This is a genomic window from Burkholderia sp. HI4860, assembly GCF_002223045.2.
Taxonomy (GTDB): Bacteria; Pseudomonadota; Gammaproteobacteria; order Burkholderiales; family Burkholderiaceae; genus Burkholderia.
On sequence record NZ_NKFO02000003.1, the window covers coordinates 1 to 115,343 of the forward strand.

85 protein-coding genes, 3 pseudogenes and 3 riboswitches (1 of these 91 running past the window's edge) are annotated in these 115,343 nt (G+C 68.4%); of the genes and pseudogenes, 21 read left to right on the plus strand and 67 right to left on the minus strand.

Annotated features, from left to right (window positions below; genetic code table 11):
• Positions 1–62: 62 nt before the first annotated feature.
• The 5 genes and pseudogenes from CFB34_RS39050 to CFB34_RS15125 all read right to left on the minus strand — a co-directional run.
• Positions 63–242: pseudogene (locus tag CFB34_RS39050) on the minus strand (cobalt-precorrin-6A reductase); the annotation flags it as partial.
• 7 nt (positions 243–249) lie between these two features.
• Positions 250–1,317: pseudogene (locus CFB34_RS39055) on the minus strand (cobalt-precorrin-5B (C(1))-methyltransferase); the annotation flags it as partial.
• Positions 1,317–1,580 (minus strand): hypothetical protein, encoded by a 264-nt coding sequence (locus CFB34_RS15115; RefSeq protein ID WP_242808659.1) that lies wholly within the window; start codon positions 1,578–1,580, stop codon positions 1,317–1,319. The pseudogene CFB34_RS39055 and the gene CFB34_RS15115, both read right to left, overlap by 1 nt.
• Positions 1,581–1,850: 270 nt before the next feature.
• Entirely contained in the window at positions 1,851–2,576 is a 726-nt protein-coding gene (locus CFB34_RS15120) for a cobalt-precorrin-7 (C(5))-methyltransferase (protein WP_242808660.1), read from the minus strand.
• A gap of 126 nt (positions 2,577–2,702) precedes the next feature.
• Positions 2,703–2,885 (minus strand): hypothetical protein, encoded by a 183-nt coding sequence (locus CFB34_RS15125; RefSeq protein WP_242808661.1) that lies wholly within the window; start codon positions 2,883–2,885, stop codon positions 2,703–2,705.
• Between the two features lie 253 nt (positions 2,886–3,138).
• Positions 3,139–3,329, plus strand: a riboswitch (cobalamin riboswitch).
• A gap of 118 nt (positions 3,330–3,447) precedes the next feature.
• Here CFB34_RS15125 and cobG point away from each other — a divergent pair.
• The 4 genes and pseudogenes from cobG (at position 3,448) to cobJ (ending at position 7,868) form a co-directional block, all read left to right on the plus strand.
• A pseudogene (gene cobG, locus CFB34_RS15135) lies at positions 3,448–4,794 on the plus strand (precorrin-3B synthase).
• Entirely contained in the window at positions 4,787–5,413 is a 627-nt protein-coding gene (locus CFB34_RS15140; RefSeq protein ID WP_046545711.1) for a precorrin-8X methylmutase, read from the plus strand. Before cobG ends, CFB34_RS15140 begins: the two are co-directional and overlap by 8 nt.
• Positions 5,410–6,144, plus strand: coding sequence for a precorrin-2 C(20)-methyltransferase (locus CFB34_RS15145; protein ID WP_089440092.1), 735 nt, complete (start codon positions 5,410–5,412; stop codon positions 6,142–6,144). Before CFB34_RS15140 ends, CFB34_RS15145 begins: the two co-directional genes overlap by 4 nt.
• Positions 6,141–7,868 carry a precorrin-3B C(17)-methyltransferase gene (cobJ, locus tag CFB34_RS15150; RefSeq protein WP_089440091.1) on the plus strand — a complete coding sequence of 576 codons (1,728 nt, stop codon included), beginning with the start codon at positions 6,141–6,143 and terminating at the stop codon, positions 7,866–7,868. The genes CFB34_RS15145 and cobJ overlap by 4 nt, the downstream gene beginning before the upstream one ends.
• A gap of 6 nt (positions 7,869–7,874) precedes the next feature.
• On the opposite strand, the gene CFB34_RS15155 is transcribed toward cobJ, so the two are convergent.
• The gene (locus CFB34_RS15155; RefSeq protein ID WP_089440090.1) at positions 7,875–9,083 is read right to left on the minus strand and encodes an MFS transporter; all 1,209 of its coding nucleotides are present in this window, start codon (positions 9,081–9,083) and stop codon (positions 7,875–7,877) included.
• Between the two features lie 94 nt (positions 9,084–9,177).
• Between CFB34_RS15155 and CFB34_RS15160 the strand changes: the two genes are divergently transcribed.
• Both CFB34_RS15160 and CFB34_RS15165 read left to right on the plus strand, forming a co-directional pair.
• The gene (locus tag CFB34_RS15160; protein WP_089440089.1) at positions 9,178–10,080 is read left to right on the plus strand and encodes a LysR substrate-binding domain-containing protein; all 903 of its coding nucleotides are present in this window, start codon (positions 9,178–9,180) and stop codon (positions 10,078–10,080) included.
• 250 nt (positions 10,081–10,330) lie between these two features.
• Positions 10,331–11,686: a chitinase gene (locus CFB34_RS15165; RefSeq protein ID WP_089440088.1), complete on the plus strand. Its 1,356-nt coding sequence runs from the start codon at positions 10,331–10,333 to the stop codon at positions 11,684–11,686.
• A 117-nt stretch (positions 11,687–11,803) separates the two neighbouring features.
• On the opposite strand, the gene CFB34_RS15170 is transcribed toward CFB34_RS15165, so the two are convergent.
• The 4 genes from CFB34_RS15170 to CFB34_RS15185 all read right to left on the minus strand — a co-directional run bounded on the left by CFB34_RS15170 (position 11,804) and on the right by CFB34_RS15185 (position 16,507).
• Positions 11,804–12,547, minus strand: coding sequence for an IclR family transcriptional regulator (locus tag CFB34_RS15170; protein ID WP_069247952.1), 744 nt, complete (start codon positions 12,545–12,547; stop codon positions 11,804–11,806).
• A 60-nt stretch (positions 12,548–12,607) separates the two neighbouring features.
• Entirely contained in the window at positions 12,608–13,774 is a 1,167-nt protein-coding gene (locus CFB34_RS15175; RefSeq protein ID WP_089440087.1) for an acyl-CoA dehydrogenase family protein, read from the minus strand.
• A 146-nt stretch (positions 13,775–13,920) separates the two neighbouring features.
• A complete protein-coding gene (locus CFB34_RS15180) occupies positions 13,921–15,222 on the minus strand; it encodes a citrate:proton symporter (RefSeq protein WP_069247950.1) in 1,302 nt (433 codons plus the stop codon).
• A gap of 106 nt (positions 15,223–15,328) precedes the next feature.
• A complete protein-coding gene (locus CFB34_RS15185) occupies positions 15,329–16,507 on the minus strand; it encodes a CoA transferase (RefSeq protein WP_089440086.1) in 1,179 nt (392 codons plus the stop codon).
• Between the two features lie 275 nt (positions 16,508–16,782).
• Between CFB34_RS15185 and CFB34_RS15190 the strand changes: the two genes are divergently transcribed.
• Both CFB34_RS15190 and CFB34_RS15195 read left to right on the plus strand, forming a co-directional pair.
• Entirely contained in the window at positions 16,783–17,043 is a 261-nt protein-coding gene (locus CFB34_RS15190) for a hypothetical protein (RefSeq protein WP_089440085.1), read from the plus strand.
• 149 nt (positions 17,044–17,192) lie between these two features.
• Positions 17,193–17,615 carry an NUDIX hydrolase gene (locus CFB34_RS15195; protein WP_069247947.1) on the plus strand — a complete coding sequence of 141 codons (423 nt, stop codon included), beginning with the start codon at positions 17,193–17,195 and terminating at the stop codon, positions 17,613–17,615.
• A 21-nt stretch (positions 17,616–17,636) separates the two neighbouring features.
• Here CFB34_RS15195 and CFB34_RS15200 read toward each other — a convergent pair whose 3' ends face one another.
• The 7 genes from CFB34_RS15200 to cobW all read right to left on the minus strand — a co-directional run bounded on the left by CFB34_RS15200 (position 17,637) and on the right by cobW (position 25,910).
• A complete protein-coding gene (locus tag CFB34_RS15200; RefSeq protein ID WP_089440084.1) occupies positions 17,637–17,963 on the minus strand; it encodes a low molecular weight protein tyrosine phosphatase family protein in 327 nt (108 codons plus the stop codon).
• A 31-nt stretch (positions 17,964–17,994) separates the two neighbouring features.
• Positions 17,995–18,567, minus strand: coding sequence for a DUF1993 domain-containing protein (locus CFB34_RS15205; RefSeq protein ID WP_089440083.1), 573 nt, complete (start codon positions 18,565–18,567; stop codon positions 17,995–17,997).
• Positions 18,568–18,741: 174 nt separating this feature from the next.
• Positions 18,742–19,194 carry a YaiI/YqxD family protein gene (locus tag CFB34_RS15210; RefSeq protein WP_089440082.1) on the minus strand — a complete coding sequence of 151 codons (453 nt, stop codon included), beginning with the start codon at positions 19,192–19,194 and terminating at the stop codon, positions 18,742–18,744.
• A gap of 61 nt (positions 19,195–19,255) precedes the next feature.
• On the minus strand, positions 19,256–19,864 hold the full coding sequence (locus tag CFB34_RS15215) for a VWA domain-containing protein (protein ID WP_089440081.1): 609 nt from the start codon (positions 19,862–19,864) through the stop codon (positions 19,256–19,258).
• 68 nt (positions 19,865–19,932) lie between these two features.
• Positions 19,933–21,009 (minus strand): ATP-binding protein, encoded by a 1,077-nt coding sequence (locus CFB34_RS15220; protein WP_089440080.1) that lies wholly within the window; start codon positions 21,007–21,009, stop codon positions 19,933–19,935.
• Positions 21,006–24,815, minus strand: a complete 3,810-nt coding sequence (gene cobN / locus CFB34_RS15225) for a cobaltochelatase subunit CobN (protein ID WP_089440079.1) — start codon at positions 24,813–24,815, stop codon at positions 21,006–21,008. Before cobN ends, CFB34_RS15220 begins: the two co-directional genes overlap by 4 nt.
• A 6-nt stretch (positions 24,816–24,821) precedes the next feature.
• On the minus strand, positions 24,822–25,910 hold the full coding sequence (gene cobW, locus CFB34_RS15230) for a cobalamin biosynthesis protein CobW (protein WP_089440078.1): 1,089 nt from the start codon (positions 25,908–25,910) through the stop codon (positions 24,822–24,824).
• 333 nt (positions 25,911–26,243) lie between these two features.
• Positions 26,244–26,508: riboswitch (cobalamin riboswitch) on the minus strand.
• Between the two features lie 113 nt (positions 26,509–26,621).
• A riboswitch (cobalamin riboswitch) is annotated at positions 26,622–26,859 on the plus strand.
• Positions 26,860–27,028: 169 nt separating this feature from the next.
• Here cobW and cobA point away from each other — a divergent pair.
• The 4 genes from cobA to CFB34_RS15250 are packed head-to-tail and all read left to right on the plus strand — an operon-like array spanning position 27,029 to position 30,099.
• On the plus strand, positions 27,029–27,778 hold the full coding sequence (gene cobA / locus CFB34_RS15235; RefSeq protein WP_089440400.1) for a uroporphyrinogen-III C-methyltransferase: 750 nt from the start codon (positions 27,029–27,031) through the stop codon (positions 27,776–27,778).
• A complete protein-coding gene (locus CFB34_RS15240; protein ID WP_089440077.1) occupies positions 27,775–28,152 on the plus strand; it encodes a cobalamin biosynthesis protein in 378 nt (125 codons plus the stop codon). The genes cobA and CFB34_RS15240 overlap by 4 nt, the downstream gene beginning before the upstream one ends.
• A gap of 37 nt (positions 28,153–28,189) precedes the next feature.
• A complete protein-coding gene (gene cobO, locus CFB34_RS15245) occupies positions 28,190–28,792 on the plus strand; it encodes a cob(I)yrinic acid a,c-diamide adenosyltransferase (protein WP_089425397.1) in 603 nt (200 codons plus the stop codon).
• A 2-nt stretch (positions 28,793–28,794) separates the two neighbouring features.
• Positions 28,795–30,099, plus strand: coding sequence for a cobyrinate a,c-diamide synthase (locus CFB34_RS15250; RefSeq protein ID WP_089440076.1), 1,305 nt, complete (start codon positions 28,795–28,797; stop codon positions 30,097–30,099).
• A gap of 70 nt (positions 30,100–30,169) precedes the next feature.
• Here the strand turns inward: CFB34_RS15250 and CFB34_RS15255 are convergent, their stop codons facing one another.
• From CFB34_RS15255 to CFB34_RS15265, 3 genes are all read right to left on the minus strand, one after another.
• Entirely contained in the window at positions 30,170–30,433 is a 264-nt protein-coding gene (locus tag CFB34_RS15255; protein WP_089440075.1) for a type II toxin-antitoxin system RelE/ParE family toxin, read from the minus strand.
• Between the two features lie 21 nt (positions 30,434–30,454).
• Positions 30,455–30,700 (minus strand): type II toxin-antitoxin system ParD family antitoxin, encoded by a 246-nt coding sequence (locus CFB34_RS15260; protein ID WP_089440074.1) that lies wholly within the window; start codon positions 30,698–30,700, stop codon positions 30,455–30,457.
• A gap of 116 nt (positions 30,701–30,816) precedes the next feature.
• Entirely contained in the window at positions 30,817–31,980 is a 1,164-nt protein-coding gene (locus CFB34_RS15265) for a M20 aminoacylase family protein (protein WP_089440073.1), read from the minus strand.
• Positions 31,981–32,321: 341 nt separating this feature from the next.
• Between CFB34_RS15265 and CFB34_RS15270 the strand changes: the two genes are divergently transcribed.
• Both CFB34_RS15270 and CFB34_RS15275 read left to right on the plus strand, forming a co-directional pair.
• Positions 32,322–33,392: a type IV toxin-antitoxin system AbiEi family antitoxin gene (locus CFB34_RS15270; RefSeq protein WP_089440072.1), complete on the plus strand. Its 1,071-nt coding sequence runs from the start codon at positions 32,322–32,324 to the stop codon at positions 33,390–33,392.
• On the plus strand, positions 33,361–34,266 hold the full coding sequence (locus tag CFB34_RS15275; protein WP_089440071.1) for a nucleotidyl transferase AbiEii/AbiGii toxin family protein: 906 nt from the start codon (positions 33,361–33,363) through the stop codon (positions 34,264–34,266). The genes CFB34_RS15270 and CFB34_RS15275 overlap by 32 nt, the downstream gene beginning before the upstream one ends.
• A gap of 48 nt (positions 34,267–34,314) precedes the next feature.
• Here CFB34_RS15275 and CFB34_RS15280 read toward each other — a convergent pair whose 3' ends face one another.
• The 9 genes from CFB34_RS15280 to CFB34_RS15320 form a co-directional block, all read right to left on the minus strand.
• On the minus strand, positions 34,315–34,731 hold the full coding sequence (locus CFB34_RS15280) for a PIN domain-containing protein (protein WP_089440070.1): 417 nt from the start codon (positions 34,729–34,731) through the stop codon (positions 34,315–34,317).
• A complete protein-coding gene (vapB, locus tag CFB34_RS15285; protein WP_089440069.1) occupies positions 34,728–34,991 on the minus strand; it encodes a type II toxin-antitoxin system VapB family antitoxin in 264 nt (87 codons plus the stop codon). The genes CFB34_RS15280 and vapB overlap by 4 nt, the downstream gene beginning before the upstream one ends.
• 249 nt (positions 34,992–35,240) lie before the next feature.
• Positions 35,241–36,257, minus strand: a complete 1,017-nt coding sequence (locus CFB34_RS15290) for a GNAT family N-acetyltransferase (RefSeq protein ID WP_089440068.1) — start codon at positions 36,255–36,257, stop codon at positions 35,241–35,243.
• The gene (locus CFB34_RS15295) at positions 36,257–37,096 is read right to left on the minus strand and encodes a formyltransferase family protein (RefSeq protein ID WP_089440067.1); all 840 of its coding nucleotides are present in this window, start codon (positions 37,094–37,096) and stop codon (positions 36,257–36,259) included. The genes CFB34_RS15290 and CFB34_RS15295 overlap by 1 nt, the downstream gene beginning before the upstream one ends.
• Positions 37,097–37,182: 86 nt before the next feature.
• A complete protein-coding gene (locus CFB34_RS15300) occupies positions 37,183–39,444 on the minus strand; it encodes a TonB-dependent siderophore receptor (protein WP_089440066.1) in 2,262 nt (753 codons plus the stop codon).
• Positions 39,445–39,466: 22 nt separating this feature from the next.
• Positions 39,467–40,843, minus strand: a complete 1,377-nt coding sequence (locus tag CFB34_RS15305; RefSeq protein WP_089440065.1) for a lysine N(6)-hydroxylase/L-ornithine N(5)-oxygenase family protein — start codon at positions 40,841–40,843, stop codon at positions 39,467–39,469.
• 32 nt (positions 40,844–40,875) lie between these two features.
• Entirely contained in the window at positions 40,876–41,910 is a 1,035-nt protein-coding gene (locus tag CFB34_RS15310; protein WP_089440064.1) for a GNAT family N-acetyltransferase, read from the minus strand.
• The gene (locus CFB34_RS15315; RefSeq protein ID WP_089440063.1) at positions 41,900–46,900 is read right to left on the minus strand and encodes a non-ribosomal peptide synthetase; all 5,001 of its coding nucleotides are present in this window, start codon (positions 46,898–46,900) and stop codon (positions 41,900–41,902) included. Before CFB34_RS15315 ends, CFB34_RS15310 begins: the two co-directional genes overlap by 11 nt.
• Positions 46,901–46,909: 9 nt before the next feature.
• Positions 46,910–56,587 carry a non-ribosomal peptide synthetase gene (locus tag CFB34_RS15320; RefSeq protein ID WP_089440399.1) on the minus strand — a complete coding sequence of 3,226 codons (9,678 nt, stop codon included), beginning with the start codon at positions 56,585–56,587 and terminating at the stop codon, positions 46,910–46,912.
• Positions 56,588–56,859: 272 nt separating this feature from the next.
• On the opposite strand from CFB34_RS15320, the gene CFB34_RS15325 reads away from it, so the two are divergent.
• Positions 56,860–58,605: a cyclic peptide export ABC transporter gene (locus tag CFB34_RS15325; RefSeq protein WP_089440062.1), complete on the plus strand. Its 1,746-nt coding sequence runs from the start codon at positions 56,860–56,862 to the stop codon at positions 58,603–58,605.
• A 320-nt stretch (positions 58,606–58,925) separates the two neighbouring features.
• Here the strand turns inward: CFB34_RS15325 and CFB34_RS15330 are convergent, their stop codons facing one another.
• The 7 genes from CFB34_RS15330 to CFB34_RS15360 form a co-directional block, all read right to left on the minus strand.
• Positions 58,926–59,966, minus strand: coding sequence for an iron-siderophore ABC transporter substrate-binding protein (locus CFB34_RS15330; protein WP_089440061.1), 1,041 nt, complete (start codon positions 59,964–59,966; stop codon positions 58,926–58,928).
• Positions 59,963–60,766 carry a siderophore-iron reductase FhuF gene (gene fhuF / locus CFB34_RS15335; RefSeq protein ID WP_089440060.1) on the minus strand — a complete coding sequence of 268 codons (804 nt, stop codon included), beginning with the start codon at positions 60,764–60,766 and terminating at the stop codon, positions 59,963–59,965. The genes CFB34_RS15330 and fhuF overlap by 4 nt, the downstream gene beginning before the upstream one ends.
• Positions 60,763–62,853 carry a Fe(3+)-hydroxamate ABC transporter permease FhuB gene (gene fhuB, locus CFB34_RS15340; protein WP_089440059.1) on the minus strand — a complete coding sequence of 697 codons (2,091 nt, stop codon included), beginning with the start codon at positions 62,851–62,853 and terminating at the stop codon, positions 60,763–60,765. The genes fhuF and fhuB overlap by 4 nt, the downstream gene beginning before the upstream one ends.
• Positions 62,850–63,698, minus strand: a complete 849-nt coding sequence (locus CFB34_RS15345; protein ID WP_089440058.1) for an ABC transporter ATP-binding protein — start codon at positions 63,696–63,698, stop codon at positions 62,850–62,852. The genes fhuB and CFB34_RS15345 overlap by 4 nt, the downstream gene beginning before the upstream one ends.
• Positions 63,698–64,705 carry a TauD/TfdA family dioxygenase gene (locus CFB34_RS15350; RefSeq protein WP_089440057.1) on the minus strand — a complete coding sequence of 336 codons (1,008 nt, stop codon included), beginning with the start codon at positions 64,703–64,705 and terminating at the stop codon, positions 63,698–63,700. The genes CFB34_RS15345 and CFB34_RS15350 overlap by 1 nt, the downstream gene beginning before the upstream one ends.
• A 44-nt stretch (positions 64,706–64,749) precedes the next feature.
• Positions 64,750–64,992 (minus strand): MbtH family NRPS accessory protein, encoded by a 243-nt coding sequence (locus tag CFB34_RS15355; RefSeq protein ID WP_089440056.1) that lies wholly within the window; start codon positions 64,990–64,992, stop codon positions 64,750–64,752.
• 86 nt (positions 64,993–65,078) lie between these two features.
• Positions 65,079–65,735: an RNA polymerase factor sigma-70 gene (locus CFB34_RS15360; protein ID WP_089440055.1), complete on the minus strand. Its 657-nt coding sequence runs from the start codon at positions 65,733–65,735 to the stop codon at positions 65,079–65,081.
• Between the two features lie 320 nt (positions 65,736–66,055).
• Here CFB34_RS15360 and CFB34_RS15365 point away from each other — a divergent pair, with 320 nt between their 5' ends.
• Together CFB34_RS15365 and CFB34_RS15370 are read left to right on the plus strand one after the other, a co-directional pair.
• Positions 66,056–66,295, plus strand: a complete 240-nt coding sequence (locus CFB34_RS15365; RefSeq protein WP_089440054.1) for a hypothetical protein — start codon at positions 66,056–66,058, stop codon at positions 66,293–66,295.
• Between the two features lie 46 nt (positions 66,296–66,341).
• A complete protein-coding gene (locus tag CFB34_RS15370; protein ID WP_179243633.1) occupies positions 66,342–66,479 on the plus strand; it encodes an HHHH-motif protein in 138 nt (45 codons plus the stop codon).
• 165 nt (positions 66,480–66,644) lie between these two features.
• On the opposite strand, the gene CFB34_RS15375 is transcribed toward CFB34_RS15370, so the two are convergent.
• From CFB34_RS15375 to CFB34_RS15405, 7 genes are all read right to left on the minus strand, one after another.
• A complete protein-coding gene (locus CFB34_RS15375; protein ID WP_089440053.1) occupies positions 66,645–67,667 on the minus strand; it encodes a fimbrial protein in 1,023 nt (340 codons plus the stop codon).
• Complete coding sequence (locus tag CFB34_RS15380) at positions 67,664–68,416, minus strand: molecular chaperone (RefSeq protein WP_089440398.1); 753 nt, start codon at positions 68,414–68,416, stop codon at positions 67,664–67,666. Before CFB34_RS15380 ends, CFB34_RS15375 begins: the two co-directional genes overlap by 4 nt.
• 16 nt (positions 68,417–68,432) lie before the next feature.
• Positions 68,433–70,886, minus strand: a complete 2,454-nt coding sequence (locus CFB34_RS15385; protein WP_089440052.1) for a fimbria/pilus outer membrane usher protein — start codon at positions 70,884–70,886, stop codon at positions 68,433–68,435.
• Positions 70,887–71,004: 118 nt separating this feature from the next.
• Positions 71,005–71,517 (minus strand): fimbrial protein, encoded by a 513-nt coding sequence (locus CFB34_RS15390; RefSeq protein ID WP_039358675.1) that lies wholly within the window; start codon positions 71,515–71,517, stop codon positions 71,005–71,007.
• 836 nt (positions 71,518–72,353) lie between these two features.
• Positions 72,354–73,811, minus strand: coding sequence for an efflux transporter outer membrane subunit (locus CFB34_RS15395; RefSeq protein ID WP_089440397.1), 1,458 nt, complete (start codon positions 73,809–73,811; stop codon positions 72,354–72,356).
• Complete coding sequence (locus CFB34_RS15400) at positions 73,811–76,948, minus strand: multidrug efflux RND transporter permease subunit (protein ID WP_089440051.1); 3,138 nt, start codon at positions 76,946–76,948, stop codon at positions 73,811–73,813. The genes CFB34_RS15395 and CFB34_RS15400 overlap by 1 nt, the downstream gene beginning before the upstream one ends.
• Positions 76,949–76,968: 20 nt before the next feature.
• On the minus strand, positions 76,969–78,168 hold the full coding sequence (locus CFB34_RS15405; protein ID WP_089440050.1) for a MexX/AxyX family multidrug efflux RND transporter periplasmic adaptor subunit: 1,200 nt from the start codon (positions 78,166–78,168) through the stop codon (positions 76,969–76,971).
• 150 nt (positions 78,169–78,318) lie between these two features.
• On the opposite strand from CFB34_RS15405, the gene CFB34_RS15410 reads away from it, so the two are divergent.
• Entirely contained in the window at positions 78,319–78,966 is a 648-nt protein-coding gene (locus CFB34_RS15410) for a TetR family transcriptional regulator (protein ID WP_089425370.1), read from the plus strand.
• A 338-nt stretch (positions 78,967–79,304) separates the two neighbouring features.
• Entirely contained in the window at positions 79,305–80,567 is a 1,263-nt protein-coding gene (locus tag CFB34_RS15415; protein ID WP_089440049.1) for a M23 family metallopeptidase, read from the plus strand.
• Between the two features lie 141 nt (positions 80,568–80,708).
• Here CFB34_RS15415 and CFB34_RS15420 read toward each other — a convergent pair whose 3' ends face one another.
• From CFB34_RS15420 to CFB34_RS15460, 9 genes are all read right to left on the minus strand, one after another.
• Positions 80,709–81,434, minus strand: a complete 726-nt coding sequence (locus CFB34_RS15420) for an amino acid ABC transporter permease (protein WP_089440048.1) — start codon at positions 81,432–81,434, stop codon at positions 80,709–80,711.
• 2 nt (positions 81,435–81,436) lie between these two features.
• The gene (locus CFB34_RS15425) at positions 81,437–82,159 is read right to left on the minus strand and encodes an amino acid ABC transporter permease (protein WP_089440047.1); all 723 of its coding nucleotides are present in this window, start codon (positions 82,157–82,159) and stop codon (positions 81,437–81,439) included.
• 97 nt (positions 82,160–82,256) lie between these two features.
• Positions 82,257–83,072 carry an ABC transporter substrate-binding protein gene (locus CFB34_RS15430; RefSeq protein WP_089440046.1) on the minus strand — a complete coding sequence of 272 codons (816 nt, stop codon included), beginning with the start codon at positions 83,070–83,072 and terminating at the stop codon, positions 82,257–82,259.
• A gap of 186 nt (positions 83,073–83,258) precedes the next feature.
• Positions 83,259–84,434: a fimbrial protein gene (locus tag CFB34_RS15435; protein WP_089440045.1), complete on the minus strand. Its 1,176-nt coding sequence runs from the start codon at positions 84,432–84,434 to the stop codon at positions 83,259–83,261.
• Between the two features lie 58 nt (positions 84,435–84,492).
• On the minus strand, positions 84,493–87,504 hold the full coding sequence (locus tag CFB34_RS15440; RefSeq protein ID WP_089440044.1) for a filamentous hemagglutinin N-terminal domain-containing protein: 3,012 nt from the start codon (positions 87,502–87,504) through the stop codon (positions 84,493–84,495).
• A 77-nt stretch (positions 87,505–87,581) separates the two neighbouring features.
• On the minus strand, positions 87,582–88,382 hold the full coding sequence (locus CFB34_RS15445; RefSeq protein WP_089440043.1) for a fimbria/pilus periplasmic chaperone: 801 nt from the start codon (positions 88,380–88,382) through the stop codon (positions 87,582–87,584).
• 4 nt (positions 88,383–88,386) lie between these two features.
• Entirely contained in the window at positions 88,387–91,011 is a 2,625-nt protein-coding gene (locus tag CFB34_RS15450; RefSeq protein ID WP_089440042.1) for a fimbria/pilus outer membrane usher protein, read from the minus strand.
• Between the two features lie 181 nt (positions 91,012–91,192).
• On the minus strand, positions 91,193–91,948 hold the full coding sequence (locus CFB34_RS15455) for a fimbria/pilus periplasmic chaperone (RefSeq protein ID WP_089440041.1): 756 nt from the start codon (positions 91,946–91,948) through the stop codon (positions 91,193–91,195).
• Between the two features lie 24 nt (positions 91,949–91,972).
• The gene (locus CFB34_RS15460) at positions 91,973–92,557 is read right to left on the minus strand and encodes a fimbrial protein (RefSeq protein WP_089440040.1); all 585 of its coding nucleotides are present in this window, start codon (positions 92,555–92,557) and stop codon (positions 91,973–91,975) included.
• A 194-nt stretch (positions 92,558–92,751) separates the two neighbouring features.
• Here CFB34_RS15460 and CFB34_RS15465 point away from each other — a divergent pair, with 194 nt between their 5' ends.
• Complete coding sequence (locus tag CFB34_RS15465) at positions 92,752–92,892, plus strand: hypothetical protein (protein WP_179243632.1); 141 nt, start codon at positions 92,752–92,754, stop codon at positions 92,890–92,892.
• Between the two features lie 570 nt (positions 92,893–93,462).
• Here the strand turns inward: CFB34_RS15465 and CFB34_RS15470 are convergent.
• The 5 genes from CFB34_RS15470 to CFB34_RS15490 all read right to left on the minus strand — a co-directional run bounded on the left by CFB34_RS15470 (position 93,463) and on the right by CFB34_RS15490 (position 99,450).
• The gene (locus CFB34_RS15470) at positions 93,463–94,986 is read right to left on the minus strand and encodes an agmatine deiminase family protein (protein WP_089440039.1); all 1,524 of its coding nucleotides are present in this window, start codon (positions 94,984–94,986) and stop codon (positions 93,463–93,465) included.
• Between the two features lie 153 nt (positions 94,987–95,139).
• Positions 95,140–96,252, minus strand: a complete 1,113-nt coding sequence (locus tag CFB34_RS15475) for an agmatine deiminase family protein (RefSeq protein WP_089440038.1) — start codon at positions 96,250–96,252, stop codon at positions 95,140–95,142.
• 76 nt (positions 96,253–96,328) lie between these two features.
• The gene (locus CFB34_RS15480; RefSeq protein ID WP_089440037.1) at positions 96,329–97,441 is read right to left on the minus strand and encodes a polyamine ABC transporter substrate-binding protein; all 1,113 of its coding nucleotides are present in this window, start codon (positions 97,439–97,441) and stop codon (positions 96,329–96,331) included.
• A 10-nt stretch (positions 97,442–97,451) separates the two neighbouring features.
• Entirely contained in the window at positions 97,452–98,366 is a 915-nt protein-coding gene (gene aguB / locus CFB34_RS15485; RefSeq protein ID WP_089440036.1) for an N-carbamoylputrescine amidase, read from the minus strand.
• A gap of 46 nt (positions 98,367–98,412) precedes the next feature.
• Positions 98,413–99,450, minus strand: a complete 1,038-nt coding sequence (locus CFB34_RS15490) for an agmatine deiminase family protein (protein ID WP_089440035.1) — start codon at positions 99,448–99,450, stop codon at positions 98,413–98,415.
• A gap of 101 nt (positions 99,451–99,551) precedes the next feature.
• On the opposite strand from CFB34_RS15490, the gene CFB34_RS15495 reads away from it, so the two are divergent.
• Positions 99,552–100,478 carry a LysR family transcriptional regulator gene (locus CFB34_RS15495; protein WP_089440034.1) on the plus strand — a complete coding sequence of 309 codons (927 nt, stop codon included), beginning with the start codon at positions 99,552–99,554 and terminating at the stop codon, positions 100,476–100,478.
• 87 nt (positions 100,479–100,565) lie between these two features.
• On the opposite strand, the gene CFB34_RS15500 is transcribed toward CFB34_RS15495, so the two are convergent.
• The 10 genes from CFB34_RS15500 to CFB34_RS15545 form a co-directional block, all read right to left on the minus strand.
• Entirely contained in the window at positions 100,566–101,870 is a 1,305-nt protein-coding gene (locus CFB34_RS15500) for an MFS family transporter (RefSeq protein WP_089440033.1), read from the minus strand.
• A 233-nt stretch (positions 101,871–102,103) separates the two neighbouring features.
• A complete protein-coding gene (locus tag CFB34_RS15505; RefSeq protein WP_089440032.1) occupies positions 102,104–103,783 on the minus strand; it encodes a SpoVR family protein in 1,680 nt (559 codons plus the stop codon).
• Positions 103,780–105,048 carry a YeaH/YhbH family protein gene (locus CFB34_RS15510; protein WP_089440031.1) on the minus strand — a complete coding sequence of 423 codons (1,269 nt, stop codon included), beginning with the start codon at positions 105,046–105,048 and terminating at the stop codon, positions 103,780–103,782. Before CFB34_RS15510 ends, CFB34_RS15505 begins: the two co-directional genes overlap by 4 nt.
• A gap of 125 nt (positions 105,049–105,173) precedes the next feature.
• Complete coding sequence (locus CFB34_RS15515) at positions 105,174–107,096, minus strand: PrkA family serine protein kinase (RefSeq protein ID WP_011351905.1); 1,923 nt, start codon at positions 107,094–107,096, stop codon at positions 105,174–105,176.
• Positions 107,097–107,649: 553 nt separating this feature from the next.
• Positions 107,650–109,416, minus strand: a complete 1,767-nt coding sequence (locus tag CFB34_RS15520) for a methyl-accepting chemotaxis protein (RefSeq protein WP_089440030.1) — start codon at positions 109,414–109,416, stop codon at positions 107,650–107,652.
• A gap of 278 nt (positions 109,417–109,694) precedes the next feature.
• The gene (gene rbsK, locus CFB34_RS15525; protein ID WP_089440029.1) at positions 109,695–110,624 is read right to left on the minus strand and encodes a ribokinase; all 930 of its coding nucleotides are present in this window, start codon (positions 110,622–110,624) and stop codon (positions 109,695–109,697) included.
• Positions 110,621–111,652, minus strand: coding sequence for a LacI family DNA-binding transcriptional regulator (locus CFB34_RS15530; RefSeq protein WP_011351902.1), 1,032 nt, complete (start codon positions 111,650–111,652; stop codon positions 110,621–110,623). Before CFB34_RS15530 ends, rbsK begins: the two co-directional genes overlap by 4 nt.
• Positions 111,653–111,687: 35 nt before the next feature.
• Positions 111,688–112,707 (minus strand): ABC transporter permease, encoded by a 1,020-nt coding sequence (locus tag CFB34_RS15535; protein ID WP_046545645.1) that lies wholly within the window; start codon positions 112,705–112,707, stop codon positions 111,688–111,690.
• On the minus strand, positions 112,704–114,317 hold the full coding sequence (locus CFB34_RS15540; protein ID WP_089440028.1) for a sugar ABC transporter ATP-binding protein: 1,614 nt from the start codon (positions 114,315–114,317) through the stop codon (positions 112,704–112,706). The genes CFB34_RS15535 and CFB34_RS15540 overlap by 4 nt, the downstream gene beginning before the upstream one ends.
• Before the next feature lie 145 nt (positions 114,318–114,462).
• Positions 114,463–115,343, minus strand: the 3' portion of a protein-coding gene (locus CFB34_RS15545) for a sugar ABC transporter substrate-binding protein (protein WP_089440027.1). Its footprint extends 70 nt past the window's final position; only the last 881 of its 951 coding nucleotides appear in the window; the start codon falls outside the window, past its right edge; its stop codon occupies positions 114,463–114,465.

A 115,343-nucleotide genomic window follows, 5' to 3' on the forward strand; every position in this document is an offset into this window, starting at 1 on the left:
GCGGCGGCATTCGCGCTGATTTGCGCCGCATACGGGTGGGTCGCGTCGATCACGAGGCCGATGCCGGCGTCGCGCAGATAGGCGGCCAGCCGCGCGCCGCCGAAGCGCCGACACGCACGTCGCAGCGCAGATCGTCGGGCACCTTGCCGAGGCCGGCCAGGCTGTAGACGTGCCGACCCGAGCGCGCGCGCGATCTTCAGCGCGTCGCCGGTGCCGCCGAGCAGCAGGATGCGCAGGCTCATCGCGCCTCCCGACGAAGCGGCCCTGCCGGTCGATCGCGAACATCTCGACCGCGACCGACGCGGCACGATGTCGCGCGCGACGCGCAACGCCTGCGCACAGACGAGATCGCCGAGCGGCACGCCGTCGGCGTGCGCGAGCTTCAGCGCTTCCTGGCTGGTGTTCGCGGCGCGCATCGCGGCCTGCAGCGTGTCGCTTGCGCCGGCTTCGGCCGCCCACTGCGCGAGCAGCGGCAGGTCGATGCTCGAATGGCGGCTGTGCAGGTCGAGATGGCCGGCCGCGAGCTTGCTGAGCTTGCCGAAGCCGCCGCACATCGACAGCCGTGCGACCGCGCGCGCCGCAGGTGCTTGAGCACCGCGCCCGCGAAGTCACCCATCTCGATCAGCGCCATGTCGGGCAGTTGATAGTGCGCGCGCATCGCGTCCTCGCTCGCGTTGCCGGTGCACGCGGCAATATGCGCGATGCCGTTCGCGCGGGCGACGTCGATGCCCTGGTGGATCGACGCGATATAGGCCGAACACGAGAACGGCCGCACGATGCCGGTCGTACCGAGGATCGACAGCCCGCCGACGATGCCGAGGCGCGGGTTCATCGTCTTCAGCGCGAGCGCTTCGCCGCCTTCGACGCCGATCGTCACGTCGAAGCCGCCCGCATAGCCGTGCTCGGCCGCCAGCGCGTCAGGTGCGTCGTCATCATCTGGCGCGGCACCGGGTTGATCGCCGGTTCGCCGACCGGCAGCGTCAGCCCCGCGCGCGTGACCGTGCCGACGCCCGGCCCCGCATGAAACCGCACGCCGGGCGCCGCCGCGAGCGCGACGCGCGCGAAGATCAGCGCGCCGTGCGTAACGTCCGGATCGTCGCCGGCATCCTTGATGGTGCCGGCTTCCGCACCGTCGGCGGCCCGGCAGAACGCGAGCCGCATCATCACGCGCTGCCCCTTCGGCAGCACGATCTCGACCGCGTCGTCCGCACGACCCGCGAGCAGCAGCCGCGCGCGGCGAGCGACGTCGCGGTCGCGCAGCTGCCGGTCGTATAGCCGAAGCGTAGCGGCGGGCTGTTCGGGAGTCTCGTCGCGCATCACGCGTCCGTTGTGTTCGTCGCGGCCGACGAGGCGGATATGTCGGCCGCGTCGGGCTTGCGCACGTCGTACAGCGTGACCGGCAACGTCTGTCGCCACGTATCGAAGCGGCCGAGCGGCTCGGCGTGTGCGAGCGACACGCGCGTGAGCGTGCCGCCATGCGCGTCGCGCCAGGCGGCGAGCATCATCTCGCCTTGCAGCGTGACCGCGTTCGCGACCAGCCGGCCGCCGGGCTTCAGCGTGGCCCAGCACGCGTCGAGCACGCCGGCGCGGTCGCCCCGCCGCCGATGAAGATCGCGTCGGGCGCGGCGAGTCCCGCGAGCGCGTCGGCGCGCGGCCCGCGACGAGCTGCAGGCCCGGTACGCCGAGCGCGTCGCGGTTGTGCTCGATGAAGCGCTGCCGCTCCGCATGCGCTTCGATCGCGATCGCCTGGCATGACGGATGCGCGCGCATCCATTCGATGCCGATCGAGCCGCTGCCGGCGCCGACGTCCCACAGCAGTTCGCCGGGCGCCGGTGCGAGACGCCCGAGCGTCATCGCGCGCAGGTCGCGCTTGGTGAGCTGGCCGTCGTGACGGTACGCATCGTCCGGCAGGCCGGGCGTGAGCGCGCGGCGCGGCGCGTCGGGGCCGGGCTGGCAGTCGAGTGCGACCAGGTTGAGCGCGCCGTTTCGTCGATGCGCCAGTCCTGCGCGAGGCCGTCGAGGCGCCGCTCGAGCGGGCCGCCCAGATGTTCGAACACGCTGATGCGCGTCGGCCCGAAGCCGCGAGCGACGAGTTCGGCCGCGACGCGGCCGGCGTGCGTCCGTCGGCGCTCAGCACGAACAGGCGGCGCCCGGCAGCAGGTGACGCGCGAGCGTCGCCAGCGGCCGGCCGACGAGCGAGACCGCGCCGACATCCTGCAGCGCCAGCCGAGGCGCGCGGCCGCGAGCGACAGCGACGACGGCGCGGGCAGTACGCGCCATTCGTCGGGGGAAAGCCGGCGCGCGAGCGTGGCGCCCACGCCGAACAGCATCGGGTCGCCGCTGGCGAGCACGCAGACGGCGACGCGCGCCGCGCCAGCACGCCCGCGAGGTCGAACGGCGACGGCCACGTTTCGCGCGCGGCCGGCAGCCGTGCGGGCAGCATGTCGAGATGCCGCTTCGCGCCGACGACGAGCGTCGCGTCGAGCAATGCGCGCCGCGCACTGCGTCCGAGCCCCGCGTAACCGTCGTCGCCGATGCCCACTACCGTCAGCCACGCCGTCATGCACCCTCCCCATCGTTCGATTTCCTACCGTGTGTTGCGATGCGCGGCGGCCGGGCTGCCGCGCGTTGATTCGTTGATGATCCCGATCCGCCCCGCGCCGTGCGTGCTGCCCGCCCGCCGGTGCGATGCGACGACGACGTCACCCGAGCGGCACGCCGACGACGAACGTCAGCAAGGCGAGAACCATCCCGCCGATCGACGCGATCAGCAGCCAGCCGAGCAGCAGCCACGTGAGCGAGCGTGCATCGGTTTTCCGGTACAGGAACGTGCGCCCGCCACGATCGGCACGCCGAGGCCCGCGAGGCCGACATTCTTCGGCCACTCGGCCGACGGCGCAAGCGGATCAATACGCACGCGAGCAGCATCCAGGCCGGGATGGCCAGCAGGCCGAGCGCAATGCCCATGCCGAACAGCTCCGTCTGGCGAGTCTCATCGCGGATACCGGCGGTCGCCGGCCTGGTGTCGAGCTGCCAATCGTACCATTTGCGAGATAGAGCAAAACCGGCTGAAACTGCGCTGTGACGCGGTTGTGCGGCAAATCGACAATGCCGGATCGTCTCGAAAATCGGGTATCCTACGGCCGTTCGTTCGCCGGTGCCCCTCGGGGCCGAAGAGGGAACACAGGGCGCGCCACGCGCCGCTGTGGCTGCCCCCGCAACTGTAGACAGCGAGCCGATCTCCCCCTCATGCCACTGGTTCCACGGGAAGGCCGGGAGCCGGCGCCGACCTGTCAGCCAGGAGACCTGCCGGCCAGAAAGTGCGTGCGTGCCAGTCGCGTCGGGCGGGGTGTACCGATACGTTGGCCGCGGCCCGACACTGTCCCGGTACCCCGTTGAGTTCCCCCCCGTTTCGATTCCTGCGTCGCCCGTCGTGCGCCCGTCGGCCTGCCCGGGCTCGTGCGCGTGGTCGCGGCCGTCGACGGCGGGCTGTGCCGGATCAAGCTGCCGGGCGCAGGCTCGACGCGCGTCAGGCACGTGCGATCGCCGCCGCCGCGCGCGCCTTCGGCTCGGGCGCGATCGACGCGACCAATCGCGCGAATCTCCAGCTGCGCGGCATTCGCGACGGCGCGGCCGACGCGCTGACGCGTGCGTTGCTCGAAGCGGGTCTCGGCCCGCCGTCGACGCCACCTCGAATGCAGACGCCGATGCGCCGCGCTCGCCGCGAGCGACGACGTGCGCAACGTAATGCTCAGCCCGCTCGCCGGCCACGACCCTGCCGCACTCGTCGACAGCCGCGCGCTCGCCGCGCCGCTCTTCGACATGCTGGCGCGCGAGCCCCGCCGCGGCGAGCTGTCGCCGAAATTCTCGATCCAGCTCGACGGTGGCGAATCGGTTGCGGCGCTCGACCATCCGCACGACATCTGGCTGGCCGCCTGGCGTCGCGGCGATGGCGCGGTGCGCATCGCGGCCGGGCTGACCGGCTGTCCGCCGGTTGCATACGACGATCCACCCGCTTCGGTCGATGTCGCGCCCGATCAAGCTACCGCGCTGGTTCGCGCGCTGCTGCTCGCATTCCTCGATCTCGCACCGGCCGACGTCACGCGGATGCGCGCGCTGCTCGCAATATGCGGCGAACGTGTGCTGCTCGAACGCGCGCAGCACTACCTGCCCTTTCCGCTTGAAGCCGATCCGGCGCTTGCCGGCTGGCGCCGCACGTGCACCGACCCGACGTTGCGTTTCGGCGTGCGCCCGTCGCTCGATGCGACGCGCTGCAACGTCGGCGCGCAATTCGTGCTCGGCCGGCTCGATGCCACCCAACTGGAACGGCTCGCCGCGCTGGCCGAAACCGACGGCGACGGCACGCTGTCGATGACGCCATGGCAAGGCGTATTCCTGCATCGCGTATCGCGCGAACGCGCACCGGCCACGCGCGATGCGCTCGCGTCGCTCGGCCTCGTCTGCGCGTCGTCCGACCCGCTGGCGACGCTCGTCGCGTGCACCGGCAGCGCGGGCTGCGCGAAGGCGCGCGCCGACACGAAGCACGACGCCCTCGCGCTCGCCGCCCGCATCGGCCACGCAGTCGACGTGCACCTGACCGGCTGCGAGCGCCACTGCGCGCTGCCGCATCCCGCGACGCACACGCTCGTCGCGGTTGCGCCCGCGCACTACGACCTTTACCGGCGCGACGCCGCGGCGGGCCTCGGCGCCCCGCTCGCGCGCCATCTGACGATTGACCAGGCCGCGGCCCGACTGACGGGCGCGCGGCACAGCCAGGACACCACCGATGCTTGACTACATTCGCGACGGGCAGGAAATCTACCGCCAGTCGTTCGCGACGATCCGCGCCGAGGCCGACCTGTCGCAGGTTCCGCCCGACCTCGAGAAACTCGCGGTGCGCGTGATCCATGCGTGCGGGATGGTCGACGTCGTCTACGACTTGCGTTTCTCGGCCGGCGCCGGCACGGCGGGCCGCACGGCGCTCGCGGCCGGCGCGCCGATCCTGTGCGATGCGCGGATGGTCGCCGAAGGCATCACGCGTGCACGGCTGCCTGCCGACAACCGCGTGATCTGCACGCTCGGCGAGCCCGAGGTGCCGGATCTCGCGCGGCATCTCGGCAACACGCGTTCGGCCGCCGCGCTCGAGCTGTGGCGCCCGCATCTCGCGGGCAGCGTCGTCGTGATCGGCAATGCGCCGACCGCGCTGTTCCACCTGCTCGACATGATCGACGCCGGTGCGCCGCGCCCCGCGCTGATCCTCGGTTTCCCGGTCGGCTTCATCGGCGCGGCCGAATCGAAGGCGCTGCTCGATGCCGACAGCCGCGGCGTGCCGTACGTCGCCCTGCTCGGCCGGCGCGGCGGCAGCGCGATGGCGGCGGCTGCGGTCAACGCACTCGCGACGGAGGTCGAATGACGACCGCGCGCGGACGCCTGTTCGGGGTCGGCGTTGGCCCCGGCGATCCCGAACTGATGACGATCAAGGCGCTGCGCGTGCTGCAGGCCGCGCCCGTGGTCGCGTATTTCGTCGCGAAGGGCAAGAAAGGCAATGCGTACGGCATCGTCGAAGCGCACCTGCAGGACGCGCAGACGCAACTGCCGCTCGTCTATCCGGTGACGACCGAGGCCTTGCCGCCACCGCTGTGCTACGAGACGGTGATCGCCGACTTCTACGACACGGCTGCCGAGATCGTTGCCGCGCACCTCGACGCGGGGCGCGACGTCGCGGTGATCTGCGAAGGCGACCCGTTCTTCTACGGCTCGTACATGTACCTGCACGACCGCCTCGCGCCGCGCTACGACACCGAGGTGATCCCCGGCGTGTGTTCAATGCTCGGGGGCACCGCGGTGCTCGGCCAGCCGCTCGTCTATCGCAACCAGAGCCTGTCGGTGCTGTCGGGTGTACTGCCCGAGCCCGAACTGCGCGAGCGGCTCGCGCGGGCCGACGCGGCCGTCGTGATGAAGCTCGGCCGCAATTTCGACAAGGTGCGCCGCGTGCTCGACGAACTGGGGCTCGCGAAGCGCGCGCTGTATGTCGAGCGCGCGACGATGGCGAGCCAGCGCATCGTGCCGCTCGACGAAGTCGATCCGATGGCGTCGCCGTATTTCTCGCTGCTCGTCGTGCCGGGGGAAAAATGGCAAGGATGACGACTCCGCCCGCGATCGTGATTCTCGGCGCGGGCGCGCTCGATACCGCGCGGCGCATCCAGGCGCGCTATCCGGGCGCGCGCGTGCATGGCCTCGCATCGCGCGTCGCGGCCGACGTGCCGTTCGACGATCTCGGCGCGCACCTGCGTGAACTCTATGCGCGCGGGCTGCCGATCGTCGCGCTGTGCGCGGCCGGCATCGTGATCCGCTGCATTGCCGCCTCGCTCGCCGACAAGGGCGTCGAGCCGCCCGTGCTCGCGGTGGCGGAAGACGGCTCGGCGGTCGTGCCGCTGCTCGGCGGGCTGACGGGCGTCAACGTGATCGCGCGGGAAATCGCCGCATGCGTCGGCGTTGCGCCGGCGATCACGACGAGCGGCGAACTGCGTTTCGGCGCGTGCGTGCTCAATCCGCCGGAAGGCTATGCACTCGCCGATCTCGGCCAGGGCAAGCGCTTCGTGTCCGATCTGCTCGCGGGCGCGTCGACGCGCATCGACGGCGCGGCGCCGTGGCTCGACGATGTCGCGCTGCCGCGCGACGATGCGGCCGCGCATGCGATTCGCGTGACACCCAACGCATGGCGCGGGTCGCGCGACGAACTCGTGATTCATCCGCGCAGCGTGGTGATCGGCGTCGATGCGCAGGCTATCCACGCGGATGAAGCGCTTGCCGCACGCATCGATGCGGCACTCGATTCGCAAGGTCTCGCACGACTGGCGCTCGCGGCGATCGTTGCGCCCGCATCGGCAATCGGTGATGCCGTGCTGGAAGAAGCCGCGGACACGCTCGACGTGCCGCTGCGTTTCGTCGATGCCGATACCGATAAAGGCGGCGACGCTGACGCGACGGATGATGCGGCCACCCTGCTCGGTCGCGCATTGCGCGTCGCACACACGCTGCGTGCCACGACGAACGGCATCGCATGCACGGTCGCGTCGCATCCGGTCGATCCAGCCACGCTCGGCCGTGCGCGCGGCCGGCTGACGGTGCTCGGCCTCGGCCCGGGCGGCGCCGCGTGGCTCACGCCGGCTGCGCGCGCCGCGCTCGCGGACGCGACCGACATCCTCGGCTACACGACCTACGTGAACATGGCCGGCCCGTTCCGCGACGACCAGCGCGTGCACGGCACCGACAATCGCGAAGAGATGCAGCGCGCCCGCCATGCGTTCGAGCTTGCGGCCGAAGGCCGGCGCGTCGCGGTCGTGTCGTCGGGCGACCCGGGCGTGTTCGCGATGGCCGCGGCCGTGCTCGAAGCGCTCGACGAAGCGCGCGACCCGCATTGGGCCGCGGTCGACCTGCGCATTGAGCCCGGCATCTCGGCGTCGCTCGCGACGGCCGCGCAGGCCGGTGCGCCGCTTGGCCATGATTTCTGTGCAATCTCGCTGTCGGACAACCTGAAGCCTTGGGACGTGATCGAGACGCGCCTGCGGCATGCGGCGCAGGCCGATCTGGTGATGGCGTTCTACAACCCGATCTCGCGCGCACGACCGTGGCAGCTCGATCGCGCGCTCGACGTCGTGCGCGCGCACCGCAGCGCCGAGACGGTGGTCGTGCTCGGCCGCGACATCGGCCGGCCGGGCGCCACGCTCACGACGACGACGCTCGGCGCGTTGCGCAGCGACCAGGTCGACATGCGCACGATGGTGATCGTCGGCTCGTCGACGACGCGGCGCTTCGCGGTCGGCAACGCACGCGAGTGGGTCTATACGCCGCGCTGGTATCGCTGAACCCGGTCAGCGCGTCGGCGTGACGCCGCGCGTGTCTGCCTGCGCAGTGCCGGCTGCACCGTCGGCATGCCAGAACCGGCATACGAGCACGCCGACGATGGCCTGCGCCGCGACCACGAACGCGACGCAGCCGGCCCATCCCCACCGATGCCAGCCGGGCACCGGCAGGATCGAGCCGAGGCTGCCGCCGAAGTAATAGCAGGACAGGTAGATGCCGATCGCCGTCGAGCGCGCGCTCGACGCCGCCTGCGAGATGAACGTGTTGGCCGACGCCTGTTCGACGAACACGGCGGTCGAGCTGAGCGCGAGGCCGGCCAGGATCACCGGCACGTGGTCGGACAGCGTGAACAGCGCCCCGCCGATCGCGAGCGCGGCCGCGGCAAGCCCCGGCGCGCGCGGGCCGCGATGCCGCGCGAGGCGTCCTGCCAGCGGGGTCACGACCACCGCCACCAGAAACACCGCATAGATCGCGCCGATCCCGACCGTGCCGAAGTTGAACGGCGCGCGGGCGAGGCGCAGGCCGACGAACGTGAACGTCGCGACCTGCGACGCGAGTACGCATGCGCCGATCGCGAACGACGCAAGCAGCGGGCCGCGCGTGACGATGCGCCAGGACGGCCCCGCGCCGCGATCTGCCTCATGCTCGACGCGCCGCGCGGTTGGGCCGGACGCCGGCAGGCTCGCGTAGATCGCGACGCCCGTGACGAGACACAACGCCGCGACGACGTCGAGCGCATGCCGCCAGCCCCAGATCGACGTCATCAGGTTGGTCGCGAAGCGGCCGGCGAAACCGCCGAGCGTCGTGCCGGCGACGAACAGCGCGCTGATCTCGGCCGACGTGCCGCGATCGAAGCGCTCGGCGATATACGCGATCGACAGCGCGAAGATGAACGGCATGACGAGACCGGCCGCAAAGCGCGCGCCGAGGAACGACGCGAAACTGCCCGCCTGCGCGGACCACACGACCGGCAGCGCGACGGCCACCGCCGCGAGCGAGATCGCGACGCGCCGCTCGATGCGCGCGGCCAGCACGCCGACGAACGGCGCGATAATGGCGACGGCCGTGGTGGTGGCGCTCACGCCCTGCCCCGCGTGCTCCGCGCTGACGCCGAAGGTGGCCGCGAGTTCGTGCAGGATGCCCTGCGTCGAATACAGATTGAGAAACGCGGCGAAGCCGCAGAGAAAGAACGCGATGCGCGTGGTCCTGTCGTTCATCGGAGCTGCCTGGTCGTCGATACCGACAGTCTGACGAGCGCGCCGCGTGCACGCCAATACCGTTTTCATCGCGATTGATACCGGAACGACAACAATGCTCGACCTGCGCCGCCTCCGCTATTTCGTGGTCGTCGCCGACGAACTGCACTTCGGCCGCGCGGCGTTGCGCCTGCGGGTCGCGCAGCCGCCGCTGACGCGCCATATCGCCGCGCTGGAAAGCGAGCTCGGCGTCCGGCTGTTCGAGCGTTCGACGCGCGCGGTGCGGCTGACGCCGGAGGGCGCCGCGTTCCTCGACCATGCGCGCCACGTCGTCAGCGCGGCCGCCGAGGCCGAGGCGAGTGCACGCAAGATCGCGCAGGGCATCGCCGGGCGGATCGTGATCGGCTATGCGAGTTCGATTCCGATGTCCGACACGTTCCCGGACGTGATCCGCGTCGCGAGCCGGACGATGCCCGATGTCGAGCTCGCGTTCCGCGAGGTGGCGACCGCAAGCCAGCGCCAGCAGATCGCGGACGGCACGATGGACATCGGTTTCGGCTGGGCATGGCACGGTGCGCCCGGCGCGCCGGTGGCGTCGCTCGTCGTGTCGCGCGAACCGCTCGTCGCGGCCGTGCCGGCCGGCGATCCGCTCGCGAGCCGTGCGAGCGTCGACGTCGCAGCGCTTGCGCACGCAACCTTCGTCACCTTTCCGCCCGGTTACGGCTCGGCATTGACCGCGGCACTGGACGACCTGTGCGCGCAAGCCGGATTCACGCCGCGGATCGGCGCGACCGCCGCACAGATCACGACGCTCGTGTCGCTGGTGGCCGCCGAGCGCGGCATCGCGATCGTGCCGGGCTTCACGGCGACGCTGCAGCGTCCGGGCGTCGTCTACGTGCCGCTCGCCGGCACGCGCGCGGTCGAGCAGATCGTGTCGTGGAACGAGCCGTTCGCATCGGTGTGCGTCGAACGCTTCGTCGCGCTGGCACGCTCGCTCGTGCAGCCGCCATCGGCTTGAAGCACGGCGAGCAATACGCGGCGGGCCTCACCCGGTCGATCGGAAAAATCACCCGCGTCGCGCATGCCGGAACTGTGTCGAATCGGCAAGATCGTTACGTATCGGGAATCAAATAACAAAAAGAACTCCTGACCATTCACTATTCGACGCGAATCCTCCAAGATGAGCACGCCGTCGGCCGGGCATGCCCGGTCGCCCGACCGGCGGCGATACGCGGGCCAGCGTATCCCTCTTCCACTTGGAGAACACAATGAACAACAATGTGTTGCCGCGTTTCATCCCGCGCGCATTTGCGGCGGGTTGCCTGCTTGCCGTGGCGAGCGTGTCCCAGGGCGCCGGCGTCTATGCGCCCTATGTCGACGTGACGCTCTATCCGACGCCGCTCGTCGACCAGATCGGCGTCCGGCAAGGCATCCAGCAGTTCACGCTCGCGTTCGTGGTCGCGGGCAACGGCTGTGTGCCGTCGTGGGGCGGCGTGCAGCCGATCGGCAACGGCTCAAGCGGCGGCCTGCTGACCGCGCTGTCGACGTCGATCGCGAGCTATCGCGCGAAAGGCGGCGAAGTCGCCGTGTCGTTCGGCGGCGCGAACGGCACGCCGCTGATGCAGGCGTGCACGACGGTCCCCGCGCTGGCGAGCGCGTACCAGACCGTGATCGACACGTACGGCCTCACGCACATCGACTTCGACATCGAAGGTGCGTCGCAAACGGACACGGCCGCGGTCGCACGCAACTTCCAGGCGGTCACGCAGCTGCAGGCGAGCTATGCGGCGAAAGGCAAGCCGCTGCACGTCACGCTGACGTTGCCGACGATGCCGACCGGGCTCACGCAGGACGGCCTGAACGTCGTCAACGCGGCGATCTCGAACAAGACCGCGTTCGATGCGGTGAACGTGATGGCGATGGACTATGGCCCCGCGAACCTCGACATGGGCGCGGCCGCGATCAGTGCCGCGCAGGCGCTCTATTCGCAGCTCGATACGGCCTTCAAATCGGCCGGCCAGCCGAAGACGAATGCGCAGCTCTGGCAGATGGTCGGCGTCACGCCGATGATCGGCGTGAACGACGTGCAGGGCGAAACCTTCACGCTCGCGAATGCGCAAAGCGCGCTGAACGCGGCGGTCGGCAACGGCTACGGCTTCTTCGGCAACTGGTCGGTCGGTCGCGACCAGGCCTGCCCGTCGGGCGGCTCGTATGCGTCGCCGACCTGCTCGGGCGTCGCGCAGCAGCCGTATGCGTTCGCGACGATCTTCAAGCAGCTCGACGGCAAGTGGGGCGCGGGCGTCACGCAGGATCCGAACTACGGCGGCGGCTCGAACGGCGGCACGCCGCAGCCGGGTGCGCCCTGGGCGGCCGGCCAGGTCTATACGGCCGGCGCGACGGTCACCTACCAGGGCACGACGTACCAGGCGCAATGGTGGACGCAGGGCGACGTGCCCGGCCAGGCCGCCGTGTGGAAGGCGGTCGGCGGCGGCACCGCCACGTGGTCGGCCACCACCGCGTATTCAGGCGGCACCTGCGTGATGTACCAGGGCGCGAAATACTGCGCGAAATGGTGGACGCAAGGCGACAACCCGAGTGCGGGCGGCGTGTGGGTGAAGTCGTGATGCGGCGTAGCGGCCGGCGCTAGGCTTCAGGCCCGTGCATCGGGGGCCGTTCACGGCGATCGCCCGCTACGGGATCGCCGGCGGACGGCCCGCTGATCGGTAGCACCCTGCCCGCTTTCAGTCGCGCGCGTGCTCGGCCAGCAGCCTCGCCTTCGCGTCGACGAGCAGCGCCGCATGCGTGTCGCGATGCTGGCGAATCCGCTCGGTCGGCCCGACCACCGACAGCCCGTACCAGTCGCCGTCGAGCGTCAGTGCGACCGCAATGGCCGACAGCTCGGGCGCGCTCTCGCCGAAGTTCTCGGCCCAGCCGAGTTCGCGAAACCGGGCGGTTTGCGCGACGAGCGCGGGCAGATCCGCCACCGTCGCGTCGGTGAAGCGCTCGAACGGCAACTGCGCGCCGAGCGCCTGCTGCGCGTCGCCGGCCAGTTCCGCGAAGATCGCCTTGCCGATCGAGTTCGCATGCAGCGGGCGCAGTTCGCCCGGCGCGCGCGTATAGCGGATCGCCTGCTCCGATTCGACGACGTCGAGATACGTGACCGACACCCCCTGGATCTTGCCGAGCACCGCCGTCTCGCGGCTCGCGTCGCGCAGCGCGACGAGATGCGGATGGACGATGTCGACGACCGGATCGGTCGCGTCGATCGCGGCGGCGAGCGTCTGCAGGCGGCGCGTCGGGTAGTAGCCGCCGCGCTTGCGTACTTCGTACAGGTAGCCGCGGCTCACGAGCGTGCGCGCCATCGCGAGGCAGCTCGACGCCGGCACATTGAGCAGGCGCGCGAGTTCGGTGAGCGGCAGCGGCCGCCGTTCGGCGGCGAACAGCTCGAACAGGTCGAGCGTGCGGGCAACGAGTTTGACGTCCATGACGAGTGCTTGAATCGGAACGGGACACCGCGCACCGGGCCGGCTGCCAGGTCGGACCGGTCAGTACGACTTCGGCAGCCCGAGCACCTTCTCCGCGATGTAGCACAGGATCAGTTGCGGACTCACGGGCGCGAGCCTCGGAATCATACACTCGCGCAGGTAGCGCTCGACATGGTATTCCTTCGCATAGCCCATCCCGCCGTGCGTCGCGACCGCCGTCTGGCACGCCTGGAACGCGGCTTCCGCGCCGAGGTATTTCGCGGCGTTGGCCTCCGCGCCGCACGACTGCCCCGCGTCGTAGCGCGTCGCGGCCTTCATCACCATCAGCCACGCGGCCTCGAGCTGCATCCACGCCTGCGCGAGCGGATGCTGGATCGACTGGTTCTGCCCGATCGGCCGCCCGAACACGACGCGCTCGCACGCATACTGCGTCGCGCGGCGCAGCGCGGCCTGTCCGAGCCCGATCGCCTCCGCGGCGATCAGGATCCGCTCGGGATTCAGCCCATGCAGCAGGTAGCGGAAGCCGTCGCCTTCGTTGCCGATCAGGTCGCTTTCCGGCACGCGCAGGTTGTCGATGAACAGCATGTTCGAATCGACCGCCTTGCGGCCCATTTTCTCGATCTCGCGCACCTCGACGCGCGAGCGGTCGAGGTCGGTATAGAACAGGCTCAGCCCGTCGGTCGGCTTCGCGACCTGGTCGAGCGGCGTCGTGCGTGCGATGATCAGCATCTTGTTCGCGACCTGCGCGGTCGAGATCCAGATCTTGCGCCCGCTCAGCACGTAATGGTCGCCGTCGCGGCGCGCCTGCGTGCTCAGGTGCGTGGTGTCGAGGCCCGCATCGGGTTCGGTCACCGCGAAGCACGCCTTGTCGCGCCCGGCGATCAGCGGCGGCAGGAAGCGCGCCTTCTGTGCGTCGGTGCCGAACACCTGCACCGGATTCAGCCCGAAGATGTTCATGTGGACGGCAGACGCGCCGGACAGGCCGGCGCCCGACGCGCTGATCGTGCGCATCATCAGCGCGGCCTCGGTCATCCCAAGCCCGGCGCCGCCATGGGCCGGGTCCATCGCGATGCCGAGCCAGCCGGCCTCGGCGAGCGCCGCGTGGAAGTCGGCCGGAAACCCGCCCGCGCGGTCGCGTTCGAGCCAGTAGTCGTCGCCGAAGCGCGCGCAGATTTTCTCGATCGCGCTTTCGATCGCGCGCTGGTCATCGGTCAGGTCGAACTGCATGGCATGCACTCCTGGAAAAGGCGAAGCGGCTGCGCCGCTTTCAAGAAGGAAAACGCCCGGCGGCGTCGAGGCTTGCGCTTCGAAGAACGTCCCGTTGCGGGATGGCCCTCTCGGCGCGTTGATACCAAGCGGCCGGTCCCGGGCGCTCACAGCGGAAACACGCCCACGATCACCGCGGCGAATACCATCAGCACCGTGGCGGCGAACAGGAACGGAATCGTGAATTTCTGGTGCTCGGCGAGCTCGACGCCGGTCAGGCCGACGATCAGGAACGTCGCGGGCGTGAGCGGGCTGACCGGAAAGCCCGTCGTCATCTGGCCGAGCAGTGCTGCCTGCGCCATCTGGATCGGTGGCACGCCGAGCAGCTTCGCGCTTTCCGCGAGCACCGGCAGCACGCCGAAGTAGAACGAATCGGGGTCGAACAGCAGGCTGAGCGGCATCGACAGCAGCCCGAGCACGAACGGCATGTGGCGCGCATGCTCGACCGGCACGTGCGCGACGACCACGTCCGCCATCGCCTTCAGCATGCCCGTGCCGGACATGATGCCGGTGAATGCTCCGGCCGCTAGCAGCACGCTCGCCATCATCAGCGCGGCCTTGGCATGCGCGTCGATCCGCTCACGCTGGGCCTGCACGTCCGGGTAGTTGATCACGAGCGCGGCGACCGTGCCGAGCATGAACATCACCATCGGGTCGACGATGCCCGACACGAGCGTGACGAGCACGACGAGCGTCAGCACGAGATTGATCCGGAAGCGTTCCGGCCGGCGCAATGCGCGCTCGGCATCGGTCAGCGCCCGCGGCGCAATCGCGAGCGACGCCGCGCCGGCACGATCGAGCCCGAGCCGCTTCGCCTCGCGCACGCCGAGCACGTAGGCGGTGCCGAACACGAACACGAGCCCGACGATCTGCACCGGAATCATCGGCATGAAGATCGCGGAGCCGGGAATGTGCAGCGCCGCCGACGCGCGCAGCATCGGCCCGACCCACGGCAGGAAATTGACGCCGGCCGCCATCGACGCGACGCACGCGAGGATGCGGCGATCCATCCCGAGCCGCGTATAGAGCGGCATCATCGCGGGCAGCGTGACGAGAAACGTGACGGCGCCCGAACCGTCGAGATGGATCAGCAGCGCGAGCAGCGCCGAGCCCATCACGATACGCGGCGGATGGCAGCCGATCACGCGCAGCACGCCCGCGATGATCGGATCGAGCATCCCGGCATCGGTAAGGATTCCGAAAAAAAGAATCGCAAAAACGAACATCCCGGCGATCGGGCCGATGTTCTGGACGCCGTGCACGATGAACTTGCCGGTCGCGAGCCCGAACCCGGCCGCGAGCGACGCGGCCACCGGCACGACGATCAGCGCGACGAGCGGCGACAGCCGCTTCGTGATGATCAGGCCGAACAGCGCGACGATGGCGATCGCGCCGATCCATGCAAGCATGATGCGTCTCCTTTTCAGCCGGTGCGCGCGTCGTCGCCCGGCGTGGTGTGCGAGTGGCCGTACGGCGCCGTCGGGCGCGTGGCACGGCCGGCGGCCGCGGTGCCGGTCAGTCCCGGTGCGTGTCGTGGTCGCGGTCGTCAGCGTTGGCCGCGGCGTCGGCGAACACCTGCGCCGCGTGTTCGTTCAGCGCGGGCGGCGGCCGCCGGTACGTGGCCGGCGTGCGGCCGAGCTTGATCGGCGACGCGATGCCGCGATGCCGGCCCAGCTCGACCTTCATCCGCCGATGCGCGACGTGCGGATGGTCGAGCGCCGCATCGAGCCCGAGCACCGGCGCGCACGGCACGCCGCGGCGCATCAGTTGCTCGGCGAGCGCCGCGCCGTCGTGGGCGGCCAGCGCCGTGTCGAGCAGCGTGCGCAACGCGGCGCGGTTCGCGCTGCGCGCGCGGTTGTCCGCGAAACGGGGATCGTCGAGCCAGTCGCGCGTGCCGAGCACGTCGCACAAGCCCGCGAACTGCCCGTTGTTGCCGACCGCCAGAAAGATGTCGACGCTCGCCGTCGGAAAGCTGTCGTACGGCGTGATGTTCGGATGCGCATTGCCGGTGCGCACGGGTGCCTTCCCCGAATGGAAGAAGTTCGGCGTATGCGGATGCAGGATCGACAGCGCGCAGTCGAACAGCGTCGATTCGACGAACTGGCCGCGGCCGCTCGCGTCGCGCTCGCGCAGCGCCATCAGCACGCCGAGCGCCGCGTTCAGCCCGGTCACGAGATCGACGATCGGCACGCCGACCCGCAGCGGCGCGCCGCCGGCTTCGCCATTGACGCTCATCAGCCCCGCAAGCGCCTGCACGGCCGCGTCGTAGCCGGGCAGCCCGCCGAGCGGGCCGTCCGCGCCGAAGCCCGACACGCGGCAATGGACGAGGCGCGGAAACCGCGCATGCAGCGCGTCGAAGCCGAGCCCCCAGCGCTCCATCGTGCCGATCTTGAAGTTCTCGACGATCGCGTCCGCGTGTTCGAGCAGGCCGAGCAGCCGCTCGCGGTCGGCCGGTTGCGTCAGGTCGAGCGCGATCCCGAGCTTGTTGCGGTTCACGCCGAGGAAGTACGACGCGGTATCGCCGTCGAACGGCGGGCCCCAGGTGCGCGTCTCGTCGCCGGACGGCGGTTCGACCTTGATCACCTCCGCGCCGTGGTCGGCCAGGATCTGCGTCGCATACGGGCCACCCAGCACCCGCGACAGATCGATGATGCGCAATCCCGCCAGTGCGCCCTGCTGCTCGTGTTCCGCCATGCGTCCCGCTCCTGGTTCCGGTTGATCGGACGGCCGGTCCGGCAGGCCCGGCGCCTGGGCGCGAGCTTCCGGATTCGGCGAATAATTCTTGTATGTGAATTTATATTCACACTCAGGAATTACGTTGTCAACCCCGGCGGCACCCTGACGCGAAGCGAAAGACGCCGCCGTGAGCAAGCGGGAGCGACGCCGAACACGGGCCGGTTGCGGCGGCCTACCGCCTTTCGTTAAGCTGGCGGGCAACCTTCATCTCAAAATAATCGGGCGGATCATTCATGAAACGGATGCTGCTGGCGGCCTTCATGCTGGCGTCGACGCTGGGCGTCGGACATGCGCAAACCCAGACGTTCCACTTCGGCGAAGGACAGACCGGGATGCCGGGTGGATCGCCGCAGGCGGCCTCACCGACCGCCCGGCCCGCGCCCGCGCGCCGGCACGTCACGCCGCCGCCGTCCCACCATCGGCGGGCTGTCCACAAGCGCCGCCAGCCGCGCCACGTGAAGCCCACGCGCAGCGGCATCTATACGCACGCGTGACTCGGCGTTTGCCCCGCGAGGGCGTGCATGGAACTGTCATGAACGGCCGCTAAGATCGGTGCGGCTGCCTCTACGCCGTGGTGGCGGCTGGCGGGTCACGCGCCGCCGACACGCATTTTCTCCACGATTCAGCACCTGTTTTACCGAACATGAGTACCGGGCTGGACACTCTCGCCGTCATCAAGGAACGTGCCACGATCGTGTGCCGTCAGCGCAGCAGCGTGCTGCTGGTCGCCCGCACCGCGTCGCGCTGGTCGCTGCCGGGCGGCACGATCCGGCGTGGCGAGACGCCGCTCGATGCTGCCCTGCGGGAGCTTGCCGAGGAAACGCGGCTGGAGGGGCTCGCGCTCGATTACGCAGTGCAGTTCGGCGGGCTGACGAAGCTCCATCACGTGTTCGTGGCCGACGTGCCGGCGCACCTGACGCCGCGCGCGAGCAACGAGATCGCCCGCTGCAAGTGGTTCACCGTCGACCGGCTCGACACGCTGCGTGCGAGCGTGCCGACGCGCAAGATCATCGAGCTGCTGCGTCTCGACTGTTTCTCGGCGATCGCGAACGGCCGGCTGCGCTGACGTCCGCATCCCCCGCGCCGCTCACGTGCGCAGGAACGGGCCGGCCTTGCGTTCGAGCAGCGTGACGCGTTCCGGCTGCATGCCGGCGGAACGGTCGGGAAGGTCGAGGCACACGATCTTCTTGTGCCGCAGATGCGCGCCGAATTGCGCCGCCAGCCGCGCCTTGTGCGCATGCTCCATCACGAATACGACATCGGCCCAGTCGAGCTGCTCGGCGGACACGCGCGTGTCCGCATCCGGCGCGAGGCCCGCGGAGCCGGTTTCGACGCCAGGCCTCGCGGCGAACACCGCTTCGGCCGTCGGGCTGCGCAGCCGGTTGCGGCTGCAGACGAAACCTGCCCGCGTCATGTCGCTTCGAGATTGCCCGACGCCAGCCTGATCAACCTTGTGGAATCGTGCCCGGCCGGACGTACGCGAGCATGTGCGGCACGTAGTCGGCCTTGCCGAGTTCGACGCCGTGGTGGCGCAGGATCGCGTACGCGGCGATCGTGTGGAAGTAGAACTGCGGCAGCGCCCAGTCGCGTGCGTACTGCTCGCCCGTCATGTCGAACGCGATCCCGTTCGGCAAGTCGAGCGCGATCGGCCGCACGGCACCGCCGTCGAGCGCATCCGGTGCGAGGTCGCCGAGAAACGTGAGCGTGCCGGCGACGATCGCCTGCGCATCGGCGAGCGTGCCGGGCTGCGCATCCGCATGCCATCCTGCCTCGCGCAATGCGAGCAATGCGGCCGGCAGCGGCTCGCCGCGCAGCCGGTGGACGGGCTCCATCGCCTGGAAGCACGAGAAGCGCACCTGCGCCGCGAGCGGATACATGTCGGGCGCCAGCTTCAGCGACATCGCCGCGTCGGGCGCATCGCCCGCGGCCTGACGATGCGCGGCAGCCTTGTCGAGCCACGCGGACTGCGCGCGCAGCATCTGGGTGAAGGTCGGAACGAGAAGTTGAGTCGGTGACACGCGCGCCCTCCTATGCTGTGTTGTGGTTTGCGCCACGATAGCAGCGTAAGGACAAACCTGCATCCTCGCGGGGGCGATGCGCGCGATTCCACGCGGATTCGGTGATGCAGCGCCTGGCGCGCAGGTGTCGCCCCACGCAGGGCGATCACGACACGCGGCCGCCGCGACGCCACCTCAAGGCTTGCCGTGCCGCGCCAGGAAGCGGTCGAACTGCGAGGCAAACGCCTTGCCGTCGCGTGCGCTGAACGGCGCCGGGCCGCCCGTGTCGATGCCCGCGCTGCGCAACTGGTCCATCATCGCGCGCGTCGACAGGCGTTCCTCGATGTTCTCGCGGCTGAACCAGTTGCCGCGCGGGTCGAGCGCATGTGCGCCCTTGTCGAGCACGGCGGCGGCCAGCGGAATGTCGGCGGTGATCACGAGGTCGCCCGCTTCCACCAGCTCGACGATGCGCGCATCGGCCACGTCGAAACCGGCCGGCACCTGCACCGCCTTGATGAACGGCGACGGCGGCGTGCGCAGAAACTGGTTCGCGACCAGCGTCACGCAGATTTCTGCACGACGCGCGGCGCGAAACAGCATGTCCTTGATGACGGCGGGACACGCGTCGGCATCGACCAGTACTTGCATGGCGGGTTGTTCCAATGGGTTGAAGCAGAAGCGGCGATCATAGCGCACCGCCGGCCGGCCATCAGCCGGCGCGGCCCGTGCACAGCGCGTCGGCCGTCACCCACTGCGCGCCCCACGCCGCGGCGAGCCGCGCGCCCTGCCCGATTCGCACGGCCGCATCGTCGAAGTCGACGAACACGACGTGATCGGCCGCCGCGGGTTTCGCGGGCGTCTCGCGCGTGCGGCCGTCGGACAGCACCCACAGCCAGCGCTGCTTGCCCGGCTCACGCCGCGCCGCGCGTGCGAGCAATTGCGCGGCGGCCGCGATGCCGTCCGCGAGCGGCGTGCCGCCACCGCCTTCGACCGGTTCGAGCCAGCGCGCATTCCACCAGCGCGGCACGGCCGGGCCGAAGCGGCGCACGGCGCCATGGCCGCCGAAACAGATCAGCGCGGTTTCGACGCGGTCGCGCGCGGCCTGGTCGAAATACGCGACGATCAGCCCCTTCGCCAGTGCGAGCCGCTCGTGCGACAGCATCGACGCCGAGCAGTCGAGCACGAAGCAATGCAGTGCGTGCGGCGTGCCGGCACGTTCGCGGAAACGCAGATGGTCGCGATGCAGCGGGCCGCCGCGCTTCGCGACGAGCGTCGCCGGCCACGCCACGGTGGTGCCGGTGCGTGTCGTGCCCGGCACGCGCGCGGCTGCGCCTGATTGCCATCGAGGGCCGCGAACGGTGTCCGCGGCGGCGCCGGCTCGATGGCTCAGCGTTTTTTTAGCGGCAGCGGCACCACGCTTTTCACGTCGCGCAGCCCGGCCGGTTCGGGCGGCAGGTAGCCCCAGTCGCCCTGCGATGCCGCGGCATCGTTCTTCGCCGCACCCGATGGATCGTCGGGGCGCTCGCGCGCATCGGAAGGCGTGTGGCCGTCGGGGCCGTCGTCTTTCTGCGGCGCTTGCGACGATGGCGGCGTGCCCGCATGACGACGATGCCGCAGCACCGCGTCGGCCACCCGCTCGACATGCGACACCGTTACCGCATCGGCCTGCTCCAGCGCGGCGAGCGCACGCGCCGCGCGCAGCATCACGAGATCGGCACGCAGCCCGTCGACGGCCGCGTCGATGCACAGCGCGCTGACGCGCGCATGAACCGCATCGTCGAACTCGAGCGCCGCGAGCCGTGCGCGTGCCGCATGAATCCGGTCGACGAGTGCGCGTTGCGCGGACGCATGACGCGCGCGGAATGCATCCGGCTCGAGATCGAATGCAAGCCGCGCCTTCACGATCCGCTCGCGCTGCGCGGCGTCGAAGCAGTTCTCCAGCTCGACCATCAAACCGAAGCGGTCGAGCAACTGCGGACGCAGCTCGCCCTCCTCCGGATTCATCGTACCGATGAGCACGAAGCGCGCATCGTGCGCGTGCGACACGCCATCGCGCTCGACGATGTTCACGCCGCTCGCGGCGACGTCGAGCAGCGTATCGACGAGCCCGTCGGCGAGCAGGTTCACTTCGTCGACGTACAGCACGCCGAGATGCGCGCGCGCGAGCAGGCCCGGCCGGAAGCGCACGCCGTTTTCAGCGAGGGCATGCGCGAGATCGAGCGTGCCCGTCACCTGCTCGTCGCTCGCCGACAGCGGCAGCGTGACGAACTGCCCTTCGGGCAACAGTTCCGCCAGGCCGCGCGCCGCGGTCGATTTCGCGGTGCCGCGCGGCCCGCTCACGAGCACGCCGCCGAGCGACGGGTCGATCGCGGCGAGCAGCAGCGCCTGCTGCAGTGCATCCTGTGCGACGAGCGCCGCAAACGGAAAAACCGCGCGGGCGCGGTGCGTCGTCGGATCGGTCATCGCCGTCCCCCTTCCTGGAGTTGTTCGCTCGCGAGCCAGACCGCTTCGATCCGTTCGCGATAGTCGCCCGGTTGCTGCCACAGGCCGCGCTGCATCGCCTCGACGAAACGTTCGCAGATGCCGTGCAGCGCCTTCGGGTTGTGCCGTTCGAGGAACGCACGGGTGGCGTCGTCGAACAGGTACGCGTCCGCAACGAGCGCGTATTGATGGTCGGACAGCACGCGCGCGGTCGCGTCATAGCCGTACAGGTAGTCGACCGTCGCGGCCAGCTCGGCCGCGCCCTTGTAGCCATGGCGCTTCACGCCGTCGAGCCATTTCGGGTTGACGACGCGCGAGCGGATCACGCGCGCGATTTCCTCGCGCAGCGTGCGCATCTTCGGCGCGGCCGGGTTCGCGTGGTCGCCGTGGTAGATGCTCGGCTGCTGCCCGGACAGGTGCCGCACGGCTGCGGTCATCCCGCCCTGGAACTGGTAGTAGTCGTTCGAATCAAGGATGTCGTGCTCGCGGCTGTCCTGGTTCTGCACGACGACGTCGATCGTCGCGAGCCGCTCGCCGAACACGTCGGCCGCCGCATCGCCCGCGCTGTTCTGTGCGTACGCATGGCCGCCCCACTGACGGTAGGCATCGGCGAGATCGGCGTCGGTCTGCCAGCGGCGCTGGTCGATCAGGTCCTGCAGGCCCGCGCCGTAGCTGCCCGGCCGCGCGCCGAACACGCGCCAACCGGCCCGGCGCCGCGCTTCGTCCGGCGCCACGCCCTGCGCGACCCATTTTTCGCGTTCGCGCTCGATGCGCGCGCGAATCGGGTTCAGCTCCTCGGGTTCGTCGAGCGCGGCCACCGCCTGCACGGCCGCGTCGAACAGGTGCATCAGGTTCGGGAACGCGTCGCGGAAGAAGCCCGACACGCGCAGCGTCACGTCGATGCGCGGCCGGTCGAAGATCTCGATCGGCAGGATCTCGAAGTCGGTCACGCGATGGCTGCCGTGCGCCCATTTCGGCCGCACGCCGAGCAGCGCGAACGCCTGCGCGATGTCGTCGCCGCCCGTGCGCATCGTCGCCGTGCCCCAGACGGACAAGCCGATCGCGCGCGGATAGTCGCCGTGATCCTGCAGATGGCGCTCGATCAGTTGCTGCGCGGATTTCAGGCCGAGCGACCACGCGGCCTGCGTCGGCACCGCGCGTGTATCGACCGAGTAGAAATTGCGGCCGGTCGGCAGTACGTCGGGGCGGCCGCGCGACGGCGAGCCGCTCGGCCCCGGCGGCACGAAGCGGCCGTCGAGCCCGCGCAGCAGCTGGCGCATTTCCTCGCTGCCGCACGCGTCGAGCGCGGGCAGCAGCGTTTCGCGAACGCGTTCGATCACGGCGAGCGTGTGCGGCCAGTCGCCGGGCGGTGTCGCGTCGGTGCCCGTGCCGCCGCCGCCCGTTGCGCACAGCCCGTCCAGCCATTGCTGCGCGAGCCGTTCGAGCCGCTCGCGCGTATCGCCCGCATGGCGCCACGGCGATGCGTCGAGCGCCTGCAGGATCGCCGGCCGCGGGCCAACCCACGGCGCGGCCCAGTCGGCCGCGAGCGGATCGAAGTCGTCGCCGAGTGCGAGATCGCGCGCGAGCGCGCCGATCAGCCCGGCGCGCGGGCCCTTGCCGTCGCCGACCGGAAAGCGCGCGAGCGCGAGCAGCGTGTCGCGCCGCTGGCGATCGATCGGCGATTCGCCGAACACGTGCAGCCCGTCGCGGATCTGCGCTTCCTTCAGTTCGCACAGCCACGCGTCGACGCGCGTGAGCAGCGCATCCTCGTCGCCCGCATCGCGCGGTGGCGACACGCTCAGTTCGTCATGCAGACGATGCTCGGCGATCGTCGCGAGGATCGTCTTGCGCAGCAGCTTCGCGCGCCGCGCATCGACCATCAGCGCTTCGTAGTATTCGTCGACCTGCCGTTCGAGATCCTGCAGCGGGCCGTAGTTTTCCGCGCGCGTGAGCGGCGGCATCAGGTGATCGATGATCACGGCCTGCGCGCGGCGCTTCGCCTGGCTGCCCTCGCCCGGATCATTGACGATGAACGGATACAGGTGCGGCAGCGGCCCGAGCGTCAGGTCGGGCCAGCACGCGTCGGACAGCGCGACGCTCTTGCCCGGCAGCCATTCGAGGTTGCCGTGCTTGCCGAGGTGGATGACCGCGTCGATGCGGTACGCATCGCGCAGCCAGAAATAGAACGCGAGATACGCGTGCGGCGGCACGAGCTCGGCGTCGTGGTAGCTCGCGTAGTCGTTCTCGTCGCGCGAGCGCGACGGCTGGATGCCGACGAACACGTTGCCCGCGCGCCAGCCCGCGATCGCGAAGCGGCCGTGCCGCAGCGTCGGGTCGGCTTCGGGCGGCCCCCAGCGTTCGTTCAGCGCATCGCGCACGGCCGTCGGCAGCCGCGCGAAACGCGCGACGTAGTCGGCCAGCGGGAAGCTCTGGAATGCGGGGCGCAACGCATGCACGGCCGCGTCGTTGGTCACGCCTTCGGTGAGGCGCGCGATCAGCGCGTCGCCGTCGGGCGGCAGGTCGGCCACCGTGTAGCCCGCATCGCGCAGCGCCGCGAGCACGCGCAGCGCGGACGCCGGCGTGTCGAGGCCGACGCCGTTGCCGATCCGCCCTTCGCTTTGCGGATAGTTCGCGAGAATCAGCGCGACGCGCTTGTCGGCGTGGTCGAGCGTGCGCAGCCGGCACCAGCCGCGCGCAAGCGCCGCGACGAACGCGATCCGCTCGGCATCCGGCTGGTAGCGCACGACGTCGACTTCGGTGTGCGGGCAACGGTATGCGAGCCCCTTGAAACTCACCGCCCGCGTGACGATGCGGCCGTCGACCTCGGGCAGCGCGATGTGCATCGCGATGTCGCGCGCGTGCAGGCCCTGGTTGTCGGCCACCCACGCGTCGCGATTGCCGCCGGACAGGATCACCTGCAATACCGGCGCGTCGCCGGCGAGCACGTCGTGCCCGGGGCTGTCGATCGCGCCGGCCGCGAATGCGGTCGTGTTCAGCACGAGCGCGACGTCGTGCGCGTCGCAGAGCTGCGTGATGACTTCGCGGCTCACCGCGTCCTTCAGCGACGTGACCGCGATTGGCAGCGGATTCAGCCCCTCTTCGATGAGCGCATCGGCCAGCGCATCGAACACGGCCGTGTTCGCGGCCTGCCAGTGCGCGCGATAGAACAGGATCGCGACGACAGGCGCGCCGGGCGTCCAGCGCGGCCGCCAGTCGTCGACGCTCGCGCGGTCGCGCGCCGGGTGATACAGCGCGGCGGCCGGCAGCGGGCGCGGCAGTTCGGGTTCTTCGCCGAACCCGAGCGTGTGAAATGCAATGCTGCGCAGCAGCGCCTCGGCGTTGTGCACGCCGCCTTCACGCAGGTAGCGCCACCACAGCCGGCACAGGTCGGGCGCGACCGTGCTCTTCGCGACGAGGTTCGGGTCTTCCTGCAGGTCGCCCGAGAACATCGCGAGCTGCTGCCCGCGCTTCGACGCGAGCGACACGGCCTGCTCGATTCCGTACGGCCAGTACGCCTCGCCGCCGAGATGATCGATCACGACCGACTTCGCATGCTGCAGCACGTCGTCGACATAGAAGTCGACCGACGCCGGCTGCCGCAGGAACGTGACGTTCGCGAGCCGCACGCTCGGGAAGCCGGCCGGCAGATGCGGCACGACGCTCGCGAGCAGCGACAGCGTCGTGTCGGCCGAGCTCAGGATCACGATGTCGGCCGGTTGCTGGTCGATCCGGACGACGCCCTGCGTATCGTCGACGAAGCCGCCCGGCGTGGTGCGCAGCAGATGCATCGTGCGTTACGCCTGTTGCGGTTCGGCCGCGCATGCGGCGTCGAACGCGCGTTGCAGCGCAGCCGCGTCGAGATCCTCGCCGATCAGCACGAAGCGGCTCGCGCGCGTTTCGCCGTCCTGCCAGCGACGGTCGAAATAGCTGTCGAAGCGGCGGCCGACACCCTGGATCACGAGCCGCATCGGCGCACCGGGCAGCGCGGCGAAGCCCTTGGCGCGGTAAATCGTGTGCGCTTCGACGACGCGTTGCAGCGCGGCGATCGTCGCTTCGCGCGTGCCGGCGTCGCCCGACACGACCACCGAGTCGAAATCGTCGTGATGGTGATCGTGATCGCCGTCATCGGCCGAGCCGTGATGGTCGTGACGCAGGTGGATCGTTTCTTCCGATGCCGATTCGAGGCCGAGCAGCATCGCGAGATCGAGCTCGCCACGCGTCGCGCGCACGATCTTCACCTGCGGCGGGATCTCGTCGCGAATCGCGGTTTCGATCTGCGCGAATTCCGCGTCGCCGACGAGATCGGCCTTGTTCACGATCACGAGGTCGGCGGACGACAGCTGATCGGCGAACAGCTCGTGCAGCGGCGATTCGTGGTCGAGGTTCGGATCGGCGCGGCGCTGCGCGTCGACCGCCTGCGGGTTTTCCGCGAACTGGCCGCTGGCGGCCGCCGGCCCGTCGACCACGGTCACGACCGCGTCGACCGTGAAGGCGTTGCGAATCGTCGGCCAGTTGAACGCCTGCACGAGCGGCTTCGGCAGCGCGAGGCCGGACGTCTCGATCAGCACGTGGTCGATATCCGCGCGGCGCTCGACGAGCGCTTCCATCACCGGATAGAACTCTTCCTGCACGGTGCAGCACAGGCAGCCGTTCGCGAGTTCGTACAACTGGCCCGCCGCTTCGCCCTCAGCGCCATCGGCATCCTCGCAGCCGATGCCGCAGCCCTTGAGGATTTCGCCGTCGATGCCGAGCTCGCCGAATTCGTTGACGATCACCGCGATGCGGCGGCCTTCGGCGTGCTGCAGGATGTGACGCATCAGCGTGGTCTTGCCGCTGCCGAGAAAGCCCGTGACGATCGTGACGGGAAGCTTGCGTAGGGTCATGGTAGGTCCTGTGTCGAAAATGGAATCAGCCCGGGATCGTCGCGTCGAGGGCGGCGTGGCAGTTCATCTGGCGGATCGCGGGCATGCCGCCGCGCGATCCGCATGGACAATCGCGGGACGGGCGGGATGACGAATCGGACATGGTGCTTCCTTGCGAACGGTCGACATCGTGAATGCCAACACGGCTGCCGCCGGCCCGGCACGCGCTGCCTGCCATTCGCCGCGCCGGTCGGCCGGCGCGGACTCGCGCAGGAGCGGATCGGTGGAGCAAGCGGGCAATACGCGGGCGTCGGGCCGGCTGCGGCCGTGGACGATGCGCCGCCTCCCCGCGGCGCTGAACCCCAACGTTTCGGCCGGTATCCGGGCTGACGAACACGCCGCTTCGCCTTCCCGGATGCGCGGCATCCAGTGGCGGTCGTCCGCATGCACGCGGCATGCGGCGAAGCGGCGTTGCGTGGCGCATGCGCGCGACGCGTTCGCTTACCGTTGCGGGGGCAGCACAGGTTGGCTCGACTGCGGTGCAGGCAGGCTCCCTGTTTCCCGTTTAACTGCGCGCACCGGAGCGGCGCGCGCGAGCACCAAAACGCGTGCGAGTGTAGGCGGCGGTGCGGGGAGCGTCAAGGCGGAACGGGCCGCCGGGCCCGGTTCCGGATGGCTGCCGCGCGTGGCCGGAAGCCGTGCGAGGCGGTTCGCGCGGGGGAGGCGCTGTGCTATCGTAGCGCCGCGTTCGGTGCCCGCATGCGCATTCCGCACATGCAGTTAAACGGGAAACAGGAGGCGGACCCCCGCCCGGCCTGTGCTGTCCCCGCAACGGTACGCCGCCCGCGCGACGCGCTTTATCGCGCACGCGCCCAGGCCGCCCACGATGCCACTGCCCGTCAACCGGGCGGGAAGGCTGCGGCCTGGCAAGCGGCCAGCCCGGATACCGGCCGACGCAAGGGGCGAGCCCGACGCTCGCCGAACGCCCGATCCGCGGGGGACGGATGAGGTGCGCATTCCGCCCGCGTCCGCGCGGGCTTCGTTCGATCCATCATGGTTGACCTGTCCGCTGGCCGCCGCCGGGCCGCCCGCCTGCCCTGTTCCCCTGTTTCGACACGGTGCGCGCCGTGCCGCGCCCGATGAGCCGCGCGTGGCTCGTCGGCGCCGGCCCCGGCGACGCCGACCTGCTGACGCTCAAGGCCGTCCACGCGATCGGCGCGGCGGACGTGCTGCTCGTCGACGATCTCGTGAATCCCGACGTGCTGCGCCATGCGCGCGCCGATGCGCACATCGAGCACGTCGGCAAGCGCGGCGGTCATGCGTCGACGCCGCAGGAGACGATCGTCGCAGCGATGCTCGCGCATCTGCGCGCGGGCCGCAGCGTCGCGCGGCTCAAGGGCGGCGATCCGTTCGTGTTCGGCCGCGGCGGCGAGGAGCTGGCCGCGCTCGGCGCGGCGGGATTCCCGGTCGAGGTCGTGAACGGCGTCACCGCGGGCATCGCCGCGCCGGCCGCGATCGGCATCCCGGTCACGCAGCGCGGCGACGCGCAGGGCGTGATCTTCGTCACGGGCCACGGCGCGGGCGCCGACGAACCCGACTGGCGCGCGCTCGCGGCCACGCGCATGACGATCGTCATCTACATGGGCATCCGCCGGCTCGACGCGATTGCCACCGCGCTGCGCGATGGCGGCCTGCCCGGCGCGACGCCGTGCGCGGCGATCGAGCATGCGACGCGCCCTGAGCAACGCCACGTGCTCGCGACGCTCGATACGCTCGTCGAACGCATCGGCACCGCCGGTATCGGTTCGCCGGCGATCGTCGTGATCGGGCGCGTCGCGGCGTTCGCCGACGATCCCGCGGTACGGGCCGCGCTCGGCGGCGGCGCATGATGCGCGTCGCGCTCGGCATCGGTTTCCGTGCAGGCGTGACGGCCGCGCAACTCGATGCCGCGATCCGCGCGGCGCTGATGCCGTACCCGGCCGCCGAACCCGCGCTCGTGGCCACGCTCGCCGACAAGGCGCGTGCCCGCGCGCTGCGCACGCTGTGCGCGCGACGCGGCTGGCCGCTCGTCGCGTTCGACGCGGCCCAACTCGCGAGCCGCCCGGAACTGGCCGCGAGCGGCCCGTCGGCCGCCGCGCGCGCCCGCTTCGGCGTCGCGGGCGTGGCCGAGCCGTGCGCGCAGCTCGCGGCGCCGCATGGCCGGCTGCTGGGCCCCAAATCCATCCGGGACGGCGTGACGGTCGCACTCGCCGGCCCGCTCTGAACCCTTTGTTTCGCTTTCTTTCGACAGGACGAATCCGATGAAAACCGACGCCGAATCCCATCAACGGATGACCGAACGCCGCCGTGCCGGCCACGAGAAGAAGCAGGCCGCCGCCGTCAACGAAAAGGGCCTGCTGATCGTCAACACCGGCAACGGCAAGGGCAAGAGCACGGCCGCGTTCGGCATGGCCGTGCGCGTGCTCGGCCACGGCATGCGGCTCGGTGTCGTGCAGTTCATCAAGGGCGCGCTGCACACGTCCGAGCGCGACTTCCTCGGCGCGGTGGCCGAATGCGATTTCGTGACGATGGGCGACGGCTATACGTGGAACACGCAGAACCGCGACGCCGACATCGCGACCGCGCGCAAGGGCTGGGACGAGGCGCGCCGGATGATCGAGAGCGGCGATTACCGGATGGTGATCCTCGACGAACTGAACACCGTGCTGAAGTACGAATACCTGCCGCTCGACGAGGTGCTCGCGACGCTCACCGCGCGTCCCGAGTCGGTGCACGTCGTCGTGACCGGGCGGCATGCGCCCGATGCGCTGATCGACGCAGCCGACCTCGTCACCGAAATGCGGCTCGTCAAGCATCCGTACAAGGAGCAAGGCGTGAAGGCGCAGCGCGGCGTGGAGTTCTGAGCATGCCCGCCTGCCCCGCGCTGTTCGTCAGTGCGCCCGCGTCGGGCCAGGGCAAGACCTCGGTGACGGCGGGCCTGGCACGGCTGCACCGCCGGCTCGGCCGGCGCGTGCGCGTATTCAAGACCGGGCCCGATTTTCTCGATCCGATGCTGCTCGAACGCGCGAGCGGCGCACCCGTGCATGCGCTCGATCTCGGGATGGTCGGCGAGGCCGGCTGCCGTGCGCTGCTGGCCGACGCCGCGCGCGACGCGGACCTGATCCTGATCGAGGGCGTGATGGGCCTGTTCGACGGTACGCCGAGCAGCGCCGACCTCGCGGCCGCGTTCGGCGTGCCGGTCGTCGCGGTGATTTCGGCGAAGTCGATGGCGCAGACCTTCGCGGCGATCGCGTTCGGGCTCGCGCGGTTCCGGCCGGGGCTGCCGTTTCACGGCGTGCTGGCGAATCGCGTCGGGTCAGCCCGGCATGCGGAACTGCTGCAACAGGCGCTGCCCGACGACCTGCGCTGGCTCGGGCACGTGCCGGCCGATGCGGGCATCGCGCTGCCGGAGCGGCATCTCGGCCTGCACCAGCCGAACGACATCGACGATCTCGATGCGCGGCTCGATCGCGCGGCCGACGTGCTCGCGCAAACGGCGCTGGCCGAGTTGCCGCCGGCCGTTGCGTTCGCGGAACCGGATGCAGCGGCGCCGCTGCCGCGTGCGCTCGCCGGCAAGCGGATCGCGGTGGCGCGCGATGCGGCTTTTTCGTTCATTTATCCGGCGAATCTCGCGCTGCTCGACACGCTCGGTGCGCAGGTGCGATTCTTTTCGCCGGTCGCCGACGAACCGTTGCCGGACGATTGCGACGCACTGTTCCTGCCGGGCGGCTATCCGGAATTGCATGCGGCGACACTCGCGGCGAATGCCTCGACCGCGCGGTCGATTCGCGCGCACGCAGCGGCCGGCCGGCCGATCGTCGCGGAATGCGGGGGGATGGTGTATCTGTGTGAATCGCTGACCGACGTGGACGGCGTGACGACGCCGTTGCTTGGGCTGTTGCCGGGTCACGCGACGATGCAACGCCGGTTCGCGGCGCTCGGCATGCAGCAACTCGACACGCGCAGCGGGACGATGCGGGGGCATACGTTCCATTATTCGCGGCTCGAGACGCCGCTGGAGGCGGTCGCGCATGCCGCGCGTCCCGATGGCGCGGCGGGCTACGGCGAGGCCGTCTATTGTCGCGATGCGATTGTCGCGACGTACATGCACATGTACTGGCCGTCGAATCCGGAGGCGGTCGTGGCGTTGTTCAGCGGGGAAGCGTTCTAGATTCGGGATCGCACGAGTCATACCGGGATTGCATGCCCCGTCGCAACGATCACACGCCTTCCTTGTACGACTACAAATGTTGTTCGATGTCCATGCGTTGATGCAGGACTCGAATCACATCGATCGTGTATTCCGTTTCACGATAGAACACGACGTGGGAGCCCACGGCGTACCGGAAATATCCATCGCGAACAATGCAAGTCCGGCCGACCTTTTCACCGCGCGCCAGCGCTTCCATGGTCCCGATCAGATCGCGGTGGTAAAGGTCGGCTTGCTTGAGCGACCCACGCCCGACGGTATAGCGCCAAATGTCTTCGAGATCGAGTTCGGCCAGCGGTGTGAGCCGACGCTGCCTTTAGCCGTCATGCGCGGTCCGCATGCGGGCCAGGAAGGCCTCGCGGTCGAATGGCCTGGGTGCTCCCGATACCTCCCCGGCCTTCAACGCTTCCTGCAACGCGCGCACCTGCATGTCGCGTGATTCGAGAAGCCGCAAACCGGTTCGTTCGACGTCGCTTGCGGAACCGTATTGTTCCGATTGCACTTGGGTATCGACGAGTTCGGCAAAGTGGTCGCGCCGGGAAACGGATGTGTTTTGCGACATGAGTCATTTCTCTTTCAATGCGGCCATCGTTTTCCCGAGTCTGGGACTTCCGGCGCTCCGCCGTTGCGGCGACCTTGTCGATGCCGCGCCTCGCGCCGTATGCGTCGTTTTCGCTGTCAAACCAGGAACGCCTCCGCCAGCTTCACCCAGTACGACGCGCCGGTCGGCAGTGCCGCATCGTTGAAGTCGTAGCCGGGGTTGTGCACCATGCAGCCGCCCTCCCCGTCGCCGTTGCCGATGATCAGGTAGCAGCCCGGCCGCTTCTCGAGCAGGAACGCGAAATCCTCGCTGCCGGTGAGCGGCACCATCCCGTCGATCAGGTTCGCGTCGCCCACCCATTCGCGGGCGACGTTGCGCGCGAACGCGGTCATTTCCGCATCGTTGACGAGCACCGGGTAGCGGCGCTGGTAGTCGATCGTCGCGGTCGCGCCGAACACGGCCGCCTGCGCATGCACGACTTCCTTGATGCGCGTCTCGAGCAGGTCGCGCACCTCCGGCTTCAGCGCGCGCACCGACAGGCGCATCTGCGCGCGATCGGGAATCACGTTCGGCGCCTCGCCCGCGTGGATCGCGCCGACCGTGACGATCGCCATGTCGAGCGGCGACACGTTGCGCGACACGATCGTCTGCAGCGCGATGACGATCTGCGCGCAGACGACCACCGAATCGACCGCCTTGTGCGGCACCGCGCCGTGGCCGCCCCGGCCTTGCACGTCGACGATCACCGTATCCGACGACGCCATGAACGACCCCGGCAGGAAGCCGAACTTGCCCGTCGGGAAGCCGGGCATGTTGTGCATCGCGAAAATCGCGTCGCACGGGAACAGCTCGAACAGCCCTTCGTCGAGCATCTTCTTCGCGCCGCCGAGCCCTTCCTCGGCCGGCTGGAAAATCAGGTTCAGCGTGCCCGAGAAGCGGCGCTCGCGCGCCAGGTGCTTCGCGGCCGCGAGCAGCATCGCCGTATGGCCGTCGTGGCCGCACGCGTGCATCTTGCCGGCGATCCTGCTCTCGTACGGCAGGCCGGTGGCCTCGTGGATCGGCAGTGCGTCCATGTCGGCGCGCAGGCCGAGCCGCTGTGCGCCGCTGCCGACCCTCAACTGCGCGACGACGCCCGTGCCGCCCAGCCCGCGGTGCACCGTGTAGCCCCACGACTGCAGTTGCTCCGCGACGAGGTCGCTCGTCGCGAACTCTTCGAAGCCGAGCTCGGGGTGGGCGTGGATGCGGTGCCGGATCTCGATCATTTCGTCGGCGAGGCTGGCGGGAATCACGCTGTGCGTCACGGTGTCGTCTCCTGTCCTGTGGGGAATATGCAGGCAAGGATAGTGGGTTCGGCAGCAACCGGGCAGACGGAAAGTCGTCGTGGTAGCAACCAGTAGTTGCCATATTGGGAACGATGCGCGAGGCGCGCAAGCTGGCCATCCGGACGACTGCCGCCCACGAGCCGGCCGCGCAACACTGTGTGCCACCCATCGATTTCTTGCGTGTGAGGGCCGCGGTGACTATCGTTCAGAATCATCAAATAGTTCCTACGCATCAATATCTTGCGAATGCTTGTTCACTTTTTGACGCTTGTACATTTTTTGTGTACGCTGACAAAAAAGTGAACAAGCGATTCCCTTTGATGCCCGCGAACACCCCCCTCTCCGTGTCGGAACAGCGCGTGCTCGACGAAGCGTGCGCCGCGTTCGAAAGCGCGACCCGGCGCTTTCGTGCCCGGCCCGTGCGTGTGTCGGCCGACTGGAAGGCGCGCGCCGACGCCATGATCCGCTTCGACGTTGCCGGGCAGGCATTCGAGATGCCAGTCGCCGTGAGCCTGCGCGTCGAATCGCTGGCGGGCGCGCTCGCGGAATTGCGCCGCCGCGGCGACACCGCGGCGCCCGGCGAACGGTCGCTGATGCTGGTCGCCCCGTATCTTTCGGCGGAACTGGCCGCCGGCCTGACCGACCAGGGCATCCCGTTTCTCGATACCGCCGGCAACGCATGCCTGATCGAACCGGAGGCGACCGTGATGATCGCGGGCCGGCCGAAGCCCGCACGCACACCGCCCCGACAGGCGTCGCGCGCGACGACGCCGAAGGGGCTGGCCGTGATGTTCGCACTCGCGACACAGCCGGGCCTGGTCGCGCAACCGTATCGGGCGATCGCCGCTGCATCGGACGTTGCACTCGGTACGGTCAATCTCGCGATGGACGACCTGATCGCGCGTGGCCTCGTCGGGCAACGCCGCAACGGCGAGCGCCTGATGCCCGACTGGCCGCGCTTCGTACAGGAATGGGTCGCGCTCTATCCGAGCCGCTTGCGCGCGAAACTGCCGAGCCGCCGGTTTGCCAGCCTCGCGCCCGACTGGTGGCGCGGCTTCGATTTCGCGGCATTCGATGCGCGACTCGGCGGCGAGCCGGCAGCCGACTTGCTGACGCGCGACCTGAAACCCGCCGCGATCACCGTCTATACGCACGGCACCGCGTCGAACCGGCTGCTGCTTCAGGGCCGCCTGCGTCCGGACGAGCGCGGCGATGTCGAGATCGTCGAAGCGTTCTGGCCGCGGTCTGCGGAGCTTGCCTGGCGCGAGCAGGAAGTACCGGTCGTGCCGCCGCTGCTGATCTACGCGGATCTCGTCGCGTCCGGCGACAGCCGCAATCTTTCCATCGCCGATCGCATCCATGACCGATACCTCGCCCAACCGCCCGCTTGAGGTCGACGCACGCCGGCCGCTGGAGCCTGCGGCGGTCGCGTTGCTGCAGGCCGTCGGCTCGGCCTGCGCGCGTCTCGACACGGCATTCGTGGTCGCCGGCGCAACCGCGCGCGACATCCTGATGTGGCACGTGCACGGCATCCGGCCGGTGCGCGCGACGAGAGATGTCGACGTTGCAGTGTGCGCGGTGAGCTGGCCGTTTCACGCGCGGCTCGTCGAGGCACTTGTCGCGACCGGGCAGTTCACGCGCGCACCGAAACAGCAGCAGAAACTGCTGTTCGAAAGCGGCGCGGACGGTTTTCGCACGGAGCTGGATCTCGTGCCGTTCGGGCCGCTCGAAACGCCTCCGGGCGAAATCGCATGGCCGCCCGGCGGTGAATTCGTGCTGAACGTGCTCGGGTTTCAGGAAGCGGTGGACACCGCCCACCCCGTGTCGATCGATGCGCGCACCGTGGTGCCGGTGGCCAGCCTGCCGGCACTGGCGCTGCTGAAGCTGCTCGCCTGGAAGGACCGGCGTGCACGCCAGAACAGCGATGCGTACGACCTGCTGTTCCTGCTGCGGAATTTTCACGACGCCGGCAATCGCGAACGTATCTGGGATGCCGCGCCGGACCTGCTCGAAATCCACGCGTTCCAGCCGGGACTCGCCGCTGCCGCGCTGCTCGCGCGAGAGGCGAAACGCATCGCTTCGCCACAAACGCGTGACGCGATCCGTGCGCTGTTGTCGGACGAAGCAACTTATGCCGTGCTCGGCCAGGATCTGCTGGCACGTGCATTTGCGCTGTTGCCCGGTGAATTCAGCGATGACGCCGACCGGTATCTCGACGCATTCCGCAACGCCTTTCTCGCAGACGAACCCGCGTCGCGCGCTTGACGCGCCGATGCGCAACCGCCGAGCGACCGAACAGATCCCGAACGGCGCTCAAGCCGCCCAGTCTTCGAGCGACAACCCGGCCACACGACCGAACTCGCGGCTGTTGTGCGTGACGAGCACCGCACCGGCCGCGATCGCATGGCCGGCGATCGATGCGTCGTTCGCGCCGATCGGCGTGCCGCGCGCGGCGAGATCGGCACGAATCGCGGCCGTTGCATCGACGGCCGCCGTGTCCCACGACAGCACGCCGTCCAGCCGCGAAACAAAGGCCGTCACGCGTTCCGCATGCTTCGGCGACGCCTTCCTGCCGACCGCGCCGAACCGCATTTCGGCATAGGTAATCGCCGAGACGACGATCCGGTGCTGCGCATTGACGCACGATTGCAATCGCGACAGCACCACGGGCGGCCGCTCACGCATGATGAACGAACAGATATTCGTATCGAGCATGTAGAGCGTGGTCACTGGCCGGACTCCGTCGGGGCGGCGCCACCATCGGCCAGGTCGAAGCGGCTGGACTCGATGACGGCCGGGCGTTCGGCGAGGAAGTCGGCGTCGGCCGGCGGTTCGCTCGCGAACGAGAGCCACGTGGGCCGCACCGGCCGCAGCAGCAGCGTGTCGCCCTCGCGGCGGATCTCGAGTTCCGTCACCCCCTCGAACTCCATGTCCTTCGGGATGCGGATGGCCTGGTTACGGGCGTTCTTGAAAATGGAAACGGTGCGCATGAGCCACTCCATGGGAGTACGATGCGTCCATTCTAGGCATATGCTGGCATATGTCAATGCGGGCGCGCGCAAACGGGATGTCGCGCCCCATGCTGTCGCGGATGTTTTTGCCATGTGGCGGGCCTGTCGTCGATGAGGAGAGCGATCCATTCTTCACGACGCAGGCCGCGCGGTCCATATGCCGGACGGCCGATGCCCGCGAGCCACGGTGCCGCGCGCACCCTCGCACCGCACCGCGCACCCGCGCCGTCACGGCAATTTGAAAGTGTCGAAGAATGTATCGCGCTCGATCACGGTGAGCGCCGCGCGCTTGTGCGGGAAGTCGAACTCCTTCAGCGTGTAGAACCCGAGCCGGTGCATGTACGCGATGTGCCGCACGTGGTCGACGCGCGGCTCGCCCACGAGCCGTTGCGTGCGCGGTTCGTCGACGAACATGTAGTGCAGCACCCCGCTCCACCACGCATGCAGCTTGCCGGCGCTCTGGAAGCGCGAATCGCCGATCAGCAGGTGCAGCCCGCGGTCATAGTCGTGCGCGTCGTAGAACGGCGCGAGACGGTCCTCCTTCGCCCAGTAGAACTCGAAATAGCCGAACGGCGTGTCGTCGAAATAGCCGATCATCGGGTGCATGTGCGGATCGGCGAGCCGCTCGGCGAGATACGCCGCGTGTTCGTCGCGCGTGCCGCGCTGGTCCCAGAAGTGCGCGACGCGATCGAGGTTCATCCAGCCGCTGAACAGGTCCGCGTGCGCGTCGACATCGACGGTGCGCAGGCTGAACGTCATCCCGACCTGCGGCATGGCGCGTGCATAGATCTCGCCGGCCGGCGACGGCGGCCGCACCGGGTGCCGGTGGCCGTTCGTGATCACATGGCGCAGCGGCATGCCACCCGACGCAGGCGCCTTCAGCCATGGCCGCGGATTCTGCCAGAACGTCGCACGCGACACGGTGAAGCGCAGCGCGTCGCCGGCAACCTGCGCGCCGTCGATCACGCCCTCGCGCACCGCGCGCGCGACGTACGCCGCCACGGCTGCCGCGTCGGCGCCGCCGCGCGGCACCGTGATCGTCGCCGCGTCGTAGCGCGTGTCGGTGTTGAACAGCGCGACGAACGCCGCGAGCAATACGTCCGGCGAATCGTCGGGCCGCCACGCGTCGAGCGTGTGCTCGGCGACGGCCGTCGCCTGCCCGGGTGCGGCGCCGTCGAGCGCGGCGGCCACTTCACCTTCGACGGCGTCCGCCGTGCCGGCCGGTTTCGTCAACGTGTCTTCCATCACAGTGCTCCCGCGTCGTGGCGGTCGGCGAGGACGTGCAGCCCCCGCTCGAGTGCCGGAAACAGGCTGCGCTGGAAGTTGTTCCAGCGCAGTTCGAGAATCGTGTCGTCCGGTGAGATCGGCGTGTCGAGCACGTCGCAGATCACCTCGCCGGAATCGATGCCGTTGTCGACGTAGTGAAACGACGCGCCGGTCATCGTCACGGGCTCGACGGGCGAGGTCGTGCCGTTCGACCAGTCGACCCGTTCGCCGCGCGCGCCGTGCAGCGCGTCGAGCGTCGCCCACGCGCCGCGCCGCTGGTACGGCGAACCGTCGGCGGTGATGCCCGGGTGGATGTTGGCGATGCGCCGGTGAAAGCGCGCGCCGGGCCGCACGAGCTCGTCGAGGATCACGAGCAGCCCGTCGAGCACGACGATGTCGGCGTCGAGTTCGAGCAGGCGCTCGAGCAGGCGGCGCTCGAATGCCTGTTTGGCCGTAGCGCGCTCGCGCGCGTCGCGCGGCAGCCGCCGGTACGTCGACGCAATCGTGCAGAACAGTTCGTCGACCGGCCGGCCCTGCACCGTCAACCCTTCCGGCAGGATCCACGGGCGGCCCGGCGTGCGGGCGAAGCCGTAGTCGGCGACTTTCGCGCGGTCGGCCGGCGAACCGTCGTCGTCGTCGACGATCACGCCCTTGAGCGTGTAACGCTCGCCGAGCGGCGAATCGTTCAGGCGTTCGACGAGATATTCGAGCGGCGCCTTCATGTAGCGCGTGCCGCCCCGATAAGCGACCGGCTGCCCGGCACGATCGGCCGCGCCGTTGCGCAGCGACTGGATGTAGACGAGATTTTTCTTCGGCATGGATACGTCGTGGATAAGCGGACGAAGGCGCCGCGGCCCGCCCGCGCCGGCCACGATGGCCGGCCGGCGGGACGCGGCGCACATCGTCACCAGTTGTATTTCGCGGTCGCGATCACGGTACGGTCGGTGCCGAACACACAGACGTTCGCCGACTGGCAACCGCTGATGTAGTGGCGGTTGGCCAGGTTCGTTCCGTTCACGGCGAAGCGCCAGTTACGCGTGTCGTAGTGCACGCCCGCGTCGAACAGCGTGACGCTCGATACAGTCAGCGAGTTGTCGGCCCCACCGGCCGACGCGCTCTGGTAACGAATGCCGCCGCCCAGGCCGAAGCCCGCGAGCGGCCCCGTGTGCCAGGTCCAGTCGGTCCACAGCGACGCTATCTGGCGCGGGCGCGGAATGTCGACCGGCCAGTTGTTCAGCGACACGTCGTTGGCCTTCACGTTCTTTACGTCCTGATACACGTACGAGGCAATCACCGACAGGTTGCGCGTGACCTTGCCGGTCGCGCTCAGCTCGATCCCGCGCGAACGCACCTCGCCCGTCTGCACCGACTTCGTGCCGGTATTGTCCTGGCTCGGCAGCGCCGGCGTGAGCACGTTGGTCTGGTTGATCTGGTAGATCGCCGCGTTCAGCATCAGGTTCTTGCCGGGCGGCTGCCAGCGCAGGCCGGCCTCGATCTGCTTGCCGCGGGTCGGCTGCGGCAACCCGCCGCCAAGCAGGTTCACGCCGATCAGCGGATTGAACGACGTCGCGTAGCTGACGTACGGCGACAGCCCGTAATCGCCCTGGTACGTGAGACCGACGCGACCGGTGAACGCAGTGACGTCCGCCTTCGTCGACGTGCCGGCCGCGCGGTCGTCCATCCGCATGTTGACCCAGTCTTCGCGGCCGCCGAGCGTCAGCGTCCAGCGGTTCCACTTGATCTGGTCCTGCGCGTACAGGCCGAACGTGTTCATCGTCGTGTACGTGTTGGTGCGGAACGTCGAGTCCGGCGTGAACACCGCCTTCGTGACAGGCTGGTAGACCGGGTTGTAGATGTTCAGCGGCGGCGCGGCGGCGAGCCACTCGCTGTCGGTCGCGGTCTGGCGGTTGTACTGGAACCCAAGCAGCAGCGTGTGCTGGAGCGGCCCCGTCGCGAAGCGGCCTTCGAGGTTGTTGTCGATGTCGAAGCGGCTGTAGTTCATCTGGAACACGCCGGCCCAGCGCGACACGTCGGTCGTGCTGCCGTCGACGAAGCCGTTGCCGAAGACCGAACCGTTGTCGAGCGACAGGTGCATCAGGCGCGTGTTCTGGCGGAACGTCCACGCCGGCGTCAGGTTCCGCTCGAACTGATAGCCGACCGACCACTGCTTCTTGCGGTAGTAGTTGAAGTTCGGATCGCCTTCGTACACGTCCTTGTTGATCTGGCCGTTCGGGTTCGGCAGCACCGTCCCCTGCGCGGGCAGGAAGTTCGACGAGATGTCGCCCCAGTCCTGCAGATAGGTGGCCGACAGCGTCAGCGACGTATCCGCGTTCGGGCGCCAGCGGAACGACGGCGCGAGCGCAACGCGCTGGTCGTTGTTCGGGCCGGTCAGCGCGTTGCCGTCGCGTGCGACGCCGACGAAGCGGTACGCGTACTTGCCGTCCGGGTCGAGCTTGTCGCCGACGTCGATCATGAACTGCTTGCGCGCGTAGTTGCCGATCTGCACGCCGGCCTCGCGCACGCGCTCGCCGTCGGCGAGCTTGGTCTGCACGTCGACGATCGCGCCCGGGTCGCCCGCACCGTACAGCACCGAGGTCGGCCCGCGCAGCACGCTGATGCTGTCGATCATGTACGGATCGACGCGCCAGCTCGCGAGGTTGATCGTGTTCGGCACCTGCAGCCCGTTCACGTACGCGGTCGGCGTGAAGCCGCGCAGTGCGGCGTACCAGTCGGAACGGTTGTCCGAGCCGTACGACGAGAAGCCCGGCACGTAGCGCAGTGCCGCGTTCACGTCGGTCGCGCCGGTCATCTCGATCTGCTGCGCGGTGACGACGTTGATCGTCTGCGGGATCTCGTTGATCGACGTATTGGTCTTCGTGCCGGTGCGGCTGCGCTTCGCGACGAGCCCGACCGTGCCGTCACCTTCCGAGGCCGCGTTGACGTTGATCGTCGGCAGCGTGCCGGTCGATGCACTGGCCGACGCATTCGCCGCCGCACCGTTCTGCGCAATGCTGGCCGACGCCGCTGCGCCTGCGTTCACGGCCGGTGCCGTCTGGGCCTGTGCGTGCCCTGCCGCCACACCGAACGCCACGCTCGCCGCGGCTGCGATCGCACGCAACCGCGTGCCTGTTGCCCACTCCATCTTTCTCTGCTCCACTTTTTTCATGCGGTCTCCGACCGCGCCTTTGTCAAAGAGCGAAAGCCATCCGGCTCGCGCTCACCCCGTTTTCCTGTCGTTTTTCCTGTGTTGCCCGGGCCGCGCCTTCTTCATGGGCGGGTGCGATCCCGTCTTCGAGCGACGCGCAGATTTCGTCCGCGCGGCGCGCCAGTACCGACAGCAGCGTGTCGGACAGGCCGTGGCTGTCTTCGCAGCAGCCTTGCAGGTAGATGCGCGGCGCGAAGTGCGCGGGCGTCGCGAGCAGGTAGTCGCGCGTGACGTCGCCGCGTGCGAGCGCGTCGCCCAGGTGCGGCGCGAGCCCGTCGAGCAGCGCCGAATGCGTGTCGCGGCGGTAGCCGGTGGCCAGCACGAGCGCGTCGAAGCGCTCGACGCGCGTGGCGCCGCTCATCCGGTCGCGCAGCGTCAGCTCGATGCGGCCGTCGGCGGTGCGCACCGCGGCCTCGATCGCGCTGTTCGCGAGCAGCGCATGGCGCGGCGTGCCGTCGATGCGCTGCAGGTACAGCATTTCGTAGATCTGTTCGATCAGCGGCCGGTCGACCACCGCGTAGTTCGTGTCGCGATAGCGCTCGAGCAGCGCGCGGCGCGCGTCGTGCGGCTGCGCATAGACGACATCGGTGAACTCGGGGCTGAAGATCTCGTTGACGAACGGGCTGTCGTCGGCCGGCTTCAAGGCGCCTGCGCGCATCACGAGGCTCGCGTCGACGTGCGGGAAGCGGCGCGCGAGGTCGATGAACACCTCGGCCGCGCTCTGCCCCGCGCCGATCACCGCGACGCGGCGGCGCTCGCCATCCGGCGACGCGACGAGCCGGTCGATGTCGGTCAGGTACGACGACGAGTGGATCACGCGGTCGCGGCCGAGCGCGGCGAACGCGTCCGGCACCGCCGGCGTGCCGCCGACGCCGACCGACAGCGCGCGCGTGACGCGCTGGCGCTCGTGGCCGGCGGCGTCGCGCGACAGCACGCGCAGCGCGTCGATCTTCGCACCGTCGCCGTGCACGGGCTCGATCGCGAGGACGGTCTCGCTGTAGTGGACGCTATCGTCGAACGCCTGGGCCACCCAGCTCAGGTAGTCGTGGAATTCGACGCGGGTCGGATAGAAGTTCTTCAGGTTGACGAATTCGTTCAGCCGGCCGCGTTCGAACAGGTAGTTGATGAACGTGTAGCGGCTGGTCGGGTCGCGCATCGTGACGAGATCCTTCAGAAACGAGATCTGCATCCGGCAGTCGTCGAGCAGCATGCCGCGATGCCAGCCGAATTCCGGCTGGCGCTCGATGAAGCAATGGGCGAGCGGGCGCGCCGCGCGCCGTTCCTCGAGGCGGATGGCCAGCGCCAGATTCGACGGCCCGAAGCCGACGCCGATCAGGTCGAATACGGTTTCTCTCTGCATGTCTCAGCTCCCTTGTCGGTGAATCCGGCGCGTCAGACGTGACGGCCGGAGAAGAACGTCTCGCGCAGCGTGCGCATCCACAGCGGCTGCGCGTCGGCCAGCGCGAGACGGCGCTGCCGCGCGAAGCCATGCCGCGCGAGATGGTCGGCAACCCGCGCGTGGCCGGCCGGAACGGCACAGCCGACCGCTTCGGTACGCGGGTCGTCGAGAAACAGGTAATGCACGACGGACGGCAGCCAGCCCGCCACGCAATGCGGGCCCCGCCAGCGCGACTCGCCGACCAGCATCCGCAGCCCGCGGTCGTAGTCGCGCGCCGCGACGTGCGGCGCGAGTGCGTCTTCCTTCAGCCAGTACGCCTCGACGTACGCGAACGGTTCGCCGTCGAAGCAGCCGACGAGCGGAATCACGTGCGGATCGGTGTCGGGCGCGGCGCCTTGCGGGCCGTCCGCGCCGGGCTGCGTACCCGGCCAGCCGTCGCGCACGCGCGGTTGGTCGAACCAGCGCGCGAGGCGTTCGGCATCCTCGGCCGGCTGCCAGCCGCGCAGCGTGAAGCGCACGCCGAGCGCCGGCAAGTCGCGCGCGTAGACCTCGCCGCGCGGCGCGGGCGGCCGGCGCGGATGACGGCGGCCATCGGTGAACATCGGCAACGTCGCGCACGGCAGATGCGCGCCGACGCGCCACAGATCGGCCTGCTGCGCCCAGCCTTCACGCATGCAGCGGCCGCCGTCGGCGAGCACGCCGCTCGCGCGCAGCGCATCGAGCGCGACCGCCGGCCACGCGGCCGGGTCGAGCCGGATCGCCGCGTGGCGCGCGCTGTCCGAAAACGCCGCGGCCAGTGCGGCCAGCAGCGCACGCCGCTGGTCGGCCGGCGCCGCGCGATGGTTGTAGGCGACGAGGCGCAGCGCGCCGTCGTCGCCGAGTTGGGCGCGCAGCAACTGCGCGCCGATGCCGTCGCCCTGCGCGACGCGGATCTCCGTGCCGTCGCGCACGGCGAACAGGCCGTCGGCGAACGCGAGGCGGTAGGTATCGAGCATCGTGAATCCGTCCGGACGCACTTCAGCCAGCATGGCGCGCCTCCTGTCCCGTTTCCGTGTGCGCATCGAGCCGCGCGCCGAGTGCCGCGAGCGTCGGCGACGCGAACACGTCGGCGACCGTCAGCGCGTGGCCGGCGCGGCCGGCCGCGTCGACGAAGCGCACGACGTCGAACGACGTCGCGCCGGCTTCGAACAGTTCGGCATCGGGTTCGGGCGCGGCCGTCGCGAACGTGTCGGACCACAGCGCCGCGAGCGCGGCCGCCGCATGCGGTGCGCGGGATGGCGTTGCGGCGCGTGCGTTGCTGTCGGTCCGCGCTCGATGCGACGCCTGCGCAACGACGCGCTTGTCGGGCGCACCGAGCACCGCTTCCGACGCGCCGGCGAAACGCGCGACTTCGTCGTGATAGAGATCGACGAGCGCATCGACGAAGCCGCGATCGAGCAGTTCGTCCGCATACGAGAACGCGGCGCTTACGCGGCCGTCCGGATGCTCGACGACGTCCAGCTCCAGCGTAAATACGACGCGATGGCGCACATCGTCGAATCCGGCCAGCGCCAGGCCGGCCCAGTCGCGCGCCGCGGCACCGGTCGGGCGCAGGTAGTTGAACATCACCTGGAACAGCGGATTGGCCTGCGCGGCACGCGGCGCGCGCAGCGCCGCGACGACGTCCGCGAACGGCACGTCGGCGTGCGCATAGGCGGCGAGCGCCGTGTCGCGCACCTGCGCAAGTACGTCCGCGCGACGCGCGGCCGGGTCGAGCCGCGTACGCACGACGACCGAATTGATGAAGAGGCCGAGCGCGTCGCGGGCCGCATCGCCCGTCAGCTCCCGCGTCGACGCGAGCACGCCGACCGGCTGGTCGACCGCGCCCGTCGCGCGGAACAGCGCGGTGTTGAGCGCCGCGTGCAGCAGCATCGGCAGCGTCGCGTGCGCGGCCGACGCCGTGTCGCGTGCGGCGCGGATCAGTGCGCCGTCGAATTCGAACGCGATGCGGGCCGCGCGCCATTGCGGTACGGCGGGCGCGTCCGCGCGCTGCGGCAGCACGCGCGTCGGCAGATCGGCCAGCGCGTCACGCCAGTAGGCGACGCGGGCCGGATGGCACGGCGCGGGCAGCACGAGCGGCTGGGCGGCCAGTGGGACGGCCTCATCGGCCGGCACGGCGCCGGCGCCGCCCTGCACGCGGGCAACATAGCGCGCACGAACCGCATCGAGCCACAGCTCGATCGATTCGCCATCCGACACGATGTGATGAATCGTCACCGACAGCACGTGATCTTCCGCGCCCAGACGCAGCACGCGCGCACGCCATAGCGGCGCATCGGCGGCCAGATCGAACGGCGCGAGCGCATCCTCGTCGGTCAGCGCTGCGGCGCGGGCGAGCACGTCGGCTTGCGCCGACAGGTCGAGCACCGGCAGTTCGACAGACGCATTGGCGTCGATCCGCTGGCCGGGCAGTGCGCCGTCACGCGCCACGAGCCGCGTGCGCAGCGCCGGATGCACGGCCGTGACATCCGAGAACGCCGCACGCAGCGCATCGACGTCGAGCGGGCCGCGCACCCGCAGTGCAACCGGAATGTTGTACGCGGCGCTGTCCGGCTGCGCGCGCCACAGGAACCACAGGCCGAGCTGCGCGGGCGACAGCGGCCACACACCGTGTGCATCGGGTTTGGCGACGGCCACGCCCGGCGCAGCCGTGCCGGCCTGCGCGGCGCGCGGCGCATCGGCCACCTGCAACGCATACTGCGCGAGCACCGGCGCCTCGAACAGCGCGCGCACCGGCACGTCGCGGCCGAGCCGTTCGGCCACGCGCGTCGCGACGCGCACGGCGGCGAGCGAATGGCCGCCGAGATCGAAGAAGTGATCGCCGCGGCCCACGCGTTCGAGATTCAGCACGTCGCACCAGATCGCCGCGAGCGCGGCTTCGTCGCCGTCGTGCGGCGCTTCGTACGCGCGTTCGACGCGTACCGGCGCCGGCAGCCGTGCGCGGTCGACCTTGCTGTTGGCGTTGCGCGGCAGCGCGTCGAGCACGATCAGCTGCGCGGGCACCATGTAGTCGGGCAGCGTGCGGCGCAGGTGCGCGTCGAGCGTCGCGGCTTCGACCGGCTGCGCAGCCGCCTGTGCGTCGGCGGTCAATTCGACATACGCGACGAGCTGTGCCAGTGCGCCCTGCCCGTGCACGACCGCGCAGGCTTCGCGCACCGCGTCGTGCGCGGCAAGCTGCGCCTCGATCTCGCCGAGTTCGATGCGCAGCCCGCGCAGCTTCACCTGGTGGTCGACGCGGCCGATGAAGTCGAACACGCCATCCGCGCGACGCCGCACGAGGTCGCCGGTGCGGTACAGCCGCGCGCCCGGTGCGCCGTACGGATCGGGCACGAAGCGCTCGGCCGTCAACGCCGGGCGGTCCAGATAACCGCGCGCGACGCCGATCCCCTCGCCGCCCAGGTACAGTTCGCCGATCACGCCGACCGGCAGCGGATGCAGCCGTTCGTCGAGCACGTGCGCGGTGCGCGCGCCGACCAGCGTGCCGATCGGCAGGTACGCGGCGTCGCCGAGTTTCGCGAGATCGTCGCCGGGCCGGAACATCCACAGGGTCGGCGTGATGACCGTTTCGGTCGGGCCGTAGCCGTTGACCACGCGCACGTTCGGCAGCGCGCGGCGCAGCATCGCGAACGCCTCGCGCGACGTCGCCTCGCCGCCGACCGTCAGCGAGCGCAGCGTCGGCGGTGCGCCATGCGCGAGCGCCCATTCGGCGAGCTGCGCGGCGCAGCCGGGCGGCACGTACGTCATCGTCACGCCGTCGCGGACCATCATCGCGCAGGTCTGCGCGGGCGGCCACAGCACGTCGGCCGTCACCGACACGGCCGCACCCGACATGTATTGCGAAAACCAGCCCTCGTGCGCGCCGTCGAAGTTGACCGACTGGAACAGCAGGAACACGTCGTTCTCGCCCGCGCCGTAGCGTTCGGCGATCGCCGCGCAATGCAGCGCGAACGACGCGTGGTCGACGATCACGCCCTTCGGCTTGCCGGTCGAGCCCGACGTGTAGATCGCATAGGCCGCGTGGCCCGGCAGCACGTCCGGCAGCACGACGTGCGCGGCTTCGTCGAGGGCATCGACTTCGTCCGCACGCCACACGCGCAGCTCCGGCAGCTCGGGCAGCGACGCGGCGCTCGCGCCGTCGGTCAGCACATGCGTGATGTTCGCGTCGCCGACGATCTGCGCGAGCCGTTCGCGCGGATGCGCGGGATCGAGCGGCACGAACGCGGCGCCCGACTTCAGCACCGCGATCAGCGCGACGAGCAGGTCGACCGAGCGCTGCAGCGCGACGCCGACGCGCATTTCCGGGCGGACGCCGGCCGCCACCAGATGGCGCGCCAGGCGTGCCGCGCGTGCATCGACTTCACCGCGCGTCAGCGCACGATCGATATCGGCGACGCCGCGTGCGTCGGGCCGTGCCAGAGCATGCGCGGCGATGCGGGCATGCACGGGCACGAACGGTTCGGATTCGGTTGCGCCTGCCGGTGCGTTCCATGCGAAGAGTTGTGCGCGCTCAGCGGCGGGCAGCCAGTCGAGATCGCCGATCGGCATGTCGGGGCGTGCGAGCGCATCGGCGAGCAGCGTGACGAAGCGTGCGGCCAGCCGGGCGATCGCGTCCGCTTCGAACAGGTCGAGCGCGTAGATGAAGGCGGCATCGAACGTGCCATCCGGCGTCGCTTCGACCGACAGCGTCAGGTCGAATTTCGCGGATGGCGTGCCCGACGGCAGCAACGCGGCCGCTGCCGTGCCGAGCGCCGGCAGCGCGCGGCGCTCGCCGTACGCGGCCATCACCTGGAACAGCGGATGGTGGCTCGCGCTGCGCGGCACGCCGAGCGCATCGACCACCTGCTCGAACGGCACGTCCTGGTGCATCTGCGCGTCGACGAGCGCACGTTGCGTGCGCGCGACCAGCGACGAGAAATCGCCGTGCGCGGGCACGTCGACGTCGATCGCCAGCGTGTTGACGAAGAAGCCGATCAGGCCGGCGACTTCCGCGCGTTCGCGGTTCGCGGCCGGCACGCCGACGCAGATCCGCGCGTCGCCGGTCGCGCGCGCCAGCAGCGCATCGAGCGCGGCGAGCAGCACTGCGAACGGCGTGGCGCCCGAGGCGGCCGCGAATGCGCGCAGTTGCGCACCGACGCGCGCGTCGAGCGCAAACACGTGGCGTGCGCCGCGCGCACTGCGGCGCGCGGGTCGTGCCGTCGCGCCCGGCAGCGTCAGTACGCCACGTTGCGGATCGAGCCGTTCGCGCCAGAACGCGAGCTGGCGGTCGCGCTCGCCGGCGTCGAGCCAGCGGCGCTGCCACAGCGCGTAGTCGGCGTACTGGATCGGCAGCGGCGCGAGCGGCACCGGCCGGTCGGACGCATACGCGCGATAGAACGCCGCGAGCTCCTCGAGCATCACGCCCGACGACCAGCCGTCCGACACGATGTGATGGACGGTCAGTGCGAGCCAGTGATGCGTCGCATCGAAGCGCACCAGGTGCGCGCGTATCAGCGGCGCGGCGCCGAGATCGAACGGCTCGGCTTCGTCGGCCGTCGCGACGGCTTCCGCGCGCGCCGTGCGCTGCGTATCCGGCAGCGCTTCGAGATCGGTTTCACGCCATGGGCAGCGCAACGGTGCGTGGATCGTCTGCGCGACGCCGTCCTGCGCTTCGTCGAAGGTCGTGCGCAGCGCCTCGTGGCGCGCGATCAGCGCGTCGCACGCAAGACGCAGCGCATGCGCGTCGAGCGGGCCCGTCAGCGCCAGGCGCTCGGTGATGTGATACGCATCGGGCGCATCGATCAGCCGCGCATGCAGCCACAGCCGCGTCTGCGCGAACGACGCCGGCACGCGGTCGTGGCGCGCCGTGCGCGGCGGGATCGGCAGCACGCGGAAGTCGATGCCGGCCGCGCCGAGCTTGTCGATGAAGACCGCGCGCTGCGCGTCCGGCAGTTGCGCGAAACGCGTCGCGAGCGCGAGCCAGTCGGGTTGAACCTTCGTCATCCGTCGTCCTTATTGGGTTTCCAGTTCGCCGAGCAGCGCATCGATCGCGCTCGCCGCATCGGTCGCGCCGCGGGCCGCGCAGGCCGCGTCGATCGCCTCCGCGCAGCGCGCCAGCGTGCGTGTGTCGAACAGCGTGCGCAGCGGCAGCGCGAGCCCCCAGTGCAGGTTCGCCTGCGCGTGGGCCTGCGTCGCGAGCAGCGAATGGCCGCCGAGCAGGAAGAAATCGCCGTCGCGGCCGATCGCGTCCACGTGCAGCACGCGTTGCCAGATCGCGGCGAGCGCGCGTTCGGTGTCGGTCTCGAGCGCGACGTCGGCCGCGGCTTCACGCACCGGCGCGGGCAGCGCATGGCGGTCGCACTTGCCGTTCGGCGTCACGGGCAACGCGTCGAGTTCGATCAGTTGCGACGGCACCATGTAGGCCGGCAATTGCGCGCGCAGCGCGTCGAGCAGCGCCGCGCGGTCGAGCGGGCCCGCGTCGCCGCGTGCGACATAGCCGATCAACTGCTCGTCGCGCACGATCACGACCGCGTCGTTCACGCCGGGCGCCGCGCGCAGCAGCGCCTCGATTTCGCCCGGCTCGATCCGCTGGCCGCGCAGCTTCACCTGCGTGTCGACACGGCCGAGATAGTCGAGCGCACCGTCGGCGCGCCGGCGTGCGAGGTCGCCCGTGCGGTACATGCGCGCGCCCGGCACGAACGGATCGGGCACGAAGCGCTCGGCGGTCAGCGCCGGACGGCCGAGATAGCCGCGCGCGAGGCCCGCGCCCGCGAGATACAGTTCGCCGGTCGCGCCGGCCGGCACCGGCTGCCATGCCGCATCGAGCACGTGCAGTTGCAGGTTCGCGATCGGATGGCCGATCGGCACCGCGGCCGCATGCGCATCGTCGGGGCCGCAGGTCCAGTGCGACACGTCGATCGCCGCTTCGGTCGGCCCGTACAGGTTCACGAGCGTCGCGTTCGGCAGCAGTCGTGCGATCTTCGCGACGAGTTCGGGCGCGAGCGCCTCGCCGCTCGCGACGATCAGGCGCACGCTGTCGCACTGCGCGGCGGCCGAGAAATCGTCGAGATGCGCGGCGAACGCGGCGAGCATCGACGGCACGAAGTGCAGCACCGTCACGCCGTGCGCGTGGATCGCAGCCGCGAGGCGCGCCGGATCGCGATGGTCGCCGGGCGCGGCGATCGCGAGCTTCGCGCCGATCGCCAGCGGCCACACGAATTCCCACACCGACACGTCGAAGCCGAACGGCGTCTTGTGCAGCACGACGTCATCGCGCGTGAGCCGGTACGCGTGCTGCATCCACGCGATCCGGTTCGCGAGCGCGCCGTGCGTGTTGCCGGCGCCCTTCGGCTTGCCGGTCGAACCGGACGTGTAGATCAGGTACGCGAGCTGGGCGTCGTCGATCGTGGCCGTCACATCGGCAGCGCCGCTTTCGGCTTCGTCGGCGAGCAGGTCCGCTACCGTCAGCAGCTGCGTCGTGACGCCCTCGCCGAGCGCGGCCTCGACCTGCTCGCGCAGATGGGCCTGCGTGATCGCGACGGCCGGCCGCGCGTCGCGCAGCATGTAGGCGATGCGCTCGGCCGGATAGTCGGGATCGATCGGCAGGTAAGCCGCACCGGCCTTCAGCACGCCGACCAGCGCCATCACCATGTCGAACGAGCGCTCGACGCACAGCGCGACCGGCGTGTCGGGCTGCACGCCGCGCCGGCGCAGCGCGGCCGCGATGCGTGACGTGCTGACGTCGAGTTCGCGATAGGTCGCGCGATGCACGCCACCGTGAACGTCCGCGTATTCGAGCGCGATCGCGTCGGGCGTCGCCCGTGCCGCCTCGGCGAATTGCAGGTGCAGCGGCTGTTGCTGCGCAGCCGGCCATGCTTGGGCGGTGGCTTGCGCCTGCGCCAGTGCGTCACGGGTGGCTTCGTCGGCGATCGACAGCGTACCGAGCCGCGCATCCGGCGTGCGGGCCAGTGCATCGAGTGCGCACACGAACGCGCGGTGCCAGGTCTCCACCTGCCGCGCGTCGACGCGCGCAGTGTCGTAGCCGTAGTCGATCGTCAGTTCGGCACCGCTCTCGATCACGAGCGTCAGCGCGAAATCGGTCGATTCGATGCTGCGCACGTCGCTCAATGCGAGTGCGCGCGGATCGGCGTCGCGCGCCGACTCGTCGACCGGGTAGTTCTCGAACACGACCAGCGTGTCGAACAGTGCGCCGCCCGCGCCGCGCGCCCAGCGCTGGATGTCGGCGAGCGGCGTGTGCGCGTGCTCGGCGGCGGCCGCGTTCTCGCGTTGCAGCGCTTGCAGCCAGTCGGCCGCGCGTTGCTGCGGCGCGGGCGCCGTGATCACCGGCAGCGTGTTGATGAACAGACCGAGCACCGAATCGACGTCCGCGAGTGCATCGGGGCGGCCCGCGACGGTCGCGCCGAACGCGACGGCCGGCTGGTGCGTCATCCGCTGCAGCGCGAGCGCCCACGCGCCCTGTACCAGCGTGTTGACCGTCAGCTTCAGTGCGCGCGCCGTCTGTGCGACACGCGTCAGCGTGTCCGAATCGAGCGTCGCGCGCCACGTGACCATGTCGGCATCCGCGCGGTCGGCCGTGCGTTCCGCGATCAGCGTCGGTGCGTCGAGGCGTGCGAGGCGTTCGGTCCAGAAACGTTCGTCGGCGTCGCGGTCGCGCGTGCCGAGCCACGCGATGAAGTCGCGATAACGCAGCGCCGGGCGGCTCGCGAACGGCGACACGGCGTCCGGGTCGCGATAGTCGCGCAGCACGTCGGCGAGCAGGCGCGCGGTGCTCCAGCCGTCGAGCAGCACGTGGTGACGCGTCCACACGACGCGCCACGCGTCATCGGTCACACGGATCAGCGTGAGGCGCATCAGCGGCGGCTCGCGCCAGTCGAAGCCGCGTGCGCGATCGGCGGCGAGCCATGCGTCGAAATCGGCGTCGAACGTGTCGCCGCGCGTGCGCCAGTCGAGTTGCTCGACCGGCATTTGTGCGTGGCGATGTACGCACTGCAGCGGCGCGGCTTCGTCCGGCATCACGCTCGTGCGCAGGATGTCGTGGCGTGCGATCGACGCGTCGAACGCGGCCGCGAACCGGTCGGCGTCAAGTGCGGTCGCAGTCGCGACGAGCTGGTTCACGTAGCTGGCGTGACCGGGGGCGAACAGCGCATGGAACAGGATGCCCTGCTGCATCGGCGACAACGGATAGACGTCGTCGATCGTGCGCCAGTCGAGCGGCGTGCGCTCGATTGCGGCCTGCGTGAGCCCGGCGGCCTGCGCGAGCGGGAAATCGCCCGGCGTCGCGCCACCGCCGCGATGCGCCACGCGCGACGCGCAGGCGTCGACGAGTTCGCGCAGCGCCGCCGCGAAACGTTCGGCGAATGCGTCGATCGTCGCGCGCTCGAATTGCGGTGCGCCATAGACCCAGTGCACTTTCAGCGTGCGAGCGCCGTCGCGATCCGTGTCGAGGTACGCGTGGATCGCGAGCGTATTGCCGAGCGGCCCCTGCGGATCGCGCTCGACGCCGGTGCCGCCGAAGCGCGGCACGAGCGTGGCGTCGCGCGGCGCGTCGAACTGGCCGAGATAGTTGAACGTGACGCGCGGACGCGGCACGGCGGCCAGCGCCGCACGCGTCGCCGCAGCGCCGTAGTGCGCGAGGACGCCGAAGCCGAGCCCCTTGTGCGGCACCGCGCGCAGCGTGTCCTTCACCGCGCACAGCGTGTCGCTTGCCGTGGCCGCGATCGGCAGCGTCACCGGATAATGGCTCGTCAGCCAGCCGATCGTGCGGCTGGCATCCGTGTCGTCGAACAGCGCCTCGCGGCCATGCCCTTCCAGTTCGACGCGGCACGATGCGGCACCGCTCGTGCCGGCCAGCGCCAGGGCGAGCGCCGCGCCCAGCAGTTCGATCGTCTGCGTGCGGTAGGCCGCGTGCGCATCGGTCAGTGCCGCGCGGGTCAAGGCTGCGTCGATCGTCTGCACGACAGCGGCCGCATCGGCGTTCGTCGCCGCTGCGTCGGGATGATCGGGCACGATGTCGTCGCCCTGCGCCATGCCGGCCCAGTACGCGGCCTCGGCCGCGAACGGCGATGCCGGTTCCGTTGCCGCACGGGCGAGCCGTGCCGCCCATGCATCCGCACGCAGGCCCGACTGCGACAGTCGGACCGGTACGCGTTCGCATGCGGCACGATAGGCCATGTCGAAATCGTCGAGCAGGATGCGCCACGACACGCCATCGACGATCGCATGGTGAATCGCGAGATAGAGCTGCGTGGAGCCGTCCGGCAAGCGTGCCGCGCAGGCGCAGGCAAGCGGCCCGCGGCCGAGGTCGAGACGGCGCTGCAATGCGTCGAAGCGCGCGAGCGCGTCGGTTGCGTCGCGGGCGGCGACTTCGACGAACGGCAGCGCGTCGTATGGCTTTGCCGCATCGCTGGCGTGCCACGTACCGTCCGCGCCGCGCGCGAAACGCTGGCGGAACGCGTCGTGATGCGTCAGCAGTGCGTCGAACGCGCGCGCGAATGCGTCGGCGTCGAACGGCCCGCGTACGTCGAACGTGACCGACTGGTTCCAGTGGCCCGGATGCGGGATATCGAGCGCGAAGAAGCGCTGTTGGGCAGGCGTGAGGACCTGCGCCGTCACCGACGCGCCGGCAGCGGCTGCGACCGCAGGTTTCACGGCGGCAGCGGCAGTGACGTCCTCCGTCTTCGCGATACGTGCGAGTTCGGCGACCGTCGGGCCGTCGAACAGCTGCTTCGGCGTGAAGCGCACACCGCGCTTGCGTGCACGGGCGATCACCTGCAGCACGAGGATCGAATCGCCGCCGAGCTCGAAGAAGTTGTCGTCGCGGCCGACCTTCGGCGCCTTCAGCACGGCCTGCCAGACTTCGGCGAGCACCGTTTCGACCGCGCCCTGCGGTGCATCGCCGGAAGCAGTGACGACCGGCGCCGCTGCCAGTTCACGCAGCGCCGCGCGATCGATCTTGCCGTTCGCGGTCACCGGCAGGCGTGCGAGCGCGACAAATTGCGCGGGCACCATGTAGTCGGGCAACTTTGCGGCAAGCGCCGCGCGCAGGGCCGCCTCGTCGAATGTCGAACCGTCGCGCATCACGACGAACGTCGCGAGCCGCAGGCGGCCGTCGTGTTCGATCGCGAGCGTTTCGGCCTGTGCGACCGGGCCGGCCGCACGCACTGCCGCACTCACCTCGCCCGGTTCGACACGATAGCCGCGAATCTTCACCTGGTCGTCGATACGCCCGAGGAACGCGAGACGGCCGTCCGCGCGCAAGCGCACGCGGTCACCCGTGCGATACAGCCGTGCGCCGGGCGTGAACGGATCGGGCACGAAGCGCTCGGCGGTCTGCGCCGGGCGCCCCAGGTAGCCGCGCGCGACGCCCGGCCCGCCCAGGTACAGCTCGCCCGTCGCACCGGCCGGCACGCATGCGCCGAACGCGTCGAGCACCAGCGCGCGTGCATTCGGCAGCGGCAGGCCGAGCGGCACGCCGCTCGCCGGATCGCGCGCATCGGCGGCGATCGACGCCGTGTCGCAGGCAATCGCGCCGACGGTCGCTTCGGTCGGCCCGTAGTGATTGATCACGCGGCAGGCTGGCGCCAGCGCGGCCACGCGCGCGACGAGCGCCCACGTGAGCGTTTCGCCGCCCGTCACGAGCGCGTGGCGCGGCAGCACGTCGGCCGGCACACGTGCGTCGAGCAGCGCCTGCAGGTGGCTCGGCACGATCTTCAGCACGCCGACGTCGCGGCGGCGCATCTCGTCGGCGAACAAGTCGGGATCGAACGCGCACGCGGCCGGCAGCAGGTGCAGCGTGCGGCCCGCACACAGCGCGCCGAACAGCGTCGTGTGGCCGAGGTCGGCCGCGACGGTCGATACCATCGCGAACGACGCGTCCGGGGCGAACGCGAGTTCGTCGAGCATCCCCTGCACGTAGTCGGCCAGCGCGCCGTGCGACACGACGACGCCCTTCGGCGTGCCGGTCGAGCCCGACGTATAGATCAGGTATGCGCCCTGCTCGGGATGCGGTGCGAGGCGCACGCCGGTGGCGTGGGCGAGCGTCGCGTCCTGCGCGAGCGCATCGACGTCGAGCGGCTGTGCGTCGATGCCGGCAGGCCAGCCTGCGACATCCGCGACGAGCGCCCAGCGCGCGCCGCAGTCGGCTGCCGCCGCGGCCAGTCGCGCGGCGGGTTGAGCGGGATCGAGCAACACGGCGAGTGCGCCCGCCTTCAGCGCCCCGAGCAGGCCGACGACGAAGCGCGCCGAGCGTTCGATGCAGACGATGACGGACACTTCGGCGGCCACGCCGCGCTGGGTCAGCGCACGGGCGATGCGGTTCGATGCGTCGTCGAGTTCGGCGAACGTCAGCGACGCCGACGCGTCGGCGAGCGCGACGCGATGCGGATATGCGGCAGCCTGCCGCGCGAACGCGGCGACGACGTCGGCATGTTCGACGCGCAGCGCACGGCCGTCGCGCGGCTGGCGCGAGGCGGCCGATGCTTCGCACGGCAGCACGGCCGTCGTCTGGCGCGGATCGCGCGCAGCCGCACCGACGAGCGCCGCGTAGCTGTCGAGCCACGCCCGCGCGGTGTCGGCGTCGATGCAGTCGGTCGCATAGGCCGCGACGAGTTCGATGCCAGTCGCATCGTCGGTGAAATCCACGGCGAAATCGAAGCGTGCGGCGAGGTCGGGCCCCGGCGTGGCAACGGCCGTCGCGCCCGGCAGCACGCTGTCGTGCCGCGCGTCGAACTGCTGCGCGAATTTCACGCGCAGCCATTCGTCGCCGCGCTTGACCGGCGGCTTCACCGCATCGACGACGCGCTCGAACGGCACGTCCTGGTGCGCGACCGCGTCGAGCGCCGCGGTGCGCGTCGCATCGACGAGCGTGCGGAACGGCAGCGTCGGCGCCACGCGCACACGCAGCGCGACCGTATTCAGGAACAGGCCCAGCAGCGCTCGAGTTTCCGGGCGCTGGCGATGCGCGACCGGCACCGCGACGACGACGTCCGTTGCGCCGGTCACGCGCGACAGCCACGCGTCGAGCCCGGCCAGCAGCACCGTGAAGACCGTTGCCTGCGCGTCGCGCGCGAGTTGCCGCACGTCGGCCGCGACCGGGTCGGGCAGCCGCACCGACACGCGCGCGCCTTGCAGCGTGCGTGTGGCGCCCGGCTGGCGATCGACCGGCAGCGCAAGCGGGCCCGGCACGTCGCGCAACGCACCGCGCCAGTAGTCGAGCTGGCGCTCGCCCTCGCCGCCGGCCAGCATGTCGCGCTGCCAGTCCGCATAGTCGGCGTACTGGATCTGCAGGTCGGGCAGCGACGGCTCGCGGCCCTCGACATACGCGCGATAGGCGGCCGACAGTTCGTCGAACGCGCAGCGCGAGCTCCAGCCGTCGGTGATCGCGTGATGCGCGGTCAGCAGCAGGCGGTGGCGGTCGTCGGCGAGTGCGACCAGCGTCGCGCGCAGCAACGGGCCGCGGGCGAGGTCGAACGGCTCGGCCGCATCGCGCTCGGCGAGACGGGCGGCGTGCGCGTCCCGGGCGGCGGGCGGCTGGTCGCGCAGGTCGATGTCGGCGATCGACACCGGCAGATGGGTGTGAATGCGCTGCATCACGACGCCGTCGTCGTTGTCGACGAGCGTCGTGCGCCAGGCTTCGTGGCGGCCGATCACGTGATCGAGCGCGCGCTGCAGCGCGGTGCGGTCGAGCGTGCCGTCGATCGTCCAGTGTGCAGCGATGTGATACGCGGCGCTCGCATCGCGCGTTTGCGCGAGTACCCAGAAACGTTGCTGGGCGAGCGACGCGGCACGGTCGACATGCGGTGCGGTGGACACGGCCGCATCGGCCGGTGCACGGCGTGCGGAAATCGTGGCCAGCGGCTCGCCGGTTTCGCGTTCCGCACGATCGACCGCGTCGGCCAGTTCGAACAACGCCGGATCGGCGAACAGCGTGTCGAGCCGCAGGTTCACGCGCACTGCCGCACGGATCGCGGCTTGCAACTGCATCGCGGCGAGCGAATCGGCGCCCAGCGCGAAGAAACGGTCGTCGCGCGACGGCGTGACGTCGAGGCCGAGCAGTGTCTGCCACAGGCTGGCGAGCTGCTGTTCGGTCGGCGTGCGCGGTGCGTCGCCGCTGCCTTGCGCGGTGTCGCGCGCGGCGGCGATCGTCTCGCGCAGGGCGGCACGGTCGAGCTTGCCGTTCAGCGTATACGGCAGCGCATCGCACCGGACGAACCGGTGCGGCTGCCAGGCGGGCGGCAGTTGTGCGGCCACATGCGCTTTCAGGGCCGCGTCGTCAGTCGCCGCGCGCAGCGCGACACACGCGATCAGCCGCGTCGGCCCGTTGCCGGTTTCAGCAACCACGGCCGCGTCGGCCACGCCCGGATGCGAACGCAGGCACGCAGCGATTTCAGCGGGCTCCACTCGCACGCCGCGCACCTGGACCTGGTCGTCGAGGCGGCCGAGATAGTCGAATGCCCCGTCGTCGCGCAGCCGTGCGAGGTCGCCGGTGCGGTACACGCGCGCACCGGGTTCCCCGTCGGCATCGGGAATGAAGCGCTCGGCCGTCAGCGCCGGGCGGCCGTGATAGCCGCGCGCGACGCAGACGCCGCCCAGCAGCAGCTCACCCACGCCGTCGCCCTCGCCCTCGCCCTCGCCGCCGTCGACACGCGCGACGCGCGGCCCGATCACGCGGCCGATCGGCAGCGACGCATACGCATCGTCGGCGGCCAGCACGGGCGTCTCGCCCGGCTCGACCGGCCACAGCATCGGCGAGATCACGGCCTCGGTCGGCCCGTAGCCGTTGATCAGGCGTACCGACGGGAATGTACTGCGCACGAATTCGAACGCCTGCTGCGGCAGCGCTTCGCCGCCGAACGCGAGCACGCGCAGGGCCGGCGGCACGCCATCGCGTGCGGCCACCGCCGCGAATTCGCGCAGGTACGCGGGCGGGAACGCGGCCACGTTGACCGATTCGCTCACCAGCAACGCATGCGCGGCATCCGGCGCGAACGGCTGCGGCGGCGCCACGACGATGCTGGCGCCGGTCGCGAGCGGCGCGAGCCAGCATTCGTGCGCGGCGTCGAAATTGACCGACGCGAAATGCAGCAGGCGGTCGCCGGCCTCGATCGGCAGCGCGGCCGCGAGCGCGTCGCAATGCGCGGCGAGCGGCCCGTGTTCGACGACGACCGCCTTCGGCGTGCCGGTCGACCCCGACGTATAGATCATGTACGCGGCCGAACGCGGGTGGACGGGCACTGCTTCGTCATCCGCAACGATCTCCTGCCCGTCCGCCGCGCTGCCGGCCGCATCGAACGTGTGTTCGAACGGCGTGCCGAGCGCCTCGCGGCCGGCCGCGTCGGCGATCCCGTACCGCAACTGCGCATCCTGGACGATCCAGTCGAGGCGCGCGGCCGGATGACGCGGATCGAGCGGCACGAACACGCCGCCCGCCTTCAGCACGGCCAGCAGCGCGACGAACAGTTCGGCCGAGCGCTCGACGCACACGCCCACCCGCACTTCCGCGCCGACGCCGGCCGCGCGCAGTTGCCGGGCCAGCCGCGACGCCCGCGCGTCGAGCGCGCCGCGCGACAGGCGCAAGTCATTCTGGAAAGGGACCGCGATGGCGGGTGCGTCGGGCGCGACGCGCGCCAGTTCGCGGATTCGGTGATGCAGCGCAGTCGGGAAACTCGTCATGTGCATGAAGTCCTTCGGTCCGGCCGCTTCGGCCAAGTCTCGGGGCCGCTTGGGGCGGCTTCACTGGTGTGACGAACGGCGCGGCCGATTTTTTACCGTTTTGTGCGCAAAGCGCGTGCGGACGCTTTTTTTGAACGGGTCGCTAAATATTTGCGCGGCCCGTTCGTCTATCAGGGAGGAAAGCCGGAACGGGGCCGCGCCTCGCCCGCTGCTTTCGCGCCAGTTTTGCCGTTTCCGCGTTTTCGCTTGCCTTCCCTTTACCGACGTTGCCGATGACAGCCGCCCACGAGCCTTCTTCCCCGCCGTCCCTCGACGCTTCCCCCGGCCGCCCCGCGGCGCGCCTGATCCTTGCGCTGTTGCGCGAAAGCCGCGTGTCGCTCGCGCTGGCGCTCACCGCATGCGTACTGAACGGCGTCGCGAGCGTGCTGCTCGTCGCGACGCTGAACCGCGCGCTGTCGCAGCCGGGCGCGGCCGATGCGTCGCTCGCGTGGCGCTTCGCGCTGTGCGCGGTAATCGCACTCGTCACGCGGATCGTGTCGGGCACGCTGTTTGCCCGCCTGTCGCAGGACACGATGGCGCGGCTGCGCGTGCATCTCGCGCGGCGCGTCGGCGCGGCCGAGCTGCGCGACATCGAGCGGATCGGCGCGGCGCCCGTGCAGTCGGTGCTGACCGACGACGCCACCAACGTGTCGATGCTGTTCTTCGCGCTGCCGAACCTGGTCATGCACGGCTCGATCGTGTTCGGCTGCCTCGGCTACCTCGCGTGGCTGTCGTGGCCGGTATGCCTGCTCGCGCTGGCCGCGATCATCGCCGGCTCGCTCGGCTATCACACCGGCGACCGCCGCGCGATCGCGTCGCTCGAGGCGGCCGGCCAGGCGCAGGATCGCCTGTTCGGCTATCTCGGCTCGCTGTTTTCCGGTGCGAAGGAGCTGAAGCTGCACGATGAGCGCGCCCGCCAGTTCGTCGACGGCCAGCTCGGCGCCGCGATCGGCGAAGTGCGCGACCACCGCCGCCGCGCGTTCAGCGCGTACGCGGTCGGGGTCGGCTGGATCATCTTCCTGTTCTATGTGTTCCTCGGCATTGCGTCGTTCTGGCCGCAGCTCGGCGTGCATGCCGATCCGGCCGCGGCCGCCGGCTACGTCGTCGTGTTCCTGTTCATGCTCGTGCCGCTCGACGGGTTGCTGAACAACCTGCCGACCGTCAACGCGGCCCGCGTGTCGCTCACGCGGATCGAAGGCGTGATGGCCGAATTCGGCGCGCTGCGCACGGTGCCGCCCGCGTCCGACGCCCCCGACGTGCCGCCGGCCGGCGCCGTCACGCTGCGCGGCGTCACGCATGCGTACTTCCACGAACGCGACGAACGGATGTTCAGCATCGGGCCGATCAACCTGACGATCCAGCCGGGCGAGCTCGTATTCATCGTCGGCGGCAACGGCAGCGGCAAGACGACGCTCGCGAAGGTGCTGACGGGCCTCTACGAACCCGAGGAAGGCACGATCGAGGTCGATGGCCGCACGATCGGCTGGCGCGAGCGCGCCGCGTACCGGCAGCGCTTCAGCGCGGTGTTCAACGATTTCCACCTGTTCGATGCGCTGCTCGGCATCGTCGACCCCGACGATCCGTCCCGTGCGCAGGCCGATGCGCGTGCGAACGCGCTGGTCGCGAAGCTCGCGCTCGATCACAAGGTGAAGGTGGTGGACGGCGCATTCTCGACCCGCGCGCTGTCGACCGGGCAGCGCAAGCGGCTCGCGCTCGTCGTCGCCTATCTCGAGGACCGACCGTTCTACCTGTTCGACGAATGGGCGGCCGACCAGGACCCGTCGTTCAAGGCCGTGTTCTACGAGCAACTGCTGCCCGAGCTGCGTGCGCGCGGCAAGGCCGTGATCGTGATCACGCACGACGACCGCTACTTCGATCTCGCCGACCGTCTGTTGAAGCTCGACAACGGGCGCATCGTCAGCGATACGACGCCGGCGCGGTCTCGCGCGCAGGATGGTGTCGATGCGCTGAGCGCGTAATTCGACAGTCGATGGAAAAAATCGCCGACGCGCTGCAAGGGCAGTACGTCGGCGATTGTCGTTTCAGGAAGCAATGTGGCAGGCGCGTCGCGCGATCGGATCGCAGAACGCCGGGGTGATTCACCACGTGCCCCGTGCACAAGCGATGGCCGCCGCCGGCGAGCACGCCGCTCGACCGAAGCGCATCACATCGAGCGCGACCGCCGGCCACACGGCCAGGTCGAGCCGGATCAACGCGTGGCGCGCGCAAGCCGACCGCAACGCCCTGCCCGTCGAAGTCGAAGCGGCGTCATCCGCCGATCGACCGCCGCGCACTCGGCTCAACGCACGGCCGGCAGCTTCAGCATCGTATCGGTCATCACGTCGGCCAGCTTCAGCGCCGACATCGGTCCGCCGAACCCCCAGATATTGCGTTCGATCAGCGCGATCCGGTGTTCCTTCATCGCGGGCACGAAGCGCCACACCGGCGAATCGAGTTTCGCGGAAAGCGGCACGTCCATCCCCGACGCGGTCACGAACAGCACGGCCAGCTCGCGCTGCCTGAGCAAGTCGGCCGACGTCACGTACAGCGTGCCTTCCCGCGTCGGCTTCTTCGGCCACGGATCGAGCCCGAGCGCCCGCGCGAGCCCGGCCGACGTGCTGTTGCCGGTATAGGCCCAGTAGCGGTCGGGCAAGCCGAGATCCTGCAGCAGCGCGACGCGCTCGCCCTTGCGGCCCGCGGCCGCGAGCCGCGCCGCATTGCGCGCGATGCCCGCGTCGAGCTGCGCATCGACCGCCTGCGCACGCGCGTCGCGCCCTGTCACCGCACCGATCGTCCGAAAGATCTGCCGCATCCAGTCGAGCTGCGTGACCGGCACGCCGCCGTCCGACACATTCGGGCTGAACTGGAACAGGACCGTCGGTGCGATCCGGTCGAGCGCGTCGAAGATCGGCGCATGGCGGAAACCGACACCGATGATCAGGTCGGGCTTGACCGCCGCGATCGCCTCGAGCCCCGGCTCCTGGCGCGAACCGATATCGGTCACGTTCACGAGCCGTTCGCTTTGATAGCCGAGCCAGCCCGGATAGAACGCGGTATCGGCCATCCCGACCGGCACGAGGTCGAGCGCGATCACGCTCTCCGCGAACATGAAGTCGAGCGCGACCACGCGCTGCGGGCGCACCGGCATCGTCGCGCTCGCCTGCGACACGACGGGGTTACCGGCCAGCGACACCGCCCCCGGCGCACGCGCGCCCTGCGCGCGATGGGCGTCGAGGGTCGCGGCCATTGCGCCGGACGATGCGGAAAACGTACCGCAGCACGCGGCGCCAAGTGCCGCCGCGAGTGCGCCGAGCGCGTGCCGGCGGCCGGCATTCGTCACCGGATCGCGTCCTGCTCGGCCAGCGCCGCGTCGTCCATCGTCAGTAGCAGGGGGCAGCTTCCACACAGTTGCGTTTCTCCAGGAATTTCATAGCGCAGGCAGCACACGCGGCGCGCACGAAACGGCGTCGGCAGCAGCGCCGAGCGCGGTACGGCATCGCGCACGGGCACGCGCAGCGGATTCGGCTCGCCATGCACGCAGCTCGAACCGAACAGCCAGTCCGCATCGCGGACGGGGTCGGCCACGCTCGGCAGCGAACGATACGTATCGAGTAGATAGTCGAGCAGGTTGCCCGCGTTGCTCCACAGCACGCGCGGCGTGACGCGGCCCATCGCCGCGAGCAGGTCGATCACCGCGCCGAGATGCGCGACGAGCCCCGCATAGCGGGGCGCCGGATCGTCGCACGGCGTGCCGAGCGCATCGTGCGGGAAATACAGTGCAACGGGCATCCCGTCGTCGAGCGCGACGAACGTGCGCTCGGGCGACATGTCGAGCGGCCGGCCGAGCGTCAGCGCGGCGACGACGCCGGCCGGCGCCGCCCGGCCGAAATAGTATTTGCTCCACTGCGACATCAGCGCACGCGCATGCTGCGCCGGATCGCCGCCGTAATGGCCGACCATCGCGTCGAGGATTGCCTCGCGGTGATCGGGCAGCGTGCTGACGGGTACGACATTCCGGCCCGGCGCATCGTGCGCGTCGTCCGGCATGCCGAGCCAGACGACGTCGAGGTGTTCGGCGAACGGTTCGGGCGCGAACGTCGAAAAACGCGTGGCGCGCGCGCCGTCGAGCGCGGGCGTCATCGCCCGGCGCGCCGGGCGCGGCGCCCCTCGAGGATCAGCAGCCCGAGCAGGTACGGCGCGCCGATCAGCGCGGTCAGCACGCCGGCCGGCACTTCGCGCGGCGCGACGACCGTACGCGCCGCGAGATCCGCCACACCGAGGATCAGCGCGCCGCACCCGGCCGCGAGCCACAGCCGCGTCCGGTGCCGGCGCGCGCCGAGCATCGTCGCGACGTGCGGCGCCATCAACCCGATGAAGCCGACCGGCCCGACCGCCGCCACGGCCGCGCATGCGGCGAGCGTCGCGATCGTCAGCGCGAGCGGCCGCAACGCGGCCACCGGCAGGCCGAGCGCGGCGGCCTGGTCGTCGCCGAGCGCGAGCATGTCGAGCGGTTTCGCGAGCCAGGCGAACACGGGCACCGCGAGCACGCACCACGGCAGCAGCATCGACACCTCGCCCCAACTCCGGCCATAGGTACCGCCGACGAGCCACACGACGAAGCGCGCGGGCTGCACGCTTTCCTGCGTAATCAGCCATTGCGCGAGCGTGGTCCACAGCGCGCCGATCACGATGCCCGTCAGCGCCACCGCGAGCGGCGCATAGCGATGCCGGTGATTCAATGCGAGCGTGACTGCGAGCGACAGCCCGCCGCCGATCAGCGCGGCCGCCGCGAGCGTCACATGCCCCATCAGCGGCCACGTCGACAACGCGAACAGCGTGACGAGCCCCGCGCCCTGCGTGACGCCGAGCACTTCGGGGCCCGCGAGCGGATTGCGCACGACGCTTTGCATCGCGACGCCGCTCACCGCCAGCAACGCGCCGGCAAGCAGCGCGCACAACAGCCGCGGCATGCGCAGGTCGATCAGCATCCGCGCGAGCGCATCGTGGCCGGACAGCGCAGCCGACCAGCGCGCGATCGACAGCCACTCGCGGCCGGCCGACACGCCGACGAACACGATCAGCACGCCCGCCACGACGAACAGCGCCGTGCGCAGCGGCCAGCCGAGCCGTTCGAGCCAGCCGACGAGCCGCGTCGAGCCGCCGCCCGACGCGCGTTCGGCATCCGCGTGCAGCACGCCCGACCACGCGGCGCCGCGCCGGATCATCGCCAGCATCAGCGGCGTGCCGACCAGCGCGATCGCGACGCCGGTCGACAGCGTCGCGTCGAGACCCGACGCGAGCACCGCACTGTCGGTGACGAGCACGAGCGCACCGCCCGCGAGCGCCGACAGCGGCACCAGCACGCCGAGCCGTGCCGCACGCGCGCCGCGCACCTGGCGCAGCAGGTTCGGCGCGACGAGGCCGACATACGACAGCGGGCCCGCGATACTGACCGCCACGCTCGTGAACGCGACCGCGACGATCGTCGCGGCGAGCCGCGTCGCGTCGACGCGCACGCCGGCCGCGGCCGCCGCATCGTCGCCGAGCGTGAGCGGGTTCAGCGGCCGGATCACGAACGGCAACGCGACGAGCGGCACGACGAGCCAGCGCGCGGCGAGCGCGAGGCCCGTCGCGCCCGGCTGATAGAGGCTGCCGTTGGTCCACAACGCGGCGCCCGCGATGTTCTGCTCGAAGAACGCGAGCACGAGCGTCGACAGCGCCGCGAACAGCAGCATGCACACGCTGCCCGCGAGCACGAGGCGCAACGGCGTCGCGCGCCAGCCACCGGCCGCGACGATCGCGCAGGCGGCCGCGGCCAGCCCGCAGACGAACAGCAGCGGCACCGACGCGACGCCGGCCAGCGCCGGCACGAGCATCGCCGCGAGCAGGCCGAGCTGGGCGCCGCCCGTCACGCCGAGCAGGTCGGGCGACGCGAGCGGATTGCGCGTGAGCGACTGGAACAGCGCGCCCGCGATGCCGAGGCAGCCGCCCGCGACGAGCGCGGCCGCGACGCGCGGCAGGTTGAGGTCGAACAGGAACACGTGCGCGAGCGCGGCGGCATCGCTGCCGGGCACGGCGTCCCACCACACGCGCAGATCGGGGGCGACGCGCAGCACCGCGAGCGCGGCGATCAGCGCGACGAGGCCGAACGCGATCGCGCCGGCCCGGCTCGATGCCGTGCCCTTCCCCGCCGCCGCGAGGCGCTTGCGCATCGCGAACGTCGTCATACGGCGAGATCCCGGTCGAAGACGCCGGCCGCCTGCGGCACGCCGTCGGTCGTCGGCCCGTAGGCCGGCACGCACATCGGCGCGCCCGTCTGCGGATGCGAAAGCTTCAGCATCTCGACGCCGAACGCCGCGCGCAGCCGCGCCGGATCGAGCATCGCGTCGGGCGTGCCCTGCGCGACGAGGCGGCCCGCGCGCATCAGCACGATTTCGTCGCTGTACGCGGCCGCCTGGTTCAGGTCGTGCAGCACCCACACGATCGTCAGCCCGCGCGTGCGGTTCAGCGTGCGCAGCGCATCGAGGATGTCGAGCTGGTGATGGATGTCGAGATAGGTCGTCGGTTCGTCGAGCAGCACGATCGGCGCCTGCTGCGCGAGCGCCATCGCGATCCACGCGCGCTGGCGCTCGCCCCCCGACAGCGCACCGACGTCACGCTCCGCGTCGCCCGCGAGGCCGCTCGTTTCGAGCGCCTCGTCGATCGCCGCATGGTCGGCCCGCGACAGGCCGCGCAGGAAGCCGCCGTACGCATAGCGCCCGTACGCGACGAGCTCGCGCACCGTGAGGCCCGATGGAATCTGGTTGAACTGCGCGAGCATCGTCAGCTCGCGCGCGAGCGCGCGACGGCGAAACGCCGCGAGCGGCTGGCCATTGACTTCGACATGGCCGGCACGTGCAGGCTGCAGGCCCGCGAGCGTGCGCAGCAGCGTGCTCTTGCCGCAGCCGTTCGGTCCGCACAGCGCGGTTACGCGGCCGGCCGCGATCGACAGGTCCAGCCCGTCGATCACGACATGGTCGCGATACCCTACCGACAGCCCGCGCGCGGCAAGCGCGGCGGTACGACGCGTCATCAATCCTCCGTTCGGTCGCGCGGGACCGTATAACTCTGCGCCATCGCGACGACGACCTTGCGCGGCCCCTCGAACGGGTCGCGCGCATGCGCGGTCAGCATGTTGTCGAGCATCAGCACGTCGCCCGTGCGCCACGGGAACACGATGCGCTGCTGGTCGAGCACGCCGCGGATTTCCGCGAGCGCGTCGGCTTCGAGCGGTTCGCCGTCGCCGTAATACACGTTGCGCGGCACGTTCTCGAGCCCGACCGCGTCGACGAGCGCCTCCTGCATGTCGTCGTCGAGCGCCGACAGGTGAAACAGGTTCGCCTGGTTGAACCACACGCGCTCACCGGTGCGCGGATGCCGCGCGACGGCCTGGCAGCGTTCGCGGGTACGCAGCAGCAGCTCGCCGTCGTCGTCCGTGCGCCATGCGCATTCGATGCCGCGCGCCGCGCACATCCGCTCGACTTCGGCCGGCTCGTCGGTGCCGAACGACTGCTGCCACGGCAGGTCGAGCCCCTGCCCGAAATTGCGCACGTACAGCAGTTCACGTTTCTCGAAACGCGCAATCAACGCCGGATCGAGCGCGCGATAGACGGCGCGGCTGTCCGCGATCGGCGTCGCACCGCCCTTCGGCGCGGCGAGCGCGCAGTGGAACCAGATCCGCAGCGGCCATTCGCGCGTATAGGACTGCTCGTTGTGCAGCGGAATCGCGCGATGCGGCGGGTATTCGGTCGACGTGTAGACCGCGCCTTCGACCTGGCTGCGCGGTGTCGATGCGTATTCATAGCCGATCAGCGGATCGCCGAACGATGCCGCGAACTGCTGGAATGCATCGATCGACGGCACGTGAAAACCCGTGAACAGCACACCGCCCGCCCGTTCGAGCGTGTCGGCCGCGATCTCGCGCGCGAGCGGCGCGACGTCGTCGATCGACATCCCGTCACTGCCGCGCGGCGACACGACGGTGGGCAGCCCCGGCTCGATACGCAGGTCGTCGAGCGTCGGCAACGATAGCAGGGTCATGCAACGTCCTCTTCAGGTGGCGCGCCGGATCACGGCGCAGCGGGTCACGACGCGCGCGAGGCGCGCTCGTCGTCCATCGCGCGGCGCAGGCTCGCGGGGCGCATGTCGGTCCAGACGGTCTCGATGTGCGCGAGACAGTCGGCTTTCGGGCCGCTCACGCCGATCTCGCGCCAGCCGGCCGGCACGGGCCGGAACGTCGGCCAGATCGAATACTGTTCTTCGTCGTTGATGACGACCGTGTAGACGAGGTCGTCGGTGTCGGCGGAAGGCGTCGTGGCTTGCGTCATGATCGGAAATCGCTGAGGCGGTTGAAGGTGGCGAAGCGGCGGTTTCGGCCGCTCCTGTCTGATAGACGTTTGGCCGGCGCGGTTTTTTACCGGCGCCGTGCGCGGCCGCCCAGGAACACCGGGCACGCGACGCCGCGATGGCACGCGTCGAGGCATTCCGCGCAGTGGCGTTCCGCGTCGCGCACCATGAAATGCACGAGCGTCTGCGACACGTTCAGCGCACGCGCCGCGGTCTGCAGCGTCTCCTCGCGCAGCCGCACCATCTCGAACGCCGCACGGCTGCGCGCCGGCAGGTCGTCGAGCGCCGCCCACACGCGCTGCAGCGTGTCGCGTGTCAGCAGCGCGGCTTCCGGCGTCGGCTCGGGCGACGGCACGTCGAAGCCGTCGTCCTCTTCCGTGTGATAGACGTTCTCGAGGCTTTGCCGGCGGCATGCATCGATCGACGCATTGCGCACCATCCGCGTCACGTAGGCGACCGGCTGGCGCACCGCGTCCTGGTTCGGGAATTCGACGAGCTTCACGAACACGTCGTGCACGACGTCCTCGGCGCGGCTCGCGCAGCCGACGAAGCCGCGCGCGACATTGACGAGCATCGCGCGATGCGAGATCAGCACGTCCAGCAACGCGCCCTGCGCACGGGGCTCCGCGGTGCGGCGCGCACGCGGCGGCCGGTCGGGAAAACTGCCGAGGAACGGGTTTGCCGCTGCCGCCGCCGGTCGGTCGAGCACTTCCGCCATCGCCATCGATCTGCTCCGTCAAATTCCGAGATAGCGAAATTTAACGTAAACGCAAATCATTCTCAATACGATTACGAAATGACCCTTCCGGTTATCAGGATTTGTCTGAACAATCGGCGGAATCGTTGTCGGGGCAGATAGGACGCATGCCGCCGGTCGTGGCAGGCGGCGATCGATGCGTCTGTCCGGCGGATACGGCTGCCGCTGCGTTCACGGGGTTCTGACGAAACGCCTGGGCCGTCGTGTCATGTGCGGTAGCAACTTCTTACCACGTGAAATTTTGAGGGCCCGTACGATCGACGTGCCGTTTCCCCAGGGAGAACAACATGAAATCCATCGTGCTATCCGCTGTCATGCTGGGTGCGCTGTCGAGCGTGATGCTCACCGGCTGCGTCGCCTATCCGGCCCCGACCGAAGTCACGATCGGCTGGCATGGCGATCGTTACTGGGACGGAAATCGCTACTGGGAGCGCCACGACTGGGAAGCTCGGCATCCCGACGGGCATGACGACCGCCGGGACGATCGCCGGGACGACCATCGCGACGATCAGCGGCCGCAGTGGTAATGCGCTGCCGCTCCCGTAGCCCGCTATTCAACGACAGGACCTCAACATGAAGACGCTACTCAAAACCCTGACCGTCGCGGCGCTCGCCGCCGCCGTACTCGTGCCGGCGATCGCCGAAGCCCGTCCGCACCGCGTGTGTCACTTCGAGCATCACCATCACAAGGTTTGCCGCTGGGTGCGGTAAACGACAAGAGGCGCCGGGAAACCGGCGCCTTTTCTACAGGCTGCGTCGGAACGCTCCATTTGCGTTGAACCGGGCGCAGCGCAGACTGAGCGAGACGGACTTGCCATAACATCGGCCGGTATTCGCTGTCCAGATACGCTTGCCCCGATCACGCTGCGATCGACCTCAATAGATGAACAACCGGATCGTCGCTGTCGCATCGAAGCGGCCGATCTTTGGCGGTCCGAACGACTTCAGCACGGCGTCCATCAGTACGCTCTGATTCATCACGTTCGACGGGAATTGCGCCAAGGTGAACTGCTCGTTGAACGGAACGGCCTTGCCCGTGCTGTCTTCGATCCCGATGCCGAAATTGCTGTCACTCGAAGGCACCAGCAAACCGTTCCTGACCGGAAAGCTCGTTTCGAAATATCCGTCGACCCGCACTGCGACGTTGCATTTCTTGGTCAGCGACAGCGAGAAGCGCTTGCGCGGCACGGCTGGCAGAAAGCCGTTGCCGACCGACTGGACCTGACCAAAGTTGACGATCCCCGGTTCAGGCGTCACGAGTACGTCGACGAAGCACGGCGTCGGTTTGAGATTGCGCAGGCCGCTCAGGCGATACTGAAAGCTGGTGCCGAACGCATTCAGGCCGCCCTCGCCGTCGAACTGGAACACCGTGTAGATGTCGTTGGGTGGCTGAATCCAGTTGCCCTTCTTTCGTATGACGATCTGATAGTCGATGCTGATCTGCGTGCGCTTGCAACGCCCGGCAACAAAATCGGAGCGCTTGCACGGATCCACCCAGAACCCGGTCGGTACGCCGCCGCCCGGTGCGCTGGTCCGGTCGAAGTAATCGACACCCTTGTAGCGGATCCCGATCTGGAGCCCCCATGCTGCGGGATCCGTCCGATTCGGATTGGCGTAGAAATAGATGTTGTCGATGACGCTCAGGCTTTTGTCGTCGCCCAGGTCCTTGTAGCAATACCCCGACGTCGTGCGGGGCGGCGACACCCAGATGACGTAGCCGTCAGGCGCGTCGGTCGGATACGAGGCGACCCCGCCAACCGGCTCGGTCAGCGACGTTGCACCGCTGTTGGTCAGACAACGCAGTGCCCACGCGGGCTGCATAGCCGCGATCAGCAGCGCGAGCACGACCCAGCGAAGCCAACCCGCGAGTGATCCCTGCTTATGCATTGCCCCGCTCATTTCTTCACGCTCTTGCAAGCACCCGCCTCACACGCATACTCGACCGCCACCTGGCCACCGTAGTCGTCCACGTGCGTGACGAACAGCGTCGACGGCGTCGCGGCCTTGAACGGCACGTCCGTGCTGCTCATCGGGCTCACCATCACCGGCTCCAGCGGCACCTGCGTCTTCTGCGCCCCCGAAGCCAGGTTGACGATCGTGATGTGATACGGCGTCGGATTGTCGAACACGAGCGTGTGCGCGGCCGAGTCGACCCGCAACGTCATCGGCAGCGTCCAGTCCACTTCGCGCGCCGGCTGCACGGCCTTCGGGCGATAGAACAGCTTCATCTGCGTATGCAGCGCGATCTGCAGCGTGTTCGGCGTATCCGTCTTCGGCGGCACTTCGCGGATGTTCAGGTAGAACACCGTTTCGCGATCGGCCGGCAGCTTGGTGCCGGGCAGCTTCGCGATCCGCAGCACGTTGCGCTCGTTCGCCTCGACGCGCTGCAGCGGCGGCACGACCATCAGCGGCGACGTGATCTTGTTGCCGTTCGCGTCCTCGAGCCACGACTGCACCAGATACGGGTACGTCGCGCTCTTGTTGGTGATCGTGACGATCGCGGCCTGCTCGCCTTCGTTGAAGATCACGCGCGTGCGATCGGGCACGATCGCCGCCTGCGCGGCGCCGGCGACCAGCGCACCGGCGGTCGCGAGCACGCACCATGCGCGCCGCCAAAGGGGAAGGGAAAGGGAGAAGGAATGTTTCATCGCGGGATCCGTGAATTCATCGTTCGACCCGTGCGGCCGCTGCATGCGACTCGCCGGGCGTCTGGCACGTCACCGGAATCGGCGTGCCTTCGAGTTGGAGCTGGTTCGGCAGCGTGTCGATCGTGCAGAGCGTGCGTTCGCCCGCCCGCACCGCCAGCGTGGATTTCGGCTGAACCTGGGTCAGGAACGCCGCACCGCCCTCGCCGACGATGCCGAGTTCCTTGCCGTTCGCCACGTCCTGCACCGATGCACCGAACGGCAGCGGCTTGCCGGCCGCGTCGGTCAGCGTCAGGTACAGGTTGCTGCCGCGCGCGGCTGAGAACTTCACGAAGCCGATCGCGCCGTCGGTCAGCACCATGCGCTGGATCGGGTTCGTCACCTGCACTTCGAGCGGCAGCTTCTCGACGTTGACGGTCGCGTCGTACACGTTGTACGGCGAGATGCCGTCGAGCACCGCATAGCCGCGCGAATCGGTATGCGAGAGCGTGCCCGACAGCGGCACATCCGGCACGCCGTCGGTCGACACCAGCAGGCGCGTATCGCCCGCATTGCCGTTCGCGTGCGCCGACACGCCGTATTGCGTCGCGACGAACGAACCGTCGACTTCGAGCGATGCCGCCGCATACGCGTTGGCGAGCGTCGACGCCTGCGCGGTCAGCTGATACGCGGACGAGCGCTGGCGGTAGCTCGCGTTCGCCGACGCGCGCCCATCGGTCGCACCCGCGTTGACCTGGTAGGTACGGCCGCTCGGATCGTCGTAGATGTAGCCCGCGTTCACGCTCGTGCTGCCGCTGCCCGTCGTCAGGTTCGACGTGACGGTGTGACGGCCGCCGATCGGCAACGTCGCGGTGACCGAGACCTGGTTGCCGCTTGCACCGGCGCTCTGCGTGCGGAACGCCGACACGCTCACGTTCAGGTTGCGCAGCGTGCCGATCGAGAACGCCCGCGTCAGCGTGAGGCCGACGCGCTGCTCGTTCGCGCGTTCCCAGTAGGTCGTCTCGTCGTACGAGAAATAGGTCGACGTATCGCCGAAACGCTTCGACAGCGTCGCCGAGTAGCGTTGCTTGCTGTTGGCGAGGCCGTACGCGGTCGGGTCGCCCGAGAACTGCGCGAAGTTCGTGTATTCGCGCTCGGAGAAGCGATAACCGAAGAAGCGCACGTCGGCATCGAGCCCGTCGAAGTGCTTCGAATAGTTGATGCGGTACGAGTTGCCGTTGCGGGTCGCGCCGTTCCACCACAGCTTCGCCCGCGCATGCGTGACGTCGGCCGACAGCGCGCCGAACGCGCCGAAATCGCGGCCCAGGCCGAGCGCGATCGACGTATAGCCCGACGCGGCGATGAAGCCGCCGTACGCCGTGACGTCGAACGGCAGGCCGTAGGCGATTTCGCCAAAGCCGAAGAACGGCGTGATGCCGGCGCCGCCGAACTGGCGCGGCTTGCCGACGGCGGCCTTGTAGCGCAATTGCCCGGCGCGCGCGAGGAACGGCACGGCGGCCGTCGTCACCTGGAAGCGCTGCACGCTGCCGTCCTCTTCCTCGACCGCGACGTCGAGCGTGCCCTGCACGCTCGTGTTGATGTTCTGCAGCGCGAACGCGCCCGGCGACACGCGCGTCACGTACAACACGCGGCCTGCCTGTGAAACGGTCACGGTCGCGTTGGTGCGCGCGACGCCCGAGATCAGCGGCGCATAGCCGCGCAGCGACGGCGGCAGCATGCGATCGTCGCTGCGGATCGACGCGCCGGTCAACGCGAACGTGTCGAAGATGTCGGAAGTCAGGTAGTCGTCGCCGAACGTCACCGTCGACTGGATCGACGGCAACGCACGAAAGGCATAAAGCCGGCTGAAGCGGAACGTGCGGTCCGCGTAGGCCGTATTGCCCACGTTCGATTGCGCCTGGTAGTCGCCGCGAAAGCGCCATGCATCCCAGTTCGCGCCCACCGTCCCGTAGGCCTGGATCGAATTCGTCTGGCGACCGCCCGTCCCGAAGTTGCGGTTCGTGTTCGCGATCACCCGATAGTCGAGCATCGCCCCCGGAATCCCCTCGGACCAGCGCGACGGCGGCAGGTAGGTCGAATCGGTGAACTCGAGCGCGGCCTGCGGAATCGTGATCTTGAGCCGCCCGTCGCTTTTGAGGTAGCGCACGGTCGCGCCCTCGATCGCGCCGAGGTCGACGCAACGTCCGCCCTGGAAGCGCGGCAGGTCCTTCAGGAGCGACGGCTTCAGCCCGAACTGCGCGACGAGTTCCGGCGGCAGGCACGGCTTGCCCGCCCCCGACGTGTCGACGGCGATGAATTCGATCGCCTGCAGCCCGTAGAACAGGTCGTTGACCTGCACGTCGAGCATGTACTCGCCCGGCAGCGTGAAGTCCGCCTGGGAGAACTGCGACAGATCGACGTTGTTCGAGCCGTCGATGTTCAGGAACGACGAATTGAATTCCGTCGCATGGCTCTGGCTGCCGACCACCAGCACGGAGACGCAAAGGAAGGAATGTCTGATTCGCACGCGGCGCTACCGGAAGTCCAGGGAGGGAGAAAAGGAGGAAAAGCGAACGAGGAAGGGTGCGCGCACCCTTCCCCGGTACGGCGGCTTACTGGTAGCGAACCGTGAAGTTCGCGACGCCGTCGGCGGTACCCGGCGTCACGCCGGCTGCGGTCGCTTCGTACATCGCAGCGAAGCGTGCGATGTTCGTGCCGTTCTGCAGCACGGTCGGTGCCTTCTGTTCGGCGCCGTTGTCGAGGTATTCACCCGACGCTGCCTGCAGGCGGATACCGACGTTGGTTGCCGAACCGATCGTCGCGAGCAGCTTCGGCTGGCCGGCGCTCGACGTGCCCGTGAACGTGAAGTACGCGTTCTGCGCGACGCTCGTGTCGCAGTCGGTCAGCTTGATGTCGAAGTTGGTCGGCGTGGACTTGTCGCCAGCCTGCTTGAACACGTTGGTCGGCACCTTGCCGAGGTTCACGGTCTGGTTGACCGAGCCCGAATCGATGCCGCATGCGCCCGCGACGATCTCGCCCGTGAAGTTGATCGTGCCGGTGCCCGCTGCGAAGGCCGAGGTCGACAGGGCCGCGAGTGCGACAGCGGTCAGGATGGATTTTTTCATGACGTTTCCCGTAAGGACTGCAAATGGAGTAGTTGACGTGGCGGACACAAACGGCAGCGCATGGTGGCTTCCGTCCGACACGAGGCGGCATTATCGAGATAATCATGAAAGTTTTCTGTAAATCATTGTCAAATGCATCTGACAATGTCCGATTTACCCCTCTAAATCCGCATTCATTCCTGTCGATTTACAATCATTCAATTTTTATCCGCAGTCCTTTTTTATTTTCCGGAAGCAATTGAAGATTAAGGAAATTCCCGATCGACAGCCTAAACCACCCCGCCCCGCCGTGCTGGTATTGGCTCCCGATAAATCTTCGTCGAAAAGGACAAAGCATTGTCCAATGCCGCCATCGTTGCCGGACGACAACACCAATATCAAATCATTTTCAACAAACAGGAAATTAACCAGCGATTCAATCAATTCAATTTTTTCGCGCAAACGATTGCGACACGAATACAAACGTTTTACTGCGACACTTTGCCGCTCTTATTATTTCCAATATATTGATTAATTCAACCATCAATTCCGGATCGTAAATCATATGCATGAGCGGTCGCCGGAACCCGTCATCCGGTCCGGATCTCAACAGGGCAAGAAGGAAAAATGGCCCGCACACGTTTGCGTGGAATGGCGACGCGAGCGGTCGCAAGACGAGGGCTGTTCCGGAACGCACGCATGCGCGTTGCTACAGGATGAAAGCGTCCTGGCCAGCCTGGCAGTGAGAGGAAAGATATCGCCGAAACAGCGGTATGGATCGAAGGAAGCGGCGGCGGCACATCGAAGCGCACCGCCACCGTCATGCCGCCCGACGCGCTTGCGTCAGGCGACAGGCATTACGCGGATGCTGCGGCCTCCGCCGACGCCGGCGACCAGCCGCCGCCGAGCGCGCGGTACAGCGTGATCGCATTCGCGAGCCTGAGCTGCTTGAGCCGGATCAGCTCCTGCCCCGACTCGTACGTGCTGCGCTGCGCGTCGAGCAGTTCGAGATACGTCGCGACACCGCCCGCGTAACGGCGCTCGGCGAGCTTCAACCGCGCACCGTCGGCCGCATACACGTCCTGCTGCGCGGCAAGCTGGCGATCGATCCAGTCGCGCGCGGCGAATGCGTCGGCCACTTCACGGAACGCGGTCTGCACCGTCTTCTCGTAATCGGCCACCGCGATGTGCTTGCGCGCGTTCGCGACGTCGAGGTTCGCCTGATTGCGGCCGCCCGCGAAGATCGGCAGCGTGAGGCGCGGCGCGAACGTCCACACGCTCGTGCCGCCGGTGAACAGGCTCGAGAACGCATCGCTGACCGAGCCGTAGTCGCTCGTCAGCGTGATGCGCGGGAAGAACGCGGCGCGCGCCGCGCCGATCTGCGCATTGGCGGCCTTGAGCCGTGCCTCTGCCTGCCGGATGTCCGGCCGCCGTTCAAGCAACGCACTCGGCGCGCCGGGCGCCACGGGCGCGATCGACAGTGCGTCGAGCGCAGTCGTGTCACCCGGCACGTTGCGCGCGAAATCGCCCGCGAGCACCTGCAGCGCCCGCACGGACTGCGCATGCTCGCGCTGGAGTGCAGCCTGAGACGCGCGCGCGGATGCCACGAGCATCTCGGCCGAGCGCAGCTCGATTGCGTCGCTCGTGCCGGCCGCATAGCGGCGCTGCGTGAGCGCGGCCATGCGTTGGCGCGCATCCAGCGTGCGCTGCGCCAGTGCGAGTTGCTCGTGCAGCGAGCGCTCCGATACGTACGCGCCCGCCACGTCGGCGATCACGCCGATGCGTACCGTGCGTTGCGCGTTGGCCGTCGCGAAATAGTCGGCGAGCGCCGCGTCGGACAGGCTGCGCACGCGGCCGAACAGGTCGAGCTCGTACGCGCTGATGCCGACGCCCGCGCGATACAGCCCGCTGATCGCGCTTTCGCGCACGACGGGGTCGTACTGGCGCGTACGGTCATAGCCCAGGTTCGCATCGACCGACGGCATCCGGTCCGCACGCTGCACGCCGTAGAGCGCGCGTGCTTCCTCGAGGCGGCCGGCCGCGACCCGCAGGTCGCGGTTGTTCGCGAGCGCGGCATCGATCCACGCCTGCAGCGCGGCATCGGTAAAGTAGCTGCGCCAGTCGTCGAGCAGCGCGGCGTCGGCGGGCGACACCTCGGCCGCGGGCGCGGCACTGCCGTCGACCGGCGTATAAGTCGCCGGCACCGGCGCCGCCGGCCGCTCGTAACGCGGCGCGAGCGTGCAGCCGGCCAGCGCGAGCGCGGCGGCCAGCGCAACCTGGGCCCGCAGCGCGGCGCGTGCATTGAGCGCAAACATCATTGAGAACCCTCCATCGTCGCCGGCTGTGCCCCGCCGCGCCGGCGCGGGCCGACGTCGAACAGGCGGCCGACGATCACGAAAAACAGCGGGACGAGGAACACCGCGAGCACGGTCGCCGTGATCACGCCGCCCAGCACGCCGGTGCCGATCGCCATCTGCGCGCCGGACGCGGCGCCCGACGCGAACGCGAGCGGCAGCACGCCGACACCGAACGCGAGCGACGTCATCACGATCGGCCGCAGCCGCAGGCGCGCGGCCTCGAGCGCCGCATCGACGAGCGACATGCGCTGCGCGACCAGGTCCTTCGCGACTTCGACGATCAGAATGGCGTTCTTCGCGGACAACCCGATCGTCGCGATCAGCCCCACCTTGAAGTAGATGTCGTTCGGCATCATCCGCAGCGTGACGCCGAGTACCGCGCCGATCACGCCGAGCGGCACGACCAGCATCACCGCGAACGGAATCGACCAGCTCTCGTAGAGCGCCGCGAGCGCGAGGAACACGACGAGCACCGACAGCGCGAACAGCATCGGCGTCTGCGCCCCCGACAGCCGCTCCTCGAACGACTGCCCCGACCACGAGAAGCCGGTGCCGGCCGGCAGCTTCCCGGCGAGCCGCTCGATCGCGGTCATCGCCTCGCCGCTGCTGTGGCCTGCCGCGGCCGAGCCGTTGATCGTGAACGACGGAAAGCCGTTGTAGCGCGTGAGCTGCGGCGGCCCGAGCGTCCAGTGCAGCGTCGCGAACGCCGCGAGCGGCACCATCTCGCCGCGCGTGTTGCGCACGCGCAGCTTCTTCACGTCGTCCGGATCGAGCCGGTGCAGCCCGTCGGCCTGCACGATCACGCGCCGCACCTGCGTGCCGTGCATGAAGTCGCCGATATAGTCGGAGCCGAACATCACCGCGAGCGTCGTGTTGATCTCGTCCATCGACACGCCGAGCGCGGACGCCTTCGCGCGATCGATGTCGAGCTTCAGCTGCGGCGCGTCCTGCGTGCCGGCGAACATCAGGTCGGTCAACGCCGGATCCTTGCGGCCCGTCTCGAGCAACTGCTCGCGCGCGGCGCTGAACGTCGCGTAGTCGAGCCCGCCGCGGTTCTGCAGCCGGAAGTCGAAGCCGCTCGACGAGCCGAGATCGGGCAGCGCCGGCGAGTTCATCGCGAACACCGTCGTGTTCGGCGTGCTCGCGAAGCGCTCGTTGATGCGCGCGATGATCGCCTGCACGTGCGCGTCTTCGTTCTTGCGCTCCTTCCAGTTCTTCAGCGTGACGTAGATCATCCCGCCGTTCGGCCCTTCGCCGTACAGGTTGAAGCCGCCGAGCGCATACGTGAACGCGATCGGCTCGTCGCGGCGGATGGCCGACTCGACTTCCCGCACGCTCTGCATCGTTTCCGCGAGCGGCGTGCCTTGCGGCCGGATCACCATCACCATGAAGTTGCCCTGGTCCTCGTCCGGCAGGAACGCGGTCGGCAGTTGCGTGAGCATCAGTGCCGCCGCGCCGGTCAGCGCACCGTAGACGACGAGCCAGCGCACCGGCTTCTTCAGCATCGCGCCGACGCGCGTCGCATAGCGTTGCGTCGCGTTCGCGACGAAGCGGTTGAACCAGCCGAAGAAGCCGCGCTTCTCGTGATGGTCGCCCGACACGGGCTTGAGCAGCGTCGCGCACAGCGCGGGCGTCAGCGACAGCGCAAGGAAGGCCGAGAAGCCGATCGACACCGCGAGCGACAGCGCGAACTGCCGGTAGATGTTGCCCACCGCGCCGCCGAAGAACGCCATCGGCAGGAACACCGACGTCAGCACCACGGTGATCCCGATGATCGCGCCGCTGATCTGCTTCATCGCCTTGACGGTCGCGTCGTAAGGCCCGAGCCCCTCCTCGACCATCAGCCGCTCGACGTTCTCGACCACGACGATCGCATCGTCGACGAGGATGCCGATCGCGAGCACCATCCCGAACATCGTCAGCACGTTGATCGAGAAACCGGCCGCATACATCACGCCGAACGTGCCCGCGAGCGCGACCGGCACGACCAGCGTCGGGATCAGCGTCGCACGCAGGTTCTGCATGAACAGGAACATCACGAGGAACACCAGCACGCCGGCCTCGATCAGCGTCGTGACGACCTTGTTCATCGATACGCGCACGAACGACGACGTCTCGAACGGGATCTGGTACTTCACGCCCGGCGGGAAATACGCGGACAGCTCGTCCATCGTCGCGCGCACGCGCTTCTCGGTGGAGACCGCGTTCGAGCCCGGCGCGAGCTTGATGCCCATCCCGGTCGCGACCTTGCCGTTCACGTACGACGGATAGTTGTAGTCGTTGCCGCCGAACTCGATGCGTGCGACGTCGCGCAGGTAAAGCGCGGCGCCGTCGGCCTGCGTGCGCAGCGCGATCGCGCCGAAATCGGCCGGCGTCTTCAGCGGCGCGTCGGCGAGCACGGTCGCCGCGATCGGCGCGCTTTCCGGCACCGCGGAGCGGCCGATGTCGCCGATCGTCACGCGCGCGTTGTGCGCACGCACGGCCGATGCGATATCCGACGCGGTGAGGCCGTGACCGGCCATCTTCACCGGGTCGGGCCAGATCCGCATCGCGTACTCGGTGCCCCAGACTTGCACCTTGCCGACGCCCTCGACGCGACGCAGCGCCTGCACGACGTTCGCCGACGCATATTCGCCGAGCTGCACGGCGGTCATCCGCCCGTCGTCGGACGTCAGCGACACCACGAGCTGGATGTTGTCGGCGGCTTTCTCGACCTGGATGCCGTCGCGTCGCACCGGTTCCGGCAGCCGCGCCTCGACCGTCTTCAGCCGGTTCTGCACTTCGACGGCCGCGAGATCGGCGTTCACGCCCTGCTTGAACGTCAGGTACAGCGACGCCATCCCGGCGCTGCTGGTGGCCGACGTGTACATCAGCCCCGGCGCGCCGTTCATTTCGCGCTCGATCAGCGCGGTCACCGATTCCTCGACGACCTGCGCGGACGCGCCCGGGTACGTCGCATAGAGGCTGACGACGGGCGGTGCGATGTCCGGGTACTGCGCAACGGGCAGCGCGCGGATCGCGAATGCGCCGCCCAGCATGATGAAAATTGCGATCACCCACGCGAAGACGGGGCGATCGATGAAGAAACGTGCCATGGTGGTGTGGTGTTGACCAGTCAGGTTTGACGGGCGGCCGCCTGCGAAGCGGCCGCTGCCGGCACTGCCTTCGACGGCGGCGCCTGCTCGACGGGCTTGACGTCCGTGTCGGGCGCGAACTGCGCGGCGTTGTCGACGATCACGCGCTCGCCGCCCGCGAGGCCGCGCGTGATGCGCCAGTCATGGCCGCTCATCTGGTCGGCCGTGACCTCGACGTCCTTGACCTTGCCGTTCGTGCCGACGACCCGCACCGACGTGCGGTCGGCCGTGCGCAGCAGCGCATCGCGCGGCACGAGGATCGCCCGCTGGTCGACCGCCGTGTCGAGCGCGATCCGCACATACGCGCCCGGCAGCAGCTCGCGCTCCGGATTCGGGAACAGCGCGCGCATCGCGACGGTGTCGGTGGTCGGATCGACCGCGAGATCGCTGAACAGCAGCTTGCCCTTCAGCGGATACGCGGTGCCGTCGGCGCGCAGCAGCGTCACCGCGATGTCGTGCTGCGCGATGCCCGTCGCCCGCCCGCTCTTCACCGCGCGGCGCAGCGCGTCGACGTCGGCGGCCGGCTGCGAGAAGTTCACGTAGATCGGATCGAGCTGCTCGACGGTCGTGAGCGGCGTCGCCTGGTCCTGGCCGACGAGCGCGCCTTCGGTCACGAGCGCGCGCCGGGCGCGGCCCGCGATCGGCGCGGTGACGGTCGCATAGTCCAGCTGCAGCTGCGCCCGCGCGAGCTCCGCCTTCGCGGAAGCGACGTCGGCCTTCGCCTGCGTGTCGGCCGCGACGGCCTCGGCGTGGTCGCGTTCGCTCACCGCACGGTCGCGCACGAGATCGTCGTAACGGCGGCGCTTGTCGCTCGCCGCGAGCGCGGCGGCCTGCGCCTTCGCGAGCGCGCCCTGCGCGGCGTCGCGCGCGGCCTTCAGCGGTGCGGGATCGATGCGGAACAGCACCGCGCCCTGCTTCACTTCCTGGCCTTCCTCGTAGGTGCGCGCGGTCACGATGCCCGCGACCCGCGCACGCACTTCCGCTTGCCGGTAGGCATCGAGCCGGCCCGGCAATTCGACGGTCATCGGCACGGCCGTCGGGCGCACCGTCACGACCGTCGCCTGTTTCGCGGCCTCCGGCGCCGCGTCCTTGTCGCCCTTTCCACATCCGGCCACGGCCAGCACGGCCGCCAGCGCGAACGGCGCCAGTCGGTGGCGCAACAGGGAGCGATTGTTATTCATGTGTGACCTCGGATCGTTCGCCACCGATAAAATGCGGCGGCTCAGGGTGGCCGATTATAATCAGTCACGACTGATTAAATACACGCCGTTTCAATCTGACCGTCACACTGTCTCAATAAAACGACAGCGAACTGTAAGGAATTTCAGGACATGGCTCGCAAGACCCGCGAAGAATCGCTCGCCATCAAGCACCGGATCCTCGACGCCGCCGAGCTCGTGCTGCTCGAGAAAGGCGTGGCGCAAACCGCGATGGCGGACCTCGCCGAGGCCGCCGGGATGTCGCGGGGCGCCGTCTATGGCCACTACCGCAACAAGATGGAAGTGTGTCTCGCGATGTGCGACCGCGCGTTCGCGCGCACGTCGGAAGGCTTCGACGCGGGCGAAGGGTTGCCCCCGCTCGCCACGCTGCGGCGCGCCGCGTCGCACTATCTGCAGGAATGCGGCGAGCCGGGCCCGATGCAGCGCGTGCTCGTGATCCTCTATACGAAGTGCGAGCAGAGCGAAGAGAACGGCGCGCTGCAGCGGCGCCGCATGCTGCTCGAATTGCAGATGCTGCGGATCACGAAGGCGCTGCTGCGCCGCGCGATCGCGGCCGGCGAAGTCGCCGCCGATCTCGACGTGCACCTGGCCGCCGTCTATCTCGTGTCGCTGCTCGAAGGCGTGTTCGCGTCGATGATCTGGACCAACCGGCTGCGCGGCAACCTGTGGAACGACGCCGAGGCCATGCTCGACGCCGGCTTCGACACCGTGCGCACGTCCGCCGCGCTGCGAAGCCGCGCGCACAAATTGCCGGACTGACGGAATTTGTCGTAATAAATGCTGATTTAACCCGATTTACCGCACTGCGAAACGAATGAGCTGACCCCCTTTAAAATTTTTAACGTTTCGCGGAACATCGGTAGACTGACGCTGTCATCTTTCTTTAGCGTCTTCGTGATAACCGGGTACGACCCGGCATGCACGCCGCCGTTCGAAGCGGGCCCGCCCCGCGCGTTGGGTCGAACGGAAACGACACAGGCCCCTGGCGGGGCCTGTTTTGTTGCACGCCCGCCGCCCGCCCCGTCGCTGCCCGACGGATGTGCCGCCGGTGGACCCCGCCCACACCCCTTTGAACCGCTTTCCTGGATGTGGACACCTTGGTCAAGTCTGCCGCTACCCCTGATGCTTTCGCACCCGGCCGCGCGCAGCGCATTGCGCGCGCGCTCGTGCCGGCCGCCGTGCTCGGCGCCCTCGCCGCACTCGGCCTCGCCGCGCTGCCGGCCGTGTCGCAACTGCCGGGCGCCGTCGATTCGGGCACGGCCGCGCTGCCGCAGCGCGTGCTGTCCGACACGCCGTTTCCCACCGCGCAGCATTTCGTGACGAGCGAGCTCGCCCGCACGATCGGCGAGCGCAACGATGCCGGCGAACGCAACGACCGCAGCCCGCAGCCGGGGCTGTTCGCGCCGCTCAGCGCGCACCGCAACGAGATGCTCGGCTATGCGAACCTGTTCCAGTTCGCGGCCCCTGAAAACCAGCACGGGATGCGCGCGGGCGACATCGAGCTCACGCTGTCCGATACGCTGAACCGTCTCGACGTGCCGCCCGAGGTGCGCATCCAGCTCGGCGATCTCGTCAGCGGCAAGGTCGCGATGCGGGCGAGCGCGCAGCGCGGCGACTACTACCGCGTCGCGTTCGACACGAGCGACGGCACGCCGCGCCTCACCGCGCTCGAACTGCGCGTCGCCGGCCGCACGTTCGGCGCGATCTGGTTCCGCGCGCCGGGCGCCGAGCACGGCGCGTACTACGCGCTCGACGGCTCGCCGCTCGAAGCCGCCGCCTTCACGATGCCGGTCAAGTGGACACGCATCAGCTCGTTCTTCGGCGAACGCATTCACCCGCTGTCGCAGGCGATGGCGTTCCACACGGGCGTCGATCTTGCCGCGCCGAGCGGCACGCCCGTCGATGCGGCGGCCGATGGCGTCGTGTCGTTCGTCGGCACCGATCCGGGCGGCTACGGCCGCTACGTGATCGTCGATCATGCCGATGGTTACTCGACCTACTACGCGCACCTGTCCGCGTTCGCGCACGGCCTCAAGACGGGCGAGACCGTGAAGCAGGGCCAGCGCATCGGCTCGGTCGGGATGACGGGCGCGGCGACGGGCCCGCACCTGCACTTCGAGGTGCGCGTCGCCAACAATCCGGTCGATCCGCTCGTCACGCTCGCGAGCGCGCAGACGGCGCTGTCCGACATGCAGCTCACCGCCTTCCGCCAGGAAGCGGCGCAATGGCGCTTCCGGCTCGCGTCGATCCGTACGGCGCCGTTCGCGTTCGCGCAGAACGACGGGCCGCTGTGGGGCGATTTCGCAACCGATTCATCGACGCTGCGCGCCGTCTTCAATACGCATTACTCGGCATCGTGATGCCCCTGCTGCCCGCCGTTGCTCGACGAGCAGCGGCGCGTGGCAGGTTCCCTGCATTCCTTGTCGCTCTTCCTGCCTGTCGGGCCTGGCGCACTGTCCGCCGGCCTTTTCGGTCATTCGAAACGGCGCAGCAAGCGAGCGTCACCGCGCGGGTTCCGTATATTCCGCCGCCGCGTGCGCGGCGCGTTCCGCGCGCGGGCGCCGCGACAGCAGCCAGCGTGCCGCGCCGTCGAGCGACGTGCACAGCACCAGATAGATCAGCGCGACGAACAGGAAGATCGGTGCCGGATACACCATCAGCCGGTTGTTCACCTGCGTCGCGACGAATGACAGCTCCGGCACGCCGACGATATACGCGAGCGACGTGTCCTTCACGAGCGCGACCCACTGGTTGACGAATGAAGGCGTCATGATCCGGATCGCCTGCGGCAGCAGCACGTAGCGCACCGTCTGCCAGCGCGTGAGCCCGAGCGACAGCCCGGCCTGCCATTGCCCGTCGCCGGCCGCGACGATGCCCGCATGCACCGCGTGCGCGAGATACGCGCCGCCGATCAGCGCGAGCGCGCACGCCACCGTCGCGAGCCCCGGCACGTCCATGTGCAGCAGCATCGGCATCAGGAAGTAGGTCCAGAAAATCAGCATCAGCACCGGAATCGCGCGGAAGAAGCCGATGAACGCGAGCAGCAGCACGCGCATGGGGCCGCGCGCAAGCGCCATCGCCACGCCGAGCGCGATGCCGAGCACGGCGGAGGCGACGGCCGACGCGATCGCGAGCAGCAGCGACAGCGCGGCGCCGCCGAGCGGCCCTTCCGGGAACGCGCCGACGAGCAGATACGGCAGATTGGCGAACAGCAGCGAAAGATCCATCGTCAGCGCCCCGCTCCCAGCCGGTCGCGCCATTGCGTGGCCGCATACGCGAGCGCTTCGATCGCGGCCACCGCCGCGACGTACAGCACGGTCGCCACGCCGAAGGCGGCGAAGGTCTTGAACGTCTCGGTCTCGACCTGCCGCGATGCATACGACAGCTCGGCCACGCCGATCGCCATCGCGAGCGACGAGTTCTTCACGAGATTCATGTATTGGCCGAACAGCGGCGGCAACGCGATGCGCACCGCCTGCGGCAGCACCACGTAACGCAGCGACTGCATCGGCGTGAGGCCGAGCGCGGCCGCTGCGTCGTGTTGCGCGCGCCGCACGCCGCGCAGGCCGGCTTCGCACTCCTCGGCGACGAACGCGGCCGTATAGGCGCTCAGCCCGACCCAGCCCGCGACGAATTCGAACGACGGCCACGCAAGCGTGAACGGGCCGATGCTCAATGCATGGCGCGCGTTCAGCCACGCGATCCATGGTTCGGGCAGCAGCGACGCGACACCGAAATACCAGAACAGCAACTGCACGAGCAGCGGCGTGTTGCGGAACGTGACGACGTACGCGGCCGCCATCGCGCGCGGCGCCGTGCCGCGCGCATGGCGCATGACCGCGAGCAGCAGCCCGCCGGCGGTCGCGACGACGGCCGACGCGGCCGCGAGGCCGAGCGTCAGCAGGAAGCCCTGCCAGAGCCAGGACAGGTATTTGGGAGCCAACCCGAGCATGCTGTGTTGCGGGCGCGAAGCGCGCGATCGGAAGAATGCGAAAAGCGCCGCTCGGCCAATGATGCTTTGGCCCGTCGCGGCGCGCGTGCGATGCGGATCAGGTCTTGTCGCCGATCCGGAAGATGCGCGTGAGCGGCGTCTTCGTCGTCGGCCCGAACCATGCGTCGTAGATCTGCGCGGCGCGGCCGTTCGCCTCGAGCCCCTTCAGCGTGTCGTTGACGAAGCCGAGCAGGCGCGTCTCGCCCTTCGGCACGCCGACGCCCATGTAGTCGTTCGAGATCGTGAACGCCGGGATCTCGTAGTTCTGCTTGTCGGGCACGTTCGCGAGCAGCCCGATCAGCTTCGGGCCGTCCTGCGTGATCGCCTGCACGTTGCCGGCGCGCAGCGCGGCGAACGCGAACGGCGTGTCGTCATACGCGACGATCGTCGCCTTCGGGAATTTCTCGCGCAGCGTGATTTCGTTGGTCGTGCCCTTGTCGGCGCCGACGCGCAGCGCGTTCAGCTGGTCGGCCGATTTCAGCACGCCCTTCTTCGCGAGAAACTGCTGGCCCGACGAGAAGTACGGAATGCTGAAGTCGACCTGCTTCGCGCGCTCGTCGGTGATCGTGAAGTTCGCGAGCACGAGATCGACCTTGCCGGATGTGAGGAACGGAATGCGGTTCGCCGGGTTGGTCGGCTGGAGCTGCAGCTTCACGCCGAGCTTGTCGGCGAGTGCCTTCGCATAATCGACGTCGAGGCCGACGATGTGATTGCTTTTGCCGTCGACATAGCCGAACGGCGGGTTGCTGTCGAACGTTGCGACGCGCAGCACCCCGGCCTTCTTGATGTCGTCGAGACGGTCCGCCTGCGCGACGGTGCCTGCGGTGATGAGCGCAGCTCCGACGAGCCACGTAGCGAGCGTGTGGAATTTCATGAGCACGACCTGATTTGTTATGAAGGCCGCCGCGGATCGCGCGGCGGCCCGGTTCGAAGAACATCGCGACGGAGTGTGTCGTCGCGAAGCCGCTAACGTATCAGCGCGTGCGGCGAATCCGAACCAACAAATGGTGATTTGCTCAGCGGGTTTCGTAATGAGCCCCGCGCGATGCGGCGCGCGTCGTCACGGGAACGTAAACGAAAATTCCGCGCCGCCGCCCGCATAGCCGGGCTTCAGTTCCGCATCCGTACCGGTGCGAACGTACCAGGCACTCAATGGGATCGAGGCAAGGTCACCCGTGCGCCGCATCGGATAAGTCGTGGCCGTGCCCGGCTCGCCGTACGCAATCCGCTCACCGGTCAACTCGTTTTTCATCGCGATGTTGAACCCCCGTGCAACCGCCTGACCGGCCGGCGCACTCAGCTGCAGCAGCGTCTTGTCCGGGTTCGGCTGCGGGGCCTTGTCCCGGAAACTGATCGACGGCTTGGCCGCGGCCGCGCAATTGCTGAGCGTGATATCGAAATTGACCGGCTTCGACGTGGCATGCATCGCGGGGAAACTGCTGATCGCGAAATTGCCGAGCGTGACGGATTTCACCGTGTTCGTCACAACCTCGCAACGATTCGGCACATGGAGTTCGCACTCGCTGCCGATACATACGTTGCCGACGCCGACAAACGCCTTCATCTGCTTGCACAGGTTGGGGGGAGTCGTCTGCTCCGGCACCGTCACGGTGCCGCCCACCGACGCGAGACCTTTCGGAAAGTCGATCGCATAGATTGCGACAGTGGGATTGCCCGGCAGGTTCTTGACGACCAGCTTGCCTTGCGGCAATTGTGCGGCCGGCTTCGTGAGGACCAGATACTGCCGGAAACGCATGATTTGCGTTTCAGAACCGACGCCGCCCGAGCTACCGAGCCCGTACTTCGCGGTCACCATCGGCAACGCGCCCTGCTGCAGCGTGCGTTCGACGCTGTCGCCGGACACACCGGCCCATTGCAAGCCGATGCCGGATACATTCGTCTGCGCGGTGCCGTCCGTGACGATACTGCCCGGCGCCCAATGTCCCGCGGTCACCAGTTCGTGCTGCGTCAAAGCCTTGCCGTACTTGAATGAGACAAAGAGAGAAACGGTACGTTGATACAAGATCGCGTTATCCGGCGTCGTACTCGTCAACGGTGTCACCATGCGCCAGGCTGTCGCGTCGAGGTTACTGTAGCTGCAATCCACCGCTGTCAAGCCACCGCTTTCTTGCGCGATGGCATGCGCGCCGAATGCAATCACCAGATATCCCGCCATCGCCAGGCGACGCATCGCTTGACCGGCTCTCCCGGGCGAGTGCCATTGAATCGTCTTCATGCTGTCTCCCGTTGCATCGGCGGCGGACGCCGGTCATGCTCGCCCGCCGCCTGCTGCATTACTCGATCACACCGAGATTAAGGCCGGCGATCCTCTGCAGCGCAGCCTCGCCGGATACGAAGCTGTTGCGGAAGATGCCGCGGTTGATGCCGACGAGGCCGCCCAGGGTTTGATACGACGACACATTAATCCGCCCGCTCGCGCCCGAGCGCTCGACGAGCCCGGCGTTCAGGCCGATCAGGCCGCCGAGCGTCGCATAGTAGCCGGCGCTGACCGTCCCCGATGCCGTTGCGTCGAGCACCGTGCCGAGATTTTCTCCGGCAAACCCGCCCACGGTGCTCGACGAGCCACCCGACACTTTGCCGGTTGCCCATGCGGTCTCGATCGTGCCGGACGTCGTGTTGGCGCCGGCGAAGCCCCCCACCGACGCGCTGGTGCCGCCAGACACGTCGCCGCTTGCGTCGTTGTTGGTCAGTTCGGCCGCGTTGCTGCCGACAAAGCCGCCCGTCTTGCTGTAGTTGCCACCGGTCGTCTTGCCGCGCGCGACCGAGTGTGCAATCTTGCCGCCGAGGTGACTGCCGACGAAGCCGCCGTTCGCACCCTGACCACCGGTGACCGCGCCATGCGCTTCGCTCATGTAAATGACCGCGTCCGCGCCCACGTTGCTGCCGACGAAACCGCCCGTCGAACCGGTCGATGCGCTCATGACGGCGCCCATTGCCTTGCCGTCCGTCACGTTGCCCTGGTTCAGTCCGACAAAGCCGCCGATCGCTTGTGCGTATCGGCCGTCGACGACACCGCTCGCAATCGACTCGACGATCTTGCCGGTATTGAGGCCGACGAGCCCGCCCGCCGTACCGCCCGAGCCACCACCTGTCACGCGCCCCAGCGCCGTGCCTTTGAAGATCGTGCCGAACAGGTTCGCGCCCACGAGCCCACCGACGTGCACGCCGGCAATATTGACGCCAGACGTGGTGCCGCGGCTCGTCGAGTTCAAAATGTCACCGCCCCGGTTCACGCCTACCAGACCGCCGATCGATGCGAGATTCGATGCACCGCCGGATACGGTCGCGTTGGAATCGCCATCGGACACGATGCCGCCCCCCTTCCAATCCACGCGGTTCTCGCCAACCAGCCCGCCGACGGCATACGACATTCCGTTGCCCGTCACCGATCCGGCATATGACGATTGGGACAGCTCGCCGCGATTGATGCCGACCAGTCCGCCCAGCGCATTGCTGCGGCTCGCGCCGGCGCTCACCTTCATGCCCGTCGCGGTCACGTTCGTGATCTTGCCGGCGTTTTCGCCCACCAGTCCGCCGATGGATACCGGACCGACACCGGAAGCGGCACTGACACTCAACGATTTCAGGTTGAGGTTGGCGAGCGTCCCCGTGTTGCGGCCGAACAGCCCCGCATACGGATCGCTGCTCGTGATGACGAGGTTGCTGATCGAATTGCCGAGACCATCGAACACGCCGAAGAACGAAGCGCCCGAGCCGATGGTCTTGAACGTGGTACAGGCATACCAGGAACAGGAGCCGGAGATCGCGTTGCCGAGTACGTACAGCCCGCCGAGATTCGTATTGATGCCCTGCAGTTGCTGCAGGTTCTGGATCACGGTATAGCGGTAGCCGTTCGACTCGAAGCCGGCCCCCGCTCCCGACAGCGTCACGGCCGCGCCACCCGCGAGCGAATGCGCGACGCCATAGTCGAGCGTCAGCAGCGCATTCGCGCCGGTCAGCGCGATCGGTGCCGCGATCCGCACACTGTTCTTCGCGTCGATGGCCACGCGCGCATTCGCGCCGGTCGCGCGCAGCGCGCCGGTGACCGACACGTCGTCTTGCCGGCTGGTCAGCGCCAACCGGTTGCCGCTGGCCCAGGTCACCGGCCCGTCGACCGATATCGCGCCACGTTCGGCAATCAGTTCGACGTCGGTGGTCGCGAGGTTGCGCGACAGCGTATCCGCCACGATCGTGCCCGGCTGATTCGCACCCGCCGTGACCGACACGTCGGACGATGCGATGCGCCACGTACCGCCGCGCCCGTTGGTCGCGCGCGTATCGACCATCGCGCCGAGCGCCACCTTCACGTCGGCGCCGCGCGTGTCGACGGTGCCGCCGTTGCCCGGCGTCGCCGCACTCGCGTTCATGACACCCGCGACGTTGACGGTGCCGGCGTCGTGACCGTCCAGCGAGATTCGTCCCGCGACATTCCTGAGCGTGCGCGCTTCGATCGTGCCCTGGTTGTTGACCACCGTGCGCAGCACCGTATCGACGGTCTTCGCGCCCATCAGCACCCGTCCGCCGTCCGCCTTCAGCAACTGCTCGTTGCTGACCAGCGCGTTCATGATGCCCTGGTCGATCTGTACACTCAGCAGCTTGCTGCCGTCGAAGTTCAGCGTGGCGTCGCTGCCCGCGCCCAATGCGACGGTGCCCAGCTGCGCCTGCACGGTCCCCCTGTTGACGACTTTCGCGCCAAGTAGCGCGATCGCGCCGCCTTCGCTCGCCACGAGATTGCCGTAGTTCTGCACTTCGCTCGGAGACTTGCCGGAAAAGCGGAAACGACCGGCTTCGAAGTCGTCGTTCTTGATGTCCAGCGTCGTCGCCACCAGGCCGCCGACATTGACCTGCGCGCTCTTGCTGAACAGGATGCCGTTCGGATTGACGAGGAACACGCGGCCGTTCGCCTCGATGGTGCCATAGATGGCGCTGGCATCCTGACCGACCACGCGGTTCAGCGCGGTGGACGTCACGGACGGCTGGTTGAACGTGACGCGCTGCCCTTTGTCAACGTCGAACGTCTGCCAGTTCGTGACCAGCTTGTCGGTGTGCTGGTTGATCGACATCTGCTGCCCGTTGTCGTAGCGCAGAATGTCGGCTTTCCCGGACACGACGTTCTCGCCGGTCGGCAGCGCATGCACGGACGTCGCCGCGCCGCTCGCAAACAGCGCCGCCACCGCGACGACGCGCACGCGCGTCGCGGACTTGCCGTGCCGGCGTACCCGTTCGCCGACCGCCTGCCAAACGCCCTGCCTGGCGTTCCATACCAAAGCATATGCCTTGTTCATTCTCGTTTTCCTTGTTGTGGTTGAAACCCTGTCGACCCCCGACAGGACGGGTACTGCAAGCATTGGCGGTAGGTCGATCACGGCCGCGCGAACCTCGCCCGATGCTCGAGCGCTGCACCGCTGTCGTCGACGGCGTCGAACACAATCGCGCCACCCGCCTTCGCGTCGGCCTTCATGCCGGTCGGGATCTCCGCCCGACCGAACGGCGCGACGTCCACCGCGCCGTTCGCAAGCACGACGGGTTCACCGTTCAGCAGGATGCGCGTCAGCGTCACGTAGTACGGCGTGGGGTTGCGCGCCACGATCGACGAATCGGCGTGCGAGTCGCCATGCATCCATTCGAGCCGTTTCGGTGCGTCGTCCGGATCGCCGTCCAGACCGGGCGGCCGAACCAGCAGCTTCATTCGGAGCCGATACGCGATACGCAGCACTCGGTCGGCCGCTGGGGTGGCTGGCGGCACTTCCAGCAGGTTGAGCCAGAAGCACGATTCCCGGTCGGTCGACAAATCGCCCCCGACAGACTGCACGCGGATCGACAGCGGCTGAGCAGGATCGAGTCGCGTGAGCGGTGGCGAAACGACAAACGGCACGCGCAGGCGACTCGGATCGGCATTCGCGTCGCCCACGTCGAGCCACGCCTGAACCAGGATCGGGTCAGCCCCACCGTTGCGCGCGAGGATCGTCAGCGTACGGGCATCGCCGGGATAGACGAAGCGGGTACCGACCACGGACAGCGCCGCGTGGCCGGTGACCGCGCCGACGCTCGCCGCGCAAGCCACCACCGCGGCGCGCACGATCCTGGCAGTGCGGGTCGTTGCGAGGGCTCGGCACGACGATCGGATAACCACAGGTGCGGGAAGGAAAGCGTGACCGTGCATCGACCTATTGCCCCTCGCCACGGCCTGCGGCGACAGGCGCCGTCACGGGAATCGCACGGCAGACGCGCGTCAGCGTCACGTAGCCGCGGGCAGTCTGCTCCTGCGGTGACACCGAGTAGTCGATCACGCACCGCTGATCGGCACGCGTGCCCCATTCGACGCGAATTTGCCCGTCGTCGTCGGCACTGCGCACCAGTAGTCGACTCCCCTGCCCGACCCCGCCCAGCATGGCGCCGGTACGTGCATCGAGTGCACGCGCCGCGAATGGCAGCGGCCGGCCGTCCTCGGTCTGTGCGTCGATCAGCAGCGCGCGCGCCTTCAGCGTGTCGTACGACAGCATGACGATCGAGCCCGAACGAGGCGCGATGCTGCGCGATACCGTCCTGAGCTCGACGTCGTCGGGAATATCCTTCGGATCGAGGTCGATCTTGTTGAGCTGATACGGCGTGAGGCTCGGCACGATCGCGTAGCCGAACCGGTCGACACGTGCGCTCGTGTTCGCGACCAGCGCGCCCCGCGCGTGCGGCGCATGCACGACGCCGATCGTCTCGCTCAAGGTGGGCGCAGGCGTCAGGCCACCCGGATGCAGCACCAGGGCGCCAGTCGCACTGGCGGACGCCTGCTGGTAATCGCTCCCGATGCCGATACTCGCCGACAGCGACGCGGCCGGCAATTGATAGCCGACGCCGAAACTGCCCGATGGCGCGCGACTGTTGCCGTCATAGCTCGACGACAGCGAGTACGATCCGTCACCCCGCTCGCCGAAGCGGCCGGCCAGGCTCGCATTGACACTTGTGCCGGCACTGCTGTCCTGCGTCATGAACGTGCTGAAGATCGGCGCACGCCGCGTATTGCGTCCCAGCGGAATCGAAACGTTCACGCTGACGAGCGTGCTGTCCGAGCCGCCGCCGAACGACGATTGCCGCGCGGACAGATTGCGCACGCGCTGCACCGACGCGGTCAGCGTCGCGTCGCGCCATTGCGTGCTATAGCCGAGCGTGAAGCTGAGCGACTGCCCGCCGCCCGCCCAGTAGCTGAGCGCCGATCCGTTCGCATAAACGCTGCCCGAGCGCCCGACCTGCTGGCTCACGTTGAGATCGACCCGATTGCGCAGCCGCGCGAACGATGCGGCGTCCGTACCCTGGTTGCTCTGACCGTTCAGCAGCAACGCGTCGCGCAGGCCGAGGTAGCCTTTCGTCGAGTAGCGATACGCGAGCAGCGAAAAGTTCGTGCCGCTGTTCGGCAGGTTCTTGCTGTACGACACGCGAACACTCGAGCCGGTCAGGCGCTCGCTGCCTGACGGCTGGGTGCGCGCGATCGTGATGTCGGCCGCGAAGCCGCCGATCGACGTGTTGAGCCCGACGCCCATCAACACCGACTGGTAGCGGCTCGCGAACGCCGCCCCGCCGTAGGCTGTCACCGCATTGCTGACGCCGCGCTGCACCGTGAACTGGCCGACATACTGGGTGCCGACGTTGCCGCCGAGGTCGATCGCCCTGCCCGCCATCGCGCTGAACCGCGTACTGCCGGGGCGCAGCAGTTGAACCGTCGTCGCGAACGGGACCACGAAGCTGCGCGTTTCGCCGCTGGCCTCGGTCACCGTCACGTTCAGGTCGCCGCCGTAGCTCATCGCCTGCAGATTGTCGATCGCGAACGGCCCCGGCGCGACGGTCGTTTCGTGCACAAGATAGCCGCGCTGGTAGATCGCCACCTTGGCATTCGACTGCGCGACGCCGCGCACGACCGGCGCGTAGTAGCGCTGCTCGTCGGGCAGCATGCGGTCGTCGCTGGCGATCTGCACGCCGCGGAACGATACGGCGTCGAACAGCATCCCGCTGGTCGAGCTTTCGCCGGCCAACAGCTGCGCATGCCAGTCGGGAAGATCGGTCTGCGCGTAGACGTAGCCGCGCTGATAGCGCGCGCCGCCGCGCTGCGACCAGGTGAAGTTGCCGTTGTGGCGAATCCTGAACCGCCCGGCGCTGGCCGCCATCGAGAGGCCCGTGTAGAGCTGCGAGGATTCGGCGCCGCCCGAGCGGGTCGTGAATCCGCTGGCGCTGTAGTTCAGCCAGGCGGCGGGTACGCCGTTCGTCCAGTTCGCCGGATCGACGTAGGTACTCCGGCCGGCAAGCCGCATGTAGAACGCCGGCACCGTCAGATACAGTTTCTGCTCGGCCGCATCGAACGACAGTGCGGCACCGGGTATGTACCGGGAGAGCGCATCGCAAATCGTTCCATCCGGCATCGGGTTTGACGGCTGGTCCGCGTCCTGCCCCCGCGCGCTCCGGTCGAGATCGACACCGGCCCGCTGCAACAGAAGCCGGTCATAGCAAGGCAGCACGTCGCCCCGCGCACCACGACGGAAGGTGATCTCCTCCACGCCGCGCCACTGACCGTTGACGATCAGATCTGCACGACGCAGCCCCGGCATGACGGCGTTCGGACGCTCAAACGGCGTCGTATCGATCCGCTCGCCGCCCAGGCCGTGCATCAGCATGGAGCCGTCGAAATGAGTCTTGCCGGCCTCCGGCGACGCGTCGGCGCGCTCACCGTGTGCATCGTCCCGCACCGCCACGTCGATCGTCTCCGCGCCGGCGTTCGCGCCCGACGTCATCGCGATCAACGCAAACACCGAGGCGACTGCCAGCAGACATGGATGCTGCGAAAGTTGCGGACCAACCTCCGACGTGCGTGACGAATGGAAAACTACTGACCTGCGCATGTGGATAGCGTTATTTTGCATACCGAATCGATACATCGGAATCGGTATGCCGGGTGGTGCCTGCTGAATGCGTTGCTTGGAGTGACGCGACTTAGTCGATCAGTTTTCTTGTTATGGTGGTGCGCCCGCCGTAGTCGTCTATCGTCACGTAGCGCACGGACGTCGGGCGATGCGATTGCGCGACGCCGGGTAACGGAAACCGCTGCGTACCGAACGGCGCAACCATCCCGCCACCGGCCGAGATGAAGTTGCCGCCGACTTCGCCCTCGACCGTCCCGAAGGAAACGTAGTACGGCGTCGGGTTGGACACCTCGAGCGCGACCTGCCGCTGGCCCGCGTGCGTCGCCTCGGCGGGCACCTTCCAGGCGAGTTGGTCCTGTGCCGTGTCGACGTCGTTCACAAGTATCGAAGGCCGATAGAACAACTTGATCCGGGTTCGAAACGCGAAGCGCAACTGGTTTTCCGCATCTTGCTGAACCGCCGGCACCTCGAGCACGTTCAGCCAGAACACCGATTCGCGGTCGGTGGGGAGCGATTCCTGCATGTTTGTGATGCGCAACACCGCACCGCGCCCTGCCTCGACTCGCACCAGGGTCGGTGCAACGACAAACGGTGTGCGCATCTGCTCGGGCGGAACGTCGGCTCGTCCGTCGTCGATCCAGCTCTGTGCGAGCACCGGTTGGGTGCCGGAATTCTCCATCCGAATCGTCACGTCGCGAGCGTGCTCGGGAAAGATCACTCGCGTACCGTTGAGCAGGAGCGCGGCCTGCGCCAGCGTGGCGCAGGCCGTCCACGCCACGACACCGGCCACGACTCTCAAATAAGGAATGCGAATTGAAAATGTCATGACGTGGAACGCGAATTGCGACGATCAGTGGTAAGCGAGCATGTACCGGATAAACGAATTGCCGGAACCCGTCTTGATGTTTGTACTCGCGACCGTCGACACGTATGCCGCCTTATAGGTCAAGGTCGCCGTGTTGCTCGCGACCGTCGCGACCTGGGCATCCGAGATGTTCTGGGGCTTCCCGAGCATGATCTTGCCGGTCTTGCCGTTGCCCGCGTCCTTGATCTGGATTTCGACGCCTTCCGCCGGCTTGGTGCCGATGAGCTTCAGGTTGCCGGTCGACGGATTGATGTTGACCGACACCGGATCGAATTCGATCACGACCTTCGTGCCGTCGGTGCAGCCCGTATTCCCGCCGATCTTCACGTTGAACTCTGTATCGGGCGACGTCGCGCCGATCTTGTCGAACGTGGACGGGCTGATGCGGTCGCCGAGTTGCACCTCTTGCCGGTTGCCGGCGCCTGGCGCCTGGCCGTTCACGTTGCACGTAACGTCGGAGATGCTTCCGTAGAAGGCCAGTTCGCCGTCAAATGCATGGGCGAGTGACGGTACCAGTACGGCGCTCGCGATGCCTGCCGCAATGCAACTCCGAAGCAAATTCAAGTTCATCTCTGGAATTCCTCTCAAAATAGAAGATTGTTCTCGGAACAGCCTGATCGGCTTCGGATTTTCATGGACTCGATTCCCCGAAGCGCCGATCGCGTCGCGTCATCTCGAATAATTAAATTGTTTACCCAAGAAAAACGACAACGAAGCAATTCTATTGGCTCGCAATCATCCATCAAATAGTACGAGTAAGAAAGATGAGCATCATTTTTCCATCCGGCGCGCTGATCAGCCGCGATGATGGCGCCTCACGAAGCCCCATCGGATCGAATCAGGAGCGCCGCGCGACGCACACACGACGCGAACAATTCGACATGGCGTTTCGATTCAACTCATGAAGTGTAAAAATTGTTTTGACTTTTCACATAACAAGTGCGGCGAAAACGGAAAACGAATCAATTCCTTACCGCAAAAAAATCAAAAACATAGGACAAGTCACATGATAATTATCTCGGCATATTTTTTTCTGATCGCGCGGGTGACGCAAGCTATCCAATCGATATATTTCTGCTTGTCTCGAAATAGACTTGTTGTCGACGTGACCCATTCCCCCGGGAATGCGCGAAGGCGAACCGCACGCTCATCGCCTACCTCCGGCGCTGCCAGCAGGCAGGAATTGGATCCCGCCCGAAAGCGCAAGCAGCCCGTCGCCGGGTGCATCGAGCCGTCACCGGTGCGGCCGATCCGGACCGGCGCGCCGGCATGCGGTAACCGGACGGGCGAGCAAGCGGGCGCGACCATTCCCGCCAGCGTCTACATGAGACGCAGCGCACCAAAAAAGACGCCCGCTGCAAGCAGCGGGCGCGAATCCCAGTCAAGGAGGTGTCACACGAACTACAGGCCCAGATTAAGGAATTCGCCCGTCATGGACAACGAATCGATTTCAATATCGATATGACGGGATTCGCTCACGCCGGCACCTCCCGCGTCGCGCAGTGGATGCCGCCGCCGCCCGACGCGATGCCGAGGATGTCGACCTGCACGATCGCCCGACTCCCCGCATACGGCCGGATCGCGGCGACCGCGGCCGCGTCGGCCGCCGCGTCGTTGAACTTCGGCATGACGATCGCACCGTTGCAGGCGTAGAAATTGATGTAGCCGGCCGCGAAATTCGTCATCTGCCGGTCGTTCAGGGTCGTGCCGGACGACGTGCCGAAATTGACCGGCGGCACCAGCTCGACGATCTGCAGCGGCCGGCCGTTCGCATCGGTCTGCCCGGCGAGCCGTTGCCGGTTCGCGTCCGTCAACGCGCGCTCGCCGGTCGAATTCGACGCGTCGAAACAGCACGCGACCACGCCGGGCGCGAAAAAGCGTGCGTAGAAATCGACGTGCCCGTTGGTGATGTCGGTCTCGCCGGCCGGGGTCGCCGCGCCCCCGGCACCGCCTACGCCGCTGCCGCGCGGATAGGTCGCCGTGCCGGGCAGCCAGATGATCTTCCGCACGCCGAGCGTGCGCTGCAGTTCGGCGAGCACCGTGTCTTTCGCCGTCGGCAGCAGCGTCGCACTCGCGATCACGCCGTTCGGGATGTCGAACAGCTGCGGATTCCGGTTCACGTGCAGCACGGACGATTCGGTGAGGATCGCCGTCGCGTCGCCGTCGAACTCGATCGCGCCGCCTTCGAGCGTCAGCGTGCTGCGGATCAGGCTCGCGCCTTTGCGCTGCGCCATCCAGCCCGCCACCGCGTTGTCGCGACTGAACGGCTGGAAGAACTTGCCCGCCTTCGACCGGTTGCTCGCGGCCGCGACTTCCGGCGGAACCGTCGCGCCCGGGCTCATGCCGGCGCCGTCGGTGTTCGCGTTGCCCCAGCCGTTGAAATTGAAGCCGATCGCATTCAGCGCATCGCCGTTCGTCGTATCCCTGACGAACAGGCACCCCGTGTCGCGCACCCAGAAATCGTTGAAGCCGTCGGCGAGCGGCACGAGGTTGATCCCGCCCGCGCCCGCGGCGCGTGCCGCATAGCGCGCATGCAGGTCGGGGTTTGCGACGCTCGCGGTCGCGAGCAGCGCGCGGGCCGCGTCGAGATCGGCCGGCAGCACCAGCATGTCGACCGGTTCGGTTGCGCCGATCGCCTTCGCGACGTCCATCAGGTCGGCCCGCACGCGGTCGATGCCGGCATCCGTGCTTTGCGGCGTGACGGGCATCCAGATGCCATCCGCGCCGGACGCAAACGCCATGTAGGTCGACGCGTGCGCCGCATCTTCGGCCGGCAGCCGGTACTTGACCTGCCGCGTCGACGGCGTCGTGCCAGGTGTCGTGCCTGGCGACGGGGAAGCCGCGCCGGATGCACCGTCCCCGCCGCCACCGCAAGCGGTCAGGCTGCCGAGCAGCGGCACGCCGAGAAAAGCGGCCGAATATCGGACGAAGCCGCGCCGGCCGCTATCGGGTGTGCGCTGCATCCGCTTGCCGGTGCTCGCATGGGTACGTCGTTTCATCAGGTTTCAACTCCCTTGTGCGGTCGGCGCGCACGCGAGCACGCCGGATTCCGTCTCGCAAGACGGAATCCGCATTGTTGTCAGTAGTCCGGAATGAACAGCTGCCTGCTACGGTCGTACGGGCCGTTCACGCGTGCCGGCCCGCAGCCGCGCTCAGGCCGGCTGCTGTTGCGTGGTGCAGTGAATGCCGCCGCCGCCCGCGGCGATGCCGTCGATGTTCAGCTGGATGACCTCGCGCCCCGGAAACAGGTCGACGAGCGTGTCGCGCGTATTGCGGTCGGCGCGGCTGTCGCCGAACGCCGGCGCGATCACCGCACGATTGCACACGTAGAAGTTGATGTAGCCGGCCGCGAACGCCTCGTTCTCGTATTGATGCCGGACGGACTTCGGCCCCGGCAGCACGACGACTTTCAACGGGCGGCCCTTTGCATCGGTGGATTTCCGCAGGATCTCCAGATGCTGCCGCGTCACCGCGTGGTCGTATGAAGACGGATCGGTATCGAGCCCGGCCACCACCACACCCGGGCTCGTGAAGCGCGCGTAGAAGTCGGTATGCCCGTCGGTGATGTCCTTGCCCGCGATGCCCGGCAACCAGATGATCTTCTTCAGCCCGAGCAGCCGGCTCAGCTCCGCCTCGCACTGGGCCTGGCTGACGCCCGGATTGCGGTTCCGGTTGAGCACGCAGCTGCGCGTGATGATCGCCGTGCCCTCGCCGTCCACCTCGATGCCGCCGCCTTCGAGCACCAGCCGCGTGTCGACCAGCCGCGCACCGGCGCGCTCCGCCACGAACGGCGCGACGTCCGCATCCTGGTCGTGCTCCTGCTTGTTGCCCCAGCCGTTGAAATTGAAGCTCACGCCGCCGAGTTGGCCCGACGCGTTCTTCACGAACACGGGCCCCGTGTCGCGCATCCACAGATCGTCGACCGGGTGCTGGACGAGCTCGACCGACGAACCGCACAGCCGCGACGCGATCGCATAGTCCTGCTCGCGCACCAGCATCTTGAGCGGCTCGTGCGCGGCGATCGCCTTCGCGATCGCGGCCAGGTTCGCACGCGCAACGGGCAACAGCCGCGCGCCCCAGATGTCCTCGCTCGGGCCGAACGCCATCCAGGTCGCCGTATGCGGCGCACCCTCGTCCGGCATGTGCCAGGTTGCGCCCTGCTGCGCGTGCGCGGCGCGGCCGAGCAACCCGCCCAGCGCGCCGGCGGCCAGCGCCGCCCCCGATACGGACAGGCCGCGTTTCAACAGTTGACGTCTCGTTGTCATGACATTCCTCTTTCGCTTGCCGATTGCTTCGTGTGCTTCGGTGGTTTCAATCGTTCGGCGGCTTCATGATGCGCGGTCACGGCCGCGCCGTCTTGAAGCCGAGCCAGGTCCGGCCTTCCAGACGCATCGCGGCCGGCGATTCGGCGATCGGCGTGAACAGCGTCCGCCGCGTCGCCTCGTCCGGATAGATGCCGGGATCGCGTACCAGCGCCGGGTCCATCAGCTTCAGCGCACCCTGGTTCGCATTCGCGTAGCGCGTCGAATTCGAGATCTTCGCGGTCACGTCCGGACGCAGGATGTAGTTGATGAACGCATGCGCGTTGTCCGGATGCTTCGCGGAGGCCGGAATGACCATCGCGTCGAACCACATCAGGGTGCCGATCCGCGGAATGTCGTACACCACGTCGCGTTTCGGATCGCGCGCCTTCGCCTTCTGCGCGGCCAGGTTGATCGCGCCGGAGAAGCCGACCGTCACGCACAGCTCACCGTCGATCAGCTCGTTGGCATCGGACGAATTGACGAACTCGCGGATGTACGGCCGGATCTTCATCAGCATCGCCTGCGCGGCCGCATAGTCCTGCGCGGACGGGTGCATCGGATCGCGGCCGATATAGCGCAGCGCCAGCGGCAGCACGGTGCTCGCGGAATCCTGCAGGCCCAGCCCGCACTTCGCGGCGACGCGCGCCGCGATCTCCGGCTTGAACAGCAGGTCGAGGCTGTCGGCCGGCAGGTCCTTGCCGAGGATCGCGCGCACCCTGGCGCGGTCGTAGCCGACGCCCACGGTGCCCCACATGTACGGCACGCCGTACTGATTGCCCGGATCGGATTGCGCCATCTGCTTCAGCAGCGACGGATCGAGATACTTCAGGTTCGGCAGCCGGGCCTTGTCGAGCTTGCGAAACACGCCCGCCTGGATCTGCTTGGCCATGAAGTCGTTGGTCGGCCACACGAGGTCATAGCCGCTGTTGCCGGTCAGCAGCTTCGACTGCAGCGTCTCGTCGCTGTCGTACGCGTCGTAGCGCACCTTGATGCCGGTTTCCTTCTCGAAGCCGGCCAGCGTATCCGGCGCGAAGTAATTGCTCCAGTTGTACAGGTTCAGCACCTTCTCGTCGTCAGCGCGGGCCGTGCCGGCCAGCACGCACAGCGCGAGGCCCGGCACCACGAAGCGCAACCCGGCTTTCCGTTTCATCGGGCCTCCCTCATCGATAACACGACGACACGCCGTCGCTGGTCAGCAACGTGCGGTACATCTCCGGGCGGCGATCGCGGAAAAAGCCCCACGATTGCCGGTCGGCGCGGATCGCGTCGAGATCGAACGTGTGCACGAGCACGGCTTCATCGGTGCGGTTCGCCTCGGCCTGCTTCTCGCCGGTGTGATCCGCGATGAAGCTCGACCCGTAGAACACGCCCGCGAGCCCCTGCTGCGCCGGATTGCCGTTGCCGAAGCCCACTTCGCGGCCGATCCGGTTCGCGGCCACGACCGGCACCATGTTGGCGGCCGCGTGGCCCTGCATCGTGCGCTGCCAGTGGCCGGACGAATCGAACGTGCTGCTGAACGGCTCCGAGCCGATGATGGTCGGAAAGCACAGGATCTCGGCGCCCATCAGCGCGAGGCTGCGCGCCGTCTCCGGGTACCACTGGTCCCAGCAGATGCCGATGCCGATCCGGCCGAAGCGCGTGTCCCACACCTTGAAGCCGGTGTCGCCCGGCGTGAAATAGAACTTCTCCGTATAGCCCGGCCCGTCCGGGATATGTGTCTTGCGATAGACGCCGAGCACGCGCCCGTCTGCATCGGCCACGGCGATCGAGTTGTACGCGGCATTGCCCGCACGCTCGAAGAAGCCGATCGGCAGCACGATGCCGAGCTCGCCGGCCAGCGCCGCGAACCGGGCGATCTGCGCGTTGCCTTCGAACGGCTGCGCGAGTTCGAGATGGCGCACGTTCTGGTCGAGGCAGAAGTACGGCATCGCAAACAGTTCCGGGCACAGCACGAGATTCGCGCCCTGTGCGGCGGCCGCGCGGATCAGGCGCTCCGCGGTGGCCATGTTGTCTTCGAGATTCCAGCTGCCCGACGCCATCTGGACGGCGGCGACGGTGATGTGTTTGGACGGCATTGCGATGGCTCCTCGGTGGGATCGGAAACCGCTGACGAAACGTCGCTCAGTGCGCGACGGACGGCTGCTGCTGCGTCGAGCAGTGGATGCTGCCGCCGCCGATCGACAATGTCGGAATCGGCAGCATCTCCACGTTACGCCCGGGGAACGCGCGGCTGAATGCCTCGCGCGCCGCCTGATCCTGCTCGACGCCGAACGCGGACACGATCACCGCGCCGTTCACCAGAATGTAGTTCGCGTAGCAATCGCAGTAACGCTCGGAGCCGAATCGTTCGGTGACGATCGGCGACGGCAGGTCGAGCAGCTCGAAGCGACGCCCCGCCGCATCGGTTGCCAGCTCCAGCGCGCGACGGTTTTCCCGCATCACGTGAAAATAGTCGCCCTGCTCCGGCAGCGCCGTCTGGCACAGCATCCGGCCGGGGGCGATGAACGACGCGATGCCGTCCACGTGCCCGTTCGTCTCCACTTCGTCGGGATTGCCCGGCAGCCAGATGATCTTCTCGACGCCCAGCATCCGGCGTAGCTCCGCCTCGATCTCCGCGCGGCTCAGGTGCGGATTGCGATTCGGATGCAGCAGGCAGCTCTCGGTGGTGACCAGCGTGCCCTGCCCGTCGACATAAAACGCGCCGCCCTCCAGCACCAGGTGCGAATTGAAGATCTCCGCACCCGCCGCGCGGGCGATGTCCTGCCCGGCCTGCTGGCAGCCGTCGTACGGCTGGTACTTCTCGCCCCAGCAGTTGAAGCGGAACACGGCCGCGCCCAGCCCGCGCCGTTCGCTCACCAGAAAGACCGGCCCGCAGTCGCGCAGCCAGTTGTCCTCCGCCGCGACCGGCAGCACGTCGACGCTCGCGCCGACCATCTCGCGCGCGGCGTCGGCCTGGCTGTGGTGCGCGGCCACCACGCAACGCTGGTAACGGGCGATCGTGCGCGCGACCAGCGCGAATTCGCGGCACACCTGCGCGTAGTGGCTTCCCCACAGATCCTCGCGATCGTGCAGAACCGGCCATCCGAGCCACGTGGCATCCATGGATTCCCATTCCGCGGGCATCCGGTAACCGCGCTGGCGAGCATCAAAGCGACCCATCGTTCCGTCTCCGTTGTGATTGATGGCCGATTGTGCGTCAGGTTAAACTTGATGAATATTGATATTTCTTGGCCGAATCAATCAATTCACCTCATACCTCGATGCAACGCGTTCCGTCACTGAAACTGCTGACCGGCTTCGAAGCCGCAGCCCGATTGGGCAATTTCTCGCGGGCAGCCGATGAGCTGCACCTGTCGCAATCGGCGATCAGCCATCAGATCCAGCAGCTCGAAGCACAACTCGGGCAGCCGCTATTCCGCCGGCGCGGCCGCGGCGTCGAACTGACCATCGCCGGCGAGGTTCTGCAGCGCAGCGTGCAGCGCGCGATGGACACGTTGCGCGGCGGCCTCGACCGCATCGCGACCTACCTGAACCCGGGGCTCGTCGTGCTGGTGTGTCCCGCGCCGTTGCTGCACGGCTGGCTGCAGCCGCGCCTCGATCAGTTGCAGCACGCGCTGCCCGACCTGTGCCCGCTGCTGTCGACCGACGAAACCGCGCGCTACGTCGACGAAATCGACGTCGACATGACGATCGGCACGCGCCCGATGCTGCAGCCCGGCCTGCTCGATATCCCGTTCATGCGCGACGAGTGGGTGACGGTGTGCGCGACGCCGCTGGCGGAACGACTCAAACGCGTGCCGCGCGACGCGCACCCGCTGCACGCGGGCGTCATCTGTCTCGAAGCCAGCCTGACCGACGAGCGCCTGGCGACGGTGTTCCGCGAGCAGCTGTCGGCGTTCCGGATGCATGCGATCTACGACGACCAGCGGCTCGTGCTGGACGCCGTGCTGCGCGGCCGCGGCATCGCGTGCCTGCCGCGCCTCGTCGCGCAGGCGGGCATCGACCAGCGCACGCTGACCGTGCTCGCCGATTACCCGCGCCTGCCCGGCACCACGTGGTGGCTGTCGCGCATGGAAGGCCCGTCGCGCTCGCCAATCGTCGAGCGGATGTTCGAATGGCTGGTCGAGCAAGGCAGCCGGTCGAGCGCATCCGATCCGGCGCCCGACCACGTGCCGCCGCCCGCGTAATCGCACGCCGCAAAAAAAAACGTCCCGCCGGGTGGCGGGACGTTCGTCATGATGCGCGTGCGCTCGATGCGCACACTGCGTAGCCGATCACGGCTCGTGACGCAGATACCCTTCCTTGCTCGGATCGCGCATCCGCCACGACACGAGCAGCGAGATCGCGCACAGCACGGTCACGTACCAGTAGAAGGTTTCCTCGCTGCCGATCGACTTGAACCACAGCGCGACGTACTCGGCGGAACCGCCGAAGATCGCGTTCGCGACCGCGTACGACAGGCCGACGCCCATCGCGCGCACTTCGGGCGGGAACATCTCGGCCTTGATCAGGCCGCTGATCGACGTGTAGAAGCTGACGATCGCGAGCGCGACGGTGATCAGCACGAATGCGGCCACCGGGCTCGTCACGTCCTTCAGCGCATGCATCAGCGGCACCGTGCCGATCACCGCGAACGAACCGAACAGGATCATCGACGTGCGGCGGCCGATCTTGTCGGACAGCGCGCCGAACACCGGCTGCATCAGCATGTAAACGAGCAGCGCGACGGTCATCACGTTGCTGGCCGTCTTCGCATGCATGCCGGCCGTGTTCACGAGGTACTTCTGCATGTACGTCGTGAACGTGTAGAAGATCAGCGAGCCACCGGCCGTGAAGCCGACCACCGTGAAGAACGCACCCTTGTGCTGCCACACGCCGCGAATCGTGCCCGCGTTTTTCTTGTCGCGCGATTCGGTCGTCGACGTCTCGTCGAGCGACTTGCGCAGGTACAGCGAGATCAGCGCGGCCGCCGCGCCGACCACGAACGGAATGCGCCAGCCCCACGCCTTCAGTTCGTCGGCCGACAGCGTCTGCTGAAGGATCACGAGCACGAGCAGCGCGCACAGCTGGCCGCCGATCAGCGTCACGTACTGGAACGACGCAAAGAAGCCGCGACGGCCCTTCAGCGCCACCTCGCTCATGTAGGTCGCGCTCGTGCCGTATTCGCCGCCCACCGACAGCCCCTGGAACAGCCGCGCGATCAGCAACAGCGCCGGCGCGAGCGCGCCGATCTGCGCATAGGTCGGCAGCACCGCGATCACGAGTGAGCCGCCGCACATCATCAGCACCGAGATCATCATCGCGTTGCGGCGGCCGTGACGATCGGCGATGCGACCGAACAGCCAGCCGCCGATCGGACGCATCAGGAAGCCGGCCGCGAACACGCCGGCCGTGTTCAGTAGCTGCGTCGTCGTGTTGCCGCTCGGGAAGAACGCCGGCGCGAAGTACAGCGCGCAGAACGAGTAGATGTAGAAGTCGAACCACTCGACGAGGTTGCCCGACGAGGCGCCGACGATGGCGAACACGCGCCGCCGGGTGTCATGCGCGGACAGCGCAGCTTGGTCGGTCTGGACGGCCATGGATTGGTCAGTTCCTTTTTAGTGCTTTCTGGGCGAGACGGCTGGGGGCCGCCGCGTGCGATCGTACGTGGCACCGGTTCCGGCGCACGGCGCTACGGAATTTTAGCGAAATGTAAAGTAACGGGCTCTCCGGGTTCGTCCGGATGTAGAAGATTTTTCTCCTGCCACGCGTTCGTCATATGAAAACGCCAGCCCAAGGCTGGCGTCCGATGCAAACTTTCTGCCGGCGACGTTCAGATCCGCACCTCCGGCGGCACATAGCGGCACTCGTAGCGCTTGCGCACGGTGCCGGCCTCGTCGACGCTTTCCAGGAACACGTCGAATTGCCAGAGCCGCGCCATGTGCTTGAGCACCTCGTCGCTGTCGTTCGACAGGTGGCGGTTGTCGGTCATGAAGTGGCGCAGCGTGAGACTGCGATCCCCGCGCGTATTCACCGCCCACACCTGGATGTTCGGCTCGCGGTGATGGATGTCGTACTGCCGCGACAGCGCCTGCCGCACGTACTGGTAGCCCGAATCGTCGTGGATCGCCGACACCTCGAGCGAATCGCGCATGTCGTCGTCGAGCACCGAGAAGAGCCGCATGTCACGGATCAGGCTCGGCGACAGGTATTGCGCGATGAAGCTCTCGTCCTTGAAGTTGCGCATCGCATAGTGCATCGCCGGCAGCCACGGGGTGCCCGCGATCTCCGGAAACCACTTGTAGTCCTCTTCCGTCGGCGCTTCGCAGATCCGCCGGATGTCGCTCATCATCGAGAAGCCGAGCGCATACGGGTTGATCCCGCTGTAGTACGGCTTCGTGACGGGCGGCTGGTAGACCACGTTGCTGTGCGAGTGCAGGAACTCCATCATGAAGCTGTCTTCCAGCTTCCCCTGGTTGTACAGCGTGTTCAGCAGTGTGTAGTGCCAGAACGTCGCCCAGCCTTCGTTCATCACCTGCGTCTGCCGCTGCGGGTAGAAATACTGGCCGATCTTGCGCACGATGCGGATCACTTCCCGCTCCCACGGCTCGAGCAGCGGCGCATTCTTCTCCGCGAAATACAGCAGGTTCTCCTGCGGCTCGGGCGGATAGCGCTCTTCCTGTTCTTCCATCAACTCGGGCTTCTTGCCCGGCAGCGTGCGCCACAACTCGTTCACCTGCGACTGCAGGTACGCCTCGCGCTCGCGCCGCAGCGCGGCTTCCTTCGACAGCGAAGGCTTCTGCGGCCGCTTGTAGCGGTCGACGCCGTAGTTCATCAGCGCATGGCACGAATCGAGCAGTTCCTCGACGCGATCGAGGCCGTAGCGCTCCTCGCATTCCGCGACGTAGTTCTTCGCGTACACGAGATAGTCGATGATCGCGTGTGCATCGGTCCACAGCCGGAACAGGTAATTGCCCTTGAAGAACGAGTTGTGCCCGTACGCCGCGTGCGCGATGACGAGCGCCTGCATCGTCATCGTGTTCTCTTCCATCAGGTACGCGATGCACGGGTTCGAGTTGATGACGATTTCGTACGCGAGCCCCATCTGGCCGCGACGGTAGCTCTTCTCGGTCGACAGGAAATGCTTGCCGAACGACCAGTGACGGTAGTTGACGGGCATCCCGACCGATGCATACGCGTCCATCATCTGCTCGGCGCTGATCAGTTCGAGCTGGATCGGGTAAATATCGAGCTCGTACTGTTCGGCAACCTGCGAGATGTGCGTGTCGTATTCCTCGAGCAGTTCGAACGTCCAGTCGGACGGGCACGGCAGCGGCTTGCGTTCGGCAACGTTCATACGCGCTTCCTTTCGCCCGGAGCCGGGCAAGTCGGCGGCCGGCGGCGGCGGTTCGGCCTGCCCGCGTTGCTGCGATGCGGCAGGGCCGGCCGTGTCGTCGCCGGAGGGGCGCGGCGCATAGCCGCGCGACTCGTTGTGCAGATGGCGGGTCGTCATGACATTTCCACCTGCTTTTCGAACAATTCGCGAAACACCGGGTAGATGTCGGCAGCCGATTCCACCTTTTTCATCGCGAGATGCGGCTGCGACAAGGCCAGTTGCGCGTATTCCAGCCACAGGTTCTGCTCTTCCGGCGCGACCTGGATATACGCGAAGTAACGCGTCTTCGTGAGGATATCCTCTTCCAGGATTTTGCGACACTTGGGCGAATCGTCGGTCCAGTTGTCGCCGTCGGACGCCTGCGCGCCGTAGATGTTCCACTCGGTCGGCGAGTAGCGCTCGTTCATCACCTTGCGCATCAGCTCGAGCGCGCTCGACACCACCGTGCCGCCGCTCTCGGTCGAATGGAAGAAGGTGTCTTCGTCGACTTCCTCGGCACGCGTGTGGTGACGGATGAACACGACCTCGATGCGCTCGTAGTTCCGCTTGAGGAACAGGTAAAGCAGGATGAAGAAGCGCTTCGACAGATCCTTGCGCTGCTCGTCCATCGAGCCCGACACGTCCATCAGGCAGAACATCACGGCCTGGCTCGACGGTTGCGGCTGCTTCACGCGGTTGATGTAGCGCAGGTCGAACGGATCGATGAACGGAATCCGCCAGATGCGCCCCTTCAGGTGATGGATCTCGGCCTCGAGCACCGCGATCTCCGCGCGCCGGTCTTCCGGATCGCGCTTCATTGCCTCGAGCTGCGCCTCGAGTTCGCGCAACTCGTTGACGAGCGGCGAGCCGAGCGCGATGCGACGCCCGAGTGCGCTGCGCAGCGAACGCACGACGTCGATGTTGTTCGGCGTGCCTTCCGCCGACCAGCCCGCGCGCACGTTCTTCCAGCTCGGCACCGTCAGCAGGTGCGTCTTCACGAGGCGCGGAAGTTCGAGATCGTCGAAGAAGTACTGCATGAACTCGTCACGCGACAACTCGAACACGAAGTCGTCCTGCCCTTCGCCCTCGTTGCTCGCCTGACTGCCGCCCCCGCCCGCGCCGCCCTGCGGACGCGGGATCTTGTCGCCGCGCACGTAGTCCTCGTTGCCGGGGTGCACGTATTCACGACGTCCGCCAGGGGCGTGCCGAAAATTCGGCTCCGCGATGTCCTTGCGCGGAATCGTGATGCTTTGCGTGCTCTGGATATCCTTGATGCTACGGTCGCGCACCGCATCGGACACGGCACGACGAATGTAGTTCTTGACGCGACGCAGAAAGCGTTCGCGGTTGGCGATGCTCTTGTTCTTGCCGGCCAGCCTGCGGTCGATGATTTGATGAAGCACTCCCGGTCTCCCGCTCGAAAGTCGATATGCCGGGACGCTCGCCGCACATGCCGTCTCCCGTCATGCGGGCGGCGTCTCTGAAAACACCCGTACGGCGACGCCGTACGGGCGCGGTACCGCGCGTGTCATGACGACTTGCGCACGCGCAGGTACCAGTCGCAAAGCAGCCTCACCTGCTTCGGCGTATAGCCCTTCGCGACCATCCGGTTCACAAAGTCCTCATGCTTGCGCTGCTCCTCCGCCGAACCCTTGGCGTTGAACGAAATCACCGGCAACAGTTCCTCGGTGTTCGAGAACATCTTCTTCTCGATCACGACGCGCAACTTCTCGTAGCTCGTCCACACGGGGTTCTTGCCGGCATTCGCCGCCCGTGCACGCAACACGAAGTTCACGATCTCGTTGCGATAATCCTTCGGATTACTGATGCCGGCCGGCTTCTCGATCTTCTCCAGCTCCGCGTTCAGCGCGGCGCGATCGAAACTCTCGCCCGTGTCGTGGTCGCGGAATTCCTGGTCCTGGATCCAGAAGTCCGCATACGTGACGTAGCGGTCGAAGATGTTCTGGCCGTACTCCGAATACGACTCGAGGTAGGCCGTCTGGATCTCCTTGCCGATGAATTCCGCGTAGCGCGACGCGAGCACGTCCTTCACGAAGGACAGGTACTTCTGCTCGGTTTCCGGCGGGAACTGCTCGCGTTCGATCTGCTGTTCGAGCACGTACATCAGGTGCACCGGGTTGGCCGCCACCTCGCTCGAATCGAAGTTGAACACGCGCGACAGGATCTTGAACGCGAAGCGTGTCGACACGCCCGTCATCCCTTCGTCCACGCCCGCGTAGTCGCGATATTCCTGATACGACTTCGCCTTCGGATCGGTGTCTTTCAGGTTTTCGCCGTCGTACACCTGCATCTTCGAGAACAGGCTCGAATTCTCCGGCTCGTGCAGGCGCGACAGCACCGAGAACTGCGACATCATCTTCAGCGTGCCCGGCGCGCACACGGCTTCGGCCAGCGACGAGTTGCGGATCAGCTTCTCGTAGATCTTGGTCTCTTCCGACACGCGCAGGCAGTACGGCACCTTCACGACGAAGATCCGGTCGAGCAGTGCTTCGTTGTTGCGGTTGTTGCGGAACGCCTTCCACTCCGACTCGTTCGAGTGCGCGAGGATGATCCCGTCGAACGGAATCGCGCCGAAGCCCTCGGTGCCCTTGAAGTTGCCTTCCTGCGTGGCGGTGAGCAGCGGGTGCAACACCTTGATCGGCGCCTTGAACATTTCGACGAACTCGAGCAGCCCCTGGTTCGCCAGGCACAGGCCGCCCGAGTAGCTGTACGCGTCGGCGTCGTCCTGCGCGTACTGTTCGAGCTTGCGGATATCGACCTTGCCGACCAGCGACGAGATGTCCTGGTTGTTCTCGTCACCCGGCTCCGTCTTCGCGATGCCGACCTGCCGCAGGATCGACGGATAGCGGCGCACTACGCGGAACTGGCGGATGTCGCCGTTGTATTCGTGCAGCCGCTTGACGGCCCACGGACTAAGGATGTTCTTCAGGTAGCGGCGCGGAATGCCGTACTGTTCCTCGAGGATCGGACCGTCTTCGTCGTAGTCGAACAGCCCGAGCGGCGATTCGTTGACGGGCGAACCCTTCAGCGAATAGAACGGCACGCGCTCCATCAGTTGCTTCAGACGCTCGGCGATCGACGACTTGCCGCCGCCCACCGGGCCAAGCAGATAGAGGATCTGCTTCTTCTCTTCGAGCCCTTGCGCAGCGTGTCGGAAGTAGGCGACCACCTGCTCGATCACCTCCTCCATTCCGTAGAACTCACGGAATGCGGGATAGACCTTGATGACCTTGTTCGCAAAGATCCGCGACAGGCGCGGGTCGTTGCGGGTATCGATGTGTTCAGGTTCCCCGATTGCTTCCAGCATGCGTTCACCAGCCGTCGCGTACGCGGATGGATCGTTCTTGCAGAGCGCGAGATACTCCTCCAGCGAGAGCTCTTCCTCTCGCGTTTTTTCGAAGCGGTTCGCGAAGCTGCTGTAAATATCCATGCTACCTCCCTCGCCTGAGTCTGAAGACGTGCCTGCCTTCGTACGACTGCGCAGAAGCAAGCGCGTTCGAATTCATCCTAAACCCTTTCTTATTTTTTTTCACGAACTCTTCGTATGAAGTTCGTCATTCTCGACAACACCGCTTGGACAACACATTTCGTCGTTTTACAATCGACCTCCCGAGCCGCAGAAACTGCATCCGTCGCGTCTCGTCGAACAACGGAACGTCTTGTGTGTTGGACATATCCGGCGTCGTCACTTCTCCCCTTCATCCCTATACGTTCGAGCGGTCGTTTTCGACGACACGTTGTGCGCACCGTTACAAATTTTTTTCGCAGCGCCCTTACGGAAATACCCGTACGACGGATGCGGGAACATGACGCAGCACCTGTGCACGCATCCTTCGACGCATGTTTCACCCTGCATGCGACGCGGCACGATCGTCGTTCATGCCCGTCGCCTGTCACATTATTTCCGTCGCGGAAACGACGACGCCCGCATGTCGCGGGCGTCGTTCGTCACCAAATGGGGATAGATGCGCGATGCGCGCGAATCAGAAGGTTTCCCAATCGTCCGCGCCGGCGGTAGCGGCCGCTTGCGCGGGCGCCGCTGGAGCAGCGACGGGCTTGCGTGCCGGCGCCGCTGCGGCGACGCGTTTCGGTGGTGCGTCGCGCTCGTCGCGCACGGCAGCCTGGACGGGCACCGCGACCGTTGCCGCGGCCGCACGCGGCGCGTGACGCACGGCCACCGGTGTCGAGACACCCGGGCGGGCGTCGTCTTCATTGAGCTGGAAGACCGCTGCCGTTTCACGCAGGCGCCCGGCCTGTTCGTCGAGCGATTGCGCGGCAGCCGCGGCTTCCTCGACGAGCGCCGCATTCTGCTGCGTGACCTCGTCCATCTGCGCGACCGCGCGCGCCACCTGGTCGATCCCGCCGCTCTGCTCCTCGGAGGCCGCCGCGATCTCGCCCATGATGTCCGTCACGCGCTGCACCGCACCGATCACGTCGCTCATCGTGCGCCCTGCTTCGTCGACCAGCGTGGAACCCGAGCGAATGCGCTCCACCGACGCGTCGATCAGCACCTTGATCTCCTTGGCCGCGGCCGACGAACGCTGGGCCAGGCTGCGCACCTCGCCCGCGACGACCGCGAAACCGCGGCCTTCCTCGCCTGCCCGCGCCGCCTCGACTGCGGCATTCAGCGCAAGAATGTTGGTCTGGAACGCGATTCCTTCAATGATCGCGATGATGTCGGCGATCTTCGCGGAGCTGTCGTTGATCTCGCCCATCGTGCCGACCACCTGGCCGACCACCGTATTACCCTTGTTTGCAATCTCCGACGCGTTCGCGGCCAGCGAACTCGCCTGGCGTGCATTGTCCGCGTTCTGTTTCACGGTGCCGGTCAGCTGCTCCATGCTCGACGCGGTTTCCTGCAGCGCCGCGGCCTGTTCCTCGGTGCGCGACGACAGGTCGATGTTACCGGCCGCGATCTGGCGCGCCGCGGTCGCGATCGACTCGCTACCGCCGCGCACGGTACGCACCGTGTCGACGAGCCCGCGCTGCATCTTGCCGAGGCCTTCGAGAAGCTGGCCCATCTCGTCACGGCGATCCACGACGATCGGCCGGCGCAGGTCGCCGGCGGCAATCGCGTCGAAATGCGCGAGCGCGTCGGCAATCGGACGGCCGATCGCGCGGCTCAGCGTCAGCCACGACACGACCGCGGCGGCAAGGCCGGCCACCAGCGCGGCAATCGCCAACACGCGCACCGTGTCGAACGCCGATTCCGCACGGTCGAAACCGGTTTGCGCATCGGTGAACTGGAAGTTGCGCAGCGCCTCGCTCGCCACCGAGAGGTCGTTGTAGCTCGCCTGAAGCTGCTTCGCGCCTTCGCCGATCCGGTCGGCCTGATTCGCCCCGATCACGCTCGCGAACGCGTCACACGCGTGCTGCAACGCCTGCCGCTTCGCGGCGACGTCCTGCGCGAGCCGGTCTTCCTCCGGGCCGCGCGGCAACGCGAGGTATTTCTGCCACCACGTGTCGGACTGCGCGCGCATCGCGCGGCTTCGTTCGACGGCCGCCGCCGCGTCGGGTGTGCCGGCCAGCAGCGCCCCACGGTCGAGCGCCAGGCGTTCGCGCGCAGCGTAGATCTCGGCCACCGAAACGTCGACCGCGCTGGGCATCTGGTTCGTGAAAATATCGCGCGTCGTGTCGTTCGCGCGCGTCATGCCGTACACGCCAAGCGCGCCGATCACCCCGAGGAGTACCGCCAGAAACGCCATCGTGAGACCGATGCGCGCACGAATCGTCAGGTTTTTGAACACCATCATCCTTCCTGTGTTGCGTCGTGATGGACGGGACAGCCCGTCGCTTCGAAGCATTGCTTCACTTGGTGCATTTACGACCATGCACCGCACAACTTGATGGTGTTTCCGCTATTTTTTCGAATTATTCGTCTGTTTATTACAAATAACTGAATGAATAATGCGTGTTTCAGCGTGTGTTTGGAAGCCAAGGAATGGGCGGCGCTCCGCTGCCGGCGCGCGTCGCAGGCGGGCGGCCGGCCGTCGTTTGCGACGGACCGGCCACGATGCTTGATCGGGCCCTATTCGGCCAGTTCGGCCAGCGTGGGAATCGACGGCTGCGCGCCCGCTCGCGTGACGGACAGTGCCGCGGCGCGTTGCGCGAAGCGGATGGCCGTGTCGACGTCCGCGCCAGCCGCGAGCCGCGCGGAAAAGCCGCCGATGAAGGTATCGCCGGCGGCCGTCGTGTCGACGGCCTGCACGGCCGGCGCCGGATAATGCCGCGCCGTGCCATCGGCCGTCAGCGCCAGCACGCCACGCGCGCCGAGCGTCACCAGCACGTTGCGCGCGCCGCCTGCCTGCAGCACGCGCGCGGCGGCTTCCGCCTCCGCCGGGTCACGCACCGGCAGCGCGGTCAGCGCGGCCGCCTCGACCTCGTTCGGGATCAGGAAGTCGACGAGCGGCAGCCAGCCATCCGGCAGCGGTGCGACGGCCGGGGCCGGATTGAGCACCACCGTGCGGCCGAGCCGCCGCCCGGCCGACAGCGCCGCGAACACCGCGTCCGGCGGCGTCTCGAGCTGGCAGATCAGCACGTCGGCCGACACCAGTGCGGCTTCGTGCCGGGCGACCATCTCCGTCGTGACCTCGCCGTTGCCGCCCGCGACGATCACGATCGCGTTCTGGCTCGCATCGTCAACGACGATCAGCGCGACGCCGGTCGACGCCGACGCACTCGTCGCGAGCCCTGCACAGTCGATCCCCTCGGCTTCGAGCCCCGCGCGCAGGGCGGCACCGTGCGCATCTGCGCCGACGCAACCGATCATCGCGACCTGCGCGCCGAGCCGGGCGGCCGCAACCGCCTGGTTGCCGCCCTTGCCGCCCGCCGCCTGCGCGAATGCATGACCGGCGAGCGTTTCGCCCGGCAGCGGCAGACGCGGCGCGCGCACGACCAGATCCATGTTGAGACTGCCGACCACCGTCACGCGGCCGGCGCCTGCCGCGGGCGCCGTCATGCGCGACCGCCGGAGGCCGGCGGCTCGCGGTAAATCGCCGTCGACTCGCGCAGCACGAGGCGCGGCGACACGACGCGGCGGCGGCTCGGCACAGCGGTCGAGCCGCCGCCGATGCGCTCGATCAGCGTCTGCGCGGCCATTTCGCCGAGCGCGCGCACCGACTGGCCGACCGTCGATAGCGCCGGATACGTGTAACGGGAGAATTCGATGTCGTCGAACCCGATGATCGAACAGTCGTCAGGCACGCGCATGCCGCGCTCGGCCGCCGCGCGCAGCGCGCCGACGCCCATCAGGTCGTTGCCCGCGAAGATCGCGCTCGGCCGCACCGATTCGAACAGCCGCGACGCCGCGTGATAACCGCCGAGGCACGAGAAGTCGCTTTCCGCGATCGCGCCCGGCACGATGTCGACCCCGCGCTCGGCCATCGCGCGGATGAAGCCGTGCACGCGCATGGCGCTGACCGCCGTGTCGGTCGGCCCCGTGATGCAGCCGATCTTCGCGTGCCCGAGCTCGAGCAGGTGACGCGTCGCCAGGTACGCACCGCGCTCGTGGTCGATCTGCACGAGGTCGGCCGCGAGCCCCTCGATGTTGCGGTCGACGACGACGAGCGGCGCGTGGATATCCGCGAGCGTCTGCGCGAGCACCGCATCCTCGCCCGCCGACGCGACGATCAGCCCGTCGATTCGCTTTTCCTGCAGCACGCGCAGGTAGTTGCGCTGCTTGACGGGATCGTCGTCCGAGTTGCAGAAGAACACGCAATAGCCATTGGCCGCGCACTGATCCTCGATCCCGCGCGCGAGCTCGGCGAAGTACGGATTCGTGCTGTTCGGCACGACAAGGCCGATGGTCGCCGTCGCACGCGCCTTCAGCGAGCGCGCCACGGCCGACGGCACGTAATTCAGCTCGCGGATTGCGCCCTCGACCTTCGCACGCACATCCGCGGACACCGGCCGCGAATTGTTCACCACGTGCGAGACGGTCGTAAACGACACGCCCGCCATGGCCGCCACATCCTTGATCGTCGCCATTTCCCGTTTCTCTCTGGTCTGTTCTGTCTGTCTTTTTACCGCACGCGGGTGCGCCGGCTACGATACGTATCGAGCACGACCGCCACCACGATCACCGCGCCGGTGATGATCCGTTTCGTCGGCTCGTTCGCACCGATCTGCGCCAGCCCCGCGGCCAGCACGGAGATGATCAACACGCCAAAGAACGTGCTGATCACCGAGCCGCGCCCGCCCATCAGGCTCGTGCCGCCGATCACGACGGCAGCGATCACCTGCAGTTCGAGGCCGACGCCCGCATTCGGGTCGGCCGCCTCGAGCCGCGAAATCTGGAACAACGACGCCAGCCCTGCGAGGGCGCCCATCAATGCGAATACGAGAATTTTATACGGCCTCGGGTTAACCCCTGCAAGTCGGACCGCTTCTTCGTTCGTGCCGATCCCGACGAGATAGCGTCCGAACACGGTGCGCGTCAGCACGAACTGGGCCGCGATCATCACCGCGACCGCGATCAGGAACGCCGGCGAGATGCCGAGCGCGATCGGGTTCGACAAGAAATCGAACGCGTCGCCGATATAGGCCGTGCGCGAATTCGTCAGCTGGTACGCGAGGCCGCGCGCGGCCTCCAGCACGCCGAGCGACACGATGAACGACGGGATCCGCCAGCCGACCGTGACCGCGCCCGTCAACGCGCCCGTGACGGTCGCGACCGCGATGCCGATCAGCGCGGCCGGCAGCGGCCCCCACTGCCATTTCAGCGCGGCGACGCTGACCATCGACGCGGCGAGCGCGAGCACCGAGCCGACCGACAGGTCGATCCCGGCGATGATCAGCACGAAGGTCATCCCGACCGACATCACGACGAGATCGGGAATCTGGTTCGCGATCGTGCTGAACGTATCGTAGGTCAGGAAATGCGAGCTCAGCACCGAAAACAGCGCGATCATCGCGGCGAGCGCACCGGCGAGCCCGAGGTAGTTCGACAGGCCGAGCCGCGTGCCGGACAGCGTGCGCGCACGGCGCCCCGTCACGTCCTGCTGCGCGCCTGCGTCGGTCGGGGTTACGGGAGGCTGGGTCATTGCGGTCGTCCTGTATTCGAAGTGCCGGGAGCGGCGCCTTGCGCGTGCCCCGCGTCCGGATGCTGCGCGCCGCCCGGCGGCGTGTCGCGGCCGAAGCCGGCGAACGCCGCGGCCAGCAGCGCATCCTGGGTCCAGTTGCCGCGCTCGAACACGGCGGTCATGCGCCCGGCCGACATCACGCCGATCCGGTCGCAGATCAGCATCAGCTCGCGCAGGTCGCTCGACACGACGACGAGCGCGCGGCCTTCGCGCGCGAGCGCGCCCATCAAAGTGTAGATCTCGAACTTCGCGCCGACGTCGATCCCGCGCGTCGGCTCGTCGAACAGCAGCACGCCCATGTCGCGCGCGAGCCAGCGGCCGATCACGACCTTCTGCTGGTTGCCGCCCGACAGCTCGCCGACCGCCTGCGTCGCGCCGTGCGTACGGATCCGCAGCGCGTCGATCTGCTGCTCGGCGAGCGCCGTTTCGCGCGCGCCGTCGACGATCCCGCCGCGCGCGAGCCGGTCGAGCTGGCCGAGCGACACGTTCGCGGTGATCGACTGCGTCAGCAGCAGCCCTTCTCCCTTGCGATCCTCGGTGATCAGCGCGATGCCTTGCTTCACCGCCTCGACGGGCGAACCGATCCGCACCCGCTTCGGCGGCTGGCCGATCGCGATCGTCCCCGCGTCCGGCGCATCCGCGCCGTAGATCAGCCGCAGCAGCTCGGTGCGTCCCGCGCCGATCAACCCCGAGATGCCGAAGATCTCGCCCGCGCGCACCTCGAGCGACACGTCGCGCACCGCCGTCCCGCGGGTAAGGCCCGACACGACGAGCCGCGGCGCGCCGACATGACGCTCGCCGAGATCGATGTGCTCGCCGATCTCGCGCCCGACCATCAGCGTGACGAGCCCGTCGGACGTCGTCGCCGCCATGTCGCCCGCGTGGACGAGCCGGCCGTCGCGCAGCACCGCGACGCGCTCGGCGACCCGCGCGAGTTCCTCGAGCCGGTGCGAGATGTAGACGATCGCGACGCCGCGCGCCTTCAGCCGGTCGATCTGCTCGAACAGCAGCTCGACTTCACGCGCGGTCAGCATCGCGGTCGGTTCGTCGAGAATCAGCACGCGGCAGTCGCCGATCAGGTTGCGCGCGATCTCGACCATCTGCTGGTGGCCGATGCCGAGCGCGCCGACCGGCGTATCGGGATCGACCGCGTCGAGCCCGACCTGCGCCATCGCGGCCCGTGCATCGTCGCGCAGCCGCGCGCGATCGATGATCCCGAAGCGCCGCGGCAGGCGGTTCAGGAACAGGTTTTCGGCAACCGTCAGTGTCGGCAGCAGGTTCAGCTCCTGCATCACCATGCGCACGCCGAGTGCCTCGGCCTGCGTCCGGCTCGCCGGCGCATACGGCGTGCCGCCGAGCTGCATCGTGCCGGCGGTCGGCTCGACGAGGCCGCCGATGATCTTCGACAGCGTGCTCTTGCCGGCGCCGTTCTCGCCCGTCAACGCAAGCGCATGGCCCGCCTCGAGCGTCAGCGTGACGTCGGCGAGCACGGGTTCGGCATAGGTCTTGCCGATGCCGGAGACGGACAGCACGGGAGCGGCTGCGCGGGAGGGTTGGAAAGTCGGGTCCATCGCGATCCTGGTTGCGGCCGCGCGCACGCGGCGCGCGGGTGTGACGCTCACAAGTGCATGTGCATGCAGTGGCCGTGATCGCGCTCACCCCGGATAACGGCCGCCGCGCCCGATTCTTGAGGGCGGCGGCCGCATCGGGGCCGCGTCACTTCGTCACGAGGTCCACCGGCGTCTCGACGACGCCCGACATGTCGGCCTGCTTGCGATGCTCCGCAATCGCCTTGAGCGCCGTGTCGATACCGAACACGGCCTGCTTCGCCGCGTACTGATCGGCGGTCGCGAGCACGCGGCCGTCCTTCAGCATCGGCTTGATCGCGTTGATGTTGTCGTAGCCGACCACGAGCACCTTGCCCTGCTTGCCGGCCGCGCGCACGGCCGACACGGCGCCGATCGCCATGTTGTCGTTGCCGCACAGCAGCGCCTTCAGGTTCGGGTATTCGTTGAGCATCGCGGCAGCGACCGCATTGCCCTTGTCGATCTCCCATTCGCCGGACTGCACCGACACGACCTTCATCCCGCCCGCCTTCATCGCGTCCTGGAAGCCGGCCGTGCGCTGTTGCGCATTGGTCGTCGTCGACACGCCTTCGATGATGCCGACCTGGTCGCCCGCCTTCAGCCGCTTCGCGAGGTAATCGCCGATCTTGCGCGCGCCCTTGCGGTTGTCCGGGCCGACGAACGGCACGTTCAGGTTCTTCGACTTCAGCACGTCGGGTTCGAGCCGGTTGTCGATGTTCACGACGATGACGCCCGCGTCGACCGCCTTCTTCACGACCGGCACGAGCGCCTTCGAATCGGCCGGCGCGAGCACGATCGCGTCGACCTTCGACACGATCATCTGCTCGACGATGCGGATCTGGTTCGCGGTGTCGGTTTCGTCCTTGATGCCGTTGGTGATCAGGTCGAACTGGGCCGCGTTGTGTTTCTGGTATTCCTTCGCGCCCGTTTCCATCGTCAGGAAGAACTCGTTGGCGAGCGACTTCATCACGAGCGCGACCTTCGGCTTGGCTGCCGATTGCGCGTGGACGG

Excerpts from the sequence above, each read along its gene's own strand:
- CFB34_RS15440 (WP_089440044.1), bottom strand. The coding sequence starts at position 87,504 with ATGAACAAGGCATATGCTTTGGTATGGAACGCCAGGCAGGGCGTTTGG.
- CFB34_RS15395 (WP_089440397.1), bottom strand. The coding sequence starts at position 73,811 with ATGTTTGCGCTCAATGCACGCGCCGCGCTGCGGGCCCAGGTTGCGCTG.
- CFB34_RS15260 (WP_089440074.1), bottom strand. The coding sequence starts at position 30,700 with ATGTCGCAAAACACATCCGTTTCCCGGCGCGACCACTTTGCCGAACTC.
- CFB34_RS15240 (WP_089440077.1), top strand. The coding sequence starts at position 27,775 with ATGATGCGCGTCGCGCTCGGCATCGGTTTCCGTGCAGGCGTGACGGCC.
- CFB34_RS15325 (WP_089440062.1), top strand. The coding sequence starts at position 56,860 with ATGACAGCCGCCCACGAGCCTTCTTCCCCGCCGTCCCTCGACGCTTCC.
- CFB34_RS15315 (WP_089440063.1), bottom strand. The coding sequence starts at position 46,900 with ATGACGAAGGTTCAACCCGACTGGCTCGCGCTCGCGACGCGTTTCGCG.
- fhuB (WP_089440059.1), bottom strand. The coding sequence starts at position 62,853 with ATGACGACGTTCGCGATGCGCAAGCGCCTCGCGGCGGCGGGGAAGGGC.
- CFB34_RS15460 (WP_089440040.1), bottom strand. The coding sequence starts at position 92,557 with ATGAACTTGAATTTGCTTCGGAGTTGCATTGCGGCAGGCATCGCGAGC.
- CFB34_RS15355 (WP_089440056.1), bottom strand. The coding sequence starts at position 64,992 with ATGACGCAAGCCACGACGCCTTCCGCCGACACCGACGACCTCGTCTAC.
- CFB34_RS15470 (WP_089440039.1), bottom strand. The coding sequence starts at position 94,986 with ATGAAACGACGTACCCATGCGAGCACCGGCAAGCGGATGCAGCGCACA.
- aguB (WP_089440036.1), bottom strand. The coding sequence starts at position 98,366 with ATGCCGTCCAAACACATCACCGTCGCCGCCGTCCAGATGGCGTCGGGC.
- fhuF (WP_089440060.1), bottom strand. The coding sequence starts at position 60,766 with ATGACGCCCGCGCTCGACGGCGCGCGCGCCACGCGTTTTTCGACGTTC.
- CFB34_RS15275 (WP_089440071.1), top strand. The coding sequence starts at position 33,361 with ATGACCGATACCTCGCCCAACCGCCCGCTTGAGGTCGACGCACGCCGG.
- CFB34_RS15455 (WP_089440041.1), bottom strand. The coding sequence starts at position 91,948 with ATGACATTTTCAATTCGCATTCCTTATTTGAGAGTCGTGGCCGGTGTC.
- CFB34_RS15210 (WP_089440082.1), bottom strand. The coding sequence starts at position 19,194 with ATGCAAGTACTGGTCGATGCCGACGCGTGTCCCGCCGTCATCAAGGAC.
- cobN (WP_089440079.1), bottom strand. The coding sequence starts at position 24,815 with ATGCATCTGCTGCGCACCACGCCGGGCGGCTTCGTCGACGATACGCAG.
- CFB34_RS15445 (WP_089440043.1), bottom strand. The coding sequence starts at position 88,382 with ATGCACGGTCACGCTTTCCTTCCCGCACCTGTGGTTATCCGATCGTCG.
- CFB34_RS15370 (WP_179243633.1), top strand. The coding sequence starts at position 66,342 with ATGAAGACGCTACTCAAAACCCTGACCGTCGCGGCGCTCGCCGCCGCC.
- CFB34_RS15505 (WP_089440032.1), bottom strand. The coding sequence starts at position 103,783 with ATGACGACCCGCCATCTGCACAACGAGTCGCGCGGCTATGCGCCGCGC.
- CFB34_RS15165 (WP_089440088.1), top strand. The coding sequence starts at position 10,331 with ATGAACAACAATGTGTTGCCGCGTTTCATCCCGCGCGCATTTGCGGCG.
- CFB34_RS15410 (WP_089425370.1), top strand. The coding sequence starts at position 78,319 with ATGGCTCGCAAGACCCGCGAAGAATCGCTCGCCATCAAGCACCGGATC.
- CFB34_RS15200 (WP_089440084.1), bottom strand. The coding sequence starts at position 17,963 with ATGACGCGGGCAGGTTTCGTCTGCAGCCGCAACCGGCTGCGCAGCCCG.
- CFB34_RS15180 (WP_069247950.1), bottom strand. The coding sequence starts at position 15,222 with ATGCTTGCATGGATCGGCGCGATCGCCATCGTCGCGCTGTTCGGCCTG.
- rbsK (WP_089440029.1), bottom strand. The coding sequence starts at position 110,624 with ATGACGGCGCCCGCGGCAGGCGCCGGCCGCGTGACGGTGGTCGGCAGT.
- CFB34_RS15500 (WP_089440033.1), bottom strand. The coding sequence starts at position 101,870 with ATGGCCGTCCAGACCGACCAAGCTGCGCTGTCCGCGCATGACACCCGG.
- CFB34_RS15540 (WP_089440028.1), bottom strand. The coding sequence starts at position 114,317 with ATGGACCCGACTTTCCAACCCTCCCGCGCAGCCGCTCCCGTGCTGTCC.
- CFB34_RS15145 (WP_089440092.1), top strand. The coding sequence starts at position 5,410 with ATGACGACCGCGCGCGGACGCCTGTTCGGGGTCGGCGTTGGCCCCGGC.
- CFB34_RS15435 (WP_089440045.1), bottom strand. The coding sequence starts at position 84,434 with ATGAAGACGATTCAATGGCACTCGCCCGGGAGAGCCGGTCAAGCGATG.
- CFB34_RS15190 (WP_089440085.1), top strand. The coding sequence starts at position 16,783 with ATGAAACGGATGCTGCTGGCGGCCTTCATGCTGGCGTCGACGCTGGGC.
- CFB34_RS15170 (WP_069247952.1), bottom strand. The coding sequence starts at position 12,547 with ATGGACGTCAAACTCGTTGCCCGCACGCTCGACCTGTTCGAGCTGTTC.
- CFB34_RS15405 (WP_089440050.1), bottom strand. The coding sequence starts at position 78,168 with ATGAATAACAATCGCTCCCTGTTGCGCCACCGACTGGCGCCGTTCGCG.
- CFB34_RS15310 (WP_089440064.1), bottom strand. The coding sequence starts at position 41,910 with ATGCTGGCTGAAGTGCGTCCGGACGGATTCACGATGCTCGATACCTAC.
- CFB34_RS15290 (WP_089440068.1), bottom strand. The coding sequence starts at position 36,257 with ATGGAAGACACGTTGACGAAACCGGCCGGCACGGCGGACGCCGTCGAA.
- CFB34_RS15465 (WP_179243632.1), top strand. The coding sequence starts at position 92,752 with ATGAGCATCATTTTTCCATCCGGCGCGCTGATCAGCCGCGATGATGGC.
- CFB34_RS15425 (WP_089440047.1), bottom strand. The coding sequence starts at position 82,159 with ATGCTCGGGTTGGCTCCCAAATACCTGTCCTGGCTCTGGCAGGGCTTC.
- CFB34_RS15530 (WP_011351902.1), bottom strand. The coding sequence starts at position 111,652 with ATGGCGACGATCAAGGATGTGGCGGCCATGGCGGGCGTGTCGTTTACG.
- vapB (WP_089440069.1), bottom strand. The coding sequence starts at position 34,991 with ATGCGCACCGTTTCCATTTTCAAGAACGCCCGTAACCAGGCCATCCGC.
- CFB34_RS15495 (WP_089440034.1), top strand. The coding sequence starts at position 99,552 with ATGCAACGCGTTCCGTCACTGAAACTGCTGACCGGCTTCGAAGCCGCA.
- CFB34_RS15295 (WP_089440067.1), bottom strand. The coding sequence starts at position 37,096 with ATGCCGAAGAAAAATCTCGTCTACATCCAGTCGCTGCGCAACGGCGCG.
- CFB34_RS15305 (WP_089440065.1), bottom strand. The coding sequence starts at position 40,843 with ATGCAGAGAGAAACCGTATTCGACCTGATCGGCGTCGGCTTCGGGCCG.
- CFB34_RS15160 (WP_089440089.1), top strand. The coding sequence starts at position 9,178 with ATGCTCGACCTGCGCCGCCTCCGCTATTTCGTGGTCGTCGCCGACGAA.
- CFB34_RS15490 (WP_089440035.1), bottom strand. The coding sequence starts at position 99,450 with ATGGGTCGCTTTGATGCTCGCCAGCGCGGTTACCGGATGCCCGCGGAA.
- cobW (WP_089440078.1), bottom strand. The coding sequence starts at position 25,910 with ATGACCCTACGCAAGCTTCCCGTCACGATCGTCACGGGCTTTCTCGGC.
- CFB34_RS15360 (WP_089440055.1), bottom strand. The coding sequence starts at position 65,735 with ATGGCGATGGCGGAAGTGCTCGACCGACCGGCGGCGGCAGCGGCAAAC.
- CFB34_RS15535 (WP_046545645.1), bottom strand. The coding sequence starts at position 112,707 with ATGACCCAGCCTCCCGTAACCCCGACCGACGCAGGCGCGCAGCAGGAC.
- CFB34_RS15515 (WP_011351905.1), bottom strand. The coding sequence starts at position 107,096 with ATGGATATTTACAGCAGCTTCGCGAACCGCTTCGAAAAAACGCGAGAG.
- CFB34_RS15300 (WP_089440066.1), bottom strand. The coding sequence starts at position 39,444 with ATGAAAAAAGTGGAGCAGAGAAAGATGGAGTGGGCAACAGGCACGCGG.
- CFB34_RS15250 (WP_089440076.1), top strand. The coding sequence starts at position 28,795 with ATGCCCGCCTGCCCCGCGCTGTTCGTCAGTGCGCCCGCGTCGGGCCAG.
- CFB34_RS15380 (WP_089440398.1), bottom strand. The coding sequence starts at position 68,416 with ATGAAACATTCCTTCTCCCTTTCCCTTCCCCTTTGGCGGCGCGCATGG.
- CFB34_RS15420 (WP_089440048.1), bottom strand. The coding sequence starts at position 81,434 with ATGGATCTTTCGCTGCTGTTCGCCAATCTGCCGTATCTGCTCGTCGGC.
- CFB34_RS15475 (WP_089440038.1), bottom strand. The coding sequence starts at position 96,252 with ATGACAACGAGACGTCAACTGTTGAAACGCGGCCTGTCCGTATCGGGG.
- CFB34_RS15185 (WP_089440086.1), bottom strand. The coding sequence starts at position 16,507 with ATGGCGGAACACGAGCAGCAGGGCGCACTGGCGGGATTGCGCATCATC.
- CFB34_RS15520 (WP_089440030.1), bottom strand. The coding sequence starts at position 109,416 with ATGGTGTTCAAAAACCTGACGATTCGTGCGCGCATCGGTCTCACGATG.
- CFB34_RS15155 (WP_089440090.1), bottom strand. The coding sequence starts at position 9,083 with ATGAACGACAGGACCACGCGCATCGCGTTCTTTCTCTGCGGCTTCGCC.
- CFB34_RS15480 (WP_089440037.1), bottom strand. The coding sequence starts at position 97,441 with ATGAAACGGAAAGCCGGGTTGCGCTTCGTGGTGCCGGGCCTCGCGCTG.
- CFB34_RS15345 (WP_089440058.1), bottom strand. The coding sequence starts at position 63,698 with ATGACGCGTCGTACCGCCGCGCTTGCCGCGCGCGGGCTGTCGGTAGGG.
- CFB34_RS15120 (WP_242808660.1), bottom strand. The coding sequence starts at position 2,576 with ATGGGGAGGGTGCATGACGGCGTGGCTGACGGTAGTGGGCATCGGCGA.
- CFB34_RS15140 (WP_046545711.1), top strand. The coding sequence starts at position 4,787 with ATGCTTGACTACATTCGCGACGGGCAGGAAATCTACCGCCAGTCGTTC.
- CFB34_RS15270 (WP_089440072.1), top strand. The coding sequence starts at position 32,322 with ATGCCCGCGAACACCCCCCTCTCCGTGTCGGAACAGCGCGTGCTCGAC.
- CFB34_RS15350 (WP_089440057.1), bottom strand. The coding sequence starts at position 64,705 with ATGACCCTGCTATCGTTGCCGACGCTCGACGACCTGCGTATCGAGCCG.
- CFB34_RS15400 (WP_089440051.1), bottom strand. The coding sequence starts at position 76,948 with ATGGCACGTTTCTTCATCGATCGCCCCGTCTTCGCGTGGGTGATCGCA.
- CFB34_RS15375 (WP_089440053.1), bottom strand. The coding sequence starts at position 67,667 with ATGAGCGGGGCAATGCATAAGCAGGGATCACTCGCGGGTTGGCTTCGC.
- cobJ (WP_089440091.1), top strand. The coding sequence starts at position 6,141 with ATGACGACTCCGCCCGCGATCGTGATTCTCGGCGCGGGCGCGCTCGAT.
- CFB34_RS15430 (WP_089440046.1), bottom strand. The coding sequence starts at position 83,072 with ATGAAATTCCACACGCTCGCTACGTGGCTCGTCGGAGCTGCGCTCATC.
- CFB34_RS15320 (WP_089440399.1), bottom strand. The coding sequence starts at position 56,587 with ATGACGAGTTTCCCGACTGCGCTGCATCACCGAATCCGCGAACTGGCG.
- cobA (WP_089440400.1), top strand. The coding sequence starts at position 27,029 with ATGAGCCGCGCGTGGCTCGTCGGCGCCGGCCCCGGCGACGCCGACCTG.
- CFB34_RS15175 (WP_089440087.1), bottom strand. The coding sequence starts at position 13,774 with ATGCAGTTCGACCTGACCGATGACCAGCGCGCGATCGAAAGCGCGATC.
- cobO (WP_089425397.1), top strand. The coding sequence starts at position 28,190 with ATGAAAACCGACGCCGAATCCCATCAACGGATGACCGAACGCCGCCGT.
- CFB34_RS15195 (WP_069247947.1), top strand. The coding sequence starts at position 17,193 with ATGAGTACCGGGCTGGACACTCTCGCCGTCATCAAGGAACGTGCCACG.
- CFB34_RS15365 (WP_089440054.1), top strand. The coding sequence starts at position 66,056 with ATGAAATCCATCGTGCTATCCGCTGTCATGCTGGGTGCGCTGTCGAGC.
- CFB34_RS15220 (WP_089440080.1), bottom strand. The coding sequence starts at position 21,009 with ATGACCGATCCGACGACGCACCGCGCCCGCGCGGTTTTTCCGTTTGCG.
- CFB34_RS15390 (WP_039358675.1), bottom strand. The coding sequence starts at position 71,517 with ATGAAAAAATCCATCCTGACCGCTGTCGCACTCGCGGCCCTGTCGACC.